Below are 115,343 nucleotides of genomic sequence, written 5' to 3'. Positions count from 1 at the left end.
TTCGTTCGCGGAAAGCGAGTTCAACCGCGCGACCCAGGCCCTGCGCCAGCCCGGCTCCTCGTTCAAGCCGATCGTTTATGCCGCTGCGCTCGATAATGGCTATACGCCCGCATCGGTGGTGCTCGACGCACCGGTAGAAATCCGCAATTCGGATGGCTCGGTTTGGCGGCCGGAAAACTATGCGCAGCAGTTCTATGGCCCGCAAACGCTGCGGCGCGGCATCGAGCGCAGCCGAAACGTGATGACGGTTCGACTGGCCAAGGATCTCGGCATGCCGCTGGTGGCAGAATATGCCCGCCTGTTCGGCGTTTATGACTCCATGCAGCCCGTGCTCGCGATGGCGCTGGGTGCCGGCGAAACCACCGATATGCGGATGACGGCAGCTTACGCCACCATCGCCAATGGCGGCCGCAAGATCGTGCCGACGCTGATCGACCGCATCCAGGACCGTTATGGCATGACGGTTTACCGGCATGACGAGCGGGTATGCGAAGGCTGCAAGGCGCAGGCCTGGCAGGGGCAGGGCGAGCCGATCATTGTGGATAATCGTGAGCAGGTGCTCGATCCGATGACGGCCTATCAGATCACCTCGATGATGGAGGGTGTCGTGCAACGCGGCACCGGAACGGCCGCCAAGGCGCTCAACCGTCCGGTGGCTGGCAAAACCGGCACTACCAATGACTACAAGGACGCATGGTTTGTGGGCTTCACCCCTGAACTGGCGGTCGGGGTTTATGTTGGCTATGACCAGCCGCGTTCCATGGGCTCTTCGGTGACCGGCGGCACGTTCTCGGTCAATATCTTCACCGAGTTCATGCAGAACGCCCTGCGGGGCAAGCCGCCGACGCCATTCAACGTACCCTCCGGCATGGCCACGGCCTGGATCAATCCGAACTCCGGCGTCGAGGCCTATCAGGGTGAATCGGCTATTCTCGAGGCCTTCAAGCCTGGCAGCGGCCCCAATCTGATGACCTCGGTCATCGGCATCGAAAGTGGCGGCTACAACACGGCACAAAGCCAGCAGCCGCAGCCGGGCTATGAGGCTTATCGGCAACCTTATTCAGGTGGCTTCCAGGATTCGCCCGCCCAAGCCATGCCCAGCGGCCGCTTCCAGGAGTATGAGGCCCCGCAATCCCTGTCGGAGTAACGGGGGTGACCGGAATCTTGCCGTTTGTCCGCTTTCCCCATCCGGCGCTTTCGGCGCCCGCAGCAACGCGGCCCCTCGACGCGGCGATGGAACGGGCAGGGGAGCAATTGCTTGCCGCCGCAGAAGCCGCCAAGGCTTACGGCTTGGCCGCGGCCCATATCGGGCTGAACGAGCCCGTCATCGTGGTGAGCATTGCGGCGGACACATCAGGTCGCGATTATCGGGTGATGTTCAATCCCAGCATTGCCGAGTGTAGCGCTGAGGCGGAAGTCGGCAGTGAGGGTTCGGTATCTTTGCCGGGGATCGAGGTGGCGATCAACCGGCCGAATTGGGCCGTGATTGAGTACGACACTGCGGCGGGGGATCGAGTGACGCAGCGCTTCGACGGGTTTGTCGCCCGCTGCTGCCTGCACGAGATCGAGCAGATGCAGGGCGTGTTTTTTCTCAGCCACCTGTCGCGGCTTAAGCGCGAAACAGTGCTGCGCCGGTTCAAAAAGGAACAGCGTGCCGGTTGAAGTCGCCTCGCTGACTACTCCGGCATGCTTGGTGGCGCCATGACGATAAAGGGCGTTGTCGCTGGCGTGCCGGGAGGGGCATAGGCAGGCGCTGGTTCGCCCACCGGACCCAGGGCGACGATATACTGGTAGAGGGAGCGCATTTCCGTTTCGGTGAAATGGCGCAGGTTGAACCAAGGCATGGGCGGCCGAGTCTCGAGTTCAGACAAATACGCCACCCATTCATCTTCGCTATGCTCGGCAGCGGTGAGCCGCAGATTGGCGGCATAGGTGGTGCCCCAGGGCCCTTGGTAGCCAACCGGACTGCCGATCAGCGCGGTGGCGGGATCGAGTTGACCCCCGTTTTCCGCATAGCCGGGGCTATGGCAATCATGGCACCCACCGATTCGGGCGATCCGCTCGCCATGCTCCACCGATGGCTCCGCTTCCGCAGCCAAAGCGGCGTGCGACAGTAATACCGCGGCCAGCAACACTCCCATGCGTAACATGTGCGTTTCCCTTGCGATGTTGAACTTCCCCTGGATCAGCCTTGGCCGGGCGAGGCCGTTTGGCAAGTCCGCTTTGATAGCTCAATGGGTTGATTGGGCGGGGGTGGACGGCTACATGAGGCCCCACACAAAAGGATAGTTCACATGCGTGCGGAAATCGAAAAAGCCGTCGCCGACATCGAGCAGGTTTTGGGCCTGCTGAGGAGGCATCTTTGACTGGGATACGGCACAACTTCGTCTCGACGCGCTAACAGCGCAGACTGAATCACCCGACTTCTGGAACGATCCCGAAAAGGCTCGCGTCACCATGCGTGAGCGCGATGAGCTCGACGTGGCGGTCAAGGCCGTGCACGAGCTGGAAAACGGCGTCCGCGACAACCTCGAATTGATCGAGATGGGCGAAGCCGAAGGCGACGCCGAGATCGTCAAGGAAGCCGAAGAGGCAATCTTCGAGCTGCGCATCAATGCGCGCCGCCGGCAGATCGAGACTCTGCTTTCGGGTGAAGTCGACGCCAACGACTGCTATGTGGAAATCCACTCCGGTGCCGGTGGCACCGAGAGCCAGGATTGGGCCAACATGCTGTTGCGCATGTATACGCGCTGGGCGGAACGGCGGAAGATGAAGGTCGAAACCATCGAAATGCATGATGGTGAAGAGGCCGGCATCAAGTCGGCGACCATACTGGTCAAGGGCCATAATGCCTATGGCTGGCTCAAGACCGAAAGCGGCGTGCACCGGCTGGTCCGGATCAGCCCGTACGACTCGGCGGCTCGGCGGCATACCAGCTTTTCGAGCGTCTGGGTTTATCCCGTGGTGGACGACTCGATTGACATCGAGATCCGTGAAAGCGATCTCAAGATCGATACTTATCGCGCGTCCGGCGCGGGCGGGCAGCACGTCAACACCACCGACTCGGCCATCCGCATCACCCACGTGCCTTCCGGCATCATCGTGGCGTGCCAGGCCGAGCGCAGCCAGCACAAGAACCGCGCGACGGCCATGAACATGCTCAAGGCTCGTCTCTATGAAGCCGAGTTGCAAAAACGCGAGGAAGCGGCCAACGCGCAGGCAGCGAGCAAGACAGAGATCGGCTGGGGTCACCAGATCCGCTCCTACGTGTTACAGCCCTACCAGATGGTCAAGGATCTGCGCACAAGCGTGGAAAGCGGCCAGCCCTCCGTGGTGCTGGATGGCGATCTCGACGAGTTCATGGAAGCGGCTTTGGCGCAGCGCGTTGGCGTTGCGACCGATGTCGTGGCCGAAGGCAAATAGTGGTTAGCCGAGCAGCGCCTGCAGGCGCTTGCCGGCTTCCATGAACTGCTTGGGATCCATGGCGCGGCTGCCTTGTCGCACTTCAAAATGCAAATGCGGGCCGGTTGACCGGCCGGTAGAGCCCACCTTGGCAATAGGGGTGCCGGTGTGCACCTTCTGGCCCTTGCTGGAAAGGAAGCCGGAGAGGTGACCATAGCGGGTCACCAAGCCGCTGGGATGAGTGACCTCCACCACATTACCATAGCCAGAGCGCACGCCGACAAAGGTCACCACGCCCTGGCCCGCGCTCAGTACGGTGGTGCCGGAGCGCGCAGCGAAATCGAGCCCGGAATGAAAGGCGCGCTTGCCGCTGAAGGGATCGCGCCGATTGCCAAAGCCTGAGCTCTGGCGGTAGGTGCCGGCGATGGGCAGGTGAATGGGCGCGGCATCGATTGATTCACGGGCCGCCTTGTAGCGCACCAGCGCTGCCATCACGGCGTTGGCATCCTCGATCATTGGCGCTGCGTCGTCGCCGTCACTCGGCGCGAGCAGGGGGCCGCCAACGCCATCAAGGGCATCGGGCAGGCTGACGCGAATGCCGATCTCGGCCAGCTCGTTGACAATGCTGGTCGTCCGCTCGGTAGCGGTCTGGGCGATGCTGGTCATGGCGTGCTCGGTTTCACCCATCATTTGGGCGAGGGCACGAGCCGTTTCGTCGATGTCGGGATTTCCGCTGGGGTTGGTAGGCGCCGCCATCGCCAGATCACCCGGACTGGACCCGAGGGCGGCAGTTTGAATGCCAAGCTCGCCGGCTTTGTCGACAAGGACCTTAACAAGTTGATGCTGTTCCAACAGCACTTCCTGTTGCTGCGAAAGTTCCTGCAGTTGCAGGTTGATGTCGCCCGCCTGGGCATAGGAGCGGGAATGGAGACGGTCGACTTCAACACGCAGCTGGGCGATCCGATCCTCGTAGGCCTGGATAACCTGTTCGGTTTGGCCGTTGAGGACTTTGGCGATCTCGGGTGAGAACAGCAGGGCAGTGCCGGTCAGGGCATTGCCGGCCAAGAGCAGCGTGAACATGCCGTAGAACCAGAGCGGGCGAATGCCGGCGTGGGGAGCCGTTTTGGGCTTGGCTCGACCCGGCGACGAGAAGCTCGCTCCATTACGCACGCCATACACTCCGCTGATCCATATTTATGGTTAGCGAGTATGATCCTGCATGGTTAAAAAACGGAAAAGCCTCAGCTTTCCGAAGTAATGGGCTGCAAATTTCCGAGAAGGTCGAGAACCTTTCGAGCGTGACCCTTAACGCGCGTGACGCGGAGCACGGCGGCGACCCGGCCATCAGGCGCGACAACGAAAGTGGTGCGTACGAGGCCCATGAATTGGCGGCCATAGAGGCTCTTGAGCTGCCATACCCCAAATGGCTCGATCACGGTCCGCTCGGGGTCGGCGGCCAGTGGCACCGTGAGGCTGAATTTCTCCCGGAACTTGCGATGCGCTTCCACACTATCAGGCGATATGCCGACAAGGACAGCACCGCTTCGGGCGAACTCCGGCTCCAGGTTGGAGAACTCGAGGTTCTCCTTGGTGCAGCCTTGGGTATCGTCCTGCGGATAGAAGAACAGGACCACAAACTTGCCGCCGTGATCGGCAAGGTGGAAGGAGGTGCCGTCGTCGAGCGGCAGGGTAAAGTCGGGAGCGGTATCCCCAGGCGCAAGCATGCCGGTTAAATCCTGTTTTCCCCACGAGATTGTAGCTGCCGGTGCCATATTCCAGCCGGTATCATCGCGCAAGAAGCCGCCACTTGCGGTTGATTCTCAAGAGGCCGGGAGACTTATCGGCCGAGCTTGATCTGGATGTAAGTGAGCGCGTCAACAACCCTCGAAGACACGCCAGGTCCAGCCCCCGCAATGCGGCGTCGGCATCCTATGCGTCTTGCCGCCAAGATGGGCGCCTGGGTGTTGGGCGTGCCAGCCGTCCTGCTGATCGTTCTGTATTTAGTGCTGCTGGTGACCCCGCTGCGACTGCCATTTGGCGGTGAAGCGGCGCGTGCGCTGGCGCAATCCATCATGCCGCCCACCAGCAAGCTCGATCTGGGGGGAATGGCGCTGGCGCTTGAACGTGGCGTTTGGCCGGTGCTGCAGTTCTCGCCCGTGCTGATGACGGATGCCAAGACCGGCGCCAAGGTCAAGATGGATGCGCTTGAGATTGGATTCTCGCCGATCCGCGCGCTGGTTGGGCAGCCTGGGGCCACCATCACCATTGTGCGCCCCCACATCCAGATCGTGCAGGACCTGTTTGGGCCGCGCACCACGAGCTTTGAGCTAGTGGCCGGGGAGCAGGGCGGGACGACTGCAAGGGTGCTGGAGGGGGAGGATGCGTTCCCCAGCGTCAACATTTCCGCCAATGGCGTCGACGTTCAGGGTGGGTCGGTGCCGCTGCAGCTGCGGTCCGACAATGACTGGCTTATCTACAATCTCGAGGCGAGCGAGAAGGGTGTGGCCGACATTGTGGAGCAGGCGCAACAGGGCCGGTTCTCCAAGCTGACGATCAAGGACGGCACCGTCGAGATGATCGATGCGGTTTACGGGCGGATGCGTCAGTTCAACGGCGTGAACCTCGAGATCGGCCCTACGCCCGGCGGCGAGGACACCAGGGGGACATTCTCGGCCGCCCTGGGAGGGCGTACGATGATGGGGAGCCTGTCGCGCACTCTCGACGACAAGGGTGGCTCCCGGCTCGAGGCCGACATTGCCAATATCGATTTTGCGGCCGTGGCCCCCTTTGTCGATAACGCTGAAAGCATTGCGGCCCTGCGGGGCGCGGGTGCGCTATCCATCGATGTGCATTTTGCGCCCGAGACGGGCAAGCTCGTGGACGGCGCGTTCAAGATCGACCTGACGGGCCTCGACATGCGCATCGAGGACGAGTTCTTCCCCGTCGCGAGCTCGATCATGGACGTGACCTGGTCGCCAAAGGACGCCCGGTTCGAGTTGCACGAGGCCGCCTTGCAGATCGGCCAGAGTTCCGCCCGCGTTTCAGGCACGTTTGCGCTCGGCCTGGATGCGGAATTCGGGCCGACGATCGGCATGCTGATCAAGGCACGCGAGGTCCGCGTGCACCCCAACGACATGGCGGCACCGGCGGAGCCATTCGACAGCGTCGAGTTCTCGGGCTGGTCGGCGCCACTTTATGGTGCCACGGGCATCGACCGGCTCGTCGCGAAAAAGGGCGCGGCCATCGTCGAAAGCGCCGGCCGGATCGATATCCTCAAGGCCGGCATGGCTCTCGACATGACCATTGTCGGCCAAGGAGTCAGTGCGGACGACCTGAAACGCCTCTGGCCCTATATGCTGGGCACGGAAAGCCGTGACTGGTTTGTGGCCAATGTTAGCGACGGTATGGTGACGCGCGCGCGGCTGAAGTTCAAATTTCCGGTGGGCAGCCTGGAAGTGGGTGGCGAGGACAAGCCGATATCGCCCGAAGCGATGCAGATCGACATGGTTGGCACCGGCGTCGTGGTCAAGCCAGTGCCGGAGATGGCCGATATCGCCATTGATGGCGAAACGCGATTGCAATTGAGCGGCCCCAACCTGACGGTTTCGGCTGGTGGGGGTGCCATCGCGACCACGGCCGGGCCGATTGCGGTGCGCAACCCGGCCGTGATCATGGACAACTCCAATCCCGCAGAAAGCATTCTCGAGATCTCGGGCGATGTGAGCGCCGGTATTCCCTCCCTGCTTGCCCTGGCCAAGGAACAGCAGCCCGAAATGCTGGCGCAAGCCAGCCTGCCGCTCGATCTTGCCGCGCTATCGGGTCAGATCGATCTGGGGCTTGTGGCAACCATCAAGCTGCCCGATGAAGCAAGCGGCGCGCCGCTGGACCTCGACTATGTGGTCAATGGCAATGTCGCCAATTTCGCCAGCACTCAGGCCATACAGGAGCGCACAATCGGCAACGGGCAGCTGTCCTTCAGCGCGTCGCAGGACGGCTATCAGGTGCAAGGTACCGCTGACATAGACGGTATGGAGGCGCAGCTGGAGATTGCCGGCACGCCGGAAACTCAGCCGGCGTTCCGGCTCGCTTCCACGGTGGAGGTGAAGGACCTGGCCGCCATGGGGTTCGATGCCTCGCCGTTCATGAGCGGGCAGGTTGGCTTTGTGGCGCAGCCGCTGCCGGATGGCTCGCTGCAGATCGCGGTGGACCTCAAGGAGGCAGCGCTCACCATTGGGGATCTGGGGTTGAGCAAGGCTGCCGGCGTCCCTGGCACCTTGCAGACAATCGTCAAGCAAACCGATGGTGTAACCGAGCTATTCGGGATTGATCTGGCTTTTGACACCGTGAAACTCAAGGGTGGCCTCAAGTTCGACGCCGAGGCTGGGCTGCAAAGTGCCGAGTTCATCGATTTCGGCCTCAGCGAGGGGGATGGTGCGCAACTCAAGCTCGCTCCGATCGACGGCGGCTATTCCGTGCAGGTGCGCGGTACCCAATTGGACCTCAAGCCCATGCTGAAGCGCTTCTTCAGCCTAGATGAAGGCACCGGGGGGGTGCAAACCACCGAGTTCGACCAGACGCTGGTGCTCGACGTGGAGCTCGATCGAGCGCTGGGTTATTACGCCACGACCGCCTTCAATCTCGATCTGGACCTGTCCCTGAAGGGCAGCGACATGCGGCGGGCGCGGCTGACGGCGCAGTTTGGTGATGACAACGCCATTTCGGTCACCACCAATCCCGCGCCCAAGGGGCGCACGATGACGGTGGCATTCAGCGATGCCGGAACGATCCTGCGGCTCCTGGGCGTGTATTCACAGCTGGGGGGCGGCGAGGGCAATCTCGTCATGACCACCGACAGCGAAGCAGGCGCCGAGTTCGGCCAGTTGCGCATGCGCGGCTTTTCCATTGTGGACGAGGCCAATGTTGCGCAGGTGCTTGGCAACCACGCGGATTCGCGAGCGGTGATCGCGCGCGGGAACCGGCTGGATTTCGACCGCGGCATGGTCAATTTCGTGCGGCGCTCGGACCGCGTCGAGGTTACCAATGCTGTTTTGACCGGCGACACCGTAGGCGGAACGATGCGCGGCTTCATCTATACCGACCAGCGGCAATACGATCTGGCGGGCACCTATGTGCCGCTATTCGGGCTCAACAGCGCGTTTCAGAAAATCCCGCTGCTCGGGCCGCTCTTGGGCGGACGTGATGGTGAGGGGCTGGTGGGCGTGACCTTTGCAGTCAAGGGACCACTCGCCAAGCCCGATTTCCGCATCAACCCGCTATCGGCGCTGGTGCCCGGAGCCTTCCGCGAATTGTTCGAGTTCCGCTCGCGCGAGCAGCCACGGGTCGACTAGGCCGGGGGCCCGCCTTGCGCTGCCGCAGCGCCAGCCCGAGGCAGAAGGCAGCGTGGAGAGCCGCGGGTGCAAGCAGGGCGAGCGGGCCCAGGCGCTGATAGGATGCCGCGCCCAGGGCGGCACCCAGCAACAGGGAAAGCCAAACCAGGAGGTGTTGCGTCCATCGCCAGCGCGGGGCCAATTTGTGGATGGCCTTGGCCAGGTCCTGGCCGGCAGCGAACAGAGTTCCCGTCACGAAGGTGGCGCCAAGCCGAACGGAGCCGGCAGGGGACAACAAAGCGTTCTGGGCGCCTGCGCCAAACGCCAGGGGTCCCATCGAAAGCGGCGAGTCGGCGCCGGCAAAGTGCAAGGCGATTGCCCCTGTTGTGCTGGAAAACAACAAGGCCGCAACAAGGGCTGGGCCAAAACGCTCGCTTGCCAAAGACAGCAGCGATCCCACCGTGCTGCCAGTGAAAAACAGCAGCAAGAGGCCCAGCGGCAGCAACGCGGCTGCCGAGGGCGTATCGAGCAGGTAATTGCCCAATTGGGTGGTGTTGCCGCTCATGAACGAGGTGTAGTAGCCACCCAGTTCGATAAAGCCGATCGCATCGATGAACCCGGCCAATCCGGTGAGCAAGAGCCCTTGGCCGAGCTTGGGAGCGGGCGTCACCGGCTTAAAGTCGGCTGGCGATTTCTTGCGCCAGCCCGGCCATTTCAGCGGCGTCAGCAGCACCCTTGCCATGATCGCCTAAAGCCTCGCCCTCGTAGACGGGAATGAGGTGGAAATGCAGGTGAAACACGCTTTGTCCAGCTGGGGCTTCATTGAACTGGACGAGGCGAATGCCATCAGCCCCCGTCGCTGCCTTGAGCGCAACAGCCACCCGCTGCACGATCGGCATCACGGCCGAGAGGGTGGCCGGATCCGCGTCGAGCAGGTTGCGCGAGGCAGCCTTGGGCAGAACCAGCGTGTGCCCGCGTGACTGGGGGAACACATCGAGCATCACCAAGGCGGTGTCGTCTTCGTAAACCTTGTGGGCTGGCATTTCGCCCCGGAGAATGCGGCCGAAGATGTTGCTGGGATCGTAGGCAGTGCTCACGGTGTACCTCGCGGGAGTGGATGGCCTTGGCATACTCCCGGCAAGGTGCTCGGCTCAAGAGCCGAGATCAACCGCCTATTCGGCCGGGGCTGCCTGTCCCGAGCGGCGCTGGAAGAAGCGGAAGCGGAAATAGTTCAGAACCGCAAGGCCGGTAAAGGTGACCGGCACATAGGAAAAGCCGCGGCGAATAAAGAACAGCGTGATGTTGACGGCGGTGGCCGCGCTCATTGCCCCCTTGCCCATTGCGGAGGTAAAGCTCGACGGGACGATGTGACGGTAGAAGACAGCGTCGGAGTGGTAATAATCCAGCGCACGGCGCGCAAAGGCGCGCTTGGACGCCGAATAATCCTTGAGCTCTTCCATGCCCATATCGCCGTGAAACTCGACTTCCGAGCCCACCGCCCAGACTTCGGGCGGGGTGAGCCTGTCTTTGCCAAGGGCGGTGAAGAGCTCGACCAGATCGGTAAAGGTGACGAAATTGGCGTTCCAGCAATCCTGCGACTTGGCGCCATGGGCGAGCACCAGCACCTCGGCGCGTTCAAGCTTTTCGCGCATGCGGTCATAGTCGCCGGCTGAAAAATCGGTGCCTGACTTGGCGGTTTCCACAAGACCACCCAGATCGGTCAACTTTGCCACCATCGCCGAGCCATAAGACCCGCTGGCGCCGGTAACGAGAAAGCGGCGACCCTTGATCTGGCAAGTGGTGCCGAACAGCAGGTCGAAGATGTTGGCGAAGGACGAAAAGAAGTTATGCGGGTAGACGTGGTGCATGGCGTGGTAGTTGTTGTCCACCCAGAGCAGACCCTGCTGGGCACCGACGCGATCCATCGCCATGTGGTTGTAGTCGAGCCCTTCCTCGCGGAAGGTCATCACCAGCATGATGGTACGAATGACAGCCACAAGCGCTATGGGCGGCCAAGGGAAAACGAGCAGGAACAGCGCGATCCCCAGCATCGAGGTCGCGTATTCCGGCAGGATGTGAAACCAGATATTGGCCCGGGCATAGGCCGGATTGATCTTCATATCGAGGTCGAGAAACTTGTGATGCACCCAGTGCCAGGACGAGAAGGTGCGCAACAGCTTGAACCGCGAGGTTTCCCAGCGATGCAGCAACCAGTGCAGCGCATCGAAGAGGGCGGTGGAGAACACGAAGGTGACGCCGGCCTGGAGAATAAAGACGAAAGCGTCAGAGATATTCATGCGGATTCCTGCAGGGAGCGTTAACCTACATAGCCTCCGGTGCCGGCTAAGTCCAAGGGGCATCGTGCCGCGCTAGCGGTCGGTGCGCTCGCCCTTGCGGAACGGAGTGTAGGTGTCCAGCGCTTCCTGCTCGCGCGCAACCGAAGCGCGCTCATGCTCAAGGAAGTCGGCAATGGCCCCGCGCAGGCCAGGATGGGCGATATAGTGCACGGAATAAGTGGTGGCGGGAGCATAGCCGCGGGCGAGCTTGTGTTCGCCTTGGGCCCCGGCTTCCACCACAGCCAGCTTGTGCGCGATGGCGTAATCGATCGCCTGGTAGTAGCAGAGCTCGAAGTGGAGAAACGGCACCTCGCGGGTAGCACCCCAGTTGCGCCCGAAGATGCGATCATGGCCAAGGAAGTTGATCGCGCCGGCGATTGGGGTGGGGCCGTCATAGGCCAGCATCAGCACGATCCGGTCGGCAAGGGTTTGACCAAGCAGGGAAAAGAACTTGCGATTGAGGTAGGGCCGGCCCCATTTGCGCGCCCCGGTATCCTCGTAAAAATCGTAAAAGGCGTCCCAGTGATGCTCCTGGAGGTCAGAGCCCGTCAGCCACTTGACCGTAAGGCCATCGACGAGCGCATCGCGGCGCTCCCGCCGGATGGTCTTGCGCTTGCGCGAGGAGAGGGTTTCGAGAAAACCCTCGAAACTGTCGAAGCCCTGGTTGTGCCAGTGGAACTGGGTGTCGAGGCGCTTGAGCCAGCCAGTTGTTTCCACCAGATCGGCCTCGGCTTCGGGCACGAAGGTCATGTGCACCGACGAGGCGTCGCGCTGGCTGGCGAGTTGCTGAGCGGCGGAAAGCAGCGCCGCCTGTTCCTCAAGGCTACCGCTAGGTACCAGGAGCTTGGGCGCGGTGGCCGGGGTAAACGGCACCGAACATTGCAGCTTGGGGTAGTAGTCCCCGCCCGCGCGCTCGAAGGCATTGGCCCAGCCGTGGTCGAAGACATATTCGCCCATGGAGTGGGACTTGAGAAAGAGCGGCATCAGCCCAACGGGCTGGCCCGCGCTGTTGGCCAGCAGGATGTGCTGAGGTTGCCAGCCGGTGCGGGCAGTGGCGCAGCCGGATTGTTCGAGGGCCAGGAAGAAGGCGTGGCTCAGAAACGGGTTATCCGCCACCCCGTTCGTGGACGGCACAAGGCTGTTCCAAACCGCCGCCGAAATGCCGGCGGTGGTTGGATGGATGGTGGCGGTATAGCCGGGATCAGGCAAGGTCCGGGTCGAAGCCTTCAAAGACGATCTGGTCGATATGGGGCCGGGCGGCTTCCCACTCCTGTTTAGACCGGATCGTCCAGCCGGTCACCGGTTTGCCGAGTGCTCGCCAGAACTTGATCGCGGGCAGCTCCAGCGCGTCCTTGGCACAGGAGATGAAATCGAACTGAGTTTCATGCCAGTGCAGCAGATGGCGCAGGGTCCAGCGCTGCTCTGCCGTGTAGTTCTGTTCGGCTTCAGCGCCTTCGTAGTTATAGGTGATGATGCCGCGAGGGCCCGCGAAGCCGAACTGGCGGATCTGGGTGATCAGATTGGGATCGAACGACTCGACCGTCACCGGTCCCGTGTAGGATTTCAGCGCTTCGGCCGCCGCGCGGGCGAGCAACTGAGTGCCGGCGCTGTCGGCCTGATGCTTGAGCTCGATCTGCAGCAGCGCACGGCCATTGATCTGTTCAAGGAACTCGGCAAAGCGCTGGGGCCGATCACCGGCGGCGCTGTCGAGTAAGGGGATCGCGGTGAGTTCGGCAGCAGTGAGCTCACTGACCGCACCGGTGCGTCCGGTGAGGCGCTCAAGCTTGCTGTCATGGAACAGCACCGGCACGCCGTCCGAGGTCAGCTGCAGATCGCACTCGATCGCCCAGTTGCCGGCGATAGCGGCTTCAAAGGCGGAAGCGCTGTTTTCGATGACACCAGCGGCACGATTGTGCAGACCACGATGGGCGACGGGACGCGGGAAAAGGGGCAGGTCGGTCAAGTTTTGGTATCCAGTTGTGCTGGGGATATGGAGGTGGGCGAGAACCGGGTGTGTGGCTAGACTTCCACCACGGCTTCGATTTCCACGGCGGCGCCAAAGGGCAGCGCGGCAACGCCGAAGGCGGCACGGGCATGCTTACCCCGGTCACCCAGCACCCCGACCAGGAGGTTCGAGCACCCGTTGGCAACCAGATGGTGCTCGGTGAAGTCAGGCGTTGAAGCCACAAGAACCGTGATCTTGAGAATGCGCTTGATCTCTTCCAGCGGCACGCCACCCATATGGACGATTTGCGACAACACGTTGAGCGCCGCGAGTTCGGCAGCGTTGCCGCCCTGCACGACATTCATGGTATCGCCCAGGAGGCCGGTGACGACGCCGGTTTCATTGCTGGAGATCTGGCCCGACACGTACAGGATATTGCCGGTGCGGGTCACCGGAACATAGCTGGCGACCGGCGGTTTGGGGGCAGGGAGCTCGTAGCCGTATTCACGCAGTTTTTCAGTGGGACTGGTCATCGCTGTTTGCCTTGGTTGTCGTCATTTTGGTTGGGCCGGCCGTGCATCGGCTTCACTTGCATGGCCGAAGCCCAATGCGCTGAGATGTTCAACTCGACTGCGGGCCTCGGCATTGCCGAACTCCGGCAGATCGCACCGTAGCCTTGGCCTTCCCGAAACCGATACACCGATTCCGAGCGGCCGGCAGCGCACCCCAACACCTGGCCGGTTCAGCAGAGGGCAGCCGACGCCATCGAGCACATCAGCCGTGTCGCCGGATCATCAGGGCTCCGGGGCGGCGGCGCAAGTGAAAACCGGCAGCATGCCCTGAAGGCGTTCGTGCTTAGCCGGCTGGATTGAGCTGGTGCCAGACTCGCATGAAGGTTTCGGGTGCCATGCCGGTATTGGCACAAAGTGACAGGAGCAGCGGCTCGTTGGCCGCAAAATAGTCGATAAGTCCGTGCTGGAAGGCTGGGGAACCGGTGGAGCGCCGAAGCGAGTCGGGATCAAGGCCGGCGACCTGCATGAATGCCAAGAGTTCATCCGGGTTCTCGGCAAGGTAGGAGAGGCAGGCATCGGCGAGCCCGGAGGCATTGGGAAGGGGCGCAGATTCAATACGGGGCACAGCCAGGCTCATTTGGTCTTTTGTAATGAGTTCGATGTTACCTGAATGGCGCGGTAAAACGAAGTGCTGAGGGTACTCGAGCAGCGCAAGCGAGGTTTGATGCCAAAAACAGTGATGATCGTGGAAGACAACGAGCTCAACATGAAGCTCTTCAACGATCTGCTCGAATCGCGCGGTTACGCCGTCATCCAGACCCGCTCCGGCATGGAAGCGCTGGATCTGGCGCGCGCGCACCATCCCGACCTGATCTTGATGGATATCCAGTTGCCTGAAGTGTCGGGCCTGGTGGTGACCAAGTGGCTCAAGGATGATGAAGAGCTTGCCCATATCCCGGTAATCGCGGTGACTGCCTTTGCCATGAAGGGCGACGAAGAGCGGATTTTGCAAGGAGGTTGCGAGGGTTACATCTCCAAGCCCATTTCGGTGCCTCACTTTCTGGAAACTATTGCCCGCTATATTGGCCCGGCTTGAGGGGGCCGTTGCGCTCGGCGCGGCCATGGTGCTGCCCGGTCGTCTATATGCCGGCTGTGGTAGGTGGGGCGAAGAGTGACTGCACGCGTATTGATCGTCGACGACATTCCGACCAATGTACGCCTGCTGGAGGCTCGCTTAGCCGCTGAGTATTACGAGGTCCTGACTGCCAGTTCCGGCCCGCAGGCCATCGAAATCTGCAATCGCAATGATGTGGATATCGTCCTACTCGATGTGATGATGCCCGATATGGATGGCTTTGAAGTGTGCCGCCGCCTCAAGGCGAGCCCGAGAACCAACCACATTCCGGTGCTGATGATTACCGCGCTCGACCAGCCCTCCGACAAGGTGCGGGGGCTGGAAGTGGGCGCCGATGATTTTCTGACCAAGCCAGTCGATGACATGCAACTGATGGCCCGGGTCAAAAGCCTGGTGCGCCTCAAGACGCTGACCGACGAGCTGCGCGCGCGGGCCCTCACGGGCCAGCAGATCGCCATCGAGGATGCGCTGCGTGCGATGGACAATGTCGACACCGGCGGCGGGCATGTGCTGGTGATCGACACCGACGCGCGCCATGCCGAGCGGATCAAGACCTATCTTGTTCCCGAGCATAGCGTTGATGTGCTCGTTCAGCCCGCCGATGCCGTGTTCCAGGTTACCGGGGCGCCCTACGAAGTTGTGCTCGTCGCCATGGCGCTGGAGGATTTCGACCCGCTCCGGGTGTGCTCGCAGATCCGTACGCTCGAACATACGCGCACCTTGCCCATCATTCTGATTGCCGATGAAACCGACCGCCCCAAAGTGGTGCGGGCGCTGGATCTGGGGATAAATGATTTCATTATGCGCCCGGTCGAGCGCAATGAGTTGGCGGCGCGGGTGCGCACGCAGATCCGCCGGCAGCGCTATGCGCTGGAGCTGCGGCAAAGCGTCAACAACACCATGGCCATGGCGGTAACGGACGACCTGACCGGGCTATATAATCGCCGCTATTTCGAGCGGCACCTGCATGTGATGTTGAGCAAGGCGCAGTCGCAAGGTCGGGACATGGCCGTCATGATTCTCGACATCGACCACTTCAAGGCCGTCAACGACACCTATGGGCACCATGTGGGCGACAGCGTGCTCAAGGAGTTCGCGCAGCGGTTGCGGCGCAGCGTCAGAGGCGTCGACCTTGCTTGCCGTTTCGGCGGGGAGGAGTTCGTGGTGCTAATGCCCGATACCGATATGGGGCAGGCGGAAGCCGTCGCCGAGCGGGTGCGCCGAGCCATTGCCGAACAGGGTTTTGATGTCGGCGGCGACCGGCCGATGTGGGTGACGGTTTCGGCTGGCGTGACACTCAACGAGAGCGTCTCGGATACGCCGGCAGTGCTGATGAAGCGAGCCGATGTGGCGCTCTATCGCGCCAAGCGGCAGGGCCGTAACCAAGTTGTCTTTGACGCCGCTTGAGCCTGCCAGCTACGTCGTTAGGGTTATCCATTATACTTAACAGAAGCTTAGCGGCCACAACCTGCTGGATATGCTTGAGTTTCAGCGGGGCAGGCGTAGGGTTTCTTTAACGGCGCTGCCAAGTTCTTGTGGATGGTGCCCAAAGTTCCCTACGGCTCTCTCAGGTCCGCCGCAACTCCTGAGACCGTAGGGCGGCTGGTCCGGACGCGGACAGAGTGGCCTCTTCGACATGCCGCTCCGGACCAGCCACTTTCCTTTCATCATCTGGGTGGCCTGCAGGCCGTGGCCGCTGCTCGCAGCCTCAGAAACAAAAAACCCCGCATCGCTGCGGGGTTTTTTGTTCGGCTAGGAAGAGGATCAATTACTTGATCTTGGCTTCCTTGAATTCAACATGCTTGCGCACAACCGGGTCGTACTTGTTGTACGACAGCTTCTCGGTCTGGGTGCGGGCGTTCTTCTTGGTGACATAGTAGAAGCCAGTATCAGCCGTCGACACGAGCTTGATCTTGACGGAAGCGGCTTTGGCCATTGGAGTGTCCTCGCGTAAACAAAGAGGCGCCGCGAACGCGGCGCCGGAATTTGGGTGCAACCTACGGATTTACCGCCGGATGTCAAGCCTCACGCTTGGCTGGGTCGAAGCCATACATGCGGTTGGCCCATTGCAGCCCCACAACGGCACCCTTGATCGAGGGCAGCATAGCCAGCGGCATGATGATGCCCAAGGGTACCATGGTATAAAGATAGGTCAGCGGATTGACGTGATAGGTCATGTCCATATGCATCATCACGCCAACAAGCAGGTGGCCGACAATGGTGATGGCAATATAGGGCGGCAAGTCATCGGCGCGATGATGGTGAAACTCCTCACCGCAGTTTTCGCAGCGGTCGGCGACTTTTAGATAAGCACGGAACAGCTTGCCCTCGCCGCAATGTGGGCACTTGCACAGCACGCCACGCCACATAGCCTGCATGACGCTGCGTTGATTGGTACTTTTGGCTACGATGCTCATGGCGTCACCTCTTGCGACGGCCTTTGGGGCCGAGTGTCCTAGATGGGCGTTTCGTTGTCCGCCGTGTAGTTGACGGATTGACGCGGCTGCCCTCCGAGAGAAGTTCAAACCGCATTGCCCCTGCCACGGGGGCAACTTCGAGCAGGCGAACGGTCACGCGGTCGCCCAGGGCGAACTTCTCGCCGGTGCGATCGCCGATCATTGCCTGCTGCTCTTGCTCATAACGATAGAAATCGGCTCCCAGGGTGGAGGCGGGAACAAAGCCGTCGGCTCCGGTATCAAGGAGCCGAATGAACAGGCCGGAGCGGGTAACCCCGGAGATCCGGCCCTCGAACCGCGCCCCGATCTGGCCGGCCAGAAATTGCGCCAGCAGGCGGTCGGACGTTTCTCGTTCCGCCGCCATGGCCCGGCGCTCGGTCGCTGAAATGTGCTGGCCGATGCCGGCAAGCTTTTGCATCTCGTTGTCCGAGAGGCCATCATCACCCAAGCCCAGTGCCCGGATCAGGCCGCGGTGGACGATCAGATCCGAGTAGCGGCGAATGGGCGAGGTGAAGTGGGCGTAGTTGTCGAGGTTGAGGCCGAAGTGCCCGTAATTTTCGGGGGCATATTCTGCCTGCGCCTGCGAGCGAAGCACCATTTCCGATACCTGCTCGGCATTGCCCGCCTTGCGGGCCTGGGCCAGGATGCCGTTGAAGTCGCTGGCTCGCACCGCGTCGGATTTCTTGACCGCAATATCGAGCGAACCAAGGAAATCGCGAAGGGCGGCGAGTTTCTCGGTCGAAGGGGTATCGTGGACGCGAAACAGCAGGGGCATATTCTTGGCCTGCAGCGTTTCGGCCGCCGCGACATTGGCCGCGATCATCATTTCTTCGATTAGCCGGTGGGCATCGAGGCGCTCGGGGATCCGGATGTCCTTGACCATGCCTTTCTCGTCCAGAACGATCTTGCGTTCGGGCAGGTCGAGATCGAGCGGCCCACGCTGGTCGCGTGCCTTGGCCATGGTCTCATAGGCGTCCCAGAGCGGGCGCAGTATCGGCTCGAGCAGCGGGCCAGCCTTGTCATCGGGCTGGCCGTCAATGGCTGCTTGTGCCTGCTGATAGGACAGTTTGGCGGCCGAGCGCATCAGCACCCGGTGGAAGCTGTGCGAGCGCTTGCGCCCGTCGGCGCCGATGACCATGCGCACGGCAAGGGCCGCACGCGGTTCCCCTTCCTTGAGCGAGCACAACTCGTTGGAGATGCGCTCGGGCAGCATGGGGACGACGCGGTCAGGAAAGTAAACAGAATTGCCGCGCAGATAGGCCTCGCGGTCGAGCGCTGAGCCGGGACGGACATAGGCCGCCACATCGGCAATGGCCACGGTGACCAGGTGCCCGCCGGCATTGGCGGGATCGGGATCGGACTGGGCATAGACGGCGTCGTCGTGATCCTTGGCGTCGAACGGATCGATGGTGATCAACGGAAGGTCACGCCAATCCTCCCGGCCCTTGAGCGTGGCTTCCTTGGCTTCCTCGGCCTCACGTAGCACCGATGTCGGGAAGCGATAGGGGATCTCGAGGCTGTGGATAGCAATGAGGCTGATGGCGCCTTCGGAAGCCGGGTTGCCGATCACGGCCGTAACGCGCGCACGCGGGATCATCAGGCGGCCTGAAAGCTTGACCTCCACTTCCACCAGATCGCCGTCGCGGGCCTCGCCAAGGTCGCCCATCGGGATGCGCATTTCCTTTTGCTTGCGATCCACGGGAATGAGGCGGGCGCCGTCCTCGTCCATCCGCACAATGCCGATATGGGCGCGGCGCGGCTTGTCGAGGATCTTCATCGGGCGGGCGGTATAGGCCGGGATCTCGCCATCACCGGCGTCAATACGGGCCAGGATGCGGTCGCCTGGAGCGGGTACGACGCGGGCGTCGCGCCCCTGATAAACGAGGACGCGGGGGCGCTCGCCTTCTTCGTCATTCCATTGGGCAGGGAAGGCGTGAAGGTGATCGGGATCGGCATCGGTGGGGATGTCGAGCACGGTTACCGGGGGCAGGGCGGCGGTACGGCGCAGCGCCTTGCGCGTGCGGGTAATAACGCCCTCGCCTTCCAGCTCAGCCAGCATGGCCTTGAATGGTTTGCGCAGATCGCCGCGGATGCCGAACAGCTTGGCCAGATCGCGCTTGCCCTTGAGATCGGGCGTTTCGGCGAGCGCCTGCAGCAATTGCTCGCGTGAAGGTAGTTGCTCGGCAGCACTGAGGCGGGGGCGCTTGGGGCCGGAAGTGTTTTTTGCTCTTGTTTGTAGTTTGGCCATAAGTGTCAGTTCTTTTTATGTTGCAACATAAATAGGGATCGCCCGGGCTTTTGCAAACCGCCGCTCTGCCAAGTCCGCCCGACCTGCCCAATTTCAATGTCTGACGCGGCTGGAATGTTGCGCGACGAGATCGAGGTTATTGCGCTCTGGTGCCGAGTATGGCCGGGATAAGGCCGTTATTGCTCTATCTTCACCGAGGTCGTCCATGCGGAACAAGGCACAGGTTATCGGCTGACCCGTCCCCGTCCAGAGGATGCTAGGGTGCCCAGATTCCACCGATTCTGCTGAGTTCCCATGACCATTCCATTTTTCGACGGCCACAACGACACCTTGCTCAAGCTGCTGGAAGCGGGTGTCGCCGACCCCGAGCGGCTGTTTGTGGAGGGGATGCCTGCGGCCCAGATCGATGGTCCACGTGCCCAAAGGGGCGGTATGGTGGGCGGGTTCTTTGCGATCTTTCCGCCACCGCTTAAGGGCGGCCTTGGATCGGTGGTAGCCAATTCGGCCAATCCAAGCTCCACGCTTCCCCCTGAATTGCCGCTGGCCGATGCGCAATCGGTGACTCTTGCCATGGCCTCGATCCTGCTGCGGCTGGAGCGGGCTGGCGCCTTAAGCCTGTGCCGGAGCGCTGCCGAGATTCGCCAGGCGATCGCGGCCGACAATCTGGCAGCAGTGCTGCATATCGAGGGCGCCGAAGCGATCGACACGGATCTGCGCTCCCTTGATGTGCTTTACGCGGCCGGTTTGCGCTCGATCGGGCTGGTGTGGAGCCGCGCCAATGCCTTTGGCACTGGCGTGCCGTTTCGCTACCCCGCCGATCCAGATATCGGCCCGGGACTTTCGGATGCGGGCAAAGCCTTGGTGCGCGCCTGCGATAGCCTCGGCGTGATGATCGACCTGTCGCATCTTAATGCCGCGGGGTTTCGAGATGTGGCTGCGATCAGCAACAAGCCGCTGGTTGCCACTCATTCCAATGTCCATGCCATCACCGCGCATGCGCGCAACCTCGTCGATTGGCAGCTGGCAGCGATCGCCGAAAGCAAGGGCGTTGTCGGGTTGAACTTTGCCACAGGCTTTCTGCGTCCGGACGGGCAAATGCGCGCCGATACGCCCGTCGAAATGATGGTCCGTCATGTGGACAGTCTGGTGGAAGCGCTGGGCGAAGACGGCGTGGCGCTTGGCTCGGACTTTGACGGCGCCATGATCCCCGCCGAGATCGGCGATGTCACGGGCGTGCAAAAGCTGCTCGCCGCGCTGTTGGACAAGGGCTATGGCGAAACGCTGGTGCGCAAGATCGCCTGCGACAACTGGCTGTCGCTGATCGAACGCACAATCGGCTGAACCGGTGGCCGGCGTCTGGCGGCGCTCCAGCCGACGCGGTGCCGGGTTCGTCCGAGGCCGAAGCCGGCGCCGGTGACCACGCAACCTTGTCCTTGCGGCGCGTAAGCCCCCCCTTGGGGTTGCAGTGCTAAGCTAAAGCAGGGGCCGATCAGTGCCCTTGATCCAGATCATGCTCGCGCGCCCCGACAAACCATGCGTCAGAACGGAACGTCTTCGTCGGCCACGGTCTTGGTGGCGGTCGCCTTCTTGGTCGCAGCTTTCTTGGCCGCTGGCTTTTTAGCGGCAGCAGTCTTGGTAGCGGGTTTCTTAGCAGCTGCCTTCTTGGCCGGTGCCTTCTTGGGCTTGGTGCCGGTGGCTTCGGCGCGCGCGGCGATCCATTCCACCGCCTGGTCCACCGTTACATCCTCGGGTTTGATGTCCTTGGGAATGGTGGCGTTGATCTTGCCCTGGTTGACATAAGGACCATAGCGACCAGCACGCACGGTGATGGGGCCGTTGTCGTGCTCGAATGTCTGGATCGCGGCGACGGCAGCGCCACCGCGCTTGAAACCGCCCGCCGCCTTTTGCGCCAGGAGGTCCACGGCGCGGTTGATGCCGACGGTGAACACTTCCTCCACATCGGGTAGATTGGCGTATTTGCCGTCATGCAGGATGAAGGGGCCGTAGCGCCCGAGCCCTGCCGTGATCGGCGAGCCCGTTTCCGGATGGGTGCCCACTTCCCGTGGCAGTGACAATAACTGCAGGGCCTTGTCGAGCGTCAGGGACGCTGCTTCCCAGCCCTTTGGCAGGGAGGAGCGCTTGGGCTCCTTGCCGTCACCAAGCTGCACATAGGGGCCAAAGCGCCCTGTCTTGAGGTAAACCTCTTCCCCCGTTTCCGGATCGGTGCCCAACACGCCGTCACCTGCCGCCGCTTCCGAGGACTGGCCAGTGGCCGCGTCGGACAGCTGCATGGTGTGCTTGCATTCGGGATAGTTCGAACAGCCGATAAAAGCACCGTATTTCCCAAGCTTGAGCGACAGCTGGCCCGTGCCGCAGGTTGGGCACAGGCGACGATCCGATCCATCAGGCTTGGCCGGGAAGATGTGGTCTTCCAGCAAGTCATTGAGGGCGTCGAGCACCTCGGTGACCCGCAGATCCTTGATCTCGGTGGTCGCAACTGTGAAATCACGCCAGAAATCGCGCAGCACCTGCTTGTAGTCGAGCTCACCGGCGGAAATCAGATCGAGCTGTTCTTCCAGATTGGCAGTGAAGCCATATTCCACATAGCGATTGAAGAAGCTCTCGAGGAAGGCCGTGACGATGCGGCCGCGATCCTCGGGATGCAGCGCCTTACCCTCAAGGCGCACATAGTCGCGATCCTTGAGGGTCGAGAGGGTAGCGGCATAGGTGGAGGGCCGACCGATGCCGAGCTCTTCCATCTTCTTGATCAGACTGGCTTCGGTGTAGCGGGCCGGCGGCTGGGTGAAGTGCTGCTCGATTTCGACGGCCTGCAGGGCAGGCTTGTCGCCAACGGCCAGCGGCGGCAATTCGCGGCTGTCCTCGTCTTCCTCGTCATCGTCGCTCTTGGCTTCAACGCCATACAGCGCCAGGAAGCCGGGAAAGGTAACGACGGAGCCAACAGCACGCAGTTCGACCTGGCGGCCGGGCACATTGACGGCGATGTCAACGGTGGTCCGATCGATCTCGGCCGAGCGCATCTGTGACGCCAGCGTGCGGCGCCAGATCAGGCCATAGAGCTTGAGCTGGTCGGCATCGAGATTGCTCATCGTATCGGGATGCTTGAGCATATCGGTGGGACGGATGGCCTCGTGCGCTTCCTGGGCGTTCTTGGCCTTGGTCTGATAGATGCGTGGCTTTTCCGGCAGGTATTCGGCACCAAAGTTCTTGGTGATGGCAGAGCGCGCCATGGCGATGCCTTCGGGGGCCATCTGCACCGCGTCGGTACGCATATAGGTGATCAACCCGTCCTCGTAGAGGCGCTGGGCGATCTGCATGGTGCGCGACGGCGACAGACCTAGCCGGGACGAGGCATCTTGCTGCAGCGAAGAGGTGGTGAAGGGCGCATAGGGGTTGCGCTTGGTGGGCTTCTTCTCGACGCCCGAAACATTGAACTGCCCCGATTCGATCAGCGCCTTGAGTGCGGCGGCATCCTCGCCGTTCTTTACTGCGAGCTTGTCGGTGCGCTTGCCATCCACCGAATAAAGCCGGGCCACGAAGCTCTTGCCCTTTTGCGCGAGCTTGGCTTCCACCGACCAGTACTCATCGGCTTTGAAGCGCTCGATCTCGGACTCGCGGTCGGACACAAGGCGCAAAGCCACCGATTGCACGCGTCCGGCCGAGCGGGAGCCGGGCAGCTTGCGCCACAGGATCGGCGAAAGGGTGAAGCCCACGAGATAGTCGAGCGCGCGGCGAGCGAGATAGGCATCGACCAGCGGCATGTCGATGTCGCGCGGCTTGGCCATGGCCGCAGTCACGGCATCCTTGGTGATGGCGTTGAACACCACGCGCTGGACCGGGGTGTCTTTCTTGATCGCCTTTTTCTGGCGCAACACGTCGAGCACGTGCCAGGAAATGGCTTCGCCTTCGCGATCAGGGTCGGTCGCAAGGATCAGTTCATCAGCGCCTTTAAGCGCGTTGGCAATGTCGGCAAGGCGCTTCTTGGAGGCGGTATCAACCTCCCAGGACATGGCAAAATCTTCGTCGGGCCGGACTGAACCGTCCTTGGCGGGCAGATCACGGACATGGCCGAAGGAGGCCAGGACTTCATAGTCCTTACCCAGATATTTGTTGATTGTCTTAGCCTTAGCCGGACTCTCAACGACAACGACCTTCATGGAAAACCCGATCCGAAACACTGCAACGCAAGGTGGCGCAACATGGTGAAGCCGAGGGGCAGTGTCAACGGGCGCTGATTTAGTATGATCCCGTGGAGCCGAGTGTCGTCCGGGCCGTTGTGGCGATCAACAGGAGGAAGTTGACAATGGATTTACGCAAACTGGGCAATAGCGGCACCGTGGTTTCGGCACTCTGCCTTGGGACCATGACCTTCGGGTCGGACGCGGACGAGGCCACTTCGTTCGCCTTGATGGATGATTATGTCGAGGCGGGCGGAAATTTCCTCGACACGGCTGACGTCTACACCAATGGCACCTCCGAAGAGATCATTGGTCGCTGGCTCAAGAGCAAGGGCGGGATGGCTGACCGGCTGGTGATTGCCAGCAAGGGCCGCTTTCCGACGCTGGAAGGGTCCAACGGCCTTGGCTTGTCGCGCAAGCATTTGGGGTACGCGCTGGATGCCTCGCTGCGGCGATTGGGCGTCGAGCAGATCGATCTTTACCAGATGCATGCGTGGGACGCGCTGACGCCGATCGAGGAAACCCTGCGCTTCCTTGATGATTCGGTGCGTAACGGCAAAATCGCCTATTACGGCTTTTCCAATTTCCTCGGCTGGCAGCTGACCAAGGCAGTGTGGATTGCCAAGGCGCAGGGCTATACCCCTCCCGTAACCTTGCAGCCGCAATACAATCTACTGGTGCGCGATATCGAGCACGAAATCGTGCCTGCCGTGCTCGATGCCGGCATGGGCCTACTGCCCTGGTCGCCGCTGGCTGGCGGCTGGCTGTCGGGCAAATACAAGCGTGACGAAATGCCAAGCGGGGCAACGCGGCTGGGCGAAAACCCGAAGCGAGGCATGGAGGCGTATGAAAAGCGCAATGCCAACCCACAGACCTGGGCGGTTATCGACGCGGTCATGCAGATCGCCGAGCAGCGTGGCGTCAGTGCAGCGCAGGTGTCGCTGGCCTGGCTGGTGCAAAAACCCGCCGTCACCTCGGTGATCCTGGGCGCCCGCAAGCGCGAACAGCTGGCCGACAACATGGCTGCGGGCGATCTGAGCCTAAGCGCTGAGGAGGTTGCGCGGCTTGACGAGGCGAGCAAGCCGCAGATCGGCGATTACCCCTATGGCGCTGGTGGCATCAACCAGCGCCATCGCAAGCTCGAAGGCGGGCGCTAAAGCGAAGGCGCGGCGGTCAGCGGTAGCGTTTAGCGACCAGCTGACCGCTCGACCACTCGATCTCGCCCGCCAGATCGAGCTCCAGCAACAGCATCTGCATGGCTGCGGCAGACAGTCCGGTTTGCCGCAGCAGTTCATCGACTTCCATCGGAGCGGTGCTCAACAAATCGCGCAAGCGATCCGCGTCACTAGGATCGGGGACGTCTGACCCAGCGCCGACCTCGTCGGGGTCCGGCTCCCATTGTCGATCAAATAGGGCTTGGCGCGACGGATCGGCCGAGCCCAGGCTTTCGATGATGTCCTCGGCATTAGTGATCAGCTTCGCCCCTTGCTGGATCAAGGCATTGCCGCCTTCGGCCCGGGGATCCAGGGGCGAACCCGGCACCGCAAAGACATCCCGGTTCTGCTCCAGCGCAAGGCGCGCCGTGATCAGGGAGCCCGAGCGTTTGGCCGCTTCCACCACGACAATGCCGAGCGACAGCCCTGACACCAGCCGATTGCGGCGCGGGAAATCGCGGGCACGAGGCTCCCAGCCGAGCGGCATCTCGGTGAGCAAGGCGCCGCCGTGGTCGAGAATGTCATGGGCAAGCGGAATGTTCTCATCGGGATAGATCTGGTCAAAGCCGCCCGCCAGGACCGCAACGGTGCCGGTTTGCAGACTTGCCCGGTGGGCCGCTGCATCAATGCCGCGGGCGAGGCCGGAAACGATCGTATAACCGCGGGCACCAAGATCGGTAGCGAGCAGGCGCGTCATCTTCACCCCGGCCGAGGAGGCGTTGCGCGCACCGACCATGCCCACGGTGCGCCGCCAATCCAGATTGGCGCCGCCCGCGAGGGTCAGCACCGGCGGCGCGCCGGCAATGAAGCCGAGATGGGGCGGATAGTCGGGATCGCAGCTGAGCACGAGATGGGCGCCGAAGCGCTGCAGGCCAGCGAGTTCGTCTTCGGCCTGCATACGGGTCGAGATGCGCGGCTGCGTTCCGGCCCGTTTGAGCAAGCCGGGCAGGGCGTCGAGCGCCGCCTCGGCTGAACCGAAGCGGCCGAGCAGTTGGCGAAAAGTGACGGGGCCGACATTGTCAGTGCGAATCAGGCGAAGCCAGGCAAGGCGCTCTTGGTCAGAAACCAGTGCAGCGCCTTTGCCCACGGATCAGGCTTTCTTGGTAGAGCCGATGGTTGGCTCGGTTCCCGCCATCAGACGGGCGATGTTGGTGCGATGCTGGATAAAGAGCAGGATCACCATGACCGCCACTGCTACCGCGAGCCACTCATTGACGACGACATAGGCAAAAATCGGCGCGGTGGCGCCAGCGGTGAGTGAAGCGAGGGAGGAGGTCTTGCGCGTCACCGCGATCAGCAGCCAGACCGCGCAGAAGATCAGCCCCACAGGCCAAGACAACGCCAGGAGGGCACCGATCAGCACGGCGACACCCTTGCCGCCCTTGAAGCCCAGCCACGCCGGAAAGCAGTGCCCGATAAAGGCGCCGATCGCAGCAACCATTGCCGCGTCCTCGCCCCAAAGATAGCGAGCCAGCAAAACCGGCACGGCGCCCTTAGCGGCGTCGAGAACCAGCGTTGCGGCCGCGAGCCAGCGATTGCCAGTACGCAGCACATTGGTGGCACCGATATTGCCCGAGCCAATCGCGCGGATATCGCCAAGCCCGGCCGCGCGAGTCAGCAGTAGGCCGAACGGCACCGAGCCACAGAGATAGCCGAGCACGATGGCGTAGAGCAGGGTAAGCAGATCAGGGGCCATAACAGGTTCCGAGCGAAGGTGAGTATTGGTAGCCCCAGCCTCGCCCGTTCCACAAGGGCTCGCACATGGCTAGAGCGTGTAGGTGTGGAGATAAACCGTTTGTCCACCCACAATGGTGCGCATTACCTTGCCGGCAAGGCGCGCGCCTTCAAAGCTGGTGTTGCGCGAACGCGAGCGTATCGCCGTTTCGCTGACCTGCCAGGGATAATCGGGATCAAACAAGATCAGGTCGGCTGGTGCTCCGCGCGCAATACGCCCGGAAGGCAGGCCCAGGATTTGCGCCGGCCGGATGGTCATCGCCCGCAGCACCGACAGGAGATCCACCTCGCCGGAATGAACCAGCCGCAATGCCGCCGCCAGCAATGTTTCGAGCCCGATCGCGCCATCCGAGGCTTCGGCAAAGGGCTGCCGCTTCACCTCGCTGTCCTGTGGGTCATGATCGGAATGGATGGTGTCGATCGTGCCGTTGCGCAGCGCCTCGATCATGGCCTGGCGATCATCTTCGGAGCGCAGGGGTGTTGCGAGCTTGAAAAAAGTCCGGTAGCGGCCGATGTCGTTTTCATTGAGCGCCAGATTGTTGATCGACACGCCGGCCGTCACATTGGCGTGCCGGGCCTTGGCCGCCCGGACCAGTTCGGCGGAGCTGGCAGTGGAAATCTGTGCCGCGTGGTAGCGCACGCCGGTCAAAGCAGCGAGTTGCAGGTCCCGCGCCAGGGGAATGGTTTCCGCCTCTCGCGGAATGCCCTTGAGGCCCAAAATAGTGGCGAAGAAGCCTTCGTTCATTACGCCATCGCCAACTAGCCCACGGTCCGCGAGGTGATGAACGACCGGCATGTCGTAATTGGCGGCATAGCTCATCGCCGTGCGCAGCAGCGCGCTGGACTGGATGGAGCTGCGCCCGTCGGTCAGGCAAACAGCGCCGGCTTCCTGGAGCAGCCCGAACTCGGTGATCTCCTCGCCACGCAATCCCTTGGTGATCGCGGCGGCGGGCAAGATATTGACCTTGCTCGTGGCTTTGCCCCGGCGCAGCAGGAAATCCACCAGCGCACCATCGTCGACCACCGGGCTGGTGTCCGGCATCATCACAAAGCTCGTCACTCCGCCGACGGCGGCGGCCTCGCCGGCCGACTGGAGCGTTTCACGATATTCCTTGCCGGGCTCGCCGGTGAACACGCGCATATCGATGAGGCCCGGCGCCAGCACGTGGCCCGCAGCATCGATCACCTCGGCTCCGTCAGGGACACCGATGGGCCCCTCAAGCGCGAGATCGGTGATGACGCCATTCTCGACCAGCACAGCTCCGCGGGCATCTGTGCCGGAAGCCGGATCAACGAGGCGGGCGTTCTCAATCAGCAATGGGCGGTTCATCGAACGTCTCCCGCAGGCAGCAAGGCATCGAGCACTGCCATGCGTACGGCCACGCCCATTTCCACCTGGTCGGTAATCACCGAAGCGGGACCGTCGGCAATGGCTGGGTCGATCTCCACGCCCCGGTTCATCGGGCCGGGATGCATCACAATCGCATCCTGCTTGGCATGGCTGAGCTTATCGGCGTCCAACCCGTAGAAGCGGTAGTATTCGCGCACCGAAGGGATCATGCGGCCATTGGCGCGCTCATGCTGCAGGCGCAGCATCATAACCACGTCAGCACCCTCGAGGCCCTTGCGCATATCGGTGAACACTTCGGTTGCGAGTTGCTCTATCCCCGCAGGCAAGAGATTGCGCGGGGCAATCACCCGGGTGCGGACATTAAGCGCGCCGAGCAACAGCAGGTTGGACCGCACCACACGCGAATTGGCGATGTCCCCGCAGATCGCGACTGTCAGCCCATTGATACGGCCCTTATGGCGCCGGATGGTGAGCGCATCGAGCAGCGCCTGGGTGGGGTGTTCGTGGGCGCCGTCACCAGCATTGATAACCGCACAACCCACTTTTTGCGAGAGAAGCTCCACCGCGCCGGCCGCCGAATGGCGCACCACGATCACATCCGGGCGCATGGCGTTGAGCGTTGTCGCGGTATCCACCAGCGTCTCACCCTTGGATACCGAGGAGGACTTTACCGACATGTTCATCACCAGCGCGCCGAGGCGCTTGCCGGCGATCTCGAACGAGCCCTGAGTACGGGTCGAGGGTTCGAAGAACAGGTTGATCTGGGTTTTACCCGACAGGGTAGGATGCGTCTTGCGCTCCTGGCGCGAAACGGGGACCATGCGCTCGGCCCGGTCGAGCAGGTCGATGATCTCGTGCTGCTTTAGATCGGCGATGGAAAGCAGGTGACGCTGGCGAAAGGGGGGGAAGTCGCCAGCGCTGCTGCCAGCTTGCGTGACGTTGCCGCCGGTTGGTTCAGCCATGGCCTCGGATCCCCTGCAATTAGCTGCGGTCTAGCGGAGGGGTGGCGGGTGTTCAACTGTTTGTTGCTTTATCCCCGGCGCAGGCGATCGAGCGCGCCCTGGAGGATGTAGCTGGCCGCGAGTTTGTCGACCAGTTCGGCGCGCCGGTCGCGCCGCAGATCGGCGTCGATCATCATGCGGGTAACGGCGCTGGTGGACAGGCGCTCGTCCCAGAATGCAATGGGAATGCTGATCCGCGCAGCTAGATTGCGGGCGAAGGCCCGCGTCGATTGCACCCGCGGCCCTTCACTGCCATCCATGTTTAGCGGCAGGCCGAGAATGATCGCGACGGCATTATTTTGTGCGATCAACTCGTCGAGTCGCTCGGCATCTTGGGTGAACTTGGTGCGCCGAATGGTTTCGAGCGGCGTCGCCGAATAGCGCATCGCGTCTGAGACGGCCACGCCGATCGTCTTGGTGCCAAGATCAAGACACAGCAGCTTGCCGGTGGGGGGCAGACCAGCGAGGGGATTTTCCGGGAGATCGTCGCTCATGCTGCACCTCGGCTTGCTCAATGGTGCCGCTCCTATAGTTTTCCCCTGACTTTGGCGATTGGACTTTGCAATGAAACTCACCTGGTTTGGCGGTACGACGCTCCGCATTCACATTGGCGGCTTGATCCTGGTTGCGGATGCCGGTGTGGTCCCGGCCGGGATCGACGCGGCTGAGCTGGTGTCGGGGGCGGATCGGGTTTTCGGATTGGCTGCGGCGGAAGATTGCCTGCCTCAGGTTGATCTTGCCCTTTGGAAGCCCCGGCGCATCCGGCCGCTCGACGCTGGTCCCGTCGAGGCAACAATCTTGCGGGCAGGGGCGGGGCTGGTTCTCGTGCATGTGGATGGTGAGCGGCCCTTGCTGCTGGTGGCCGGGGAGTTGTTGCCGTTCGGGCGGTGGCTCGGCGATGCCGTGGTGGTGCTGTTTGGTTCGGCTGGTCAATTGGTGGCCAACGGCAGGAATCTGCTGGAGCGCCAGCCTCCGAGATTGCTTGCGCTGGCGGCTGCTGACGCTGAGCTTGATGAAGCCATTCCCGCTTTGAGAGCCCACCTGGACGACACCGCTCTGGTTGCTCTCGAGTCACGGCTGGGGCTGGAGCTCTAAAGCCGCGGCGCCTCTGCCATTGCAACTTGCCCGCCACCATTGTTAAAAGCGGCACCAGAGCGGCAAGGGCCGCATCTCCCTATTTGGAGGCATGAGCCATGTCGGTAGACGCCGCAACGGTGAAGCGTATCGGGCGCCTCGCGCGTATTCGCATCGAGGACGAGGAAGTCGCTGGCTATCAAAGCGAGCTGAACGCCATTCTCGGTTTCGTGGAACAGCTGGGCGAAGTGGATGTGTCCGGCGTCGAGCCAATGACGTCGGTGACCCCGATGCAGTTGCGCCGGCGCGACGATGCGATCACCGATGGCGGCTATCCTGAGCTGATCGTGGCCAATGCGCCGCTGTCGGAAGACAATTTCTTCATGGTCCCCAAGGTCGTGGAGTAGGCGATGGCCGTCACGATTGGCATTGAAACGCCGTTGCAGGACGATGTGCGCCGCCTCGTGGCCGCGCTCAACGATCACCTGCTGCCGCTTTCGCCAATCGAATTTCAGTTCAAGATGACCGTTGAGCAGATGGCGGGTGACGACACGACGGTTTTCGTGGCGCGCAATGCCGAAGCCGAGGCAGTGGGCTGCGGCGCGCTCAAGGTTCATTCTTCGGATCTGGGCGAGGTCAAGCGCATGTTCACGGACCCGTCCGTTCGTGGCCAGCGGGTTGGCTCGGCGCTGCTTGGCGCCATTGTCGATCTGGCGCGGCAAAAGGGGCTGAGCCAGTTGATGCTGGAAACAGGCACGGGGCCCGGCTTTGCCGAAGCGCAGCGGCTCTACCAGCGCAGCGGCTTCACCCCGCGCGGCCCGTTCCTTGATTATCCCGACAGCGAGTGGTCGGCTTTCTTTGCCATGCCGTTGCGGCAGGGAGCAGAAGCATGAGCATCCGGATCGTCAAAGGCGCCGTATTGTCAAGCGTCGTCATCCTCGCCGCGGGGACTACCCAGGCGCAGGAGATTTCCAGCGTCGACCGCACCAAGGTTTACGTGAGTGATCCCGCGGGCTGCGATGCGCTGGAAAAAGATGGTCTGGACGCCATCTCCACCCTCGGGTTTCAGGTGATGACCTTTGACGATGGCATCCAGACACTTGAGTCCAGCTGCCACTTCTTTGACATCAAAGCCAAGCCGGGCAATGCCCACCTTTTCGTGTCAGCCGTCTGTGAAAACCCGGGTGCCATTTATCCCGACACGTTGGCACTGACACCACTCACATCCGACACCGTGCAGGTGGTGTCTTCCCATGAGGCTGCCATGAGTGCGGCCGCAACCAATGAAACCAGCTCGGAGGGAGCTTCGCCCGGCGCGACGCTTTTCCACCGCTGCGCCAATCTAAGCGAGTTACCGCGTTGACCGACCTGACCAAATTGAGCCTTGCCGAAGCCAGCAAAGGTTTGAAGGCCAAGAGCTTTTCCGCCACCGAGCTGACCGGCGCGTACCTTGGCGCGATCGAGGCGGCCAATGGCGCGCTCAACGCCTATGTTGCCGTGACTGCCGAGCAGGCCACTACCATGGCCAAGGCCAGCGACGAGAAACTTGGTAAGGGCGAGGGCGGCTCCCTCGAAGGCATTCCGCTTGGGGTCAAGGACCTGTTCGCCACCAAGGGCGTCCACACTCAGGCCGCCAGCCATATTCTGGATGGGTTCAAGCCAGGCTATGAGTCGACTGTCACCAGCAATCTCTGGCGCGATGGCGCGGTGATGCTGGGCAAGCTCAACATGGACGAGTTTGCCATGGGCTCGTCCAACGAGACCTCCTTTTACGGCCCTGTTGTCAGCCCGTTCCGCTCTGAAGGCTCCAATGCCCAGCTGGTGCCCGGCGGCTCCTCGGGTGGTTCGGCCGCCGCTGTGGCGGCATGGCTCTGCGCTGGGGCAACTGCCACCGATACCGGCGGCTCGATCCGCCAGCCGGCGGCGTTCACCGGCACAGTGGGCATCAAGCCGACCTATGGCCGTTGCTCGCGTTGGGGCACCGTCGCCTTTGCCTCCTCGCTTGACCAGGCCGGCCCGATCGCCCGCACTGTGGAGGATTCAGCGCTGATGCTGCGCTCCATGGCGGGCTTTGATCCAAAGGATTCCACCAGTGTCGACCTGCCGGTGCCAGACTTCGCCGCGGCGGTTGAGCGTGGCGTAAAGGGCCTTTGCATCGGTGTTCCCAAGGAATACCGCATGGAAGGGATGCCCACCGAGATTGAAAAGCTCTGGGAGCAGGGGCTGGCATGGCTGCGCGCTGAAGGCGCTACGGTCAAGGATATCTCGCTGCCGCATACCAAATATGCGCTGCCCGCCTACTATATCGTGGCTCCGGCCGAAGCCTCCTCCAACCTGGCGCGCTATGATGGCGTCAAATACGGGTTGCGCGTGACGGGCAAGGACATCACCGACATGTATGAGCTGACGCGCGCCGCCGGCTTTGGCCGTGAAGTGAAGCGCCGGATCATGATCGGCACCTATGTGCTGAGCGCCGGCTATTTCGATGCCTATTACGTCAAGGCGCAGAAGGTTCGTACCTTGATCAAGAAGGATTTCGAGGACGCTTTCGCCGCCGGCGTTGACGCCATCCTTACCCCGGCAACGCCGTCGGCGTCCTTCGGCATTGGCGACGAGACCCTCGCCGCCGATCCGGTGAAAATGTACCTCAACGACGTCTTCACGGTGACCGTGAACATGGCGGGCCTGCCGGGCATTGCGGTGCCGGCGGGCAAGGACGGGCAGGGGCTCCCGCTGGGGCTGCAACTGATCGGCAAGCCCTTTGACGAGGAAACCCTCTTTGCAGCCGCTCGGGTGATCGAGCGCAGCGCGGCGACCGATTTCTCACCGAAGCCCTGGTGGTGAGCCAGAGCCGGTCTCTTGAACCGGCTTCGGCAAGGGTCTATTTCAGCCCTTGCGTATTTGGCCGTCCTTCGGGACGGCCCGTTTCTTTTCGGAAAGTCATATGTCCGTGGATATCTTCACCTCGCTCGATTGGTCCGAGCCGCCCAAAGACATGAGCAAGCCGCTGCAAGCGCTGTGGTGGCTCAAGAAGGGTGAGTTCCGTGTCGGCCCCGAGTGGGAGCAGGCCCACACCATCGTTCAGGCCATGGAAGGCGTACAGGCATTTGATTGGGTGCATGCGCTGATGCACTGGATCGAAGCCGATATGGGCAATGCCGACTATTGGTACCGCCGGGCCGGCAAGCGCCGCGCCACCGCCAGCGTCGCGCAGGAATGGGAACATATCGCCGCGGCGCTCAGCGAGGTGACGCGCCACTAGGGGGTCGCGAACGGTTGCCTTTGCCGGCAGGTCGGTGCAAACCAGCACTGAGTTTTGCACCAATGGACCTTTGCCGTGACCACCGCGCCCGCCGACTGCCAGACCAAAGATGATGTCCGTGCCGAAATCGATCGGATCGACCAGGCGCTCCTGCACCTCTTCGCGGAGCGGCATCGCTATGTCACCCGCATGGCCGAGATCAAGACCGACCCGCATGAGGCGCGCGACCCCGTCCGCATCGAGGCAGTGATCGCCAAGGTGCGCGAGCGTAGTTTGGCTCTTGATCTTGACGAGGATCAGGCCGAACTTGTGTGGCGAACCCTGATCGATTGGAACATCAATTACGAGAAGGGCATCATCACGGCGCGGCGGCGCGCCCTTTAGGAGAGTGTGTCATGCGCAGTGTCCTGATCCGCAATGCCGAACCCAGTGACGCACGCATTCTGGCCGACATCGCCTACCGCTCCTGGACAAAGGGCATTTTGCCGCTGCTGACCGAAACACCCGGCATGCGCGACGCCGAGCAACACCGGCTTCGGCGCGCCGTGGCCGAAACGCTCACGCGCATCATTGTGGCCGAACAGGATGGCATGCCTGTCGGCTGGTGTTCGCGCTCCGCCCGGCGCGCTTATATCCCGTTCCTGTTTGTGGCTCCGGAGAGCCAGGGCCAGGGGATCGGCTCCATGCTGCTGCGGCGCATGGAGTCGGTGCTGGAACTGTTCGGCGCCAGCCGGGTGCAGCTCGAAACCCCGGCAGACCATATCCGCGCGGTCCGCTTTTATGAACGGCAGGGCTACCGCATTCTCGCCATGCGTCCCGATGGGCGTGCCCATCATGAGCCGTTCATGAGCGTTCATCTCGAGAAGAAATTACACCCGTTCGCGGGCGATCTCGACGACGAGGACTGAGCTGGGCGGCCCACGGAACTGACCAGATCGGGCAAAGAGGCGTTGCATCGCGCGCCGCTGGTCAGTAAGCACTGGGTCGTGTTCCCGCATGCCGTTCAGAGAGCTCACTTTGACCCTTATCGACACCCGTACGCCCGATCCGAAGCGCTTTATTTCCGGCTCCACTGGAGACTGGGAAGTGATCATCGGCATGGAAGTGCATGCGCAGGTGACCTCCGAAAGCAAGCTGTTTTCCGGCTCCTCGACCGCCTTCGGCAATCCGCCCAACAGCAATGTTTCGTTCGTGGACGCAGCCATGCCCGGCATGCTGCCGACCATCAACGAAGAATGCGTGCGACAGGCTGTGCGGACCGGCCTTGGGCTTAAGGCCGTGATCAACAAGCGCTCCGTTTTTGACCGCAAGAACTATTTCTATCCCGATCTGCCGCAGGGCTATCAGATCAGCCAGTTCAAGGACCCCATTGTCGGCGAGGGCAAGGTACTGCTCGACATGGGCGACGAGACCATCGAGATCGGCATCGAGCGGCTCCACCTGGAGCAGGACGCGGGCAAGTCCATCCATGACCAGCATCCATCCATGAGCTTTGTGGACCTCAACCGCTCCGGCGTGGCGCTGATGGAGATCGTCTCCAAGCCGGACCTGCGCTCGGCTGACGAGGCTAAGGCTTATCTGTCCAAACTCCGCACGATTCTGCGTTATCTCGGCACCTGCGACGGCAATATGGAGCAGGGCTCCATGCGTGCCGACGTCAACGTGTCGGTGCGACGCCCCGGGGGTGAGTTCGGCACGCGCTGCGAAATCAAGAACGTCAACTCCGTGCGCTTTGCCGGTCAGGCGATTGAATATGAGGCCCGCCGACAGATCGATATCCTTGAAGACGGCGGCTCGATCGACCAGGAAACCCGGCTGTTCGATCCTAAGCTCGGCGAAACCCGGTCCATGCGTTCCAAGGAAGAAGCGCATGACTACCGCTACTTCCCCGATCCCGACCTGCTGCCCCTGGAGTTTGACGACGCTTTCGTGGCGGCGCTGGCGGAAAACCTGCCCGAACTGCCGGACGAGAAGAAGGCCCGCTTTTTCCGCGATTATGGCGTGACGCCCTACGACGCCATGGTGTTGACGCTGGATCGCGAGACGGCCGATTACTTCGAGGCCGTTGTGGCCCATGGGGGTAGCAAGCGCGACGGCAAGTCTGTCGCCAATTTGCTCAACGCCGATGTTGCCGCCTATGCCAATAGCCAGGGGCTTGCTGTTTGGGAAACCCATCTGCAGCCAGCTCAGATCGCGGGGATTGTTGACCTCGTGGCCGCCGGCACGATCTCCAGTAAGATCGCCAAGGATTTGCTGCAGATCATCATCGCCGAGGAGCCGGAGGGCGAACCTGCCGAGATCGTCCAGCGGCGCGGCATGAAGCAGGTCACCGACCTCGGCGCCATCGAGAAGGTGGTCGACGAGATCATCGCCGCCAACCCCGATCAGGTCGCCAAGGTTCAGGCCAAGCCCACCATGATTGGCTGGTTCGTTGGCCAGGCGATGAAGGCATCGGGCGGCAAGGCTAACCCGCAGGCGTTGAACGAATTGATGAAGCGCAAGCTCGGCCTCGAAGAGTGAGCGAACCCGCCGAAAACAAGGAAGCCCCAAAGCAGTTGCTGGATCACGGGATGGGGCCGTGGCTGATGCGCGTCATCGGCGCGCTGGTCAGCCGCATCATCATCCTGCCGGTGCTGGCCACAATGGCCGCTTCAATGGCGTTGATGATCTATGGGGTCGCCGAAACCTGGCACTTCATCCGGGAGCTGTTCTTCGCCGACCATCCCGTAAGCAAGGACGAGGCACTGCTGCACGCCATCGAGCTGGTTGATCTTTTCTTGCTCGCGACCGTGGTGCAGGTGGTTTCGCTAGGCCTTTATCAGCTCTACTTCAACCAGGATCTGGCTTTGCCACGTTGGCTCAAGATCAGCAATCTCGATGATCTGAAGTCGAAGCTGGTGGGCGTGGCCATCACCGTGCTGGCGGTTTATTTTCTCGGGCGTGCGGTTACCTGGAGCAGCGGCCCGGACATCGTTTATCTGGGTGCCGCAACAGCGGTCGTGATCGGCGCACTCACCTATTTCCTCAGCAAGATCGACGGCCACGACTAAACGGGGGCCGTCGCTAAGTTACGGATTGATGTCGTGACCTGGCTCGGGGGGAAGTTCCGGCTGGTAGTCTGGCTGCGGATCTTCCACCGGCACGTTGCCCGGAATTTCCGATGGGTCTGGAGTGGGGAAGCTCACCGGCATCGGCGGCGGCGGAACAGGCTGCGGCACGATCTCGGGGGTTGCCGCGGGATCGATCTCTGGATTGGGTGGAATGGGCATGCCTGCCTCCTCGTTGGGACCTATCTCAACGGGGGGATACGACCTCAGTTCCGGAAACTGGCTTGCGCCAGATCTTGAGAATGCGACCGTCGATCAGCAACAAGCCCAGAAACACCACGGCCATGCCCAGCAAGTGAATGGGCAAAATGGATTCTCCCAGCAGCGACACCCCGAGCAAGACCGCCACGACCGGTGTGACAAAGGTGTTGGAGGCGAAGTTGGTGGTGCCAACGCGCGGCAGCAGCCGATACATCAGCTGGAACGCCAAGGCGGTGCAGAAAACGCCGATGGCGATCCAGGCCGCCCAGGTTTCGATCCGCTCGATGTGTGGCACCCCTTCAACCCAAAGCGCAACTGGCACTGAAGTCAACGCCGCGCCAGAGATGGCAATGGTGGCGATGGTCGTGGGCTCGATCGCCTTGAAGCTTCGCGCGACATTGAGCGTGATGGCGTAGAGCATCACGGCGGCAAAGCAGACGGCAATGGCCCAAAGCTCGCCATGCTCATTGCCGGCCGCCAGGGATGGTGAAGCCAGCAATGCCGCACCGGTAAACCCCGCAACCACGCCGGCAGCCTTGTGGCGCTTTATTTTTTCGCCGCCGGGCCAATAATGCGAGACCAGTACGGTAACCACCGGGAGCAGGGCATTGATGATCGCAGCAAGCCCGCTCGGAATGTGGGCCTGGCTGATGGGGAAAAGCGTAAACGGCACCGCATAGCTGAACACGCCGAGGAGGCCGAGCTTGAGATACAGCATCGGATCACGGGGCAGGGGCTTGCGAAGGGCGAAAAACAACAACCAGCTGACCAGCGCGGCGATGGTCACCCGGCCTGCGGCCACGGTGATTGGCCCCAGTTCACGGATCAGCACAGCATTGAACAGGAACGAGGTGCCCCAGATGCTTCCGATAAAAATGATGAGCGCCCAGTAGCGTGCCGACATGTGATTCTTTCCCAGGAAGCGGCGACGCTAGGCCTGTCGCCAGCAAAGGTCGAACCGATTTTGACGATGGCAAGCATCAATGCACGTGATGAGCGGATGGCTCCTATGCGCCATTGCAGTTGCATGCGTTGAGGGGGCTGCTAGCCTTCACCGGTAAACTTCTGAGGGCTCTTATGCACAAACTTGGTCTTGCCGTTTCTGCTCTTCTGCTCGCCACCGCCGCGCCCGCGGTCCTGGCGGCGGAAACTTTGGATACCACGCCGCGCATCGCGGTGATGTCGGCCTTTGGCCCCGAATGGATTGCGCTGCAGGAAGCCCTCAGCGAACGCAAGGATTACACGGTCAATGGCACCACCTTTGCAACCGGGGTGATTGAGGGCAAGCCGGTGGTGCTGTTCTTGACCGGGGTCAGCATGGTCAATGCGGCGATGACCTCGCAGCTGGCGCTGGACCACTTCAACATCGAAAGCATCGTGTTTTCCGGAATAGCGGGTGGCGTTAATCCCGAGCGCCATATCGGGGATGTGATTGTGCCGGCGCAGTGGGGCCAGTATCTCGAGGTCATCATGGCGCGCGAAGTGGATGGGAAATTCACGCCGCCCTCATTCATGGACGCGCCCCATCCCTCCTTCGGCATGATGTTCCCGCAGACCGTGGATATCGCCCGCCAGGGTGGCGAGCCCGAGGAAAAGTTCTGGTTTGCCGCCGATGCGGAGCTGTTGGCGGTCGCCGAGAAGGTTGCAGCTGAGATCAAGCTGGAGGATTGTTCGGCAGAAAACGCCTGCCTCACCACCGCGCCGAGCATTCATGTTGGTGGCAATGGTGTTTCGGGCGCGGCCTTTGTGGACAATGCAGAACTGCGTGAATATGCGTTTGGGACCTTCGAGGCGCAGGTGCTCGACATGGAAAGCGCCGCTGTAGCGCATGTGGCCTATGCCAATGATGTGCCCTTCATTGCGTTCCGCTCGCTGTCAGATCTGGCGGGTGGCGGCGAAGGCGAAAACCAGATGGGCACCTTCATGGGCCTGGCGTCCAACAATTCGGCTGCCGTCGTGACCGCCTTTATTGCAGCACTGCCGGAGTAAGGCTGCCCAAGGATCCGAACTCTCCAGAGGCGAGCTGCCGCACCGCCTCTGGATAAAGCCGGTGCTCTTCGACAAGCACCCGCGCGGCAAGGCTGTCGGGCGTATCGCCCGGCAGAACCGGCACTTCAGCTTGCAGGATAGCGGGCCCTTCGTCCAAGCCCGGGGTGACGAAATGAACGGTGCAGCCATGGCGGGTCGCGCCATCGGCTAGTGCCCGGGCATGCGTGTCCAGCCCCCTGTAGAGCGGCAGCAGGGAAGGATGGATGTTGATCAGGCGCCCCTGCCAGCGATTGACAAAATCTTCGCCCAAAACCCGCATGAAGCCGGCAAGGCAGACCAGCTCGGTGTCCCAGCTTTCAAGGACCTGGGTCAGAACGTCCTCGAACATGTCCCGGCTCGGAAACTTGCTTTGTGCAAGGCTCGCCGTCGCGATCCCTTCAGCCGCAGCAAGGGCCAGTCCTTCAGCAGCGGCCCGATTAGAGACCACGCCCACAATTTCGGCGGGGTAGTCGGGGGCCTTTGCCGCCTCGATCAGCGCCGCCATGTTAGAGCCACGGCCCGAGATCAAAATGGCAGTGCGCGTGCGGCTCACAGCGAGAGCCTGCCCTCGAAGGTCACCGCCTCGCCGGTGCGTTGCACGAGTTCGCCAACGATTGCTGCAGTTTCCCCAGCATCGTTGAGGTGCTGCACCAGGGTGGCGGCCTCGTCTGTGCCAACCGCGATCAGCATGCCAACACCGCAGTTGAAGGTGCGCAGCATTTCGGCTTCAGCGAGACCGCCCGTGTGGGCCAGCCAGCCAAAAACCTTGGGCACGGTAATGGCTCCGAGATTCACATGCGCCGCCAGATGATCGGGCAAGACGCGGGGGATGTTGTCGATAAAGCCGCCGCCGGTGATATGGGCCAGGGCCTTGATGCCGATCCCGGCTTTTAGCGCCGCGAGGATGGGCTTCACATAGATGCGGGTAGGGGTGAGCAGGGCTTCGGCCAGAGACTGGCCGGGCGCAAATGGCGCATCCATGAACCAGTCATTGCCCGAGAGCTCCACGATCTTGCGCACCAGCGAATAACCGTTCGAGTGCACGCCCGAGGAGGCTATCGCAACGAGCGTATCGCCTGGCGCAAGATCGGCTCGCGGCAGCAGGGTCCCGCGTTCGGCAGCGCCCACGGCAAAGCCGGCCAGATCATAGTCCTTGCCGTGGTACATGCCCGGCATTTCCGCGGTTTCCCCGCCGATCAGGGCACAGCCGGCTTGGCGGCAGCCCTCGGCGATGCCCTCAACGATCGCGGTTCCCTGCTCAACATCAAGCGCGCCAGTGGCGAAGTAATCCAGAAAGAACAACGGCTCGGCACCCTGAACGACGATGTCGTTGACGCACATCGCAACAAGATCGATGCCGATGCTGTCGTGCTTGCCAGCTTCAATGGCGATCCGCAGCTTGGTGCCGACGCCATCATTGGCCGCCACCAGGACGGGGTCGGTGAAGCCAGCGGCCTTGAGGTCGAACAGGCCCCCAAACCCACCGATCTCGCCATCGGCGCCCGCCCGCCGCGTGGAGCGTACGGCGGGCTTGATCGCATCGACAAGGGCGTTGCCCGCATCGATGTCGACGCCGGCCTGCTTGTATGAAAGACCGTTTGGTGGCAGGTTTTGGGGGTCGGACATGGGCCTCAGTGCCAATTGGGGAAACCGTGCGCAATGCCGCAGGCTAGAGACCAGGGCAGTTGCCATTTCCGGAGGGGGCCGGTAGAGGGCCTGATAGCTTCTCCACCCAACCGACGCAAGGGCCGGTCCAGTCAATGACACTGCGAAATCAAGTGCTGATCTGGATCGGATCATTCGTCGTGCTGATCCTGTTGCTCTGGTTGTTCCGGGGCATCCTGCTGCCCTTCGTTGTCGGGGCCGCGCTGGCCTATCTGCTCAACCCGATCGTCAACCAACTGCAGAAATGGCACTTCAACCGCGCTTGGGCGACGGCGCTGGTGCTGGCTACAGTCGTGGCCATACTTCTGGGCCTGATATTCATGCTGGTGCCGCTCGTCGCGCAGCAGGTTGGCGGGCTGGTGCAGCGCCTGCCGGGCTATGCGGCCGAGTTGGAAGCATTGGCGCGTAAATGGGCGCCCGAACTCAATGCATGGCTTGGACCTGAGCGCGCGGCGCAGGTGGAAGCCACCATGACGGACCTGATGGGTCGCATGGTGGGCCTTGTGGGTGTCCTCACCGGGGAAGTGCTTTCAAGCGGCGCGACACTGATCAGCGCCGTGGGTATCATCATCTTCACTCCGGTCGTGTGCTTTTATCTGCTGCTCGACTGGGAAGGCATGGTGCGCGGGCTGGAAAGCCTGCTGCCGCGCGACCACAAGGGCGAAATCCAGGGCATCCTGCGCGACATCGACAGCGCCATGGGTGGCGCCATTCGCGGGCAGGGCAGCGTAGTGCTCATCCTGGCCGCCTTTTATGCGACCGCACTCAGCCTTGTGGGGCTGAACTTCGGCCTTGCCATCGGGCTGATCGGTGGCCTGTTCAGCTTCGTTCCGTTTGTGGGCTTCGCCATTGGCTTTGTGCTCTCGATGGGCATCGCCATCGTCCAATTCTGGCCTGACTGGTGGTTCATCGTTATCATCTTCATGATCTACATGGTCGGCCAGTTTGTTGAAGGCAACATTCTCTATCCCAAGCTTGTCGGCTCTACGATCAACATCAACCCGGTCTGGATGATGTTCGCGCTGCTCGCCCTGGGTGCTTTGTTCGGCTTTGTTGGCCTGCTGCTGGCCGTGCCGATGGCCGCGATCGGTAGCGTGCTGGTGCGCTATGGCGTGCGTAAATATCGTGAAAGCGCTCTCTACCAGGGCGAAGCAGGCAGCATCGATGGCGATGCCGATGTTGTCTGAGGACGACGAAATCCCCGATACCGGTGCGCAGCTGACACTGGATCTGGGGCATACGCCATCCCATGGCCTCGAGGACTTCCTGGTGGGGGACGGCAATGAACTGGCGCATGGCCGGATCATGAGCTTTCCCGATTGGGCCGACCCAATGACGCTGCTGGTCGGTCCAGCCAAGTCGGGCAAGTCACACCTGGCGCGCATCTTTGCCGAAAGGAGCGGGGCGGTGTTTGCCGGAGCGGATGAGCTGGCGCGTCTCGCCAGCGATGGCGGCCGGCAGCCAGTGATAGTCGAGGATGTCGACAGCCGGGGCTATCCTGAGGCCGCCTTGTTTCACCTCCTCAACCAGTCCTTACGCGACAGCCGCCCGCTTTTGCTGACGGCACGCGAGGGGGTCGCCCACTGGCCGCTGGCAACCGACGATGTCCGCTCCCGAGCGCGGCGTGCTGCGGCATTTACGCTGGAGTTGACCGATGACATCCAGCTGTCACAGATGTTGGTGAAACTGTTTGGTGACCGACAGATCGTGGTCGAGCCAAAGGTGATTTCCTTTATCGTGGCGCGCATGGAAAGATCGGCTGCCGAGGCCGTTAGTCTAGTGGAGTTGATGGATCGCCTGGCTCTCGCCAAGGGTACAGCCATCACCCGCAGCGTTGCTGCCGAGGCTCTCGATCGCCGGTTGGTGGCACAAGGCGCCGGGAGCGATGAATTGGACTGGGGTGGGCCGGAAGATGAATGAAATCGGTCAGATTGGGGAAGCAGACGCCGCCGTGCCGGAAGCCGAAGCTCTGCGCAAAAGCCCGGCCCGGTTCGTCAACCGCGAAGTCAGCTGGCTCCAGTTCAATATGCGCGTGCTTGAAGAGGCCGCCAACACCGCCCATCCGCTGCTGGAACGGCTGCGCTTCGTCTCCATTTCAGCCAACAACCTCGATGAATTCTTCATGGTCCGCGTTGCAGGTCTCAAGGGCCAGTTGCGGGCTGGCCTCGTCAAACAAAGCGCTGACGGTTTATCGCCGAGCGAACAGCTGGACGAGATTTCCACGCTGGCCCAGCACCTTCAGCTCGAACAGCAGGATCATTGGCAAAGCTTGCGCGAAGAGTTGTTCGAGCAGAACGTGGTAATCCATGAAACCAATGACCTGAGCAGCGAACAGGTCAATTATCTCGCCAAGCTGTTCCGCGAAGAAATCTTCCCGGTTCTGACCCCGATCGCGGTCGATCCGGCCCACCCGTTCCCGTTCATTCCCAATTTGGGGCTCGCGCTCGCCTTTGAGCTGCGGCGGCCCAACAGCGAAGTGCCGCTGACAGCCCTGGTGCGCATCCCCAGCAATCTTGATCGCTTCATCAACCTGCCTACGGGGCTGGTATCGGATGGGCGCAGCGAGGTCGTGACGATCGACACGTTGGTCAAGCTGTTCTTTCACAAGATGTTCCCTGGCCATGAAGTTGTCGGCTCCGGCGCCTTCAGGCTGGTGCGGGACAGTGAGATCGAAATCGACGACGAAGCGGCCGATCTGGTGGTTGAATTCGAGTCGGCGCTACGCCAACGCCGCCGCGGTCTGGTGATCCGGCTGGAAATAGAGCGAACCATGCCCCGCGCGCTCAAGCGCCAGATCAGCGAGCAACTCGGCGTCAAGGACAGCGAAATCTTTGAAGTTCAGGGGTTTCTCGGGCTCGCCGATGCTCGCAAGATTTGTGACATCAACCGCCCCGACCTCAAATTCACCCCTTATCTCGCGCGCTTTCCCGAACGTATCCGCGACTACAACGGCGACAGCTTCGCCGCGATCCGCGCCAAGGACATCTTGGTCCACCACCCATTCGAGAGCTTCGATGTGGTTGCGCAGTTCTTGATGCAGGCGGCGCGAGACCCCGAAGTGGTCGCCATCAAGCAGACTCTTTACCGGACCTCTGCCGATAGTCCGATCATCAAGGCATTGGTGATGGCGGCGGAAGCGGGCAAGTCGGTGACGTGCCTTGTGGAACTGAAGGCACGCTTTGATGAAGAAGCTAATATCCGCTGGGCGCGCGACCTGGAGCGGGCAGGGGCCCAGGTGGTGTTCGGCTTTATCGAGCTCAAGACTCACGCCAAAATGAGCCAAGTGGTGCGCCGTGAAAAGGGTAAGCTCGTCAGCTACTGCCATATCGGCACCGGCAACTACCATCCGATCACCGCCAAGGTTTACACCGACCTCAGCTATTTCACGATCGATCCTGCCGTGACGCGCGACGTGGCCCGGGTGTTCAACTTCATCACCGGTTACGCAAGGCCGACGGAACTGGAAACCATCGCGGTTTCGCCCGTCAATTTGCGGCAAACCTTGCTCGACAACATCAATCGGGAAGTGGAATTCGCGCAGGCGGGGCAGCCCGCGAGCATTCTGCTCAAGATGAACTCGCTGGTGGACCCCGAGATCATCGACGCGCTCTATGACGCAAGCCAGGCCGGGGTGAAGATCGATCTGGTCGTTCGCGGGATTTGTTGCTTACGGCCGGGCATCCCCGGTTTTTCGGAAAATATCCGGGTAAAATCGGTGGTTGGCCGCTTTCTCGAGCACAGCCGCATCTACTGCTTTGGCAATGGTGAAGCGATCCCGTCCTCGCGCGCCAAGGTCTATATTTCTTCGGCGGACCTGATGCAGCGCAACCTCGATGGCCGGGTCGAAGTCATGGTGCCGATCCTCAACCAGACGGTGCATAAGCAGATCGTCGACCGGATCCTCGTTGCCTATATGCGCGACAACCAGCAGAGCTGGGAAGTGCTGCCCGATGGCAGTTCGCACCGCATCCGCCTTGCAGAAGGCGAGGAACCGTTCAACGCGCACGACTATTTCATGACCAATCCATCGTTGTCGGGTCGCGGCACGGCGGGGCGGGAAGATGGCGACGAGGATTTTGATTGAACCAGTTTTGGGGCGTAGATGCCGATCCCACCGCTCAGGGGAGGATCAAGGGCGCTCGGCCAGTAGCAGTGCTCGACATCGGGTCCAACTCCGTACGACTCGTTGTTTATGAACGTCACGCCCGCGCCTTGACGCCGCTCTACAATGAAAAGGCCTCCTGCGCTCTCGGCCGTGGCATTGCCAAGTCGGGGCGCCTGGCTGACGCCAATGTCGCCCAGGCGTTGGAGGCAATCAAACGCTTTGCCCTGGTCACGCGCATGATGCGAGTTGGCAAGGTCTATGTGCTCGCAACATCTGCCGTGCGCGATGCGGCGAACCGGGAGGCATTCGTCACCGCCGTTGAAGCCATCATCGACAGTCCTGTGCAAGTACTGACGGGTGAGCAGGAAGCCCATTTCGCCGGCCTTGGTGTGGTCGCAGGCATTCCAGATTTTGACGGCATTGTAGGCGATCTGGGGGGCGGCAGCCTTGAGCTGTCGCGCATCATCGATGGCTCCGACCGGGAAGGCGAGTCGTTCGAGCTTGGCGTGATCCGCCTGCAAGACGACAGCGACGGCTCGCCCACCAAGGCGGCAGCTCTTGTCCGTGATCGCCTGAAGAAATCCGCGCTTGCCCAGCAGAAGCCCGGCGGGAGCTTTGCTGCCATTGGTGGCACCTGGCGAACGCTGGCCAAGCTGCATCAGGTCCAACGCGACTATCCCCTGCAGATGGTGCAGCACTACAAGGTGCCGGCGGACGACATGATCAAGCTGTGCACCGATATTATCGAGCACGGCTCGCTCAAGCACTATCCAGGTGCCGAGAATGCCAGTTCCTCCCGCCGTGAGCTTGTGCCCTTTGGCGCAGCCGTGATCAGTGAAGTGCTAAAGGCCGGCCAATTTGGCGAGGTGGTGTTTTCGGCGCTGGGTGTCCGCGAGGGCTATCTATTTGGTATGCTCGACAATCGTGAGCGTGCGCTTGATCCGCTGATTCAAGGCGCCGAAGAGCTATCCGTGCTGCGGTCGCGGTCCCCGTCCCATGCCAATGACCTGATCGAGTTCACGGACCAGTTCTTCACGGTAAGCGGCACAGTAGAAACCGAAACTGAAAAGCGATTACGGATCGTCTCGTGCCTTCTTGCCGATATCGGCTGGCGGGCTCATCCGGACTACCGTGGCTCGCAAAGCATAGATGCGGTGGCCTTTGGCGGTCTGACCGGTGTGGACCACCCTGGGCGGGCGTTCCTCGCCACGGTTATCGCGGTTCGATATAACGGGCTCAAGACCAAGGGCATCACGCAGCCACTGCTTGGCTTGGCATCGCCCGAAGGCACCGCCCGGGCACGACTGATCGGAGCCTTGTTCCGGGTGGCTTACCCGATTACTGCCGCCATGCCGGGAATCCTGCAGCGCATTGGCCTGTCTGCCGACGGCAATGAGTTGCAGTTGGTGCTGCCGCGCGACCTGGCGTTTCTGGATGCCGAACACCTGCGCAACCGCTTTGAGCAGTTTGTCGGCCTGACCGAGTTCAAGACCTCACGCGTGCGCGTCCAATAGCTATTCGGCGGCAGCAGCGCGCGGCCGCACCAGGATCTCCCGCACGCCCTTGTTGGTCGCCACGAGGCCGATCCGCCCATGCTTGATGTCGAGCGCCTTTTCACCAAACAGTTTGCGCCGCCAACCCTTGAGGGCCGGCACATCGGCATCGTCGTCCAACACCAGGGCGTCGATCTCGTCTGAGGTGGCGATGATCCGCGCGGCGACGCCGTGCTCGTCGGCCACTGATTTCAGCAGCACCCGGATCAGATCGCCCACAGCGCCTTTAGGAGAGGGGCCCCGGTAGCGTTCGGCCACAGCAGGCAGCTCTGCCTTGGGCAGAGCTTCCACTTCCTTGAGCAACGCCATCAATTCAGCTGCGGTCGCGCTCCGGCCAAACCCGCGTGGGACCGTGCGCAGCTTTTCAAACGCGTCTGGCGTCAGTGGACGCTGCATGGCCAGATCAAACAGCATATCGTCCTTGAGAACACGGCTGCGTGGCTGGTCGCTATCTTGCGCCCGGCGTTCCCGCCACGCCGCCAGGCGCTGCAACGCAGCGAGGTCGCGCGGCCGGTTGATCTTCATCTTGAGCCGTTCCCAGGCCTGCTCAGGCTGAACGACATAGGTGTCGATGCTGCGCAGCACCCCGAGTTCGTCCTCGACCCAGTCCCAGCGGCCAGTGGCATCAACCTGCTTGCGCAACTCGCGATAAACGTCACGCAGATGTGTCACATCGGCGAGCGCGTAAACCTGTTGTTTCTCGCTCAGAGGACGCGCTGCCCAGTCGGTGAAGCGGGAAGACTTGTCCAATTCGATATTGGTGATCGAGCGCACCAGGTTGTCATAGGACACCGAGTCGCCAAAGCCGCAGACGCTGGCCGCAATCTGCGTGTCGAAAATGTTGTTGGGGACCCTGCCGGTCAGCTTGACGAAAATCTCAATGTCTTGCCGGGCAGCATGGAACACCTTGATAACGTCGGGGTTGGCCAACAGCTCGAAAAAAGGAGACAGATCAAGGTCAGGCGCCAGTGGATCGATCAAAACCGCTTCATCGTCCGTAGCGGCCTGAATAAGGCACAGCTTGGGCCAGTAAGTAGTCTCTCGCAGGAACTCGGTGTCAACAGTGACGAAATCGAACTTGGCGGCCCGCTCGCAAAAAGCGGCCAGCACGCCTGTGGAAACTACAAGGTTCATACCGAGGTCCGTCTTGAAATAGTCACGATTGTTTCTAGCAGGTGAGCCTAGCCCACTCCATACCTGAATGCGACCGCAGAGTTCTCCCCGCGAAGCCATCTGCGGAACGGTGGGGGTGCTGCTTGACATCGAACCGCGCCCATGCGCTTTTCCCCCCCAATTTCCGGCCAGTTTTTCAGAGTTTGCTATGACCACACATCGCTATCGTTCGCACAATTGCGGTGCCCTGACTGCGCAACAGGCCGGCGACACGGTGCGCCTGAGCGGGTGGGTGCATCGGGTGCGTGATCACGGCGGCTTGCTGTTTATCGATCTGCGCGACCATTACGGGCTCACCCAATGTGTCATCGATCCTGATTCTCCGGCCTTTGCCGACGCGGAGAAGGTCCGCGCAGAGTGGGTGATCCGCATTGACGGGGAAGTTAAGTTGCGCGACGGCGCAGCCGTGAACCCGAATCTGCCCACGGGCGATATCGAGGTGTTCATTCGCGAGATTGAAGTGCTTTCCGCCGCGCGCGAACTGCCGCTGCCGGTCTTTGGCGAACCCGACTATCCAGAAGATGTTCGGCTGCGCTATCGCTTCATCGATCTGCGCCGCGAAACCTTGCACGCCAATATCGTCAAGCGCACCAAGGTGATCTCCTATATGCGCCGCACCATGGAGGGGATCGGCTTCACCGAGTTCTCGACCCCCATCCTGACAGCCTCCTCGCCCGAGGGCGCGCGCGATTTCCTGGTGCCGAGCCGCATTCACCCCGGCAAGTTCTTCGCCTTGCCCCAGGCGCCCCAGCAGTACAAGCAGCTGCTGATGGTGGCCGGCTTTGATCGCTACTTCCAGATCGCGCCTTGCTTCCGCGACGAGGATCCGCGCGCGGATCGCTTGCCTGGCGAGTTTTATCAGCTCGACCTCGAGATGAGCTTTGTGACCCAGGAAGATGTCTGGGACACGATGGAGCCCGTGCTGCGCGGCATCTTCACCGAGTTTGCTGACGGCAAGCGCGTGACCGAGAAATTCCCCCGCATTCCCTATGACGTAGCGCTCCGGAAATACGGCTCGGACAAGCCCGATCTGCGCAACCCCATCGAGATGCAGTCCGTCACCGAGCACTTCGCCGGATCGGGCTTCAAGGTCTTTGCCGGCCAGATCGAAGCCGATCCCCAGGTTGAGGTCTGGGCAATCCCGGCGCCGACCGGCGGCTCGCGCGCGTTTTGCGATCGCATGAACGCCTGGGCACAGAGCCAGGGTCAGCCCGGTCTAGGCTACATCTTCTTCAAGGACGGTCAGGGCTCGGGCCCGGTCGCCAAGAATATCGGCGAGGAACGCACAGCGGCTCTCCGGACCCAGCTTGGCCTTGCGGATGGCGACGCCGTGTTCTTTGTGCTGGGTCGCCCCGAGAAGATGTATCGCTTTGCTGGCGAAGCGCGCACGCGGGTCGGCACCGAGCTCAACCTCGTTGACACTGAGCAGTTTGCCCTGTGCTGGATTGTGGACTTTCCGTTCTATGAATGGAGCGAGGAAGAAAAGAAGCTCGACTTCGCCCACAACCCCTTCTCCATGCCGCAGGGGGGACTTGAAGGGCTTAACGGGCCCGATCCGCTGTCGCTCAAGGCCTACCAGTATGATGCGGTCTGCAACGGCTACGAAATCGCGTCCGGCTCCATCCGGAACCAGGAACCGGAGACTATGGTCAAGGCCTTCGAGCTGGTGGGACTTTCGCGCCAGGACGTTGAAGATCGCTTTGGCGGGCTGTATCGCGCCTTCCAGTATGGTGCGCCGCCCCACGGTGGCATGGCCGCCGGCGTAGACCGGATCGTGATGCTGATCTGCGGCGCGCAGAACCTGCGCGAGATCACCGCGTTCCCGATGAACCAGCAGGCTGAAGATCTGCTGATGAGCGCGCCAAGCCCCGCTTCGGCCAAGCAGCTGCGCGAGCTCGGCATCCGTCTCAACGTGCAGGAAAAATAAAGACATTCCCCCGGGCAGTCGCAAGACTGCCCGGCTATCGGCGCTGGACTTAAGTAGCCATTAAGCGCGGCTTGATATTCAAGGCTCTCCAGTTTGGGCCGGGCGCGCCTTGAGAACGAAATACCCCCATATACTCATGTTGCTTGGTGCGATGCTGGCCTTTGTGCCCATCGCAGCGGTGGACCATCTGCTGGATGCCTATGTCCGGGTGAAAGAGACCGACATAGCGGGCCGTTCCGTTGCGGCGGTGACCCGCTCCATCGAGACCGGGGTAGCCGACGCACTCGCTAGTCTCGATCGCATTTCTGCGGAAAACCGCTCGACCTGCACCCCGACTTTCCTGGCCAGCATCGAGCGCGCCATTGAAGCAAGCTTCAGCCTTAAGCAGGTGCTGGTCGAGAACAGCGACGCGGTTCAGTACTGCGCGGCCTTCGGTCGAACCGTCCGCTATTCGCCCTTGTCCGCAGCGCTACCGACAGGCGAGGAGGGCGAAGCCATACGCGTGGTGAGCATGGGCGATATTGCCCTGCCAGCCCTCCAGATCAGCCGTTCTTCCGGGCCCGAGCGCATCGTCTCGGTCTTTGTGCCGTTGATCGGAGCCACGACTGAAGGGCTCGAACGGGCCATTCCTGCCGGCGGCATGATCCGGGTCCTGCTGGCTGATGGTAACCCCGTTGCGACCATCGGTGATCCCAAGCCGTTCGAGGGGCGCGCATCCGCTGACCAGTTCATCTTCAGCCAGGGGTTTGCCGGCCAATTGCCGATCAAGGTTGAGTCGGCGGTGCCGTTCGCGACGGTGCGGGCGGGTTATGCCGATCTGGATGTCAGCTTCACCGTCATTGCCTGCCTGATGAGCGCGGCCTTCTTGATCCTCGCCATCCACTCGGTGCGGCATTCGCGCGTATCGGGCTTCGAGCTTGAGCGGGCAATCGCGCGAGGCGAAATGCGGCCATGTTACCAGCCGGTGATCAATTTGCGGACCGGCGAGCTGGTCGGCTGCGAGGTGCTGTGCCGCTGGCAAAAGCGCAGCGGAGAGATCGTTTCCCCTGGCGCCTTCATCGATTATGCCGAATCATCGGGCTTGGCCATTCCCATGACCTTGTCGCTGATGCAGCAGGTCAAATACGACCTCGGGGAGCTTTGCACCCTCATGCCCGAGCTCAAGATCTCCATCAATCTGTTTGAAGGACATTTCCGCGACGGCTCCATCGTTGAAGATGTCCAAGCGATTTTTGGGGGATCAGCCGTCGATTTCCGGCAATTGGTGTTCGAAATCACTGAGCGCAAACCACTGGGCAATTCCCAGCAGGCCCATAGCGTTATTGCCGGGCTGCATGCCCTTGGCGCTCGCCTGGCCATGGACGACGCCGGCACCGGACACTCCAATCTGGCTTATCTGCAGACGCTGGGTGTCGACGTCATCAAGATCGACCGCGTCTTCATCGACATGATCAAACCCGGAACCACCAATGTGCCCGTGCTGGACGGCTTGATCGCCATGGCTCGCGACCTTGAGTGCGAGATTGTGGCCGAGGGCGTCGAGACGGAGGCCCAGGCACTCTACCTTCGTGCCCACGGCGTGCTGCAGGCGCAGGGTTTCATCTTTTCGCCAGCCCTGCGCGCCGAAGCATTCAAGGAACTCGCCCTTGCCCTGCACCAGGCGACCATCTCGCGAAGCCGGACTCCCGGCCTCGTTGCCGACGCCGCATAGGGGGCTTAAGCGCAATCGGGGTCATTCGCCCTTTTCAACTGCGCTGAATGGTGGCACGAACGCGCCAGCCGGCCCCGATGGCCGGGAATCCACCTCGGAGGAGACGGGATTGTCGACGGACATCAACGAGCAGCGTCGCGCTTTGCGCGAAGCGGCACTTCACTTCCACGAATATCCCAAGCCGGGCAAGCTTGAGATTCAGCCCACCAAGCCCCTGGGCAACCAACGCGATCTGGCACTCGCTTATTCTCCTGGCGTTGCGGCGCCTTGCGAGGAAATCGCGCAGAACCCCGACGCGGTCTCGCGCTATACCTCCCGGCAGAACCTCGTGGCGGTGATTTCCAACGGCACAGCAGTGCTGGGCCTGGGCAATATCGGCGCACTCGCTTCCAAGCCGGTGATGGAAGGCAAGGCGGTCCTGTTCAAAAAGTTCGCCGGCATCGACGTCTTCGACCTCGAGATCGACGAGATCAATCCGGGCAAGTTCATCGAGGCCGTGGCGCCGCTGTGGCCGACCTTTGGCGGCATCAACCTCGAAGATATCCGCGCACCCGATTGCTTTGAGATCGAGGAGGCGCTCCGCGAGCGCATGCCGATACCGGTGTTCCACGACGACCAGCACGGCACTGCCATCATTGTGGGTGCTGCGGTGCTCAACGGCCTTGAACTGGCTGGCAAGCGCATCGAGGACGTCAAGATTTGCACGTCGGGGGCAGGGGCCGCGGCCATTGCCTGCCTCAATGTGCTGGTGGCGCTCGGCGCCAAGCACGAGAACATCTGGGTTGCGGACAAGGACGGCCTCGTCACCCACAAGCGCAACGACGTTAACGACAAGTGGCGCGGTCAATTCCGGCGCGTCAGCGACGCCACAAGCCTGGCTGAAGTCATCGACGGCGCCGACGTGTTCCTGGGGCTCTCCGCCGCTGGGGCGCTTCGGCCAGAGATGCTCGAGAAGATGGCGCCCAAGCCCTTGATTCTGGCGCTGGCGAATCCCAATCCCGAGATCATGCCCGAGGTGGCAAAAGCTACGCGTCCCGATGCCATGGTCTGCACCGGCCGGTCGGACTACCCCAACCAAGTCAACAACGTGCTGTGCTTCCCGTTCATCTTCCGCGGCGCGCTGGACGTGGGCGCAACAACCATCAACGAGGAAATGAAGCTTGCGGCGGTGCGTGCCATTGCCAAGCTCGCCCATGAGCCGGGGCTCGAAGTATCGCCTTCGGGTGCGCCGGCCGTGTATGGTCCCGAGCACATCATCCCCAACCCATTCGATCAGCGCCTGATCCTGCGCATTGCCCCGGCTGTCGCGCGCGCCGCAATGGATTCGGGCGTGGCCAAGCGGCCTATCGAAGACTTTGGAGCCTATCGCGACAGCCTAAATCGCTTTGTGTTCCGCTCCGGCCTCGTAATGAAGCCGATCATTGATCGGGCGCAGGGCCAGAACAAACGCATTGCTTTTGCCGACGGCGAGGACGAACGCGTTTTGCGGGCTACCCAGGTGCTGCTGGAAGACCGGATCGCGCGCCCCATCCTGATCGGGCGCCCGGCCGTCATCGAAGCACGCATCGAGCGCTTCGGCCTCAATCTTCGTCCCGGCGACGACTTCGAGGTGATCAACCCCGAAGACGATCCGCGCTATCGCGACTATGTCTCACTCTTCCATTCGCTGGTGGGCCGCGATGGCGTGACGCCGGACACCGCCCGTCAGGTGGTGCGCACCAACACCACGGTGATCGGGGCACTGGCAGTCCAGCGGGGCGAGGCGGACGCACTGATCTGCGGTTTGCAGGGTCGGTTCATCAAGCATGTCCGCGATATCCGTTCGGTAATTGGCCTGCAGGACGGGGTGAGCGATGTTTCGGCTCTCTCCATGCTGATCATGCCACGCGGCGCATTCTTCCTGGCTGACACCTATGTCAACATGGATCCGACACCTGACGAGATCGTGGGGATTGCTCTCCAGGCCCGCAATCACCTCAAGCGCTTCAATATCGAAGCGCGTGTCGCCCTGCTCAGCTATTCCAATTTCGGCTCACGGGACGGCGACAGCGCCTTCAAAATGCGGGCGGCTTACCAGAAGCTCAAGGCGGTCGCGCCTGAGATGATCGTTGAAGGCGAAATGCAGGGCGATCTGGCGCTCAATGAGGAGCTGCGCGAGCGCTATATCCCCGACACGATCCTGCATGGGGAAGCCAACCTCTTGATCTTCCCCAATCTCGACGCCGCCAATCTGTCGATGACGCTGCTCAAGGAAATGAACAACGCGCTTTCCGTTGGACCCATCCTGATGGGGCCCAAGGCACCGGCCCATATTCTGGCGCCTTCGACCACCAGCCGCGGTATCGTGAACATGGCCGCGATCGCGGCCACCGAGGCGATTGGGATGACGGAAACGGATCAGTAGTCCGCCATGAAACAAGTCAGCGGCCGAGATTGTTGGCTGACGCTTAGCGAGGGGGCGAGTGCTCCCTCGCTAACCAATCGCACCTTGGAATTGCACCGGCATCGCAACCTGTCATTAAGCCCTGCTGGCGCATGATCGCGCCGTTCAACAGCAGCTGGCCCTCATGCCGACTCGTCTCAAGCGACCCCCATTCTGGCGCCCACTTGGCCTGACCGCAGCTTTGCTCGCGTTCCAGGGCTATCTGGGCTTTTCTGCCATTGGCGGGCAGTTCGGCATCGAAAGCCGCGCGCAGATCTTGGCCGACATCGACGTCCTGAAGAACACATCCTCCGCTTTGCAGGCTGAAATCGACGCCTATAAGCACCGCGCGACCCTCATGGACACGCGCCGCCTCGACCCAGACCTGGTGACCGAGCGCGCTCGTGCAATGCTGAACATGGCGAACGAAGCGGATATCATCGTGATGGTCGATCCGCGCACAGGTAAACCACTATCTGGTTCATTTGACGAAATAACCGCGGATAGGTTAAACGGAATTTTAAACGCAGAAACAACCCTGTAGTCTGTGCTGAGGGCGACCCGGCGGGCTTGCCGTAGCGTGGCGGCTTGCGTTAACTTGCGGTTCTGTGGCCAACTTGGCCAAGCGTGTTTTTCCCCTCATAGCGGAGCGCTTGATATGGCGCGTAAGGGTGTAGCCGGCATGGCAACGACGCAATCCAATGTTCCCCAGTTCAGCGCAGAACAGGAGCTCGAGGCCTTCCGCGAGATGCTGTTGATCCGGCGTTTCGAGGAAAAGGCCGGCCAGATGTATGGCATGGGCCTGATCGGCGGCTTCTGCCACCTTTATATCGGCCAGGAGGCGGTCGTCACTGGCGTAACCATGGCCAGCGAAAAGGGCAAGGACGCGCAGATCACCGGCTATCGTGATCACGGCCACATGCTGGTCATGGGGCTGGACCCCAAGGGTGTCATGGCCGAGCTCACCGGGCGCCGCGGCGGCTTGTCAAAGGGCAAGGGCGGCTCGATGCACATGTTCTCCAACGAGCACCGCTTTTACGGTGGCAACGGGATCGTGGGCGCCCAGGTGTCGCTGGGGGCTGGCCTGGCATTTGCTGCCAAGTACCGGGGCGATAATTCGGTGAGCCTTGCCTATTTCGGCGACGGCGCCGCCAATCAGGGTCAGGTTTATGAGAGCTTCAATATGGCCAAGCTCTGGAACCTGCCGGTGGTGTTCATCATCGAGAACAACAAATACGCAATGGGCACCTCACTCGAACGGGCTGCCGCCACCACGAACCTTTCCAAGCGCGGCCTGAGCTTCGACATCCCCGGCGAGCAGGTGGATGGCATGGATGTGCGGCTGGTTTACGATGCAGCCAAGCGCGCCATCGAGCATGCCCGCTCGGGGAAGGGGCCCTACATCCTCGAAATGCTGACCTACCGCTATCGCGGCCACTCGATGTCGGATCCCGCGAAGTACCGCAGCAAGGACGAGGTCACCAAGTATCGCCAGGAGCGTGATCCCATCGAGCAGGTCCGTGCTCGCCTGCTGGAAGGCGGCTTGGCAACGGAAGAAACGCTCAAGACACTGGAAAGCGAAATTCGCGCCATCGTCAGCGAGGCCGCCGATTTTGCGACCAATGATCCCGAGCCGGATGCCGCCGAGCTCTGGACCGACGTCACCGTTTCGGCCTGAGGCTCGAATGAGCATCCTTCTGGGCGTTGTTGCCTTGTTTGCGCTGCTGACACTGATCGTTGCAGTGGTGCAGGCAATGGCAATGGTGCGGCTCGCCGCCCAGCCCGGGCTGGCGTCACTGTTCCCCTTCGGATGGTGGAAGTTCAGTGCGCTGGAAGTGCGTGGCGGGGCCCGAGCCCTGCCGCATCTGCGGGTGTATAAGCGTGCCGTGATTGCCTTTTTGGTCTTTGTTGTTCTGGGCTTGATGCTGAGTAGTTGGGCGGCGAACACACGCGCTGTCCCCACCGGAATAGCTGCCCTGTCTTTTTCCCTTGCCAGCCTGCCGGCCATTGGGCCCGCTGCGCTTTCGCTGGAGAGCTAAATGCCTCAAATTCTCATGCCTGCACTTTCTCCGACCATGGAAGAAGGCAAGCTTTCCAAGTGGCTCGTCAAGGTCGGCGACAAAGTCTCGCCCGGCGACGTTCTGGCCGAAATCGAGACCGACAAGGCGACCATGGAAGTGGAAGCTGTTGATAGCGGCACCGTTCAGTCGCTGATGATCGAGGAAGGCACTGAAGGCGTTAAGGTCAACACGCCCATTGCCCTGGTGCTGGGCGAAGACGAAGAACTTGGCGAAGCCAAGGAAAACGCTGCCCAGGCTTCATCGTCCGATCCTCAGGGCCAGTCACCCGTTGCCGAGACCACCTCGGTTCCGGCTGAAGCCAAAGCACCAGGCGCTGCCGAAGCACCCAAGTTTGCCGCTCAGAGCGATCCCGACCTGCCTGAAGGCGTTGAGATGGTTGAGATGACGGTCCGCCAGGCACTCAACGAGGCCATGGCCGAGGAGCTGCGCCGCGACAAGGACGTCTTCATCATTGGCGAGGAAGTCGCCCAGTACCAGGGTGCCTACAAAATCACCCAGAACCTGCTCGAAGAGTTCGGTCCCGAGCGCGTCGTTGACACGCCGATCACCGAGCACGGGTTTGCTGGGCTGGCAGTCGGCGCCGCTTTCGCCGGCCTCAAGCCGATTGTCGAGTTCATGACCTTCAACTTCGCCATGCAGGCGATTGACCAGATCATCAACTCCGCCGCCAAGCAGCTTTATATGTCGGGCGGCCAGGTTAATGCGCCCATGGTGTTCCGCGGCCCCAATGGTCCGGCAGCGCGCGTGGGCGCCCAGCACAGCCAGGACTTTTCGGCATGGTACAGCCATGTTCCGGGCCTGACCGTCGTGGCGCCCTATAGTGCCGCCGATGCCAAAGGTCTGCTCAAGTCCGCGATCCGCTCGCCCAATCCCGTGATCTTCCTCGAGAACGAGATTCTCTACGGCTCGAGCGGCCTTGTGCCTAAGATGGACGATTTCCTGCTGCCCATCGGCAAGGCCCGCATCGCCCGCAAGGGTGCTGATGTGACCATCGTGTCCTTCTCCATGGGCATGCGCTACGCCACGCAGGCAACTGAGAAGCTGGTCGCCGCTGGCGTTGATGTGGAACTGATCGACCTGCGTACGCTGCGCCCGATGGATAGCGATACAGTTATTGAATCGGTCAAGAAGACCGGTCGCCTCGTGACTGTGGAAGAAGGCTGGCCGCAGGGCGGCATTGGTGCCGAGTTGTCGGCGCGGGTGATGGAACAGGCATTCGACTACCTTGATGCGCCGGTGGTGCGCGTGACGGGCAAGGACGTGCCGATGCCTTATGCCGCCAACCTTGAGAAGCTGGCGCTGCCCAATGTCGATGAAGTGATCGCGGCTGTTAATGCCGTGACCTACCGCTCCTAAGGAGAGTTCCGATGCCGATCGATATCACCATGCCGGCGCTCTCTCCCACGATGGAAGAGGGCAAGCTTGCCAAATGGCACGTCAAGGAAGGCGACACCGTTTCCTCCGGTGACGTGATCGCCGAAATCGAGACCGACAAGGCCACCATGGAAGTGGAGGCCGTGGACGAGGGCAAGATCGGCAAGATCCTTGTGGCCGAAGGCACCGACGGCGTGAAGGTCAATGCCGTTATCGCCGTGCTGCTGCAGGAAGGCGAAAGCGCCGATGCTACATCCGCTCCCGCTCCTGCTGCACCGCCGAAAGCGGAAGCACCACCTGCCGCCGAGGGGCCGGCCAAGGGCGATGCCGGCACGCTGATGTATGACAAGGGCACCTCGACGACTTCGACGGCACCGGTGGACGCTCAGCCGCAGGCGCCGGCGCCAGCAACAGCGGCACCCTCGGCCAACAACGGCAATGGTAAGGTGTTCGCGTCGCCGCTTGCCCGGCGCCTGGCGCGTGAAAGCGGCATTGATCTGGCGACCGTTGCGGGCTCCGGCCCCAAGGGCCGCGTGATCAAGGCCGATATCGAAGCGCTTCGCTCCGGCAAAACTCAGCCCAAGACGGCTCCGGCCGCCGCTGCAGCACCGGCATCGACCGCTGGCGCCGCCGCTCCCGCGGGCCTCAGCAAGAGCCAGGTCATGGCCATGTACGAGGAAGGCAGCTACGAGATCGTGCCGAACGACGGCATGCGCAAGGTGGTGGCCCAGCGCCTCACCGAGTCCAAGCAGACCATTCCGCACTTCTACCTGACGCTTGATTGCCGGATCGACGCGCTGATGGAAGCGCGCGAGCAGATCAATGCCGGTGCGCCAAAATCAAAGGACGGCAAGCCCGAGTTCAAGCTTTCTGTCAATGACTTCGTGATGAAGGCTTGGGCCTTGGCCCTGCAGCGCGTGCCAGCGGCAAACGCCACCTGGGCGGGCGACTCCATTCTCTATCACAAGCGCTCCGACGTTGCGGTCGCCGTGGCGGTGCCCGGCGGGCTGTTCACGCCAGTCGTTAAGTCAGCCGACACCAAGTCGCTCCGTCAGATCTCCGAGGAGGTCAAGGATCTCGCGACGCGAGCCCGCAACAAGAAGCTGGCCCCGCATGAGTATCAGGGCGGCGCCACTTCGGTGTCCAATATGGGCATGTACGGCATCAAGCACTTCGCGGCGGTGATCAACCCGCCCCATGGCACGATCCTGGCGGTTGGTGCCGGCGAAGAGCGCGTTTATGCCGAAAAGGGTCAGGTCAAGACCGGCCAGTTCATGACGGTAACGCTCTCCTGCGATCACCGGGCCGTCGACGGTGCCTTGGGCGCAGAACTCCTGGGCGTGTTCAAGGGCCTGATCGAAACTCCCGTGATGATGTTGGCGTGAGCGCGATGAAAACCATCCTGGCTTATGGCGATAGCCTGACCTATGGCGCCAACCCGCTCACGGGCGGCCCGCGCCATGCCTTTGAGCACCGCTGGCCCAGCGTCCTTGAGGCTGGCCTAGGCGGTCAAGTGCGGGTGATCGCCGAAGGCCTCGGTGGTCGCACCACGGCCTTTGACGACTGGACCGCTGACTCCGATCGCAATGGCGCCCGCATCCTGCCGACGCTGCTCGCGAGCCATGCTCCGCTTGATCTCGTGATCATCATGCTTGGCACCAATGATCTGAAGCCGGCAGTGTGCGGCAGCGCGCTGACCGCATCCTTTGGCATGCGTCGCCTGGTGCAGCTCACGCGTGGTCACTTCGCCATGCTCAATGAGCCGGTGCCTCAAATCCTTCTGGTGGCGCCCCCGCTCGCCTGCGCTACCGACAATGCCGACATGATCCGCAGCTTTGGCGGCATCGAGCATGCGGTGCGGGAATCCGGCGAGTTCGCGGCCGATTACCAGCGCCGCGCGCAGGAATTGAGCACTGGCTTTTTCGACGCCAGCACCGTCGCCACGCCTGATCCGCTGGACGGAATTCATTTGGACGCGGCCAATACCCGCGCAATCGGCGAGGGCCTTGTGCCTGTCGTCGCATCCATGCTGGCTCTTTGAGCCGCTTCTATCGACCATTCGGAGGCCAAAATGGCTGACCAATACGACTTACTCGTGATCGGCGCCGGCCCTGGTGGCTATGTGGCCGCCATTCGCGGGGCACAGCTGGGCATGAAAGTTGCCGTTGTAGAGCGCGAGCACATGGCCGGCATCTGTTCCAACTGGGGCTGCATCCCCACCAAGGCTCTGCTGCGTACGGCCGAGGTATACGGCCATATGGAGCATGCCAGCAATTACGGGCTCAAGGCCAATGACTACGGCTTTGACATGGATGCCATCGTCAAGCGTTCGCGCGCCATTGCCGCGCAGATGAACAATGGCGTGCAGTTTCTGATGAAGAAGAACAAGGTCGACATCATCTGGGGCGAAGCCGTCCTCACCAAACCGGGTGAAATCCGGGTTGCGCCGACCAAGAAGGCGATCGTGCAGCCGCAGGGCCCGGTGCCCAAGAATGCGCTGGGCGAGGGGACCTACAAGGCCAAGAACATCATCATCGCTACCGGTGCCCGTCCTCGCGTGCTGCCCGGCATCGAGCCAGATGGGGAACGCATCTGGACCTATTTTGAAGCCATGAAACCGGCGAGCATGCCCAAGTCGCTGGTGGTGATGGGCTCGGGCGCGATTGGCGTCGAGTTCGCATCCTTCTACCGCTCCATGGGGGCGGAAGTGACGATTATCGAGCTGCTGCCGCAGATCTTGCCGGTGGAGGATGCCGAGATATCGGGCCTTGCGCGCAAGCGTCTGGAAAAACGCGGCATCAAGATCCTGACCGAAGCCAAGGTGGCCAAGGTTGACAAGACAGCGGACGGCATTGTTGCTCATGTTGAGCTCAAGGGCGGCGAAAAGCAGGAGATCCGTGGCGAAAAGCTGATCTCGGCCATCGGTGTGCAGTGTAATATCGAGAATATCGGGCTTGAGACCGTTGGTGTGAAAACCGAGCGCGGCGCCATCGTGATCGATGGCTTCGGCAAGACCAATGTGGACGGTATCTGGGCCATTGGCGACGTCGCGGGTCCCCCGATGCTGGCGCACAAGGCCGAGCATGAAGCGGTGATCACGGTCGAAAAAATCGCGGGCATGCACGCCCATCCGCTCGAAAAGCTCAAGGTCCCCGGTTGCACCTATTGCGAGCCGCAGGTGGCAAGTGTCGGGCTCACCGAAGCGAAGGCCAAGGAAAGCGGGCGCGAGATCAAGGTCGGGCGGTTCCCGTTCGTGGGTAATGGCAAGGCCATTGCACTGGGTGAACCGGATGGCCTGGTCAAAACCATCTTCGACGCCAAGACCGGCGAGTTGCTCGGTGCCCACATGATCGGGGCTGAGGTGACCGAATTGATCCAGGGCTTTGTGATCGCCATGAACCTCGAAACTACCGAGGAAGAGCTGATCCACACCATCTTCCCACACCCTACGCTGAGCGAGACGATGAAGGAAAGCGTTCTGGATGCCTATGGGCGGGCGTTGAACGTCTAGGCGCGCCGGCAATGAGCGCACTGCGGACAAACACAGGGAACAAGCCAGATGGTCAAAGCCATTCAGGTCGGCCTCGGGTTCTGGGGCTTCGACTGGACCAAGGAAGTTATTCCCCAGGTCCGCACGGTCGAGATGGTGGCCTATGTAGATGCCAATCCTGAGGCGATTGCGCGCGTCCAGGCTGAACTGGGTGTCCCCCAGAACAAGTGCTTTCTCAGCCTCGAAGAGGCGGCGCGAAGCGTAGAGGCCGATCTGGTGATCGCCACCTTGCGCACCGAAGCGCATTATCCCGTCGTCAAGCAGGCTCTTGAGCTCGATTTCAACGTCATCGTCGAAAAGCCCTTTGCCTCAACTATCGCGCAGGCCAAGGAGTTGGTGGCGCTCGCCAAAGCGCGCAACCGTATCTTGATGGTCAGCCAGAACTACCGCTTCCAGCCAGCTCCGATCGCCGCCGCGGAAATGATCGGCGCGCAAAAGTTCGGGCCGATCAATCTGGTTTCCATTGATTTCCGCCGCCACGCGCCGTCCCAGGGCTACCGCTATTGGGACATGCCCGATCCGCTGCTCGCTGATATGTCGATCCACCATTTTGACCTGATGCGCATGGTGCTCAACGACAATCCCAAGCGCGTGTCCTGCCGCACCTGGAACCCGGCGGGCAGCCCCTTTGGGCATCACCCGACAGGCGTTGCGACAATAGAGTTCGAGAAGGGCGTGATTGTCTCTTATCGGGGCTCCTGGATGAGCAATGGTCCGGCCACGCCCTGGGCCGGGGAATGGACCATCGACTGCTCGGAAGGCGAAATCTGGTGGACCTCGCGGGATCACTTCATGGGCAAGGCGGGTCCGGATCGGCTGCAAACCCGCGAGCGTGATGCTCAGCCCAAGCAGGTTGAACTGGCGCCGGTGGAATACCCCGACCGCAGGGGAACCCTAGCTGCGGTCGCCAAGGTGATCGAGACCGGGTCGGTCCCGGCTCGCTTCAGTTCGGGCGAGGACAACCTTTATTCCCTCGCCCTGGTACAGGCGACGATCCTTTCGGCATTTCGCGATGGCGAGTGGGTCGAGATCGCCGAGGTGATGGATCGGGTTTGAACTTCTCGGTCATGCAACGAGAGGCTGGGTTGAACCGGCCCCGTAAGGGAGCGATATAGCAGGCACATCGTGCCAGTCAGGACCTCATCTTGGTTACGCTCATCGACAATTCGCTGCTTAAGCCCCGCCACCCGGAAAAGGAGCATCGGCCCGACAATGCCGTGCTGCGCAAGCCGGACTGGATTCGTGTGCGCGCGCCGGGCTCGCCGGTCTACAAGGAAACCCAGCAGATCGTGCGCGAGAATAATCTCGTCACGGTGTGCGAGGAAGCGGGCTGCCCCAATATCGGCGAGTGCTGGAGCAAGAAGCACGCGACCATGATGATCATGGGCGAGATCTGCACCCGCGCCTGCGCCTTTTGCAATGTGCGCACGGGCCTGCCGGGGCCGCTTGATCCCAATGAGCCGGAGAATGTCGCCAAGGCCGTGCAGAAGCTCGGGCTCGAACACGTCGTGATCACTTCGGTGGATCGCGATGACCTGGCTGACGGCGGTGCCCGGCACTTCGCCGAAGTTATCCTGGCGATCCGCGCCAGCAACCCAGGCACTACGATCGAGATTTTGACCCCTGATTTCCTGCGCAAGGATGGCGCATTGGAGATCGTCGTTGCGGCCAAACCCGATGTGTTCAACCACAATTTGGAAACGGTGCCGTCCAAATATCTGAAGGTGCGGCCAGGCGCCCGTTACTTCCACTCCATCCGCCTGCTGCAAAAGGTCAAGGAACTCGATCCCACCATGTTCACCAAGTCGGGGATCATGGTTGGGCTGGGCGAAGAGCGCAACGAAGTGCTCCAGCTGATGGACGATCTGCGCTCAGCCGATGTGGATTTCCTCACCATTGGCCAGTATCTGCAGCCCACTAAGAAGCACTATCCGCTGCAGCGGTTCGTGACGCCCGAGGAGTTCAAGTCTTACGCCACCGTGGCGACGGCTAAGGGCTTCTCCCTCGTGTCCTCTAGCCCGCTGACGCGCTCGTCCCACCATGCGGGCGAGGATTTCGCACGCCTTCGCACTGCACGGCTCCAGAAGCTTGGTTATTGATGAAACGTACTTTTGAGCGGCATGTGCCGCATCTGCCCCAACGCATGTTCGAAATCGTCGCCGATCTGGAAGACTATCCGCGTTTCGTGCCCAACTGCCGTAACATGGTGGTGCAGCCCGACCCGGCCGCGCCCGAGAGTACCCGGCTCGCCCGCATGACCCTGTCCTTTGGTCCCATCACGCAGGCCTATACGAGCCGAGTGAAGCTGGATTCTGAAGCACTGGTAATCGATGCCAAGGCGGTGGACGGTCCCTTTAGTTATCTCGACAGTCGCTGGCGCTTCGAGCCGGAAGGGGAGGGGACACGCGTGCGCTTCGAGATCGACTTCAAGATCTCCAATCCCTTCATTGCCGCCGTGGCCGAGCCCGCCTTTGCCGCCAAGCAGGAAGAGATCATGCGCGCCTTTGGCGAGGAAGCGGACCGGCGCTACGGGCTTTGAACATCCCCTAGCACCTGAAGCGCCAAATCGAGCGCTGCATCGACGCTGGCGCGGCGGATACCGTCGCGACCCAAATCGCCGAAGCGGTGCTCGATCACGACGGTCGCGAGTTCTGACGACATCGCTACATAAACCAGGCCCACCGGTTTTTTCTCGCTGCCTCCGTCCGGACCGGCAATACCAGTGACTGACAGGGCGTAGTCAGCCCGCGCCGTGTTGCGCGCGCCGTCCGCCATGGCGCGCGCAACCTGGTTGGACACGGCGCCATAATCCCGGATCAAGCGGGGCTGCACCTGGATCATGCGCGACTTGGCCGCGTTCGCGTAGGTGATATAGCCGCCGTAAAAGGCCGATGATGAGCCGGGAACATCGGTAATGGCCGCCCCGATCATCCCCCCGGTACAGCTTTCGGCGGTGACGATTGTCTTGCCAGCAGCAGCCAACAGCGCGATGACGCGCTCCGCCCGACCAGGCTCTGGTTTGAGGGTCATCAATCGAGCCTCGGCAGTTCAATGCTGGCGCTGGCCATGGCGACCATTCCTTCCTCCCGCCCGATAAAACCGAGCCGCTCGTTCGTCGTCGCCTTGATCGCGATTCTCGTAGTCGCAATTCCAAGCGCCTCGCCGATCACAGCTTGCATGGCGGGCACATGTTCGGCAATCCGCGGCCGCTCGCAAACTATCGTGACGTCGACATTAACGATCCGGCCCCCCGCTTTGTTCACGAGGTCACCGGCGTGCCGCAGGAACACGACGGAACCCACGCCTTTCCATCGGTCGTCGCTGGGCGGAAAATGAATGCCGATATCCCCTTCGCCTATGGCACCCAGCAGAGCGTCGGTGAGGGCATGCAGCGCCACGTCCGCGTCAGAGTGACCCTTGAGCTTGGCGGTGTGTGGAATACGCACGCCGCCCAGCCAGACAGCGTCGCCCGGCTCGAAGGGGTGCACGTCAAAGCCGGTGCCAACACGGGTTTCTGTGATCATCTCAGCTCCTGCCAGCAGGCGCTCGGCTAGCTGGAAATCATTTGGGTGGGTAATCTTGAGATTGCGATGCGTGCCCGGCACCAGCCCTACCCGTAGGCCGGCCCATTCGGCGATCTCGGCATCGTCGGTGAAGGTGCGCCGCACCGTCGAAGCGCGCATATGCGCCGAGAACAACTGGGGAAAGCGGAAACCCTGTGGGGTCTGCGCCGCAAACAAGGTCGAGCGATCCTCGGTCGCCGTGACCAGGGCGCCATCCGGCGAGCGCTTGATGGTGTCGGTTACTCCTACGGCGGGCAGGGCGCCTTCCAGTTCGGCAAGCGCATCGATCACCCCGGCGACCACGTCACCTTCCACCAGCGGGCGAGCAGCGTCCTGGATCAAGACGTAGTCCGGCCGCAGCTTGGCGAGGCTTTTTAGCCCCTCCAGCACCGAAGCCTGCCGGGTAGCGCCGCCAGACACCGGGGGCAATAGATTCTCATGCTGCAATTCTAGAGCCGCAAAGCGATCGGCATGCTCGGCATGGATAACCGGCAGCACATATTGAACTTCGGGCAGCCCCAGAAATGCCTTGAGGGTGCGCGACAGCACCGCCTCGCCCGCTAGCATGCGATACTGTTTGGGCTCGGAAACGCCGCCTGCAGCGGCCCTCTCGCCGCGCCCCGCAGCAACAACGATGACGGCAATGGATCGAGAACGCATAAGCAGGGAACCTGAAACAACAAACCGTCACATCGCGCTGGTCTAACCGCGCTGCAGCCATGCGGCAAGTGCAGGCAGGCCTCTCCCTCAGCGCAGCGTTTGACTGTTGCGTGCTCGGTGGAATTGATTATTGTGCAGGCAAATCCCACGAAGTGAATAAATCCGGGGCAGTTGGTGAGTAAGTTTGCCTGCGCGTTGAGCATCGGAAAGCATCAGCTTCCGAACAATGCCTTGCTGGCCCCAATGGCGGGCATAACCGACCGCCCGTTCCGCTCCCTGGCCGAGCGCTTCGGTGCCGGCATGGTAGTGTCGGAGATGATCGCCAGCGCCGCGCTCACCACCGGACACCAGGACATGGTGCGCAAGCTCGGCAAGCCCGCCGGCTCCCTGCCGCATATGGTACAGTTGGCCGGCTGCGAAGCAGAGTGGATGGCCGCTGGGGCGCGCGCGGCCTATGAGGCTGGCGCTGATATCATCGACATCAATTTCGGCTGTCCCGCCAAGCGGGTGACCAACGGGTATTCCGGTTCAGCCCTGATGCGGGTGCCCGATCAGGCCATTGCCCTGGTGGATGCTGTTGTGACCGCCACTCCGCTTCCTGTCACGGTGAAAATGCGTTTGGGCTGGGACGACGACACGCTCAACGCGCCCGAAATCGCCCGACGGGCGGTCGAGGCGGGAGCGCAGATGATCACGGTGCATGGGCGCACTCGCCAGCAATTCTACAAGGGCCAGGCCCGCTGGGACCGCGTGCGCGCCGTGGTTGAGGCTGTCTCAGTGCCCGTTGTGGTCAATGGCGACATCATCGATCTCGCCACGGCGCGCGAGGCGCTGGCCCTGTCGGGCGCTGCAGCGGTGATGCTGGGCCGGGGGGCCCAAGGCCGCCCCTGGGCGGTGGGTCAAATCGGCGCCGAGCTTGCTGGCGAAGCGCCCGCTCCGGCACCGATCGGCACTGCGCTGGCCGAACTCGTCGCCGAGCATTACGAAGCGATCCTGCTTGAATATGGCACCGCTGTTGGCCTTCGCGCCGCCCGCAAGCACCTCGACTGGTATGCGGAAGCGGCGGATCTTTCCTTCGACAAAGCCACTCGCACCGCGCTGCTTAACTGTGAGTCGCCGCCTGAGGTGCTCAGCATGATCTCTCGCCTTTATGCCGCCGACTGGAGGGTTGCCGCTTGAACGCGACGCTTGATGAGTTCCCGTCCACCGCCGTGCTGCAGGCGTTGCCACAGCCCATCATCGTCTGCGCGGAAGACCGCCAGATCACCTTCGTCAATTACGCCGCCGAGGCGTTTTTCGGCGCTTCGCTCAGCGTTCTCAGCCGCCAAAAGCTTGATGATCTCATTGCCTTCGGCTCGCCCATTATCGGGCTCGTTGATACCGTTGCTACCCGGCGGGCACCGATGACGGAATATCGCGTGCGGGTGGGTTCATCGCGCTTCGGTGACGAGCGCATTGCCGACGTGTTTGCCAGCCCGATTTCCGACACCGATGGCCGCATCGCGATCCTCATCCAGGAGCGCACCATGGCCGACAAGATCGACCGGCAGATGGTTTCGCGCGGTGCCGCCCGTTCGGTCACCGGCCTGGCCTCCATGCTCGCCCATGAGATCAAGAACCCGCTTTCAGGGATCCGAGGTGCCGCGCAGCTTCTGGAACAATCCGTTGCCAGCGAGGAAATTCCGCTCGCCCGACTCATCCGTGAGGAAACCGACCGCATCGTCAACCTGATCGACCGCGTCGAGGTCTTTGGCGACGAGCGGCCGATGGAACGAGACGCTATCAACATTCACGTCATCCTTGATCGGGTGAAGCTGCTCGCGCGCAATGGTGTTGCCCGCGGCATTGCCTTTTCTGAGGAATACGATCCGTCCCTGCCTCCAGTGCTCGGCAATCGCGACCAGCTGATCCAGGTGTTCATCAACCTGGTCAAGAATGCCTCCGAGGCACTGGAGCGCACGCAAAAACCCGAGATAAGGCTCACAACGGCGTTTCGCCCCGGCATTCGCATCAGCGTCACCGGCGTTTCCGAACGTATCTCGCTGCCACTCGAGATCGTGATCGAAGACAATGGCCCGGGAGTCCCTCCCGATATTCTGCCGTTCCTGTTTGATCCATTCGTGACCACCAAGACCAATGGCTCGGGCCTTGGCCTTGCCCTTGTTGCCAAGATCGTCGGTGATCATGGTGGTGTCATCGATTGCGAGAGCCGCCCCGGCCGCACGCGCTTCCGCATTCTCCTTCCGGTCGCCAGTGGCGTTTCTCAAGCGCCATCCGAAGAGGTTTCGGCTCCATGAGTCACGTTGTTCTGCTTGCCGATGATGATGCCGCCATTCGCATGGTGCTCAACCAGGCCTTGACCCGTGCGGGCTACGAGGTTCGTCCCACGGGCAATATATCCACCATGTGGAACTGGGTCAGCCGCGGGGAAGGGGACATCCTCATCACTGATGTGGCCATGCCCGACGGCAATGCCTTTGAGGTCATGCCCAAGATCAAGAAGATCCGGCCGGACCTGCCCATGATCGTGATGTCGGCCCAGAACACCTTCATGACGGCAATTCGCGCCTCCGAGGTTGGTGCCTACGAATACCTACCCAAGCCGTTCGACATCACCGAAGTCCTGTCGGTTGTCGCACGCGGACTGGCCGATGCCAAAAAGCCCACACCCGCCGAACGCAAGGCGGAAGATCCAGGCGAAACCATGCCGCTGGTGGGCCGCTCCACCGCGATGCAGGACATCTATCGCGCTCTTGCCCGGCTGATGCAGACTGACCTTACCGTCATGATCAACGGCGAAAGCGGCACCGGCAAGGAACTGGTGGCGCGCGCGCTCCACGACTTCGGCAAGCGCCGCAATGGCCCGTTTGTAGCCATCAACATGGCCGCCATTCCCCGCGACCTGATTGAGGCCGAATTGTTCGGCCATGAAAAAGGGGCGTTCACCGGTGCCAATGCGCGCTCTTCTGGCCGCTTCGAGCAGGCCGAAGGGGGCACGCTCTTTCTCGATGAAATCGGCGACATGCCGATGGACGCGCAAACCCGGCTTCTGCGCGTGCTGCAGGAGGGAGAGTACACGATGGTCGGTGGTCGCAGCGCCATCAAGACCAATGTGCGCATCGTCGCCGCCACTCACCGCGACCTCAGCCAGATGATCCGGCAAGGACTGTTCCGCGAGGATTTGTTTTATCGCCTCAATGTCGTGCCGCTTCGGCTGCCGCCGCTGCGCGAGCGGGTGGAGGATGTCGGTGACCTCGCAGCCCACTTCCTGCGCTCGGCCCAACGGGAAGGCGAGCCGCCCAAGACCATCACGCCCGAAGCCATTCGGCTCATGCAGAACTATGCCTGGCCCGGCAATGTGCGCGAGCTGGAAAACCTCGTTCGCCGGCTTTCTGCCCTTTATGTCGACGAGAACATTTCCGCCGAGATCGTCCAGAACGAACTGAACATCATTGATCGCTCCCCCTCGTCAGCCCCCAGCGGTCCTGTCGACGTCTCCATGGCGGTGGAAACCCATGTGGGGCAACTGCTGCGCGAGTACGAGCCCAATCTGCCCCCGGCCGGGCTCTATCAGCGGGTGATCGACAAGGTGGAAGCCCCGCTAATCGCCATGGCGCTCAACGCCTGCGGTGGCAATCAGATCAAGGCCGCGGACCTGCTGGGCCTGAACCGCAACACGCTACGCAAGAAGATCCGCACTCACAGCATCGAAATTGTAAAACACAGCCGACGCAACGGCTGATCCGGGTCGATTAGAGACCAAAACCGCTCCACGCAGCGGAAGCACGGCCGCGCCGCGGCCGCGGGTGTCACATTTCGGCAACAATTATCTTGAAGGAAGGAGCGAATTGGGTCAGGCTCCGCCTCCCCACGGCAGCAACGGGCCCGGACCACGATTTGACCGAAGCGACAAGCAGGATCATCCGATACAAGGCGGGGCGGCCAGCGAAGGCTGCAGCAAAGTCGCGCTCGCTGTTTGCCGCCGCTGGCAATGGACCGCTCCGCGTTCTGGGCTTTGTGGTCGTAGTGGCATCGGTGCTGATGTCCTCGCTGTCCTTCCTGATTCTGTCTGGCATCACGCGGATCGAGCCATCCCCGGAGGTGTGGACCGCAATCTGGATCGTCACTGGCATCCTCGTGCTGCTGGTGATCGCGCTGGTGGTGACCGAGGCGACCTTGCTGGTGCAGGCGCGCCTGCGCCGTCAGGCAGGCGCCGGCATGCAGATCCAGATGGTCGGCATGTTCGCCTTTGTGGCGGCGGTTCCCGCAGTGATCGTTGCCGTCGTGGCTTCGCTGGCGCTCAACCAGGGGCTCGACCAGTGGTTCTCCGAGCGAACCCGAGCCATGGTAGAAAGCTCGCGCCTCGTCGCCCGCTCCTACATGCTCGAGCATGCCCAGGTGCTGCGCGACGACATCATCTGGGTGGCGGCTGAACTTGAGCAGGCCCATGGCACCTTCGAGGAGGACGAAGACCGCTTCCGACGCATCCTGACTGCCTTGGCCATTACCCGCTCGCTCCCTTTCACCTCGCTGATCACCGGCGACGGTGAAACGCTGATGCGTGCCCAGATTGCCGTCCAAGGCGCTTATCCCAAGCTACCCGAGGGAATCACCCAAGGCGTGGGGGAGGGGGCTCCGACTTCAATTGCCCCGGGCAAGACCAATCTGGTCGGCTCCATCGTCAAGCTGCGCGGCTATGACGACACTTTCCTGTTCGTCGCCCGGCCGGTTGACGCCGAGGTGCTCGAATATATGCGCCTCACCGACGAGAACATCACCGAGTACCGGGAATACGCCTCCAACCGGCTGGTGCTGCAGATCACCTTTACCATCATGTATATCGGTCTCGCGGTGGTGCTGCTCCTCGCCGCCCTCTGGACCGGCATTGCGCTCGCCAACCGGTTCGTCGACCCAATCCGTAACCTGATGATCGCCTCCTCCCGCGTCAGCCGCGGCGAGTTGGACGTTCAGGTGCCCGTGCAGGAGGGCAGGGGCGATCTGCGTGATCTCTCCACTGGCTTTAACCGCATGACCCAGCAGTTGCGCTCTCAGCGCGAAGCGCTGCTGACGGCCAACGAGATGAACGAGAAGCGTCGGCAGTTCACCGAAGCGGTGGTGGAGGGCGTCTCCGCCGGCATCATTGGCCTCGACTCATTTGGCGCGGTAACTCTCGTGAATGCCCGCGCCTGCGAGATGCTCGACACCGATGAAATCAGCCTGATGGGCAAGCGCATCGAGGATGTGATGAGCCAACTCGCACCCATCCTGGAGCGAGCCCGTTCGGCGCGTCGCGGCCAGGTTCGCGATCAGATCCAGCTCGGCAACGAAACGGACCGGCGCACCTATCAGGTCCAGCTCACCCGCGAAGGCTCCATCGCCGAATCCAAGGGCTATGTTCTGACCTTTGACGATATCACCGATCTCGAATCGGCTCAGCGCACCAGCGCCTGGGCCGACGTGGCGCGACGCGTGGCCCATGAGATCAAGAACCCCCTGACCCCCATCCAGCTTTCCGCCGAGCGCCTGCGCCGTCGCTATGGCGCCAAGCTCGAAGATGATCGCGATGTGTTCGACAAGTGCATCAACACCATCGTGCGGCAGGTTGGCGATATCGGTCGGATGGTCGACGAGTTCTCGGCGTTCGCGCGCATGCCAGAAGCGGCGCCCGAACCGGCCGATCTGTCAGATACCGTGCGCCAAGCCGTGTTCCTGGAAAGCGTCCGCTTGCCGGATCTCAACATCATCACGCATCTGCCCGAAAAGGCCATCATTGCCTTCTTTGACAGCCGCCTGATCTCCCAAACGCTGACCAACCTCATCAAGAACGCGGTGGAAGCTTTCGAGTCGGTGCCGACTGGTCCTGATTGGGAGCCCACCATCACGGTCGCGGCGCAACTTGAAGGCAATTTCGCCCGGGTCACCGTTTCTGACAACGGCAAGGGCTGGCCTAAGGACAACCGGCAGCGGCTGCTCGAGCCTTATATGACAACGCGCGAAAAGGGCACGGGGCTGGGCCTCGCCATCGTCGCCAAGATTGTCGAACAGCATGGCGGTATCGTCGAGCTGGTCGACGCCGAACCAGATCCCAGCGGCCGGGTAGGGGCTTGCGTGACCTTCACGCTGCCCCTCCGCTCGCCCCACAGCTTTTCGGATAACGCCGGTTCCTCGCGGCAGGAACAATGGCCATCCCAACAGGAGGAACCGCTCATGCAAGCGGCTGTTCACACCTAATGGCACTCGACATTCTGATCATCGACGACGAAGACGACATCCGCGAACTCATTGCGGGCATCCTTGAGGACGAAGGCTTTGAAGCTCGCCAGGCTCATGACGCCGATAGCGGTCTCAACGAGATCGCCCGCCGGCGGCCCAGCCTCGTTTTCCTCGACATCTGGATGCAGGGCTCGCGGCTCGACGGCTTGCAATTGCTCGATGTCTTCCAGTCCCAGCACCCCGAAATGCCGGTGGTAATGATTTCGGGCCACGGCAATGTTGAAACCGCCGTTTCCGCCATCCGCCGCGGCGCCTATGACTATATCGAAAAGCCGTTCAAGATTGACCGGCTGCTCCATATCACCCAGCGAGCGATGGAAGCGACGCGCCTGCGCAACGAGGTTGCCGAGCTCAAGGAGCGATCGGCCACCAAGAGCGAAATGGTGGGCAGCTCCCCCGCGCTCCAGCAGGTCCGCGGCCTGATCGAGAAATCCGCGCCCACCAATTCGCGCATCTTCATTTCCGGCCCTTCAGGCGTTGGCAAGGGGCTCGTCGCGCGCCTGCTGCATCAACGCAGCCCTCGCGCCGATTCGCCGTTTGTCGAGATCAACGCCTCCCTCTACGCCCCGGAAGAAGTGCCGGTGGTGCTGTTTGGGCGCGAAACCCGCGACAAGTCCGGCGTGCTCAAGGTTGAAGTCGGAGCGCTGGAAAAAGCTCATGGCGGCACACTTTACCTTTCCGAGGTTACTACGCTGCCGCAAGCCACCCAGGCAGCCTTGCTCCGTACGCTGGTCGAGAACCGCTTTAATCGTGTCGGCGGAACCCAGGCGGTGCCGATCGATGTTCGAATCATCGCCTCGAGTTCGCAGAACGTTGCCGCGCAGATCGAGTCGGGAGAATTCCGCAGCGACCTGTTCCATCGCCTTTCCATCGTGCCCTTGCCGATCACGCCCCTTAAGGAGCGGCGCGAAGACGTGCCGCCGCTGGTCAACGTGTTCATTGAGCAGGTCTGCCGCATGCACAATCTTCAGCGCCTGGCCGTCGGCGACGACGCCATGGCGGTGCTCCAGGCACAGGAATGGCCCGGTAATGCCCGCCAGTTGCGCAACTCGATCGAACGGCTCCTGATTCTGATGAAGGACCAGCAGCCCGAAGACGGCACAATCAGCGCAGCCATGCTGCCGTCTGATATCGGCGAGGTGCTGCCAACCGTAGGGGACACCGACTCGTCGGCCCATCTGATGAGCCTGCCGCTGCGCGACGCGCGCGAAGTGTTCGAGCGGCAGTATCTGCTGGCGCAAATCGAGCGTTTCGGCGGGAACATCTCCAAGACTGCGGAGTTCGTCGGTATGGAGCGCAGTGCTTTGCATCGCAAGATCAAGTCGCTGGGACTCTAAGACCGAGGAAAACGTAGCCGAGCCATGCAGCCGCCGCGGGTAGGCAGCAAAAAGCAGGCGTGCCATAGTGCCGGAACAAACGACGACCCCATAAACCGGAACAACGCGGTGCTTCCGGGGACCATACAGACGCTCAATCAGAGGCGTCGCGCAACAAGACTGCCGCATAAAAGAGGCCTGAATGCCCAGTGAAAAGCAGCAGAATCTGCAAGATTCCTTTCTCAATCACGTGCGCAAGCAGAAGGTACCGGTCACCATATTCCTGGTGAACGGCGTCAAACTCCAGGGAGTAATCACCTGGTTTGACAATTTCTGCCTGCTGCTGCGGCGCGATGCGCAGTCGCAGCTCGTTTACAAGCACGCGATATCGACGATTATGCCCGGAGCCCCAATCCAGCTTTTCGATCCGGAGCAGAACCAAGACAGCGACTAATCCATGACCGATCACGACGAGCTAGACGACGACCTGCCAGGCGGACCCCAAGCTTTTATCGACCGGCGCGAGGTACCCACGCGCGCCGGCCTAATTTGCCCCGATGTGCGCGGCAGTTCCTCCGCCCATACCATCGAATCGCGCAAGTCCGAGTTCGAGGGGCTCGCTGGAGCCATTCGGCTCGACATCGTATTCTCCGAGGTGCTCAAGGTTCGCGAGATCAAGCCGGCCACTTTTCTTGGCGGCGGCCACGTGGAAACCCTGGCGCAGCGCGTCAAGAACGAGGATATCGACTTGTTGCTGGTGGATGCGGCGCTGACGCCGATCCAGCAGCGCAATCTCGAAAAAGAAACCGGCGCTAAGGTGCTCGACCGCACCGCGCTGATCCTGGAGATTTTCGGCGAGCGCGCGGCAACCCGCGAAGGCGTGCTGCAGGTGGAACTGGCCCACCTCAACTACCAGAAGAGCCGTCTGGTGCGCTCCTGGACCCACCTTGAGCGGCAGCGCGGCAGCGGCGGCCTGGGCTTCATGGGCGGCCCGGGCGAAACCCAGATCGAAAGCGATCGGCGGCAGCTGACCGATCGGATTGTGCTGCTCGAGGATAGGCTGGAAAAGGTCAAGAAGACGCGCGCTCAGCAGCGGCGGCAGCGCGACGACACCCCGTTCCCCATTGTGGCGCTGGTGGGTTATACCAATGCCGGTAAGTCGAGCCTGTTCAATGCTCTGACCGGGGCAGGGGTGTTCGCCGAGAATCTCCTCTTTGCTACCCTAGACACCACCGTGCGCAAGCTGCAGCTGCCGCATGGGCGCGAGGTGATGATCAGCGACACTGTGGGCTTCGTTGCCGATCTACCCACCGACCTCGTTGCTGCTTTCCGCGCCACGCTTGAAGAAGTGGTGGATGCAGACGTTATTCTCCACGTCCGCGACATCGCCAATAATGACCATCTGGCGCAGGCGCTCGATGTGCTCAAGGTCCTGGGTGACTTGGGCGTTTCACCGGAAACCACGCCCGTCATCGAAGTGTGGAACAAGATCGATCTGCTGGCACCCGTCGCTGACGGCGATGATCCGCTGCTCGCCTCGGTCAGCCCGGCCGGCAAGGTCGCGGCAGTGGTACAGGTTTCCGCCAAAACCGGGCAGGGACTCGACGAGCTAAAGCTCGCGGTCGAGACCGCGCTCGCCGACAAGAGCCGCACCTATCATGTGCATGTGCCCCACAGCGCCGGCAGCGATATCGGCTGGCTGCATGCCCATTCCGAGATCATCTCGCGCGACGAACCCAATGAGCAGGGCTCGGGCTATGTGGTGCGCGTCGAACCGCGCCAGAAAGCGGCCTTCCTCGAGCGCTTCAATGGCCGGATCGAAAGCGTCGAAGCCTAGGCTTTGTCCGCGGCACGGATCTCGTTCCAATAGCTGTCAAGGCGCTCAAGCCCAGCGTCCTTGACAGCAACGCCGTCCTCGCGGCACCGCGCCTCCACATAGTGAAAGCGCCGGCTAAACTTGCTGTTGGCGTCCCGCAGCGCCGCTTCTGGATCAACGCCGGCTTGACGGGCCAGATTGGCGGCGGCGAACAGCAGGTCGCCGATTTCCTCCTGCACCGCGGCTTGATCCTGCATTTCACGCGCGCTGTCGACTTCAGCCAGCTCTTCCAGCAGCTTCTCCTTGACCGCTGCATAGTGGGGCCAGTCAAAGCCAACCTGAGCCGCACGCTTGGTCAGCTTCTCGGCCCGGGCAAGCGCTGGCAGCGTCGAGGGGACATCATCGAGCACTGAAGGCGTCTGCTCGCCCTTGCGAGCCGCCTTGGCGGCGCGTTCGTCGACCTTGATGGCTTCCCAGCGGCTTTGGGCCGCTTCCGCATCATTGGCATCGAGATCCCCAAACACATGCGGATGCCGGCGGATCAGCTTGCTGGTGATGGCATAGATCACATCGCCAATATCGAAGTGCCCAGCTTCCTTGGCCAGCTGCGCCTGGTAGATCGGCTGCAGCAGCAGATCACCCAGTTCTTCGCGCAGATCAGCGAAGTCCTCGCGCTCAACGGCGTCGGCGACCTCATAGGCTTCCTCGATCGTGTAGTGCCGGATGGTGGCAAAGGTCTGCTCCAGATCCCACGGGCAACCCGTCACCGGATCACGCAGCGCCGCCATGATCTCGATTAGCCGTGAAATTTCGCGCGAGGGTTGCATGGAGGAACCTTGATTGGAATCAGCGCCGACAGCTTAGCAATGCCTAGGGCTTGCCAGTAGCCCAGCACGGCAACAGCCAATTAGAGCGGGTGAGGCGGGTTCGCCAAGCCGTCAGCAGCCACGGTTTTCTGCACATCCGCAGTTCGCATAAGATATATTATGGAACTGCGATGTGTCTGAAGCGCAGCAAGATGCATGCGTTATAGACGGCCAGCAGTGTCGGCTGGCAGACGCCCGTCATCTCGCACTGCCTTCTGGCCCTAAGCCCTGCGCAACGCCTCCATAACAAAGCGCCCACCCAGCCCCAACGTGCCAGCACCTGGCCGGGTCCACTTCCTGGTGCCAGGCCAGGCTTCGTACGAGCTCCACGCCACCGTCCTTGAATGCCTGGACGAGACCGGGGTCTGGCGTGCCGGCCGCGCCTTCCGCGAAGATAAAGCTGACCGGGCTGATAATGCTTGCAGGATGCAACCCGCTTGCCTTTTCGACCCGTAGCGCCACACCTTGAGCAAACCTGGCGCCATTTGGCTTGGCCGGGCTTGCGACCCCGAGCGGGAATACCAGGCGTCCGCCCATCTTGAGGCGGTCGATCCATGGCTCGGCAGGCCGCTCCACCGCGAAGTTGACATAAACGCCTTCAACGTCCTCCCGAGGCCAATCGCCCCCATCACCGGTGATGACCTCGACATTGGGCCGATCAGCGAGGTGGCTGTGCGCTTGCTGGGCGAGGTTGTGATCAAATTCCACGGCAACAACGCGGCCCGTTGCTCCCACCAGTTCAGCAAGGATCGCGCTGTAATAGCCTGTTCCAGCACCGATATGGGCGACGGTGTCGCCAAGCTTGGGAGCCAAGGCGTCGAGCATGCTGGCATGCAAAGACGGGCTACCGTTATTGATGCCTCGCTCTTCGTCGAGGGCAATCAGCACATCCTGATACACATAGACCGGGTCGTTGGCTGGCAGGCGAACAAAGCCCTGAGCCCGTTTGACGATATACCAGGGGTCGCTCCCCAGAAAGCGCTCTCGTGGCACAGCGGCAAAAGCCGCTTCGAGCCTCTCGTTGCGGGCGCCCAGAAGCGCTGTTACTTGCCGGGCGTAGCCACGCCGAACGATCTCCAGGTCAGTGGTGCTCAAAATCAGCCCCGCTCCGTTCCGCCTCCGTCTTTCCGAGACTAGAGCGACCGCGGGCAGATGACCAGAACGTACGCCGCAACATGTCTTATGTTGGCACGCCTTACTCCGCTGGTCGGAGCCCAATCAGGCTTTCCTGACGTGGGCTTGATCGGGCGGTAGCGAGCACCCTGCCCTTATGGCGGCACGCGCCCGGACAGGCAGGTCTGATGGACCTAGTGCCTGCTGCGCAGGTGCGAGGGCGACGGATTCCCCAATCTTGGTCTGGCACCTAATAGTTGAACGAAAATCGTCTGGACAGGCCAACGCCAACAACGAACTGGTTTTCGGTACCCAGTTGCACGACTGGAGAGTCGGCAGCATCGGCCACCAGCCTGCTATATTCGGCACTCGCATTGAAAAAAGTATCCGGGATAAATTCGTACCGCGCGGCCAACTTGACGCCAACCGCCGTTACACCCGCTCCAGGATCATACGCGTCCAAACGCCCGCCACTCGCTATGGCCTCCGGCGCCGTCACGCCAAAATAGGTGTCCACATAGTCCTCGCCCGCCATGCTCGCGTATACGCCGCCCACAACCTCAAGCTGCGGTGTCAGGCGAGCCGTCGCGTCCAGTCCCACTTCCCCGACGAGCCCTTCCGCACCGCCAAAGGCGTAGCGTGCCTGCCCATATAGCTCCGTACTGAGCACGTCGCTGAAAATGAACTCGTAGCCAACTCGGCCGCCGACCTCGTAGGTCGTATCGACGTCGTCCAGTCCCAGGAGCTGCTCGTGGTCTGAACTGATCCGTTCCCCTTGCACCGCAAAGGATGGGCCGAACCGCAAACCGCCGGCGGACTTTTCTCCGCCGATATCGATAAGCCCGGGGATATTGAGACGCTCAACGCGAATGATTGGGTTGACCGTCATGCCGTACTCGGTCGAGCCCGGATAGATTGGGGCAGTGCCGACACCAAGGCCCAACTCGAAGATCAGGTCAGGTTTGCTCGTTTCAATCGCCACGAGCTCGGTTGCGGCCGCACCGAAGGAATCGAAGTCGGCCCCCTGGGCGACTGTTGGCGAAAGAACAAGGGCGCTCAGCAATGCCTTGCGCTTCAAGCGGCTTGTGAAGTCGTGTCGCACTTGTTCCACCTTGTCTAGGATCCTGCCTTCATCGCACCGGCGAATCAATGCCTTGCTTGAAGCTCGAGCACAATACTGCTCCTATCTTGCATCAACCTTTCACAAACGCGGTTTTTACCGACATTGCGCGGCGGCCAGCAGTCCTGCGATGGAGATCGTGGTGCGATCTTCCAAATAAGGCCCGATGATCTGGATGCCGGTGGGCCGGCCGTCGCGCATGCGCCCTATCGGCATCACCGTGGCCGGCAGCGCCGCGCCATTTCCCAAGGCGGTCCAGGCCACGCTGTCGCCCCGCTCCATGGCAACGCCATCCACCAACACGCTCGGTGCCGCGGCTTCCGCTTCCCCCAGCGCCGCCACCGACATGGGCGGGCAGATCAGCGCATCCCAATCGCGAAACACCTCCTGCCAGGCCCAGCGCAGCTTCACCCGCGCTTCATTGGCCTCGATCCATTCGGCATGGCTCGCCACCATGCCGCCGATGCGCCACGCCGCCATACTTCCAGGATCAAGCCCCAGGAGTTCTTCGCGTGCCGCTGCCAGCTGTTCCGCCGTCTGCCCCAGCGCCACCGCGCCCCCAAGCAGCCGCAGATAAATCCGCGTCGCCTCCTCGACATCGGGCATCACGCCCTCGGCGCGCCGCACCTTCGCCCCTGCCCGCCCGAGCAGTTCCGCCGCCAGCGCCACCCCTGCCCGCACTTCGGGATCGGTGGGTACCATCGGATGCTCCTCCAGCACCAGGACCCGCAACTCGCTTAGTTTCTCCACCCTTGGCGGCGGCAGCGTCAGCGTATATCCCACTGCCTCATCGGCATCGGGCCCCGCCATGACCGTGAGCCCCAACTCAAGATCCCGCGCGCTCCGCGCCAGTGGCCCCGGACAGGACAGGTCGAACCGCGCCTTGCGCCCAGCCAGCGCATGCCCGCGCAAGGGGATCAGCCCCATGCTCGCCACATGGCCCCAGATGCCGCAAAACTGCGCCGGCCCGCGGATGGAGCCCCCCAGGTCCGAGCCGATATCAAGCGGCACATAGCCTGCCGCCACCGCCGCGGCCGCCCCCGAAGACGAACCGCCCGGCGACAACCCGGCCCCCACCGGATTGCCCGTCCGGCCATAAACCGGGTTCTCGGCATTCCAGCCATCTAGCCCCTCGGACACATTGGTTTTCCCGAGGATCACCGCGCCGGCGGCGCGCAGCCGGGCCACCGCTACCGCGTCCTCGCGCGCCACCGCGCCGCGAAAAGCCTCCAACCCCCAGCTTGTGGGCAAGCCTTCCACATCAAAGCTTTCCTTGATGGTGATCGGGACGCCCAGCAGCGGCAGTTGCTCCCCCGCCGCCAAGCGCCGGTCCGCCTCGCCGGCCGCCGCGCGGGCCCGCTCGAAATCGCGCACCACCACCGCATTGAGCACGCCATCGCCAGCCTCGATGGCGGCAATGCTCTGCTCCACCAACTCCACCGCCGATATCCGACCTGTGGCCAGCTCCGCGCTCAGCGCCGTGGCATCAGGCGCCATCAGCTAGCCGTCGCGAAAAAGCGCTTGGCGGCCGCCAGGCACGCCTCAAACACGCTGAGATCGCCAAAGGGCAGCACCGTGCCTGCCGGCGGCCGCGCCACCAGCCCGCCGCGCAGATGCATGCCCCCATCCAGCATCAGATTGTCGGACATGGCGTGGTCTTCCACCATTTGCCCGTCCGGCCCTCGCGTCACCCCCTTGGCATCGGGTGCCACCTTGCCGCCGTAAAAATCCTCGGCGGCTCGCTGCCCATAAAACCGGCTGTCATTGGTGTAGCCAAAAGCGGGCTTGCCTTGCGCGCACATGAAGCCGATTTCATAGGCCGTGCCCACATCGGCGCTGATGCCCCGGAACGGGGTCATGTTGGCGATAATGAAGTCGCTGTCGCTCATCACCGCTTCATTGCCCCGGGCGATGAACACCCCAATCTCGAACTTGTCGCTGGGCCAGTCCCGCTCTTCGTTCCAGACCTGGGGCACAAAGCCATAGCTGCGGGTCAGCTCGCGTTTGGCCGCAGTGATTGCTGCCCCGTCCGGAAAAAACACCTCGGGGCCGGCTAGGTAAACCGTTTTCATGTCGCGCCCTCAGGACAACTCGCCCGCCGCAATGGCTGCCATGATGCGGTCGCGATAAGAGGTGTCGCCGGTTTCGATCCGGTTCTCGACGCGCGACGCTTCAGTCATGAAATGCTCGTAGCCGCGGCCCATTTCCCAGCCGCGCTTGGTATGCATGTCGATGGCGAAGTCGGGCACTTTGGGCGCCTTGTTGCGCACAACGTTTTCCAACCGCGCGAAATTGACCATGTCGTCGGTGGTGCGGTCCTTGGGGCTTTCGGCGATCAGCCGGATGGCATGGGCAGCAAACAGAAACCTGTCGCCGATCGGACGCGGATAGCGCTGATGAGTGCGATAAAGCGTATCCACCAGCACCGGCAGGTTCAGATTGCCCGCCCCCACATCCTCCACTGCGATCACGCACAAGCGCGACCACAGCATCTCCTCCATCTCGGGGCTGGTCACATACATCTCATAGGCCAGCAGGAGCGCGGTCTCGGCCATGCCGCGCCGGAGGCATTTCTGCAGGCCCGAGATCACCTCATCGGCAGGGATGCCGTGCTGGGTCTTGACGTTCTGCCAGGGATCAGGAGGCAAGGTGACTTTGGACATCGGCAAACAACCTATTTCAGTTCGATTTCAACAAATTCGACGGGGCTGTCGGAAAGGTTGACCACGTTGTGCTCGGCCCCCAGCACTCGCCCATAGCTTTCCCCCACCTGGTAGGCGACCTCGCGCCGGCTGCCATCGAGTTCAACGATGGTCAGCGTTCCAGCCAGTGTGGGCACAACAACATAGTCATGGCCATGCTTGTGCCAGCCGGTCTCCGATCCCGGCGCAAAGTGGTAGCGGGTGGCCCTGACCCGCTCATTGTCCACCTGCACCGTGGCGATGGCGGGGATGAGATGTTCGAGATCTTCGTTCATTGCGCTCACTTCCATCTGTTGTTGACGCGCCGCTCTGCCCCAAGGGCCGCGGTAAAGCACAGCACCGAAATCACGGTGGCCACGACACTGGTGCCAAAGGCCCGCTCCGTCTGGAAGTCACTGGCCGCCGAGCGGAACAGGTAGCCAAGCCCGCTCGAGCCCATCAGGAATTCGGCCACCATGGCCGACAGCACTGCGGGCGGCGCGGCCAGGCGCAGCGCGATCATCCAGTTGGGCACGGCCGAAGGCAGCACCAGGTGGAAAAACCGCGTCAGACGCGAGGCCCCGAGGACCTTGAACAGATCATCGCTCCCGGGCGGCAGTGCCTTGAGCCCGGCCGAGGTGAACACAAAGGCCGGGAAAAACGAGATGATCACCACAATGGCGAGCACGGTTTTGAGGTCATAGCCGAGGAGGCGCGCCAGCACCGGGATCAGCGCCACTACGGGCACCGAAGAAAAGATCAGCCCCAATGGCACGAGGATCCCGTTCAGCAGCCGCGAGGTCCAGGCCAGCACCGCAACAATCGTGCCCAGGAGCATGCCCAGCACCAGCCCCAGGGCGGCAAGTATCAAGGTTTGCCCGCCATTGGTGATGTACACCATCGGATTGGTGACCAGATCCGTCAGCACATTGATGGGCTGGGGCATGACAATGGCGTTGACGCCCGAGATCGACACCCAGGCCTGCCAAGCCAACAACACCGCCAGGACGCCCCAGTAGCGCGACACGGCAGTACGCAGGGTAGAGCCAAAGCTTCGTTTTGCCGATGTGCTCATGCGTATCGCCCATAAACAAAGCGCTCGAGCAGGCTCATCGCTCCAAAAGCCAGAAGCGAAGCCGCCGAGGCAATAAATACCGCGCTCCACAGCAGCGGGATCTGGAAGTTCTGCATCGCGCTGACCATGAGCAGCCCCAGCCCGCGCGAGGAGCCAAACCATTCGCCGAGGATCGCGCCGATGAAAGCGGCAGGAATGGCAAATTTCAGCCCACTCACCAGAGCCGGCAGTGCGGCCGGCAAATCGAGGCGCAAGAGGCGCGTCAATGGCGACGAGCCCAGCACTTGGAAGAGGTCCCGGTGCGTCACCGTGGAATTGGCCAGTCCCGATGTGGTCGCGACATAAAGCACAAAGAACACATTGAGCGTTGCGATCGCCATCCCGGTCAGTTCCCGGTCGAGCAGCACGATAAACAAGGGCGCCAGCGCAATAGCGGGAATGGCGTGGATCACCCCGGCGAGCCGGTCGAGACCGGGCCGCAACACCGGCACCACATGCACCAGCCCCGCGGTCACAACGCCGATCAGCGTCCCTAGCGCATAGCCCGCCGCCACCATGGAAAAACTCGCCCCCATCGCACGCAAGAACAGCGCCTGACGCGAGGGATCGAACATGAACACCAGTACCGTACTCAGCGGCGGCCAGGTCAACCCAGCCAGCCGGTTGACCCCGATCACCTCCCACAATCCCAAGAACAGCAGGATGCCGATGGCCCCCAACACCCCCGCCTGCGCCTTGTCGCTCGCGATGCGCATCAATGCAGCCCCTCGGGTTCCAGCGCCAACGTCAACTCGTCGGCCATGTGGTGGAACTCGGCCGTGCGCTGCACATCGGGGCTGCGCGGCCGCGCGAATGGCACTTGGATGGATTTGATCACCCGCCCCGGCCGCCCACTCATCACGATCACGCGGTCGGCGAGAAACAGCGCTTCCTCAACCGAATGGGTGACGAGGAGGGTCGTGATCTTGGCTTCGCTCCAGATCCGCTGCAGTTCCACATTCATGTGCCGGCGCGTCACCGCGTCGAGCGCCCCGAATGGCTCGTCAAGCAGCAGCACATCGGGCCTGAGCACCAGCGCCCGGGCAATGGAAACGCGCTGCCGCATGCCGCCGGACAACTGCTTGGGCCGCGCCTTCTCGAACCCCGTCAGCCCCACTAACGCCAGCAGTTCGGCCACGCGCGCCTCATCCACCTGCCGCCCGGCCACTTTGAACGGCAGGGCGATATTGTCGTGAATGGTGAGCCAGGGCAAAAGCGCATGATCCTGGAATGCCACGCCTAAGCGGTGCGCGCGCGACAGCTCCAGCGGATCGCGCCCTTCAACCGTCACCCGCCCATGAGTGGCATTGTCCAGCGCCGCCACCAGCCGCAACACCGTGCTCTTGCCGCAGCCCGAAGGGCCAAGGAGCGCGACGAACTCGCCCTTGCCGATCTTGAGATCGACCTCCTCGATGGCGACCAGTTCCTTGCCGTCGTCGAGCTTGAAACTCTTGCGCACGCGGTCGACATTGATCGACCAGTCCTGTGACACCATTGGGCTGCTCATCACGCCACCAGCCGCTCGAACCGTTCCGAAATCACTGGCAGGCGCTCCTTGAGCTTGGCGCGGATCGCTTCCTGGTCGATCCCCAGCATGGCGCGGTCCTGCATCACCACCTTGCCATCCACAACAACCGTTTCCACGTCCCGGCCGACCAGGATCGAAGCCGCAACAAACAGCGGGTCATAGATCGGCGCATGATCCATATGCGAGGTGTCGCAAAGCAGGAGGTCGGCCTTTTTGCCCACTTCGAGGCTCCCCACCTCATCGAAGATCCCCAGCGCCCGCGCCCCGCCATGCGTCGCGATCCGCAGCAGTTCTTCGGAGGAAATCGGCTCGCGCTGGTGGAACACGGCTGAATTGACCGCCTGCTGACCCACGCGCGCCACATGCGCCACCTGGAACAGATCGAGCGTCCCCGCCGAACCCGGGCCGTCCGTGCCCAGCCCGATGGCGATGCCGCGCTTCCACATTTCGATCAGCCGGGGATGGCCGATGGAATAATTGTTGAAGCCGCAATGACAGGCTGAGAGCTGGTACTTCTCGTAGAGATCCACTTCCTTGGGCGAGAGCAGCACCGAATGGGCGCAATGCAGATTGTGGTCCAGCACCTGCATGGTCTCGAGCCACTCGGTCGGCCGCAGTCCGAACTTTTCGAGCGTATAGTCGATCTCGTAGCTGCCCTCGCACAGATGCGTATGGATCTTCACCGCCAGCTCGCGCGAGGCCTGCGAGATATCGCGGATCAGCTCGGGAGAGCACACGATCACCTGCCGTAGCGAGAGCCACGCCTTGACCCGCTCATTGCTCTGCCAGCGCTCTACCAGCGCCACATTGCGCTCGAGCGCCTGGTCATGCGTCATCAGCATATTGGCTGGCACTTCCGCGCCAATATTCTCGCTCTGATTGACCGTCGACAGCGACACAAACCCCCGGATGCCTACATCCATGGCTGCCCGTCCCATCTCGTCGGGGTGCGGTCCGCCGGCTTCCGCGAAACAGGTCGTGCCGACCTGGATCATGTTGGTGTAGGCGACGAGCCCCGACAAATACACATCCTCGGGCTCGAGGCAGCTCTCGAACGGGATCAGGTAGTTCTTCCACACCGGCAGCTTGAGTGGGCGCTTCCTGGCAATCGCCTGCAGCTTTCCTCGCAGCAATTGCTGTCCGGTATGGAAATGCGCATCGATCAGCCCGGGCATAGCGATCCGCCCCCGTGCATCGATGGTGGTGCGCCCCCGATAGGCTCGCCCCCCTCCCCCTTCACCCAAAAAGACGATCCGCCCCCCATCCACTGCGATCGTGCCATCGCTGATCACCCGATTTTCGGCATCGAGGGTCACGATCTCGGCGCCGGTCACCACCACATCCACCAGCTGCGGCTCGCCCGTGGTGGTAAAGTTGTCTGGGGTCATGGGGTGATCTCCTTGGAATAAACAGGTCAGAGCGAAGCCAGCGCTTCCTGGGCGAGGCTGGTGTCGACGATATCGTCAATGGGGGGGAGTTCGGTGCGCCCGGTTGCGCGTGCCGCGTCATACATCGGGCCCGCCATCTTGGCCTTGTCGAGCCCATAGATGGGGTAGGCCGGATCTCCGCCCGGTCGCATGAAGGGAAGCTGCAGCTCGTTCTGTCGGGTCTGCTGAGCCAATTCGAGCCCGAAATCGGCGCCGTATTTCTGCACCGCCAGCTTGGGCGCCAGCGTCAGATCCGCCTCATTGACCTGGAACGCCTGCATCAATGCAGCGAGATAGGCCACGATCGCCGGCCGGTTGACCTCGAGAAATGCCCGCGACACAAAGCCCAGCCCCGCATAGGAGGGAAAGCCCAGTTGATCAAAGGAGCGGAAAAAGAAGTCCTTTTCTGGCACCATGCCCATGTTTTCGAGCGTAATGGTCTGGTTCACCGCAAAGGCGGTGTAACCCTCGCCATCCCCTGCCACCAGGGGCTCGGGCGAAAACCCGGCCGGCACCATGGTCCAGCTCTCCGGGTCGAGCCCCGCCAAGCCCAGCGTCGCCTGGATGGCGGTTTCTTCCGCGGGGCCCTGCGCCAGGATCCGCGAACCCACAATGTCTTGGGCCGTTAAAATCGGCTTGGCCGCCAGCGAAATGATCCCCAACGGCGAAGTCTGCTGGCGCGCGGTGATCAGCACGAAATCATTGCCGCGCCCAACGGCATCCAGAAATGGCAGCCAGCTGGTGTAACCGATCTCGGCATTGCCCGCCGCAATCAGGGTCAACGGATCGGGGGCATTGGGGCCGCCTGGGCTCACCGACACATCCAGCCCCGCCCCGCTGAACAACCCATTTTCCAGCGCAATCCAGTGGTCGCCATATTCCACATTGGCGATCCAGCCGAGTTGCACGCGCAACGGCGTGCTCGCCTGCGCCATGGCAAAGCGCGGCAACAAGGCCGAGGCCAACAGACCCCCGGCAGCGGATGCAAGCAATTGGCGTCTCAGCATATCGGCACACTCCAAAGGGCTGCGCATGGGCGGGTTGAACCAGCCACCCCGCCACGGCGCGGGATGGAACCACAGGATAGGGAGGCTCTCTAAAACTCAGAGCGTCGCGTGCGCTTCCTCGAGCACGCTTAGGTCCACAAGCTCGGCAAGGGGCGGCACTTTGCGGCCCGCCGCCACTGCTGCATCCGTCATCGCCCCCTCGATCACGGCGGGGTCGAACCAGAACAGCTTGCCCTCGCCTTCCGGCTTGATCAGCGGAATCTGCAGCTCCATCTGGCGCTGCTGCTGGGCGAGGTCGAGCCCCAGATCGGCGCCATATTTGTCCACTACGATCTGTGGCGCATATTGGGGATTGGCAAAGGCATAATCCCAGCCGCGGATCAGCGCCCTGATATAGCCCACCATCGCCGGCCGGTTTTCGGCGAGGAACGATTTCTTGGTCACCATCAGCGCCTGCTTGACCTGGTAGCCAAGGTCATCCATCAGCGTCACGAAAAAGTCGGTGCCCTGCACCAGGCCCAGATTTTCCAGCGTGATCGGCTGATTGGTCGCAAAGGCGAAATACACATCGCCATCGCCCGACAGAAGCGGCTCGGGCGAGAACCCGGTCGGCATGATCTCGTAGTCGAGCGGCAGTCCGGCATTGCCCAGAATGGCGTCGATGATCAGCTTGTCCGTGGGGTTCTGCGCGAGGATCCGCGCCCCCACCAGATCCTTGGCCTCGCGCACGGGCTTGGCTGCCAGCGATATCAGTGCCGCGGGGCTCTTTTGCCACATGGCGCCCAGCACCACGAAGTCATTGCCCTTTTCGATAGCATCGAGCACCGGCAGCCAGTTGGCATTGCTGATCTGGGCGCTGTCAGCTGCGAGCGATACGAGCACATCGGGGGCATTGGGGCCGCCAGCCAGGAAGTCCGCCTCGATCCCTTCCTCGGCGAAATAGCCCTGCTCAAGTGCCGTCCAGAAGCCGGCATATTCCACATTGGAGATCCAGCCGAAGGCTTGGGTGATTGCGGTCTTACCCGCTTCCTGCGCCCAGGCCCCTCGCGGCAGCAGGCTCAATCCCAGACCGGCACTCCCCGCCAGCAACACCTGCCGCCGGCTCGGTTGAAAATAGCGCGAAAACCCCATCGGCACGGCTCCTTGCTGCTGTCCACACATGCGAAGCTTGGCGTTTACGGCCGCAAAAGCGCTGGCTGTAATCCGTTGTTACAGCTACGCTAGCATATGTAATTTTGATTACAATAGCATTCGGAGGCAAAAATTGAACCTGCCTAAAACTTCATCATTTGGCTATTTGCCTGCCGATTCCGAAGTCGCCCAGCGCATCGCCAGGGCTTATCCGGATTTGTCGCCGGCCTTGCGTTCCTTCGCCGATTTCGTGCTCTCCGAGCCGATGCAGGTGGCGCAGATGAGCATCAACGATACCGTCACCGCCTCTGGCGTTTCCGTCGCTACCGCCAATCGCTTTGCCCGTTCCTTGGGCTTTGAAGGCTATGCGCAGTTTCGCGCCGAGGTGGTGCAAGGCTTTGAATCGGTGTTTGCCCCGGTGGAGCGCCTGCGCACCAAGCTCTCGGAAAAGTCGAGTCTGCGCGATGTAATCGCCGCCTCCATCGAGCAGGACATCGACAATCTCACCCAGACAATCCGCAATCTCGATACCGCCAGCGCCGAGCAGGCCGTGGAGATGATCCTGGGAGCCGAGAACATTTTCATCCTCGCCTTCGACAATGCCGCCGCCCTCGGCAATGTCTTTGCCCATCGCCTGGAACTGGCCGACCGGCCGGTGCGCATGATCGATAATGGCGGGGGCACGCTTTCGGCGGCCCGTAATCTTTCACGTTTCACCAAAAAGGACCTCGTGGTCTCGATCGCCTTCCCGCGCTATATGCGCGACACCGTGGAAATCACCCGCACCGTGCAGCGCCGCGGCATCCCCATTCTCGCCATCACCGATCAGCAGACTTCGCCCCTGGCGAGCCTTGGCACGCTGACGCTTTATGTGCGCGCCACCCGCTCCTTCAGCTCCACTTCCGATACGGCGATCCTGGCCCTGCTCGAAGCCTTGGCCGCCGGGGTCGCCTCCCGCTCCCCCGGCGCGACGCAAGCCGCCGAAAAATTCGCCGACTTCGCCTATCCCTGGCTCATCGCCCCCGAACGCAGCCGCTAGGCGCCCGCCACCATCGTTTCCACGAACAGCCCCTCGAAGCGCTCGCTGTCCACCGCCACGGCCACTCCGGCATTGGGCATCGTCGTGCCGGTTCGGCGGCGATCGGGAATAACTTGGCCGCGTGTCAGCTCCCCGACGCATTCCACATCGATCTGCATCGGCTCGATGGTCACCACCGATGGGTCCTGCGCCACCGCCACTGCCAGCGGGTCATGCAGCGCGCAATAAGTTATGTCCGGATACTGCGCCTGATAAGCTGCGAGATAGAACCGAGCTGCCTGCATGGTGATCCCGGCCGCCTTGCCGCCGCGCGCGGCGATTTCGTCCATCATCGGTGCCGTCAGCTTGGTTTTCATGGTCACATCCATGCCCACCAGCGTAATCGGCGCGCCCGATTGCAACACGATCCGCGCTGCTTCCGGATCATTGAAAAAATTGGCGTCGGCCACCGGCGAGGCGATGCCGGGCACGCCCGGATGCCAGATCGTGCCACCCATCAGCACCAGACCTTTGAGCTTTTCGGCAATGTCAGGCGCCTTCATCAAGGCCTGCGCCACATTGGTCATCGGCCCAACCGGCACCAGCGTCAACTCGCCCGGATTGGCCCGCACCAGCTCAATGATCAGGTCTGGCCCCCAGATCGGCCGCGCTTGGCTTGCGGGCAGCGGCAGTTCCACTTCGCCCAACCCATTGGAGCCATGGATGCGGCTGCCGCGCTTGTGAAACGGCCGCGTCAGCGCCCGCGAACACCCCGCCGCGACCGGAATATCCGTCCGTCCCGCCGCTTCCAGCAGCTGCAGCGTGTTGCGCGTGGCGGAAGCCACATCGATATTGCCGTAGGTTGTGGTCAGCGCTTCCAGCTGAATGCCGGGATGATTGAGCGCAAACACCACGGCCATGGCATCGTCGATGCCGGTATCAACGTCGAGGATCATGCGGCAGGTCGAGGTCACTTGCGGGTCCTTGAGGAGGCTGGAGGGAGGCACCAAGCCTAGCGCTGAAAATATTCTTAGCAAGTCCTCTTTGTGCTGAAATTATCCATACACCGCCCCCGCCCTGTTGGATGGCTGTCTCATCGGCTCCGCCCTGCCGCGAGCCTGCTGGGCCCAAGCTTGTTTCCGGCTTCACCAAGCTTCCTGGGTCAGACGGATGGCAAGACAGGACTTTGCGTCGCGTCTTGGGTGCTCTAGAAGCCAAGCTCTTCTGCGAGACTTCAACCGATGCGGCGCACTATTGATCACGCGGCCATGGCCGTGACCGGCTATGTCGAACCCTGGACCGGCGATGCCGCTCGGGAGCGCCTGGTTTCCTGTTCCAGCCGCAGCCCGGTCGAAGCGGTCCGTATCCGTGCTCTTGATCGCGACGATCTGCCGGAGCTGGACTGGCCGGTCAAGCGTCTGCAGGAGGTCAAGCATTGCAGCTTCTCGCAAGGCTCCTGGCTGAGCATCGAGGCGCCGGCCGCAGTCACCGCGCTCTCGTTCGAGCTCCTGCTCACCCGGAATTCCGGTCGGCGCGTGCTGCTCGATACCGGCAGCTTCGCGCTCCTCGTCGAGGACAATGACCGGCTGATCTACCAGGCTGCAGGCGCCGAAACCCTGATCGGCACCCTGCCCACCAACCAATGGCTGAAGGTCGAGCTCGCGGCTGGCACCCTCGCGATCACTGCCCTACATCGCTTCAGCCCTTTCACGCTGTCCTGCGAGCTTGCAGCTCAGACACCTCAAAGGCTGGTCTTCTGCTCGGATGCAGGCGAAGCACTCCCGACCCTCAACTGTCGCCTCGGCAACATCGCCGTCACCACCGAGAGGGGCCGGGCCAACTGGACGTTTCCGACGCTATTCACCACGGAGCCACTTCCCGCGGGCGACCTGCAGTTGACGCTGCATAACAACCCAACCTTTTGCGTCCGCTCCGCCCGTTGGGACGGCTCGAGCCTTGATCCGCGGCTGACACCCAGCCATTACGACGCCATCCATTTTCACGACACGGACATGGCTGGCCTTGAGTGGTCCGCAAACTTCGCCATCGACATTCCCGCCGATGCACGATCGGGCGTCTACGCGGTTGAACTGGTGGCTGCAGGCGGCGAGATCGAGCGGCTGCCGTTCTTTGTTTCTGCTCAACAGGCCCAATCTCGGCTGCTCTTTGTGGCACCCACCGCCGCCTATCTCGCCTATGCCGATGAATTCCTGCCGCCGCATCTCTACGAATGGATCGGCACCGATCGTGGTCATGCGTTCGCCCGCGCCAACAATCTACGTTCACTCTACGACTATCACTCGGACGCGAGTGGTGTTTCCCTTGCATCCACCCGGCGGCCAAAGGCCACCCTGCGCGACGATTACCTTTACCCGCTTTGCGGCGCGCCCCATCTGCTGCCCGTCGATCTGCATTTCCTGCGCTTTGCCGCCCGCAACGGCATCGCCCTCGACCTCACCACCGATCATGATCTGCATCGGGAAGGCGCTGACCTGCTGGCGCGCTACAAGGGCGTTGTCACCGGCAGCCACCCCGAATATCTCTCGGTCGCCATGGAAGAAGCCTACCGCACCTATGTCGCCGGTGGCGGGCGCTTGGCCTATATGGGGGGCAATGGCTTTGCCGCCGCAGTCGCCTTCAAGGACGATTTGATGGAGCTGCGCCGTGGCCCCACCCAGCCGGGCCGCACCTGGGACGGCCCGCTCGCCGAGATGCCGCTCGCCCTCACCAACGAGCCAGGCGGCTATTTGCGCGACCGGGGCCGGGGCGAGTTCAGCCTGACCGGCGTCGGCATTGCCTTGATGGGGTTCAGCAAGGCCCTGCCCTTCACCCGCGCGCCGGCCAGCCATGACGAGGGGTTCGCCTGGCTGTTCGATGGCGTGATCGGAGAGAACTTTGGCGATACCGGCATGGTTCTCGGCGGAGCCGCTGGCTACGAGGTCGACAACACCAACCGGCTCCTCGGCACCCCGGACGGGATCGTGGTTCTCGCCACCGCTTCGGGCTTTCCCGAGAACTATGTCGACGATCCCGGCCGATGGTATGAAGGTGGCTCGCCGGAGCGGGAAGCTCGTCGCCTCGCCGAGATGACCTATCTGCTCCATCCATCAGGCGGGGCCGTCTTTTCCGCTAGTTCCGTATGTTTCCTTGGCGCCCTGCCCGGCCCCGATGATCAAAACGATGTGGGCAGAATCACCACGAACCTGCTCTTGCACTTTGCAAGCTGATCTAATCCGTTCATGTATGCGGCCGATTGCTCACCGGCGTGCCACCAAAGGAAATTGCCCATGAAAATTGCATCGATTGCCTTCGCGAGCCTGGCGCTGACGGCGCTCGCCCTTCCTGCTCATGCTGAGGCCATCAAGATCGGCGTGCAGCCCTGGCTTGGCTATGGCCCGCTCTGGATTGCCGATCAAAAGGGCTTTTTCGAAGAGAACGGCGTCGAAGTTGACCTTATCAACTTCACCTGGGACCAGGACATGGCGGCAGCGCTTGCCAGCGGCAATATCCAGGTCATCTCGGCTGCCACCAACACCGTGATCCTCAACATCAACAACGGCGTGGACCTCAAGGGCTTCATGATCATGGACGGCTCGACGACGGCTGACGCCGTGTTGGCCGGCAACAACATCGCGTCGATCGCCGAGCTCAAGGGCAAGAAGGTCGCCTATGAGATCGGCTCCACCAGCGATCTGCTGATCAACTACGCGCTTAACTCCAACGGCCTTACCATTGCCGATGTGGAAGCTGTCCCGTTGGCGGCCGCTGATGCGGGCCTGGCGCTGATCGCTGGCCGCGTCGACATTGCCGTCACCTATGAGCCCTATATCTCCGCTGCCCTGGCGCAGGGTCCGGACTTCAAGGTGCTCTATACGGCTGGCGAAAAGCCGGGCTTGATCAGTGACGTCCTGGCCGCCGAAGCAAGCTTCATTGCCGAAAACCAGGACGCCCTGGTCGGCATCATCAAGGCCTGGGACCAGGCGGTGACCTTCATGCGCGACAACCCGGAAGAAGGCGGCAAGATCATTGCCGACGCCGTCGGCAGCCCCATCGAGGAATTCAACACCGCCTTTGCCGGCGTGCACCTCTATGACCTCGCTGAAAATGCCGCAGCCCTTGGCGGCGAGTTCCAGGCCACCGTCGAAGAGATCGGCGGTATCATGCAGCAGGCCAATCCGAACGACGTCAAGACCGTGCCGACCGGGGAAGACTTCCTCGACCTTGCGGCGGTCAACGCGGCCGCCAGCCGCTAATCCCTGGCCGGCGCTCCTAGGCGCCGGCTTTCACTCCGGATCACAAGAACCAGCATGCCCAAGAGTTCGAGCATCGCCCAAGCCGCCGCTGCCGGCCGGACCGATCGCCGCAAGAGCCGCAGCCGCGCCGGCCTGTTGCGGCTGCGCCAGTCCATTCCAGACGGCGTTTTCAACGTCGCGGGCTTTGTGGTTCCGGTTGCGCTGGTGTTGGTGTGGTGGGCGGTCACGGCGCTGGGCCTCGTCAAACCCCTCTTTCTTCCCAGCCCCTACGCCATCCTCGAAGAAGCCTGGCGGCAGATCAGCACGGGCATTCTCCTTCAGGATGCCAGTGTCAGCGTCTACCGCATCCTTGCGGGCTGGCTGAGTGCGGCGCTGCTGGCCATTCCGATTGGCATCCTCATGGGCAATTTTCGCCTGTTCGAAGGCGCCCTTGAGCCGCTGATCTCGACCATTCGCTACATGCCCGTCGTGGCGCTGATCCCGCTGACCATCCTGTGGGCCGGCATCGGGGACGAGCAGAAGATCCTGATCCTTTTCCTCGGGACCTTTTTCCAGATGGCCCTGATGGTGATGGACAATGTCAAGACCATCGACATCAACCTCATTCGTGCCGGCCAGACCCTCGGCTTTTCCAATACCGAGATCCTGTGGCGCATCATCCTTCCCGCCGCCCTGCCCGCCATCTGGGACACGTGCCGCATCACCATTGGCTGGACCTGGACCTATCTCGTGGTTGCAGAATTGGTTGCCGCCCAAACCGGCCTTGGCCGCCGCATCATGGACGCCCAGCGCTATCTTGCCACCGACACCATCATCTTCGGCACGCTGTTTATCGGCCTGCTCGGCTTGCTGACGGACTACGCCTTCAAACGCACGGGCCGCTCCCTATTCCGCTGGACGGGTAATCGATGAGCGCCGTATCCACTCCCAAGATCGTCGTTGATGCGGTCGGCAAGATTTTTGGCGAGGGCGATGACGAGTTCCTGGCCATCGACCGCATCGATCTGACCGTCGCGCCCAACGAATTCGTTTCCATCGTCGGCACCTCGGGCTGTGGCAAGTCTACGCTCCTCAACATGGTTGGCGGCCTGACCGAGCCGACCTTTGGCGATGTCCTTATCGATGGCAAATCGGTGACCGGCCCCGGCCGGGACCGTGGCTTCGTGTTCCAGGGCTATAGCCTCTTCGAGTGGATGACCGTTGAGGGCAACATCCTCTTTGCGCTCGAAAAGAGCCGCATGGGCAAGGCCGAAAAAGCTGAACTGGTGCGCCAGTTCATCGCCGAAGTGGGGCTCGCCGGCTTCGAGCAGGCCTATCCGCGCCAGCTCTCGGGCGGCATGCGCCAGCGTGTCGCCATTGCGCGCGCCCTCGTTTACAAGCCGTCCCTGCTGCTGATGGACGAGCCGTTCGGAGCCCTCGATGCCCAGACCCGCGGCATGATGCAGGAGTTGCTGCTCAAGGTATGGGAAGACCACAAGGTCACCGTGCTGTTCGTCACCCATGACGTGGAGGAAGCCATCTTCCTGGCTGACCGGGTGGTTGTTCTGGCGTCGCGGCCCGGCCGGCTCAAGCGGGAACTCAAGGTCGATCTGGAGCGCCCCCGCCGCTACGACATCGTCACCAGCCCCGAATTCTCAGCCCTCAAGCGGGACGTCCTCGCCGACATCCGCGAGGAAACGCTTAAAGTCATGTCCATGGAGCATCGCTAGGCATCCCACAGCAGGCTCACGGCCGACAGCTCGCGCCGCCGACGATTAACCCCCGCGCTGGAACCGCAAGATCAAAATGACCCTTAAACCTCGCTCCGGACTGCTTTTCGACATCGACGGCACCTTGGTTGAAAGCGATCCGCTGCACCTCAAGGCCTTCAACCAGGCCTTTGCTCCTTATGGGCATCAGTTCGATAGAGAGCGTTTCGGGCGTGAATTGCAGGGCATGGCCAACGAAGCCATCGGCGCGCGGTTTTTCCCCGGCGAGACGCCCGCAGTCCAATGGGACATCATGATGCGCAAGGAAGCGCTGTTCCGTGACCTGGCTGCCGCGGGCGTCGAGTCCGTGCACGGCCTGTTTGCCTTGCTCGACTGGGCCGATGCGCAAGGCCTGCCCGCCATCGCGGTGACCAACGCCCCCCGTCCCAACGCCGAATTGCTGCTCGACAGCATCGGGGTGCGCAAGCGCTTCAAGGACGTCGTCATTGGCGATGAACTCGCTCATGGCAAGCCGCACCCCCTGCCCTATCTCGAATGCCTGCGCATCCTTGGCGCCGATCCGGCCAACTGCGTGGCCTTCGAGGATTCGCGCACCGGCATCATGTCGGCCACCGCCGCCGGCATCACCACGATTGGCATTGCCACCGGGCTTGAACCTGAGCAACTCGTTGCCGCGGGAGCGAGTATGGCTGCTAGGGATTTCGCCGACGAGAAGCTGCTCGCCCTGATGGCTGCGAAGGTTCTCTCCGCCTAGTCCCCCGTGAGCATGACCTTGACGCTGCGCGAGCGGTCGGCGGCAAGTTGAAACGCATCATTTGCCGCGGCCAGGGATCGTTCCGCCGTCACCAACTTGAGCACGTCGATCTCCCCGGCGGAAATCAGCTCCACGGCCTGGTTGAACTCGGTGCCGAAGCGGAAAGTGCCCTTGAGGTCGATTTCCTTGCTCATCACCGCATTGGCCGGCACCGGGATCGTGCCGCCCGGCAGATTGCCGATCTGAACCACTGTGCCACCGCGCCGAACACTGGCAATGGCGGCAGCTAGGCCTGCCGCAGTGCCGGAAACCTCAAAGGCAATGTCGAACGGACTTTCGGCCGCCAGCGCGGTCAACTCCGCCTCTCCACGGGACAGGTCGATGGTGCGGTCCGCTCCAAGTCGGTCGGCAAAAGCCAGCGGCGCCTGGGCGATGTCAGCCACCGTCAGCTGGCCGCAGCCCTTGAGGCGCGCCGCGAGCATCACCAGCAGGCCGATAGGGCCGGCGCCGAAGATGATCGCGTTCTTGCCCCCGATTTCCCCGGCTCGCGCCACGGCGTGCAAACTGACTGCGAGCGGCTCGGCCAGTGCTGCTGCCTGGAAGGAAACGTCTCCCCCAACCCGCACGCATTGCGCCGGCATTGCGTCAAAGATGCTGGCAAAGCCGCCCTGCATGTGGGGAGTCTTTGACGCCGAGCCCATGAAGTAGATGTTTTCGCATAGATTGGCCCGCCCCTCCTCGCAGCGGGCGCAATGGCCACACCAGCGGGAAGGATTAACCGCTACGCGGTCGCCGACGCTGAGCCCAGGCGCCGCCCCATTGATCTCGACGACCTCACCCGCCACTTCGTGGCCAAGGATCAGCGGCGCATTGACCACGAAATCGCCAGTGCGCGCGTGGCGGAAATAATGCAGGTCTGAGCCGCAGATCCCGCCGGCACCAAAGCGCACCCGGACCATGCCGGGCGCCAGTGCCCCGAGCGGGTGCTCGATGACGCGAAGATCTTCGGGACCGAACAGTGTCGCCGCAATGGGCTCATTGGTCATCGGATCAGTCCCATTTGCGTCGGCAGCCAAAGGCTGATCGCGGGGATAAAGGTGATCAGGATCAAGGCCACCAAGAGGGGAACCAGCCAGGGCAGGATCGCCATGGTCGTGCGCTCCACCGAAAGTTTGGCGATGCGCGAGAGCACGAATAACACCATGCCGAGCGGCGGATGCAGCAGCCCGATCATCAGGTTCAGCGTCATGATCAGGCCGAAATGCACCGGGTCGATGCCATACAGCAGCGTGATCGGCAGCAGGATTGGCACGAGGATGGTGATCGCCGCGATCGTGTCGAGAAAACACCCGATCACCAGCATCAGGATGTTGACCAGGATCAGGAACACCCATTTGTTGTCGGTCAAAGAGGTGATGAAGCTCGAGAACACCTGTGCTGCCTGGCTGACGGTCAAAAGCCAGGCAAAGATCGACGCTGCCGTTACGATAAACAGCACCGATGCCGTGGTCTCGATGGTGTCAAAGCTCGCCTTGGCCAGGCTTGCCAGCGTCATCGTCCGGTAGCGCACCAGCCCCAAAAACAGCGACCAGACCACCGCCGCCATGGCGGCCTCGGTAGGCGTGAACCAGCCCATGGTCATGCCCCCGATCAGGATAACCGGGGTCATCAGCGCCATCACGGCCGAAAAATCGAAATACCAGTCGCAGACAATGAGGACCAGCAGCGCCAGCCCTACGGCCAGGTTAAGGGATAGCCCCGCCCAGGTCAGCAGGTAAACGAACAAGGGAAAGGCGGCGACCACCAATATTTCGACCGAGGCCGCACCCAGCTTGCGCCACTGGAACGGCGTGTCGGAGCCCCAGCCCCGGCGATACGCAAAGATGGCGACCGTGACCATCATCAGCAGGGTCATGACGACGCCGGGCAGAATACCGGCCATGAACAGCGCCCCGATCGAAACATTGGCCATCATGCCGTAGATCACGAAGGGGAGTGACGGCGGAAAGATCGGGCCCAGCGTCGCCGAGGCCGCAGTCACCCCCACCGCCGCCTCGACCGGATAACCGTGCTCGCGCATGGCCTTGATTTCGATGGTGCCAATGCCCGCCGCGTCAGCGAGGGCCGCTCCAGACATACCTGAGAAGATCACGGAGCCGATGATGTTCACCTGCGCGAGGCCACCCTTCATCCAGCCCACCAGGGCCAGGGCAAAGGTGTAAATGCGCCCGGTGACGCCGGCTATGTTCATGAGATTGCCGGCGAAAATGAAGAACGGGACGGCGAGCAGCGGGAAACTCTCGACGCCCGCAATCATGCGCTGGGCGGCGATGATGTCGGGCGCCACCCCATAAACCAGCAGGTAAAGCAGCGAGGAGCCCGCCATCGATACGGCGACGGGCACGCCAATAAGCATCAGGGCGAGAAAGGCGCCGATCAGGAGCAGCATGGTTTATTCCCCCAGCCCGTCAAAGGCGGTTGGTCGCTCCAGCACTGAATAACCCCGCCGAATATTGCCGACGAACACCTGGACGGCGCGCACCGTCATCAAGGCAAAACCCGCCAGAACGGCGTAGAACACCACATTGCGCGGCAGGTCGATGGTCACCATGCGCTCGTCATGGACGATGCCGACATAGCGCCAGAACAGCCAGGTCATGTAGGCAAAAAAAGCGATGGTGATCAGGTTGACCGCAAGCGCCAGCCAGCGCCCAACCCCCGCAGGCAGATAGTGATAAATCACATCCACATGGATATGCCGGGTCATTCGGGTGCACATCACTGCGCCCAGAAACACCACCACAACCAGGCAGTTGATCGCGATCTCTTCGGTCCAGGCAAAACTGTTGTTCATCACATAGCGGGTGAAGAACTGCAGGAAAACGCAAAGGGACATGCCCCAGAACACGGCGAGGGTGATCCAATCTTCCCAGGCATATTGTTTGAGATCGATCGGCGCAGTGTCTTCCTGGAAAGCGCTGGAGAGTTCTTCGGCGGAAATCTGGGTGTGGGTTTCTTGGCTCATTCGCCGCAGCTCCGAAAGCAAGGGGGCGGAAAAGCAGGCCGCGGTTTGTGCTGCCGGGCCTGCCTTGTTCGCGAACTACTGGATGGCGCGGATCGCCTCCCAATCGGCCTGGCGATAGCCGAACTCCTCGAAAGTCACTTTCTGCATGACATTGGCTTCGAAATCGGCGCGATCCACCTCGGTGACCGTCAGGCCACGCTCGGTAAAGGTTTGCACAAGCTCGGCTTCGCGCTCGACGACGATGTTGGTGGCCCGCTCTGCGGCTTCCTGCATGACCTCGGTGAAGATCGCCTTGTCTTCGTCGGAGAGCTGCGCCCAGCGCGACTGCGACACGATCGTATTGAGATGGTCAACGATGTGCCCGGTCAGGATGATGTGCTTTTGCACTTCGTAGAACTTCTTGGCGTCGATGGTGGTCAGGGGATTTTCCTGCGCTTCCACCGTTCCCTGCTGCAGGGCCAGATAGACTTCGGCAAAGGCAATGGGTGCCGTGTTGGCGCCGCAAGCACGGGGCATGGCCAGATAAGCGGGCACATCGGGAACCCGGATCTTGAGCCCCTGCATGTCCGCGCATTTCTCTATCGGCCGATTGGATGTGGTGTGCCGCGTGCCGTAATAGGTGGTGGCCGCGATGTGGTGACCTGACGCCTCTTCGTAACCGGCCGTCAGTTCCTTGTACTTATCGCTTTGCGTATAGGCGAGCAGATGGTTGGCATCGCGGAAGATGAAGGGGAAGTAGGTCACCCCGATGGGCGAAAACTCCCGGGCGGCAAAGCTCGAGCCGGAAATGATGATATCGACCGTTCCAAGGGTAAGCCCCTGATTGATGTCGGTTTCCTTGCCCAGCTGCGAGGCCGGAAACACATCGATGGTGTAGCGGCCATCGGTGCGTTTCTCGATCTCTTCCGCCGCCCACACCGATTCCGTGTGAAAAGGTTCGGAGGTTTCGTAGACATGGGCCCATTTCAGCGCAGTTTGGGCCGAAGCTGACGCGATTGGCAGCGCGACTGCAGCAATGGTGCCCAGTAGAACGGCGTATTTTTTCAACACAGTGAACCTCCCTTTTGTTTTTGCTCTGACTTCTTGCGCCAAGTCTCCTCCCGGCGCGTGACTAGCCCCTGCCCCTTCGCTGAGGTAATTTCCGCAAAGCTCTCAGAGCATCGGGTTTCCAATAGCAGCGGAGACCTTTGCATCGGTCTTGCGGGTCTGGAATCATGGGCGGGATTGGGTTGCACGAACGCCGCACTTCAGCTTCAGGCGTAAGCAGCGCCCCGCAAACGGTGGCGCGCCACATGTCCAGCCAACCATAGCGATACCGCAACCGGTCGCTCGCCAGGAAGTCCCTGGCGTCTATCCGTCGGCGTGGCTGGTCTGCGATCTGCCGATAAAGCCGGCGTGGTTCGACGGCCTGACTTGGCATCGCCGCTATATCCTCCTCGCCATGACCGCCTGCCTCCCAGGAAGCGGTCTGACCTTTACCGGAAGGCTGTCGCGTTCGCCCTGCAGTGTCAAGGAGGTATTCTGCTGCGGGCAAAAGTTGTGTGTGGACAACACTATAGCAATTTTGGCCGCAGCCGAGATTGCTGAACTTGCTATCTCCTGCCAGCCGAACAATTTCGAGCCGCTTCGAGCGGTTATCGTCTGGTGGGGCTCCCGCTAAGGTCAACGCATCAAGAAACGGGCCGTGCCCACCCGCTCAGAAAGCGGGTGGGCGTGAGTTAAAGCTTACCAGGTTTGCTTGAGGGTCGCGCTGATGGTGCGGCCGGGATTGTAGAAAGTGGCGCCAAAGCCGCCGACATATTTCTGGGCGGCATGCTTTTCATCGAAGATGTTGCTGACATTGAGCTGCAGCGTGGTGTTTTCCTCAATTTCATAGTTCAGGGCAGCATCGAAGATTATGGCCGCATCGGCCTTGGTCGTGTTGGCGTCGTCGATGTAATAGGCTCCGGTATAGCGCGCGCCGGCGCCAAGAGTGATCTCACCCAGGCTGCCGATGCTGGGGATGGTGTAGTCCACCCAAAGCGAAGCGAGGTGGTTGGGCACGCGGGAAAGCTCGTTGCCGGCATTGCCCGTGGCGCCATCCTCCACGATCTCCGACATCATGTAGCTATAGGCGGCGGTGACCGTCAGATTTTCCATCAGCTCGGCCTTGGCTTCAAGGTCGATGCCATTGACGCGCACTTCGCCCAGGGTTTCCTGGGTCGGCGGGGTTCCCGGTATGGTGACGGTGATGTTGTCCTTGGACAGGCTGAAGAGCGAAGCGGTAAACAGCGCCGGATAAGCCTCGGGCTGGTATTTGACGCCCACTTCCCATTGCTGGCCGCGCTCGGGCGCAAGGGTGGTGACGGGCGTGCCATAAGGCGCTGCCGGAACCGCCGACTCGGCATAGCTGACAAAGCCCGACACTTCCGGGGTGAACTTGTAGACCAGGCCGGCGCGCTTGGTGAACTCGCTGAAGTCACCGCCAAAGGTGGTGCCGCTGAGATTGTCGGTTTGCTCCAGATCGAGCCAATCATTGCGGACGCCGACTGTGGCGATCAGGCTATCGGAGAAGGTCAATTCCTGCTGCAGATAGATCGCGTTGCCCTTGGTGTTGTAGGCCGCATCGGCATAGATCGGCAGCACTTTGGGCGCCCCGGTATAAACGGGGTCCGTCCAATCAATGCCGGGAGCAGCGCCGTAAAAGCCCTTGCTCGTGGAGTTATCGTCGTTGTGCTCGACGCCGACCAGTGTGCGGGAATCGACATCGCCGAGGCTAGCCTCGTATTGCAGGCGCCCATCTATGATGAAGTGTTCGCGGCTGCCTTCGCTGGCCACGAAGTCGCGGGCCGCCACGGTGCCGGTGGTTGGGCCCGAGATATAGGCGTAGCCATAGTCACTGGCTGAGTTGGAATAGCGCGCGTTGGAGCTGAAAGTGAGGCCCGACCCGAAATCGTGGTCGAACATCAGGCTCACGGTGTCACGGTCAAGCGTGGCGTAGTTGAAGTCGGGTTCGCCAAAAAACACGTCGCGGTCAAAGTCGGTGCCCACCGGATGGCCGCCGCTATTGGGCGAATTCCGCTTGCGGAGGTGGTCGTAGACAACGGTCAACTTGGTGGCGTCGCTTGGGCGCCAGGTGACGCCGCCCATTGCAAAGGCCTCGTCGTCATTGGAATACTCATATTCGTCCCCGGCCAGGCGCAGCTTGCCGGTGAGACGGTAGGAGAGCGTCTCATCGGGGGTGATATTGTCGCCGAAATCAGCGCCGATCTCGCCCCGGCCGAACGAACCTCCGGTCACAAAGACCTCGCCGAACTTCTCGCTTCTGGGGGTCTTGCTGACATAGTTCACCGAGCCGCCGGGGTCGCCGAGGCCGAATGCGGTGGAGTTGGCGCCCTTGACCACTTCCACCCGCTCAAAGGCATAAGGCTCCTCGCGCACGCCCAGGAACGGCCGGCCGATTCCAAGGCCATCCCGATAGGCATAAGCATCGAGCCCGCGGATCTTGAAGTAATCGAAGCGGCCATCCGAACCATAGAAGTCGGTGACCACGCCGGGTGTATATTGCAGGATCTCTTCGGCCGTTTCGGCGTCGCGGCGCTCGATTTCCTTGGCCGTGATCACCGAAACCGTGGCGGGGGTGTCGAGGATCGGGGTCGCAAGTTTTGAGCCGCTGGTGGTGGTACGCGCAACGATCGAGGCGCGGTCATCGTCGCTATTCTGGGCCTGGCCCTCGATGGTAATGGCAGGCAGGACCAGGGTTGAGCCGGCGCCAGCGGTGTCCTGCGCAAAAACGAGGCTGGGCACCATGCCCGCCAGGGCCGTGCAGCCCAGCAGCATGGGGATCCCCAAATGCCCCCGCTTGCGCTTGCTCGTTTCGCCGTATCCCTCAATGCCCATAGTCGTACCCAATTCAATCCGGATGATACTGGTTCAACAGCGATCCGGCCAGTTTCGGTGGCTCGCTGGTAAGCTGACTGCTATGCTCCGGTTTTAGCAAAGCCGACCAATGCGTGGCAATTCACCGGCAATTTCAAAATCTTGCTGGTGGTGTGATTTCGCCGGTTGACGCCGCACCGTCAAACCTGACATGGACAGTCCGCTTTGTACCTGAAGGACTTTGCCGATGCTGCGGCTGCCTCGTTTTGCTGCGATCCTCATTATGGCGTGGAGCGCTACCGGCGCTGCCGGCGGCGTGATGGCGCAGGAAAGCGCCAGCTTTCCCCTCACCATCGAGCATGCCCTGGGCACCACGGTGATTCCCGCCAAGCCAGTGCGGGTTGCGACGGTCGCTTGGGCCAATCACGAGGTGCCGCTGGCGCTTGGCATTGTGCCCGTGGGCTTTGCCCGTGCCGATTTTGGCGATGACAATGCTGATGGCGTGCTGCCCTGGGTGGCCGACAAGCTCGAGGAACTCGGCGCGCAAACGCCGGTGCTATTCGATGAGGGCGACGGGATCGACTTCGAGGCTGTGGCCGCAACCGATCCCGACGTGATCCTGGCCGCCTATTCCGGGCTCAGCCAGCAGGACTATGACATGCTGAGCCAAATCGCTCCCGTGGTCGCCTATCCCGATGCGCCATGGTCGACCGAGTGGCGCGAGATGATCCGCCTTAACAGCCAGGCGCTCGGCCTGGGCGCCGAAGGCGAAGCGCTGGTCACCGGCATCGAGGCCGAGATCGCCGAGGCAGCCGCCGCTCACCCCGACCTGCGCGGCAAGCGGGCCATGTTCGTGACCCATCTCAATGCCTTTGACCTCAGCACCATCAATTTCTACACGGCCAACGACACGCGGGTGAAATTCTTCGCGGATTTGGGGCTGCAATCCCCCCAAAGCGTCACCAACGCCTCCCTTCCCGGGAAGTACTCGGGCTCGGTGAGTGCTGAGCAGATCGACATGTTCAACGACGTCGATATCCTCGTCACCTATGGCGATCAGCAGCTGGTGGATGCCGTTAAAGCCAATCCCTTGATCTCCAAGATGCCGGCGGCTGCGCGGGGTGCACTCGTGGTGTTGGGCTCCGATCCCACGGGAACCGCGGCCAATCCCACCCCGCTTTCGATCTCCTTTATTCTCGACGACTACCTGGCGCTGCTGTCAGATGCTGCGGAAAAGCTGCAATGACAGTGTCCGGCGCGTCAACGACCGCTCCCCGCAAGCTGTTTGGCCCATCGGGTGGGCAACGCAGCCTGTGGCTGCCCGCCGGTGTTGTACTCGTGGCGCTGCTTTGCGTGCTTTCGATCACCGTGGGCTCGCGCGAGGTTTCCTGGGCGGACATCACTGCAGCCCTGCTCGGGCATGAAGACACGATCGGCCAGGCCTCGGTCACGCTGCGCATCCCCCGAACCGTGCTCGGCTTGCTGAGCGGGGCCGCCCTTGGCCTTGCCGGTACCGTGATGCAGGGCATCACCCGCAATCCCCTGGCCGATCCAGGTATTCTGGGAGTCAATACCGGGGCTGCGCTGGCGGTGGTGCTTGGCATTGCCTGGTTCAACATCAGCTCGACCCAGGCCTTTGTTTGGGCGGCAATCGGCGGCGCGGGTGGCACCGCCCTCTTGGTCTACACCATCGGCTCGCTGGGCCGCGGTGGTGCGACCCCGCTCAAGCTGGTGCTGGCTGGTGCCGCGACCTCGATTGCCTTTTCCTCGCTGGTGACAGCCGTGGTGCTGCCGCGCAACGACATCGCCGGCGGCATCCGCTCCTGGCAGATCGGCGGGGTCGGCGGCGCTGACTTCGAGCGCATCCTCGTTGTGCTCCCCTTCCTCGCTGTCGGGCTCATTGTCAGCCTGCTTTGTGCCAAAAAGCTCAACGCGCTGGCTCTGGGCGATGACCTGGCTGCAGGCCTGGGAGAGCACGTTGCCTTGATCCGGGCGGTGGGGGCGTTCGGGGCCATCCTGCTCTGCGGCGCCACCACGGCGGCGTGCGGTCCGATCGGCTTTGTCGGCCTTGTCGTGCCGCATTTGTGCCGCCTGCTGTTTGGCTCCGATTATCGCTGGCTGCTGCCGCTTTCGGCCATTGGCGGCGCAGGCCTGCTGGTCCTGGCCGATATTGTCGGGCGCATTGTCGCCCGTCCGGCCGAGCTCGATGTCGGCATCATCACGGCCCTGGTCGGCGCACCCTTTTTCATCTGGGTGGTTCGCCGCCAACGTATCCGGGAGCTGTGACCGTGCTCGCCGCCGCTCCGTTCAGCTTCACCGCCAGCCGTCGCAACCGCATGGCCCGCCACGCGACCGTCACGGCCGGGTTGCTTGCGCTCCTCGGGGCTCTTTTCGTGCTGACCCTCACATTGGGCCAATCCTTCACGCCGCCGGCCGATGTGCTGCGCGTGCTGCTCGGCGAGGATGTGGCCGGCGCCAGCTTTGCCGTCGGGCAGTTGCGCCTGCCGCGCGGCGTGCTGGCAATCTTGTCCGGCCTGAGCTTTGGCATGGCGGGCGCGGCCTTTCAGATCATGCTGCGCAATCCCCTGGCCAGCCCCGACATCATCGGCATCAGTTCGGGCGCGAGTGCTGCCGCCGTGTTCGCCATTGTCGTGCTCTCGCTCAAGGGAACCGTCGTATCCCTTTTTGCCGTTGGCGCGGGCCTTTCGGTCGCGCTCCTCGTTTACGGGCTGTCCTTTCGCAACGGGGTCGCGGGCACCCGGCTGATCCTCGTGGGCATCGGCGTTTCCGCCATGCTGGAAAGCATGGTTGCCTATCTCCTCACCCAGGCCCCGGACTGGAATTTGCAGGAGGCCCTGCGTTGGCTGTCCGGCAGCCTCAACGGCGTCCAGCTGGTTCAGGCCGTTCCGGTGCTAGGAGCCCTCGCCTTGTTTGGTGGCGTTCTGCTCCTCCTCACCCGCGAGCTTGATCTACTTCGATTGGGCGACGACACGGCCTCGGCCCTTGGCGTACGCGTTTCGCAAACGCGGGTGTTGGTGATCGTTTCGGCCGTGGGCCTGATCGCGACTGCCACCGCAGTCACCGGCCCAATCGCCTTCGTGGCCTTCCTGTCCGGACCTATTGCGGCCCGGATCGTGGGCCCGCGCCAGTCGCTGCTCGTTCCGGCGGCGCTGGTGGGGGCATTGCTGGTGCTGGGTGCTGATTATGCCGGGCAGTTCCTGCTGCCCGCCCGCTATCCTGTGGGTGTGGTCACCGGCGCGTTGGGCGCGCCTTACCTGATTTACCTCATCGTGCGGACCAACCGCACCGGAGGGTCGTTGTGACGCGCCATTCCCTCACGGTCGACAAGCTTCGCGCTCGCTATGGCGAGACGGAAATCCTCCATGGCCTCGATCTGCAGGTGCCGATGGGGCGGATCACGGTGATCGTGGGCGCCAATGCCTGTGGCAAGTCCACCCTGCTGCGCGCCATGTCGCGCCTCCTCATCCCCTATAGCGGGCAAGTGGTGCTGGACGGCAAGGCGATCCACCAGACCCCACCGCGCCAGCTGGCCCGGACACTGGGCTTGCTGCCGCAGTCGCCCATTGCGCCTGAAGGCATAGCCGTGGCCGATCTGGTGAGCCGCGGTCGGCATCCGCACCAGGGGCTGTTCGCGCGCTGGACCCGGCAGGACGACGAAGCGGTCGAGAACGCCCTCCTTGCCACCCGGACCACTGAATTGGCGGAGCGCCCGATCGAGGAATTGTCGGGCGGACAGCGCCAGCGCGTCTGGATTGCCATGGCGCTGGCGCAGCAAACCGACATTTTGCTGCTCGATGAGCCAACCACCTTTCTCGACATCAGTCACCAGATCGAAGTGCTTGACCTCCTGACCGACCTCAACCGCTCGCGCGGCACCACCATTGTCATGGTGCTGCACGACATCAACCTGGCCGCTCGCTATGCTGACTGCCTTGTGGCGATGGCCGGCGGGCAAGTGCAGGTGATCGGCCATCCCGATCAGGTGGTGACACCAGCCACCATCCAGCAGGTGTTCGGCATCGCGAGCCAGGTCATCACCGACCCAGTTACGGGGCGCCCCATCATGCTGCCCATCGGCCGGCACGGCACGCTCGCTCCCCCAACCCATTCCAACCCCCACCACCGCTTCAAGGAGACCTCCCCATGATCGCTTTGCAGGAATACAAGCTTTCAGGCGTGGCGCTTCCGAGCGATCCGATCTGGATGCTGGAGGAAATCTGCGAGCATTTCGTCGAGCACGCCGAAGTGCAGCGTTTGGATAATTTCGCGCTGTTGCGCAATGAAGCCGGCCTGGCCAGCATCCGGGCCGATGCCGGCAAACTGTTGATCGAGCTGACCGCGCCCACGCCCCTGGCGCTGGAGATGAGCCGCACCGATCTGGCGGAGCACCTGTTCTATTTCGCCGGCAAGGAGCCATTCGCGCTGGAATGGTCCGAGCCAGCCCAGCCCCTGACCCTACCGAACCTGCACCATGTCACGGTGGCGGGCGCCGAGGACATCACCCCCCGCATGCGGCGCGTGAAATTCAGCTGCGCCGATGTTAGCCCATTCGTTGGCGGAGAAATGCATGTGCAACTCCTGGTGCCGCCGCAGAACCGCCCGCCGGTTTGGCCCAGCTATCGCCGCGATGGCCGGGTGAACTGGCCTGAGGGTGATGATGCGCTGCTTGTTCGCGCCTATACGATCAGGGCGGTCGACACCGAGCGCGGCGAACTCTGGATCGATTTCCTGCAGCACCCCGCACCAGGAGTCGAAACGCCGGGCGCGGACTTCGCGCGCGATGCAGTGCCCGGTATGAAAGTGGCTCTCTTGGGCCCATCCAGCGGCAAGCTGCCGGAGGGCGATTCGATCTTCCTTGCCGGGGACGAAGCGGCTTTGCCGGCCATTGCGCGCATCGCGGAGGAAGCGTCGGCGGGGACGCGCCTGCAAGCTTTGATCGAGGTTTGGGACGAGAGCGAAGAGCAAGAACTCCGTTCCGCCGCCGCGCTCGATATCCGCTGGCTGCACCGCAAGACCTATCCCGATGCAAGCCAGGGCACCTTCGCTGGCGAAATCAAGCAAGCCCTCGGCGCGGTTGATAGCCAGACCTATGTGTGGGTGGCCTGCGAGAAGCAGGATGTCCGCGCCGTGCGCTCATTCCTCAAGAGCCGCGGCCATGATCGCAAGGCCATGTATGTCGCGTGGTATTGGGAGCGCGAGGCGCCCGCAGGCTCAGTCAGCGATTGAGCACTTCGCCGCTCAGCATGTCGATCTGCATGCCATCGAAAGCTGGCGTGACATTGTCGGGTGTGCCCGCTTCGGTGGCGCGGTAGTCCAGGTCGATATGCAGATTGGTCAGTACCGCCTGGCTTGGCGCGAAGCGCTCGATCAGTTCGAGCGTTTCGGGCAGGCTCAAATGGCTGGGATGCGGCGCCGGACGCAGCGCGTCGATCACCCAGGACGTCAGCCCTGACACCGCCGCAAAGGACTGGCCTGGAATGCCCGAAAGATCGCAGGAATAAGCGAAGTCAGCGACGCGGAAGCCGAGCGAGCGGATATTGCCGTGGTCCTGCTCGAAGCCGGTAATGTCGATGCTCCCACCCGGACCGTCAATGGTCAGCCCTTCCCCGGGCTCGATCTCATGGGCGTTGAGAATTGGCGGATAATCGCCACCCTTGGGCGTGGCAAAGCAATAGCCGAAGGCCTCGCGCAACCGCTGCCCGCATTCAGGCGTGAAGAACACATCCACCCGGCGGCGGTTCTGCAGCGCCAGCACGCGCAGATCATCGATGCCGTGTGTGTGGTCGGCATGCTCGTGGGTATAGAACACGGCGTCCAGCCGCCCAACTTGCGCATCGAGCAGTTGTTCGCGCAGATCGGCGCCGGTGTCGATGAGAATGCGCGTCGGCTCCGTGCTGCCCTCGCTCCGGCCTTCGATCAGCAGCGAGCAGCGGCGGCGCCGGTTGCGCGGCTCGCTGGGGTCGCAATCGCCCCAATTATTGCCCACGCGCGGCACGCCGCCCGAGGAGCCGCAGCCCAGGATCGTCGCAACGAGCTTGGTCGCGGCTGCCATCGCTCAAACCAGCCCGGTCTTGCTGAACAGCCGCGCAAAATTCGCGGTGGTCTGCGCGCCAAGGGTTTCCAGATCGATGCCGCGCACCTCGGCGAGCTTTTCGGCGGTGTGGCGCACAAAGGCCGGCTCATTGGATTGGCCGCGATGGGGAATGGGCGCGAGATAGGGCGCGTCGGTTTCCACGAGATAACGATCGGCCGGCACAAAGCTCGCGACTTCCCGGATCTCCTCGGCATTCTTGAAGGTGATGATCCCCGAGAACGAGATATAGCCACCCAGCGCCAGGGCCCGTCGCGCCAGCTCCGGTCCCGCCGTGAAGCAGTGCAGAACAAACGGGAAGGCCCCGTGCCCGGCCTCTTCTTCAAGGATGGCAGCCATGTCTTCGTCCGCTTGGCGGCTGTGGATAACCAGTGGAAGACCGGTGATCCGGGCAGCTGCGATGTGGCGGCGCAAACCTGTGGCCTGCGCATCGCGGGGCGCATTGTCGTAGAAGTAATCCAGCCCCGCCTCGCCAATGGCAACGCAGCGCGGATGGGCACTTAGCCGCACGAGTTCATCTGCCGTGATATGCAGTTCCTCATGGGCGTTATGCGGATGGGTGCCGACCGAGCACCAGACGTTCTCGTATCGTTCCGCGAGGTCCGTATAGGTCGAAAAGTTTTCCACACGTGTGGAAATCGTCACCACTCCGGTGACCCCGGCGGCCTTGGCCCGGCTCATCACGCCGTCCAGATCGGCGGACAGCGCCTCGAAATCGAGATGGCAGTGGCTATCGATCAGCATCTTACTCTGCCGGCTTGTCCAGACGCGCCAAAACGCCCTGCGGCACGGGCAGTTCCGTGCCAGGAGCGAGGCGGTCTCGCACCAGCGCCAAGGGCAGCAGCCGGTCGGTTTCGGGCACCGCCAGCTGGTCGAGCAGCTTGGCGGCCGAGCCCGGCACAAAGGCCAGCATCGGGATGGCCAGGCGCCGCACGGTGTCGGCAGTGCGATACAGCACGGTGCCCATGCGCTCGGGATCGGTTTTCTTGAGGGCCCAAGGCTCCTGGGCCGCGAAGTAATTGTTCGCCGAGCTCAGCGCGGCCATGATCGCCCCGGTGGCTTCGTGCACCAACTGCTCGTCCATCGCCTTCTGCGCGGTTTGGATGGCCTCGCCGACTTCGCGCTCCAGCGCCTCGTCGGCCGCCGTAGCGTGGCCAACAGCGGGCACCTTGCCGTCGCAGTTCTTGTTGATCATCGACAGCGAACGCTGCGCCAGATTGCCCAAATTATTCGCCAGGTCGGCATTGACCCGGTTCACCAGCTTTTCATTGCTGTAGTCACCGTCATGGCCAAACGAGACTTCACGCAAAAAGAAATAGCGCAGGGCGTCAGCGCCGAAGGTCTCGACTAGATGGAACGGGTCGATGACATTGCCGAGCGACTTGCTCATCTTCTGCCCGTCGACCGTCAGGAAGCCGTGCGCAAAGACGCGATGCTGCACCGGCAGGCCGGCGCTCATCAGGAAGGCCGGCCAGTACACCGTATGGAAGCGAATGATGTCCTTGCCGATCACATGCAAATCAGCCGGCCAGAATTTCTTGAAGAGCTCATTCTGCTCATCGGGAAAACCGAGGCCCGTGATGTAGTTGGTCAGCGCGTCGACCCAGACATACATTACGTGGCCCGGCGCATCGGGGACCGGAATGCCCCAGTCGAAGGTCGTGCGCGAGATCGACAGATCCTGCAGCCCGCCTTTGACGAACGAGATGATTTCATTGCGTCGCTCCTTGGGCGCGATGAAATCGGGATTGGCCTCGTAGAGGTCGAGAAGTTTTTGCTGATAGGCCGAGAGGCGGAAGAAGTAGGTGGGCTCTTCCACCCAGTTCACCTCGGCGCCCGTGGGCGCAAAGCGCTTGCCGTCCTTTTCGGTGAGTTCGTCCTCATCGAAATAGGCCTCATCGCGCACCGAATACCAGCCCTTATAGGTGGACTGGAAAATGTCGCCATTGCTGCTGTCGGCCATGCGCTTCCAGATGGCCTGGCTCGCTTCATGGTGGCGCGGCTCGGTGGTGCGGATGAAATCGTCGTTGGAAAGCTCGAGCGCTTCGGCCAGGCGCCGGAATTCGCCCGAATTGCGGTCGGCCAACTCGCGCACCGGGATGCCCTGCGCCTGGGCGGTCTGCACCATCTTGATGCCATGCTCGTCGGTGCCGGTGAGGAAATACACCTCGCGCCCTTCGAGGCGCTTCCAGCGGGCGATGGCGTCGGTCGCGATCATCTCATAGGCGTGGCCGATATGGGGCGCGCCGTTGGGATAGGAGATGGCGGTGGTGATGTAAAAGCTGTTGCTCATGAGTACTCGGTCGGGGCGGCAGCGGTCCGGTCGAGGTGCCGCCGAATGGCATCGAAGATAACGACCAGGGTCTGCTTGGTATCCAGATTGATGCTCTCGGCTTCCTCGAGCAATGCGTGCGCCTTGTCCCATAGCTCGTTTGCCGAGGCAAGCCGCAAGCGGTTGGATGGCTCAATCGCCGCCCGCCGCGCTTCGTCGGCCATCCAGTTGTCTAGCATTTCCTTGGCAAAGGACATCTCCGCCCCCTGCGGGTCGGCGCCCAGTGCATCGGCAAGGGTCAGGTGCACGCTGGCGGGCTGGCGCGTTGGCGCCTGCAGCCACGCGCTGAGGGCACCAAGCGCCGAGTCTTCGCCCAGCGCCAGGGTTTCAAAGGCCCGGCGTGGCCGCCCGCCGGCAAGCGCTACGGCGCGTTCCAGCTCGGCGACGGAAAGATCGGGTTTTTCCCCTGCCACCACAGCCCGCAGCTCGGCGTCGACGAGCGGGCGCAGCCCCAGCACATGGCAGCGCGACTTGATGGTGGGCAACAACCGCCCCGGCCGATGCGAGATCAGCAGGAACGTCGTATCTGGTGGTGGCTCTTCGAGGGTCTTGAGCAAGGCATTGGCGGCGGAAGGGTTGGCGTCATCGATCGGGTCGATGATGGCAACCCGATGCCCCGATCGCCCGCGCGTGCGGTGCATGCTGTCGCGCAGGTCACGCACATCTTCGACCCGGATCACGGTGTAAAAGCCCTTGGCGTCCTTGGGACGCCGCCGCAGCACGAAGAGATTGGGATGCGACATGGCCGCAACCTGCTCGGCAACACGATGGGCATCCTCGTCGCCCGTCGCCGCAAGGATGGCACTCGCCAGTTCAAAGGCCAGCGTAGCCTTGCCGATGCCCTGCGGGCCGTGCAGCAGAATGCCACCGGGCAGCCGCCCCGCCGCCAGACGCTCCAAGATGGTGGCGCGGGCATTATCGTGCCCCCGGGCGCGCTGGCGCCGCTCGGGCGCGGGCAGATCGGCAAGCGCGTCAGGATCGCTCACGCCTGGGTGCCTTCGAGCAGTTCGGGAAAGCGCGCCTGCACCGCGTCCCAGATTTCCGCTTCCAGCGCGTCTTCGTCCTGGTCGGCGGACAGCACGACGCAACGGTCGGGATTGGCCGCAGCAATGGCGAGAAATCCCTCGCGCAGCCGCCGGTGCCAGTTGAGCTCTTCCTTTTCGAACCGATCGCCCGTTTGCGCCAGCCCATCCTCGAGGTCGCGTTGCGCAACGCGCCGAAACGCCAGTTCGGGGTCCATGTCGAGCACGATGGTGAGGTCCGGCGTGTGGCCGTCCAGCGCCAGAACTTCGAGCGCCTCGATCAGCTTGTCGTCAACGCCTCCGGTCAGCCCCTGATAAGCGCGAGTGCTGTCATGGAAACGGTCCGAGATCACCCAGGTCCCCTGGCTCAAATTTGGCGCGATCAATTGCGTCACGTGATCGTGGCGGGCCGCCGCAAACAGGATGGCTTCGGCTCCCGGCCCCCAGCTTTCCGAACGTCCCTGCAGGATAAAGGAGCGAATGGCCTCGGCCCGCGGCGTACCACCCGGCTCGCGGGTGCGCACGGCCTGGATCGAGAAATTGTTGAGATTGGCGAGCAGACGCTTGACCTGGGTCGACTTGCCGACCCCCTCGCCCCCTTCGAAGGTCAGGAAGCGGGCGGGGCGAGGAATGGGAGCCTGAAGCATGAGATGGGGCCTATGTTCTGCCTACATCCAGCCCAGGGCAAGCTGCTTCAAAGCATCGGTTGCCTTGCGCACCAAATCGCCTTCTTCCACCGTTTCGGCGGCATAAAGGGGCGCAGCCTGCACCAGCTGGTTGTCACAGAACACGCGCAACTCGGCGATCTGGTCGCCCGCCTGCACCGGCGGCATCAGTGGGCTGGTATAGACAACTTCGCCCTTGAGGCATTTGCGCGAGCCGCGCGGCAGGTAAAGCGACACCTCGCCGTCGCCCACAAGGCCAACGCTGCCGCTGCTGCCGCCATAAACATTGGCATAGGCGACAACCTTGCCCGCGGGATAAGCGGCAATGCGCTCGAACGCCCGCGTGCCCCAGGTGATGAGCTTGCGCCCCTCTTCGGTGCGCTGCGCCATCGAGGTCAATCCATGCACGACCCCGATCAGGCGGCGGCCGCCGTCGTCCGTAGAGATCACCGAGCCATAACCGGACGCTTCCGTGTGGCCCGTCTTGAGGCCGTCCACGCCGATGCCCATTTCCACCAGCGAGTTGCGGTTGGGCTGGCGGATGCCGTTCCACTCCATCTCGGGTTCCGAGAAGTAGTGGTAGTATTCAGGATATTCGCGGATCAAATAGCGGGCCAGGTTCGCGAGATCGCGCGCCGTCACATGCATCTCGGGATCAGGCAGTCCCGTGGAATTGGTGAAGTGCGAACCGCGCAACCCGATATCCTGGGCCAGCTCGTTCATCATCGCGGCAAAGCTGCCTTCCGAACCGGCAATACCCTCGGCCAGCACAATTGCCGCGTCGTTACCCGACTGGATGATCACCGAGCGGACGAGATCCTCGACCTTGATCTTGCTGTTGAGGTCGGCAAACATCGTCGAACCACCCGAGGACGCGCCGCCGGTGCGCCAGGCATGCTCGGATACAAAGAACTCGTCGGTCAGGCTGACCCGCCCGGCACGCACTTCATTGAATACCACGGCCACGGTCATGAGCTTGGCCATGCTGGCCGGCTCCATGGGCACATCGCCATCCTTTTGGAAGATGACGGTTCCCGATTCCTCATCCATCAGGACGGCGAACTTGGCTTTAGTGTCGAAATTGGCTTGCGCAAAGGCAGGAACTGACAGCGCCAGCAGCGCTGCCAGACAGACAAGAAAGCGGTTCACGATCGACAATCCCATGGCTTGAGTCTCCGGAAAGGAGCCGGGCACAAAGTGCCCTTCGCCGATTAATAGAGGACTATGTCGTTGAGGCCAAGTTCTCGCGCAAGTTCGAGTACATCAGTGCGTGATACACCGGGCTTGAGTTTGGTGAGCACCAGCTGGGTTGCCGCGCGGCCATTGACGCTCACCGGCTTCTCGTCCACTGCGCCGAGTACGGCGAAGCGCTGCGCCAGCGCAATGGCGTTATCGCTGTCACTGAATACGCCCAGTGCCAGCTTGATATCTCGGGCGTCGGCATCCACCGCCTCGACCCAGTCCTTGAGCTGGGGCGCGCGGGTTGCCATCGCCGTGGCCGCAGCGTGAGCCGTGTCGATATTGAGGTCCTGCGCTTCGGGCGTAGTGTCGGCATAGGCAAACAGGCCGCCGACCATGTCGAACAGGCTGTTATTGCCACTATCGGCAAAGCGCGTATTGCCGCTGTTGATCGGCGGGCCCGAATAGCTGGCGAGCAGCATGCGGGTATCGTCCCCTTCCAGCGGGGCCGGCGCGACATATTCGACGCTCACCTGCGCATGGCCATTATTCACATAGCCCAGCAGCTCGGCGGCACGATGGGACAGATCCATCACCCGGCCGGGCATATAAGGGCCACGATCATTGACCCGCACCACAACCGAGCGACCATTGGCCTGGTTGGTCACGCGCACATAGGAGGGCAGCGGCAGGGTTGGGTGCGCGCCGGTGATGGCATTGGCTGAAAAGATTTCACCATTGGCGGTGCGGCGGCCGTGGAAGTCAGAACCATACCAGGACGCCTCACCGGCAGCCCGGTAGTTCGGATCGTGCTGGGGTACGTAGACCTTGCCCCGAACCTTATAGGGCTTGCCAAGCTGATACCGCCCGCCACCCTTGGGTGGGTTGGGATGATTGGTGACGCGCGGCGAAGCGCTGACGCCGAATTCTTTGGAGGTAAATGCATCGCGCTTGACGGTGGCGCCTAGCCCGCCACCGCCGCATGCGGCGATCACGGGTGCAATGAGGGCCGCGAGGGCAAGGGCGCGAACGGCGGACTGCCTGGAGGTCTTCACTTTATACAAACTCATGTAACCACGCTGCTGAGCACAGACTGAAGCCCGGTGCTGGCCTGCTTGGCGCCTATGGAACGGGAATCTGGTTGAAGTGAAGTTAAGGCGAACGAAATGTGAGCGACAAAGCTCGCCTTTGTCCGCAATTAGCGGCAATAGGCGCGACGCAGCCCACCCTTGCGGCGCAGGTCATATAAAGATATCTTTATGTCTCGCGCGATCCGACGAACCGAAGTTTAAGATAGGACGGCTATGACTCAGCCCGTTGCCCAGCCAGATCAGCCCGCCCTGCCCGATTGGACCGAGGTTCGCCAGGCCATCACTGCGGCAGCGCGTGAGCGCATCCTGATTCTGGATGGTGCCATGGGCACCATGATCCAGCGGCTCAAGCTGTCCGAAGAGAACTTCCGGGGCGAGCGCTTCCGCGATTGGACCTTGCCGCTCCAGGGCAACAACGACCTGCTGGTGCTGACCGAGCCGCAGCAGATCGAGGATATCCACTACGCCTACTTCATGGCCGGCGCCGACATCGCCGAAACCAACACCTTCTCGGCGACCTCCGTGGCGCAGGCCGATTACGGCACGGAGTCTGCCGTCTACGACATCAACTATCAGGGCGTCGTCGTCGCTCGTCGCGCCGCGCTGCGCGCCGAGGCCGCTGATGGCCGCCGCCGCTTTGTTGCGGGGGCGCTTGGGCCCACCAACAAGACCTCGTCCATGTCCACGGACGTCAACAGCCCCGGTCACCGTGCCATCACCTTTGATGAGCTGGTGGTCGCCTATGGCGAAGCCATTCGCGGGCTCGTGGATGCGGGCGCGGATCTGCTCCTGTTTGAAACCATCACCGATACGCTCAACACCAAGGCCGGCATCTTTGCCGCGCAGCGCTTGTTCGAAGAACGCGGCATCGATGTGCCGGTAATGATTTCAGGCACCATCACCGATCTCAGCGGCCGCACGCTGTCGGGGCAAACGCCTTCGGCGTTCTGGTACTCGGTGCGCCACGCCAATCCCATCACCATCGGGCTCAACTGCGCTCTGGGCGCCAACGCCATGCGCGCCCATCTGGGCGAATTGAGCGATGTCGCCGACACGCTGATCTGCGCTTATCCCAATGCCGGCTTGCCCAATGCCTTCGGGCAATATGACGAGTCGCCCGAATTCATGGCCGAGCAGATCGCCGGTTTCGCCGAGTCCGGTTACCTCAACATCGTGGGCGGCTGCTGTGGCTCGACGCCCGACCATATCCGCGCCATTGCCGATGCTGTGTCCCGCTTTCAGCCCCGGGCAATCCCGACCCAGGAGCCCCTCCTGCGCCTTGCCGGCCTTGAGCCCTTTACGCTGACGGAGGACATTCCCTTCGTCAATGTGGGCGAGCGTACCAATGTCACCGGCTCGGCTCGCTTCCGGAAGCTGATCACCGCCGGCGACTACACGGCCGCTCTGGAAGTGGCACGCGACCAGGTCGCCAATGGCGCCCAGATCATCGACATCAACATGGATGAGGGCCTGATCGACTCCAAGCGGGTGATGATCGAGTTCCTCAACCTGCTCGCCGCCGAGCCCGATATCGCCAAAGTGCCGCTGATGATCGACTCTTCCAAATGGGAAGTGATCGAGGCGGGCCTCAAATGCGTGCAGGGCAAGGCGCTGGTCAATTCCATCTCGATGAAGGAAGGGGTCGAATCCTTCCTGCACCAGGCCCGTCTGGTCCGGGCCTATGGCGCTGCCGTGGTGGTCATGGCCTTTGACGAGCAGGGCCAGGCCGATACGCTGGAGCGCAAGGTCGAAATCTGTACGCGCGCCTACAAGCTCCTCACTGAGGAAGTCGGCTTTCCGCCCGAAGACATCGTCTTTGATCCGAATGTCTTCGCCGTGGCTACCGGCATCGAGGAGCACAATGGCTATGGCGTGGCGTTCCTTGAGGCCACCAAGCAGATCACCGACACCCTGCCCCATGTCCATATCTCGGGCGGCATCTCCAATCTCAGCTTCTCGTTCCGCGGCAATGAACCGGTGCGCGAGGCCATGCATGCGGTGTTCCTCTACTATGCCATCCAGAACGGCATGGACATGGGCATCGTCAATGCCGGCCAGCTCGCCGTTTACGAGTCCATCGACCCCGAGCTGCGCGATGCCTGCGAGGACGTGATTCTCAACCGCCGCCCCGATGCGACCGACCGCCTGCTGTCCCTCGCCGAACGATATCGCGGCACCGCTGGCAAGGAAGCCACGGCCAAGGACTTGAGCTGGCGCGACAAGCCCGTCGAGGAGCGCATCGCCCATGCGCTGGTCAACGGCATCACCGAATATATCGACGCCGATACCGATGAAGCCCGCCGCAATGCGGAACGCCCCCTCCATGTCATCGAAGGCCCGTTGATGGCCGGCATGAGCATTGTTGGCGACCTGTTTGGCTCGGGCAAGATGTTCCTGCCCCAGGTGGTCAAATCCGCCCGGGTGATGAAGCAGGCCGTGGCGCTGCTGCTGCCCTATATGGAGGCCGAAAAGAACGCCGACGGCAACGCCACCGGCCGCAAAAGCGCCGGCAAGGTGTTGATGGCCACCGTCAAGGGCGATGTCCACGATATCGGCAAGAACATCGTCGGGGTCGTGCTCTCCTGCAACAATTACGAGATCATCGATCTGGGCGTTATGG

At 62.2% G+C, this 115,343-nt stretch carries 107 protein-coding genes (2 of these 107 only partly in view); 55 read left to right on the top strand and 52 right to left on the bottom strand.

Annotated features, from left to right (window positions below; genetic code table 11):
- Positions 1–1,147: the end of a penicillin-binding protein 1A gene (locus HRU92_RS06535; protein ID WP_172123419.1), read on the top strand. 1,355 nt of this gene lie to the left of the window's left edge; only the last 1,147 of its 2,502 coding nucleotides appear in the window; its start codon lies beyond the left edge, outside the window; its stop codon occupies positions 1,145–1,147.
- A 5-nt stretch (positions 1,148–1,152) separates the two neighbouring features.
- Positions 1,153–1,662 carry a peptide deformylase gene (locus tag HRU92_RS06530; RefSeq protein WP_172123418.1) on the top strand — a complete coding sequence of 170 codons (510 nt, stop codon included), beginning with the start codon at positions 1,153–1,155 and terminating at the stop codon, positions 1,660–1,662.
- Positions 1,663–1,676: 14 nt separating this feature from the next.
- Here HRU92_RS06530 and HRU92_RS06525 read toward each other — a convergent pair whose 3' ends face one another.
- The gene (locus tag HRU92_RS06525; RefSeq protein WP_127753198.1) at positions 1,677–2,150 is read right to left on the bottom strand and encodes a cytochrome C; all 474 of its coding nucleotides are present in this window, start codon (positions 2,148–2,150) and stop codon (positions 1,677–1,679) included.
- Positions 2,151–2,294: 144 nt separating this feature from the next.
- Here HRU92_RS06525 and prfB point away from each other — a divergent pair.
- A protein-coding gene (gene prfB / locus HRU92_RS06520; RefSeq protein WP_127753197.1) for a peptide chain release factor 2 occupies positions 2,295–3,423 on the top strand; the annotation gives its coding sequence in 2 pieces (ribosomal slippage) (positions 2,295–2,363 and positions 2,365–3,423; 1,128 coding nt in all).
- 3 nt (positions 3,424–3,426) lie between these two features.
- Here the strand turns inward: prfB and HRU92_RS20850 are convergent.
- Positions 3,427–4,581, bottom strand: a complete 1,155-nt coding sequence (locus HRU92_RS20850) for a M23 family metallopeptidase (protein WP_172123417.1) — start codon at positions 4,579–4,581, stop codon at positions 3,427–3,429.
- Positions 4,582–4,643: 62 nt separating this feature from the next.
- Positions 4,644–5,126 carry a peroxiredoxin gene (locus HRU92_RS06510; protein ID WP_172123416.1) on the bottom strand — a complete coding sequence of 161 codons (483 nt, stop codon included), beginning with the start codon at positions 5,124–5,126 and terminating at the stop codon, positions 4,644–4,646.
- Positions 5,127–5,267: 141 nt separating this feature from the next.
- Here HRU92_RS06510 and HRU92_RS20845 point away from each other — a divergent pair, with 141 nt between their 5' ends.
- Positions 5,268–8,750: an AsmA-like C-terminal domain-containing protein gene (locus tag HRU92_RS20845; RefSeq protein ID WP_172123415.1), complete on the top strand. Its 3,483-nt coding sequence runs from the start codon at positions 5,268–5,270 to the stop codon at positions 8,748–8,750.
- Here HRU92_RS20845 and HRU92_RS06500 read toward each other — a convergent pair.
- From HRU92_RS06500 to HRU92_RS06470, 7 genes are all read right to left on the bottom strand, one after another.
- Positions 8,668–9,471 carry a YoaK family protein gene (locus HRU92_RS06500; protein ID WP_172123414.1) on the bottom strand — a complete coding sequence of 268 codons (804 nt, stop codon included), beginning with the start codon at positions 9,469–9,471 and terminating at the stop codon, positions 8,668–8,670. The two genes, HRU92_RS20845 and HRU92_RS06500, sit on opposite strands and share 83 nt — an antisense overlap.
- The gene (locus HRU92_RS06495; protein WP_172123413.1) at positions 9,404–9,859 is read right to left on the bottom strand and encodes an HIT family protein; all 456 of its coding nucleotides are present in this window, start codon (positions 9,857–9,859) and stop codon (positions 9,404–9,406) included. Before HRU92_RS06495 ends, HRU92_RS06500 begins: the two co-directional genes overlap by 68 nt.
- 42 nt (positions 9,860–9,901) lie before the next feature.
- Positions 9,902–11,026 (bottom strand): hypothetical protein, encoded by a 1,125-nt coding sequence (locus HRU92_RS06490; RefSeq protein WP_172123412.1) that lies wholly within the window; start codon positions 11,024–11,026, stop codon positions 9,902–9,904.
- 72 nt (positions 11,027–11,098) lie between these two features.
- The gene (locus HRU92_RS06485) at positions 11,099–12,226 is read right to left on the bottom strand and encodes a GNAT family N-acetyltransferase (RefSeq protein WP_349236738.1); all 1,128 of its coding nucleotides are present in this window, start codon (positions 12,224–12,226) and stop codon (positions 11,099–11,101) included.
- Positions 12,227–12,266: 40 nt separating this feature from the next.
- On the bottom strand, positions 12,267–13,028 hold the full coding sequence (locus HRU92_RS06480) for a glycerophosphodiester phosphodiesterase family protein (RefSeq protein ID WP_172123410.1): 762 nt from the start codon (positions 13,026–13,028) through the stop codon (positions 12,267–12,269).
- A gap of 56 nt (positions 13,029–13,084) precedes the next feature.
- Entirely contained in the window at positions 13,085–13,543 is a 459-nt protein-coding gene (locus HRU92_RS06475) for a RidA family protein (protein WP_127753188.1), read from the bottom strand.
- Positions 13,544–13,865: 322 nt separating this feature from the next.
- Entirely contained in the window at positions 13,866–14,147 is a 282-nt protein-coding gene (locus HRU92_RS06470) for a DUF3572 family protein (RefSeq protein WP_172123409.1), read from the bottom strand.
- 99 nt (positions 14,148–14,246) lie between these two features.
- On the opposite strand from HRU92_RS06470, the gene HRU92_RS06465 reads away from it, so the two are divergent.
- Both HRU92_RS06465 and HRU92_RS06460 read left to right on the top strand, forming a co-directional pair.
- On the top strand, positions 14,247–14,618 hold the full coding sequence (locus HRU92_RS06465) for a response regulator (RefSeq protein ID WP_172123408.1): 372 nt from the start codon (positions 14,247–14,249) through the stop codon (positions 14,616–14,618).
- A 75-nt stretch (positions 14,619–14,693) separates the two neighbouring features.
- Positions 14,694–16,064 (top strand): PleD family two-component system response regulator, encoded by a 1,371-nt coding sequence (locus HRU92_RS06460; protein ID WP_172123407.1) that lies wholly within the window; start codon positions 14,694–14,696, stop codon positions 16,062–16,064.
- Positions 16,065–16,425: 361 nt separating this feature from the next.
- Here HRU92_RS06460 and rpmG read toward each other — a convergent pair whose 3' ends face one another.
- From rpmG to rnr, 3 genes are all read right to left on the bottom strand, one after another.
- Positions 16,426–16,593: a 50S ribosomal protein L33 gene (gene rpmG / locus HRU92_RS06455; RefSeq protein WP_035096841.1), complete on the bottom strand. Its 168-nt coding sequence runs from the start codon at positions 16,591–16,593 to the stop codon at positions 16,426–16,428.
- An 82-nt stretch (positions 16,594–16,675) separates the two neighbouring features.
- Positions 16,676–17,074 (bottom strand): DUF983 domain-containing protein, encoded by a 399-nt coding sequence (locus HRU92_RS06450; RefSeq protein ID WP_127753184.1) that lies wholly within the window; start codon positions 17,072–17,074, stop codon positions 16,676–16,678.
- 4 nt (positions 17,075–17,078) lie between these two features.
- Entirely contained in the window at positions 17,079–19,361 is a 2,283-nt protein-coding gene (rnr, locus tag HRU92_RS06445; RefSeq protein WP_172123406.1) for a ribonuclease R, read from the bottom strand.
- A 294-nt stretch (positions 19,362–19,655) separates the two neighbouring features.
- Here rnr and HRU92_RS06440 point away from each other — a divergent pair, with 294 nt between their 5' ends.
- Positions 19,656–20,702, top strand: a complete 1,047-nt coding sequence (locus HRU92_RS06440) for a dipeptidase (protein WP_172123405.1) — start codon at positions 19,656–19,658, stop codon at positions 20,700–20,702.
- Positions 20,703–20,899: 197 nt separating this feature from the next.
- On the opposite strand, the gene topA is transcribed toward HRU92_RS06440, so the two are convergent.
- Entirely contained in the window at positions 20,900–23,536 is a 2,637-nt protein-coding gene (gene topA, locus HRU92_RS06435) for a type I DNA topoisomerase (protein ID WP_172123404.1), read from the bottom strand.
- A 146-nt stretch (positions 23,537–23,682) separates the two neighbouring features.
- On the opposite strand from topA, the gene HRU92_RS06430 reads away from it, so the two are divergent.
- Complete coding sequence (locus tag HRU92_RS06430; protein ID WP_172123403.1) at positions 23,683–24,714, top strand: aldo/keto reductase; 1,032 nt, start codon at positions 23,683–23,685, stop codon at positions 24,712–24,714.
- A 16-nt stretch (positions 24,715–24,730) separates the two neighbouring features.
- On the opposite strand, the gene dprA is transcribed toward HRU92_RS06430, so the two are convergent.
- From dprA to ruvX, 5 genes are all read right to left on the bottom strand, one after another.
- On the bottom strand, positions 24,731–25,858 hold the full coding sequence (dprA, locus tag HRU92_RS06425; RefSeq protein ID WP_172123402.1) for a DNA-processing protein DprA: 1,128 nt from the start codon (positions 25,856–25,858) through the stop codon (positions 24,731–24,733).
- Positions 25,859–25,861: 3 nt separating this feature from the next.
- Complete coding sequence (plsY, locus tag HRU92_RS06420) at positions 25,862–26,467, bottom strand: glycerol-3-phosphate 1-O-acyltransferase PlsY (protein ID WP_127753178.1); 606 nt, start codon at positions 26,465–26,467, stop codon at positions 25,862–25,864.
- Between the two features lie 69 nt (positions 26,468–26,536).
- A complete protein-coding gene (pyrC, locus tag HRU92_RS06415) occupies positions 26,537–27,835 on the bottom strand; it encodes a dihydroorotase (RefSeq protein ID WP_173087806.1) in 1,299 nt (432 codons plus the stop codon).
- On the bottom strand, positions 27,832–28,818 hold the full coding sequence (locus HRU92_RS06410; RefSeq protein ID WP_172123400.1) for an aspartate carbamoyltransferase catalytic subunit: 987 nt from the start codon (positions 28,816–28,818) through the stop codon (positions 27,832–27,834). The genes pyrC and HRU92_RS06410 overlap by 4 nt, the downstream gene beginning before the upstream one ends.
- 68 nt (positions 28,819–28,886) lie before the next feature.
- Positions 28,887–29,351: a Holliday junction resolvase RuvX gene (gene ruvX, locus HRU92_RS06405; RefSeq protein ID WP_127753175.1), complete on the bottom strand. Its 465-nt coding sequence runs from the start codon at positions 29,349–29,351 to the stop codon at positions 28,887–28,889.
- Positions 29,352–29,421: 70 nt separating this feature from the next.
- Between ruvX and HRU92_RS06400 the strand changes: the two genes are divergently transcribed.
- From HRU92_RS06400 to HRU92_RS06355, 10 genes are all read left to right on the top strand, one after another.
- Positions 29,422–29,952 (top strand): hypothetical protein, encoded by a 531-nt coding sequence (locus tag HRU92_RS06400; protein WP_172123399.1) that lies wholly within the window; start codon positions 29,422–29,424, stop codon positions 29,950–29,952.
- A 98-nt stretch (positions 29,953–30,050) separates the two neighbouring features.
- Positions 30,051–30,338, top strand: a complete 288-nt coding sequence (gene gatC, locus HRU92_RS06395; RefSeq protein WP_127753173.1) for an Asp-tRNA(Asn)/Glu-tRNA(Gln) amidotransferase subunit GatC — start codon at positions 30,051–30,053, stop codon at positions 30,336–30,338.
- Positions 30,339–30,341: 3 nt separating this feature from the next.
- Positions 30,342–30,824 (top strand): GNAT family N-acetyltransferase, encoded by a 483-nt coding sequence (locus HRU92_RS06390; RefSeq protein WP_172123398.1) that lies wholly within the window; start codon positions 30,342–30,344, stop codon positions 30,822–30,824.
- The gene (locus HRU92_RS06385; protein WP_172123397.1) at positions 30,821–31,294 is read left to right on the top strand and encodes a hypothetical protein; all 474 of its coding nucleotides are present in this window, start codon (positions 30,821–30,823) and stop codon (positions 31,292–31,294) included. Before HRU92_RS06390 ends, HRU92_RS06385 begins: the two co-directional genes overlap by 4 nt.
- Complete coding sequence (gene gatA, locus HRU92_RS06380; RefSeq protein ID WP_172123396.1) at positions 31,291–32,775, top strand: Asp-tRNA(Asn)/Glu-tRNA(Gln) amidotransferase subunit GatA; 1,485 nt, start codon at positions 31,291–31,293, stop codon at positions 32,773–32,775. Before HRU92_RS06385 ends, gatA begins: the two co-directional genes overlap by 4 nt.
- Positions 32,776–32,875: 100 nt before the next feature.
- The gene (locus HRU92_RS06375) at positions 32,876–33,193 is read left to right on the top strand and encodes a hypothetical protein (RefSeq protein ID WP_127753169.1); all 318 of its coding nucleotides are present in this window, start codon (positions 32,876–32,878) and stop codon (positions 33,191–33,193) included.
- Positions 33,194–33,268: 75 nt separating this feature from the next.
- A complete protein-coding gene (locus tag HRU92_RS06370; RefSeq protein ID WP_172123395.1) occupies positions 33,269–33,577 on the top strand; it encodes a chorismate mutase in 309 nt (102 codons plus the stop codon).
- 11 nt (positions 33,578–33,588) lie between these two features.
- Positions 33,589–34,101 carry a GNAT family N-acetyltransferase gene (locus HRU92_RS06365; protein ID WP_172123394.1) on the top strand — a complete coding sequence of 171 codons (513 nt, stop codon included), beginning with the start codon at positions 33,589–33,591 and terminating at the stop codon, positions 34,099–34,101.
- 109 nt (positions 34,102–34,210) lie between these two features.
- The gene (gatB, locus tag HRU92_RS06360) at positions 34,211–35,713 is read left to right on the top strand and encodes an Asp-tRNA(Asn)/Glu-tRNA(Gln) amidotransferase subunit GatB (protein ID WP_172123393.1); all 1,503 of its coding nucleotides are present in this window, start codon (positions 34,211–34,213) and stop codon (positions 35,711–35,713) included.
- Positions 35,710–36,243: a YqhA family protein gene (locus tag HRU92_RS06355; protein ID WP_172123392.1), complete on the top strand. Its 534-nt coding sequence runs from the start codon at positions 35,710–35,712 to the stop codon at positions 36,241–36,243. Before gatB ends, HRU92_RS06355 begins: the two co-directional genes overlap by 4 nt.
- Before the next feature lie 18 nt (positions 36,244–36,261).
- Here HRU92_RS06355 and HRU92_RS06350 read toward each other — a convergent pair whose 3' ends face one another.
- A complete protein-coding gene (locus tag HRU92_RS06350) occupies positions 36,262–36,462 on the bottom strand; it encodes a hypothetical protein (RefSeq protein ID WP_172123391.1) in 201 nt (66 codons plus the stop codon).
- Positions 36,463–36,487: 25 nt separating this feature from the next.
- Positions 36,488–37,405, bottom strand: a complete 918-nt coding sequence (locus HRU92_RS06345) for a DMT family transporter (RefSeq protein ID WP_172123390.1) — start codon at positions 37,403–37,405, stop codon at positions 36,488–36,490.
- 173 nt (positions 37,406–37,578) lie between these two features.
- Between HRU92_RS06345 and HRU92_RS06340 the strand changes: the two genes are divergently transcribed.
- Entirely contained in the window at positions 37,579–38,490 is a 912-nt protein-coding gene (locus tag HRU92_RS06340) for a 5'-methylthioadenosine/S-adenosylhomocysteine nucleosidase (protein ID WP_172123389.1), read from the top strand.
- Here the strand turns inward: HRU92_RS06340 and purN are convergent.
- The gene (gene purN, locus HRU92_RS06335) at positions 38,468–39,082 is read right to left on the bottom strand and encodes a phosphoribosylglycinamide formyltransferase (protein WP_172123388.1); all 615 of its coding nucleotides are present in this window, start codon (positions 39,080–39,082) and stop codon (positions 38,468–38,470) included. The genes HRU92_RS06340 and purN overlap by 23 nt on opposite strands.
- Positions 39,079–40,155, bottom strand: a complete 1,077-nt coding sequence (purM, locus tag HRU92_RS06330) for a phosphoribosylformylglycinamidine cyclo-ligase (protein ID WP_172123387.1) — start codon at positions 40,153–40,155, stop codon at positions 39,079–39,081. Before purM ends, purN begins: the two co-directional genes overlap by 4 nt.
- Positions 40,156–40,289: 134 nt before the next feature.
- Between purM and HRU92_RS06325 the strand changes: the two genes are divergently transcribed.
- The 4 genes from HRU92_RS06325 to HRU92_RS06310 are packed head-to-tail and all read left to right on the top strand — an operon-like array spanning position 40,290 to position 45,813.
- Positions 40,290–41,381 carry an AI-2E family transporter gene (locus tag HRU92_RS06325; protein WP_127753159.1) on the top strand — a complete coding sequence of 364 codons (1,092 nt, stop codon included), beginning with the start codon at positions 40,290–40,292 and terminating at the stop codon, positions 41,379–41,381.
- Positions 41,371–42,114, top strand: coding sequence for a hypothetical protein (locus HRU92_RS06320; protein ID WP_172123386.1), 744 nt, complete (start codon positions 41,371–41,373; stop codon positions 42,112–42,114). The genes HRU92_RS06325 and HRU92_RS06320 overlap by 11 nt, the downstream gene beginning before the upstream one ends.
- Positions 42,107–44,278 carry an RNA degradosome polyphosphate kinase gene (locus tag HRU92_RS06315; protein WP_248305291.1) on the top strand — a complete coding sequence of 724 codons (2,172 nt, stop codon included), beginning with the start codon at positions 42,107–42,109 and terminating at the stop codon, positions 44,276–44,278. The genes HRU92_RS06320 and HRU92_RS06315 overlap by 8 nt, the downstream gene beginning before the upstream one ends.
- Entirely contained in the window at positions 44,275–45,813 is a 1,539-nt protein-coding gene (locus HRU92_RS06310) for a Ppx/GppA phosphatase family protein (protein WP_172123385.1), read from the top strand. Before HRU92_RS06315 ends, HRU92_RS06310 begins: the two co-directional genes overlap by 4 nt.
- Here HRU92_RS06310 and rnd read toward each other — a convergent pair whose 3' ends face one another.
- Positions 45,814–46,986, bottom strand: coding sequence for a ribonuclease D (rnd, locus tag HRU92_RS06305; RefSeq protein ID WP_172123384.1), 1,173 nt, complete (start codon positions 46,984–46,986; stop codon positions 45,814–45,816).
- Between the two features lie 187 nt (positions 46,987–47,173).
- Here rnd and aspS point away from each other — a divergent pair, with 187 nt between their 5' ends.
- The 13 genes from aspS (at position 47,174) to HRU92_RS06240 (ending at position 62,629) form a co-directional block, all read left to right on the top strand.
- Positions 47,174–48,952, top strand: a complete 1,779-nt coding sequence (aspS, locus tag HRU92_RS06300; protein WP_173087804.1) for an aspartate--tRNA ligase — start codon at positions 47,174–47,176, stop codon at positions 48,950–48,952.
- A 136-nt stretch (positions 48,953–49,088) separates the two neighbouring features.
- On the top strand, positions 49,089–50,663 hold the full coding sequence (locus tag HRU92_RS06295) for an EAL domain-containing protein (RefSeq protein ID WP_172123382.1): 1,575 nt from the start codon (positions 49,089–49,091) through the stop codon (positions 50,661–50,663).
- A gap of 109 nt (positions 50,664–50,772) precedes the next feature.
- On the top strand, positions 50,773–53,067 hold the full coding sequence (locus HRU92_RS06290; protein WP_210258543.1) for an NADP-dependent malic enzyme: 2,295 nt from the start codon (positions 50,773–50,775) through the stop codon (positions 53,065–53,067).
- A gap of 163 nt (positions 53,068–53,230) precedes the next feature.
- Complete coding sequence (locus HRU92_RS06285; protein WP_172123381.1) at positions 53,231–53,629, top strand: septum formation initiator family protein; 399 nt, start codon at positions 53,231–53,233, stop codon at positions 53,627–53,629.
- A 138-nt stretch (positions 53,630–53,767) separates the two neighbouring features.
- Entirely contained in the window at positions 53,768–54,763 is a 996-nt protein-coding gene (pdhA, locus tag HRU92_RS06280; protein ID WP_248305332.1) for a pyruvate dehydrogenase (acetyl-transferring) E1 component subunit alpha, read from the top strand.
- A 7-nt stretch (positions 54,764–54,770) separates the two neighbouring features.
- Positions 54,771–55,124, top strand: coding sequence for a hypothetical protein (locus HRU92_RS06275; protein ID WP_172123380.1), 354 nt, complete (start codon positions 54,771–54,773; stop codon positions 55,122–55,124).
- On the top strand, positions 55,125–56,522 hold the full coding sequence (locus HRU92_RS06270) for a pyruvate dehydrogenase complex E1 component subunit beta (RefSeq protein ID WP_127753149.1): 1,398 nt from the start codon (positions 55,125–55,127) through the stop codon (positions 56,520–56,522). It abuts the gene before it with no gap.
- An 11-nt stretch (positions 56,523–56,533) separates the two neighbouring features.
- Complete coding sequence (locus HRU92_RS06265) at positions 56,534–57,925, top strand: pyruvate dehydrogenase complex dihydrolipoamide acetyltransferase (protein ID WP_172123379.1); 1,392 nt, start codon at positions 56,534–56,536, stop codon at positions 57,923–57,925.
- A gap of 5 nt (positions 57,926–57,930) precedes the next feature.
- A complete protein-coding gene (locus tag HRU92_RS06260; protein ID WP_172124990.1) occupies positions 57,931–58,581 on the top strand; it encodes an SGNH/GDSL hydrolase family protein in 651 nt (216 codons plus the stop codon).
- A 30-nt stretch (positions 58,582–58,611) separates the two neighbouring features.
- Positions 58,612–60,051: a dihydrolipoyl dehydrogenase gene (gene lpdA, locus HRU92_RS06255; protein ID WP_172123378.1), complete on the top strand. Its 1,440-nt coding sequence runs from the start codon at positions 58,612–58,614 to the stop codon at positions 60,049–60,051.
- A 48-nt stretch (positions 60,052–60,099) separates the two neighbouring features.
- A complete protein-coding gene (locus tag HRU92_RS06250; protein WP_172123377.1) occupies positions 60,100–61,146 on the top strand; it encodes a Gfo/Idh/MocA family oxidoreductase in 1,047 nt (348 codons plus the stop codon).
- An 89-nt stretch (positions 61,147–61,235) separates the two neighbouring features.
- Complete coding sequence (gene lipA, locus HRU92_RS06245; RefSeq protein WP_172123376.1) at positions 61,236–62,189, top strand: lipoyl synthase; 954 nt, start codon at positions 61,236–61,238, stop codon at positions 62,187–62,189.
- Positions 62,189–62,629 (top strand): SRPBCC family protein, encoded by a 441-nt coding sequence (locus tag HRU92_RS06240; protein ID WP_172123375.1) that lies wholly within the window; start codon positions 62,189–62,191, stop codon positions 62,627–62,629. The genes lipA and HRU92_RS06240 overlap by 1 nt, the downstream gene beginning before the upstream one ends.
- On the opposite strand, the gene HRU92_RS06235 is transcribed toward HRU92_RS06240, so the two are convergent.
- Both HRU92_RS06235 and HRU92_RS06230 read right to left on the bottom strand, forming a co-directional pair.
- Positions 62,617–63,120 (bottom strand): CinA family protein, encoded by a 504-nt coding sequence (locus HRU92_RS06235; RefSeq protein ID WP_172123374.1) that lies wholly within the window; start codon positions 63,118–63,120, stop codon positions 62,617–62,619. The two genes, HRU92_RS06240 and HRU92_RS06235, sit on opposite strands and share 13 nt — an antisense overlap.
- Positions 63,120–64,313: a bifunctional 2-C-methyl-D-erythritol 4-phosphate cytidylyltransferase/2-C-methyl-D-erythritol 2,4-cyclodiphosphate synthase gene (locus HRU92_RS06230; protein ID WP_173087802.1), complete on the bottom strand. Its 1,194-nt coding sequence runs from the start codon at positions 64,311–64,313 to the stop codon at positions 63,120–63,122. Before HRU92_RS06230 ends, HRU92_RS06235 begins: the two co-directional genes overlap by 1 nt.
- A 174-nt stretch (positions 64,314–64,487) precedes the next feature.
- Here HRU92_RS06230 and dusB point away from each other — a divergent pair, with 174 nt between their 5' ends.
- From dusB to hflX, 7 genes are all read left to right on the top strand, one after another.
- Entirely contained in the window at positions 64,488–65,492 is a 1,005-nt protein-coding gene (dusB, locus tag HRU92_RS06225; RefSeq protein WP_349236697.1) for a tRNA dihydrouridine synthase DusB, read from the top strand.
- A complete protein-coding gene (locus tag HRU92_RS06220; protein WP_127753140.1) occupies positions 65,489–66,610 on the top strand; it encodes an ATP-binding protein in 1,122 nt (373 codons plus the stop codon). Before dusB ends, HRU92_RS06220 begins: the two co-directional genes overlap by 4 nt.
- Positions 66,607–68,055 carry a nitrogen regulation protein NR(I) gene (gene ntrC, locus HRU92_RS06215; RefSeq protein ID WP_127753139.1) on the top strand — a complete coding sequence of 483 codons (1,449 nt, stop codon included), beginning with the start codon at positions 66,607–66,609 and terminating at the stop codon, positions 68,053–68,055. The genes HRU92_RS06220 and ntrC overlap by 4 nt, the downstream gene beginning before the upstream one ends.
- Before the next feature lie 155 nt (positions 68,056–68,210).
- A complete protein-coding gene (locus HRU92_RS06210) occupies positions 68,211–70,544 on the top strand; it encodes a PAS domain-containing sensor histidine kinase (protein WP_127753138.1) in 2,334 nt (777 codons plus the stop codon).
- Positions 70,544–71,923, top strand: a complete 1,380-nt coding sequence (locus tag HRU92_RS06205) for a sigma-54 dependent transcriptional regulator (protein ID WP_127753137.1) — start codon at positions 70,544–70,546, stop codon at positions 71,921–71,923. The genes HRU92_RS06210 and HRU92_RS06205 overlap by 1 nt, the downstream gene beginning before the upstream one ends.
- A gap of 181 nt (positions 71,924–72,104) precedes the next feature.
- Complete coding sequence (gene hfq / locus HRU92_RS06200; RefSeq protein ID WP_046138466.1) at positions 72,105–72,356, top strand: RNA chaperone Hfq; 252 nt, start codon at positions 72,105–72,107, stop codon at positions 72,354–72,356.
- Between the two features lie 3 nt (positions 72,357–72,359).
- Positions 72,360–73,739: a GTPase HflX gene (gene hflX / locus HRU92_RS06195; RefSeq protein WP_172123371.1), complete on the top strand. Its 1,380-nt coding sequence runs from the start codon at positions 72,360–72,362 to the stop codon at positions 73,737–73,739.
- Here hflX and mazG read toward each other — a convergent pair.
- From mazG to HRU92_RS06130, 13 genes are all read right to left on the bottom strand, one after another.
- On the bottom strand, positions 73,736–74,545 hold the full coding sequence (gene mazG, locus HRU92_RS06190) for a nucleoside triphosphate pyrophosphohydrolase (protein ID WP_172123370.1): 810 nt from the start codon (positions 74,543–74,545) through the stop codon (positions 73,736–73,738). The two genes, hflX and mazG, sit on opposite strands and share 4 nt — an antisense overlap.
- A 237-nt stretch (positions 74,546–74,782) precedes the next feature.
- The gene (locus HRU92_RS06185; RefSeq protein WP_127753134.1) at positions 74,783–75,679 is read right to left on the bottom strand and encodes an rRNA adenine N-6-methyltransferase family protein; all 897 of its coding nucleotides are present in this window, start codon (positions 75,677–75,679) and stop codon (positions 74,783–74,785) included.
- A 268-nt stretch (positions 75,680–75,947) separates the two neighbouring features.
- Complete coding sequence (locus tag HRU92_RS06180; protein ID WP_173087800.1) at positions 75,948–76,799, bottom strand: MipA/OmpV family protein; 852 nt, start codon at positions 76,797–76,799, stop codon at positions 75,948–75,950.
- Between the two features lie 114 nt (positions 76,800–76,913).
- Positions 76,914–78,314 (bottom strand): amidase, encoded by a 1,401-nt coding sequence (locus HRU92_RS06175; RefSeq protein ID WP_172123368.1) that lies wholly within the window; start codon positions 78,312–78,314, stop codon positions 76,914–76,916.
- A complete protein-coding gene (locus HRU92_RS06170; protein ID WP_173087798.1) occupies positions 78,314–78,889 on the bottom strand; it encodes a nucleoside 2-deoxyribosyltransferase in 576 nt (191 codons plus the stop codon). The genes HRU92_RS06175 and HRU92_RS06170 overlap by 1 nt, the downstream gene beginning before the upstream one ends.
- Before the next feature lie 9 nt (positions 78,890–78,898).
- Positions 78,899–79,480 (bottom strand): AAA family ATPase, encoded by a 582-nt coding sequence (locus HRU92_RS06165; protein WP_172123366.1) that lies wholly within the window; start codon positions 79,478–79,480, stop codon positions 78,899–78,901.
- An 11-nt stretch (positions 79,481–79,491) separates the two neighbouring features.
- On the bottom strand, positions 79,492–79,794 hold the full coding sequence (locus HRU92_RS06160; RefSeq protein ID WP_127753129.1) for a cupin domain-containing protein: 303 nt from the start codon (positions 79,792–79,794) through the stop codon (positions 79,492–79,494).
- 5 nt (positions 79,795–79,799) lie between these two features.
- Entirely contained in the window at positions 79,800–80,573 is a 774-nt protein-coding gene (locus HRU92_RS06155) for an ABC transporter permease subunit (RefSeq protein ID WP_172123365.1), read from the bottom strand.
- The gene (locus HRU92_RS06150; RefSeq protein WP_172123364.1) at positions 80,570–81,328 is read right to left on the bottom strand and encodes an ABC transporter permease subunit; all 759 of its coding nucleotides are present in this window, start codon (positions 81,326–81,328) and stop codon (positions 80,570–80,572) included. The genes HRU92_RS06155 and HRU92_RS06150 overlap by 4 nt, the downstream gene beginning before the upstream one ends.
- Positions 81,328–82,119, bottom strand: coding sequence for an ABC transporter ATP-binding protein (locus tag HRU92_RS06145; RefSeq protein WP_172123363.1), 792 nt, complete (start codon positions 82,117–82,119; stop codon positions 81,328–81,330). Before HRU92_RS06145 ends, HRU92_RS06150 begins: the two co-directional genes overlap by 1 nt.
- A complete protein-coding gene (locus HRU92_RS06140) occupies positions 82,119–83,528 on the bottom strand; it encodes an amidohydrolase family protein (protein ID WP_172123362.1) in 1,410 nt (469 codons plus the stop codon). Before HRU92_RS06140 ends, HRU92_RS06145 begins: the two co-directional genes overlap by 1 nt.
- Before the next feature lie 26 nt (positions 83,529–83,554).
- Positions 83,555–84,574, bottom strand: a complete 1,020-nt coding sequence (locus tag HRU92_RS06135) for an ABC transporter substrate-binding protein (protein ID WP_172123361.1) — start codon at positions 84,572–84,574, stop codon at positions 83,555–83,557.
- A gap of 96 nt (positions 84,575–84,670) precedes the next feature.
- Positions 84,671–85,705, bottom strand: coding sequence for an ABC transporter substrate-binding protein (locus HRU92_RS06130; protein ID WP_172123360.1), 1,035 nt, complete (start codon positions 85,703–85,705; stop codon positions 84,671–84,673).
- A 133-nt stretch (positions 85,706–85,838) separates the two neighbouring features.
- Between HRU92_RS06130 and HRU92_RS06125 the strand changes: the two genes are divergently transcribed.
- Entirely contained in the window at positions 85,839–86,744 is a 906-nt protein-coding gene (locus HRU92_RS06125) for a MurR/RpiR family transcriptional regulator (protein ID WP_248306966.1), read from the top strand.
- On the opposite strand, the gene HRU92_RS06120 is transcribed toward HRU92_RS06125, so the two are convergent.
- Entirely contained in the window at positions 86,741–87,697 is a 957-nt protein-coding gene (locus tag HRU92_RS06120; protein ID WP_172123358.1) for a nucleoside hydrolase, read from the bottom strand. The two genes, HRU92_RS06125 and HRU92_RS06120, sit on opposite strands and share 4 nt — an antisense overlap.
- Before the next feature lie 267 nt (positions 87,698–87,964).
- Here HRU92_RS06120 and HRU92_RS06115 point away from each other — a divergent pair, with 267 nt between their 5' ends.
- The 5 genes from HRU92_RS06115 to HRU92_RS06095 all read left to right on the top strand — a co-directional run bounded on the left by HRU92_RS06115 (position 87,965) and on the right by HRU92_RS06095 (position 93,439).
- Positions 87,965–89,950 carry a N,N-dimethylformamidase beta subunit family domain-containing protein gene (locus HRU92_RS06115; RefSeq protein ID WP_172123357.1) on the top strand — a complete coding sequence of 662 codons (1,986 nt, stop codon included), beginning with the start codon at positions 87,965–87,967 and terminating at the stop codon, positions 89,948–89,950.
- A 60-nt stretch (positions 89,951–90,010) separates the two neighbouring features.
- Positions 90,011–90,976 carry an ABC transporter substrate-binding protein gene (locus HRU92_RS06110; RefSeq protein ID WP_172123356.1) on the top strand — a complete coding sequence of 322 codons (966 nt, stop codon included), beginning with the start codon at positions 90,011–90,013 and terminating at the stop codon, positions 90,974–90,976.
- A 54-nt stretch (positions 90,977–91,030) separates the two neighbouring features.
- Entirely contained in the window at positions 91,031–91,888 is an 858-nt protein-coding gene (locus tag HRU92_RS06105; RefSeq protein WP_173087796.1) for an ABC transporter permease, read from the top strand.
- Positions 91,885–92,685 carry an ABC transporter ATP-binding protein gene (locus HRU92_RS06100; RefSeq protein WP_173087794.1) on the top strand — a complete coding sequence of 267 codons (801 nt, stop codon included), beginning with the start codon at positions 91,885–91,887 and terminating at the stop codon, positions 92,683–92,685. The genes HRU92_RS06105 and HRU92_RS06100 overlap by 4 nt, the downstream gene beginning before the upstream one ends.
- 76 nt (positions 92,686–92,761) lie before the next feature.
- Positions 92,762–93,439, top strand: a complete 678-nt coding sequence (locus HRU92_RS06095) for an HAD-IA family hydrolase (RefSeq protein ID WP_172123353.1) — start codon at positions 92,762–92,764, stop codon at positions 93,437–93,439.
- Here the strand turns inward: HRU92_RS06095 and HRU92_RS06090 are convergent.
- The 5 genes from HRU92_RS06090 to HRU92_RS06070 form a co-directional block, all read right to left on the bottom strand.
- Positions 93,436–94,485, bottom strand: coding sequence for an L-idonate 5-dehydrogenase (locus tag HRU92_RS06090; RefSeq protein ID WP_172123352.1), 1,050 nt, complete (start codon positions 94,483–94,485; stop codon positions 93,436–93,438). The two genes, HRU92_RS06095 and HRU92_RS06090, sit on opposite strands and share 4 nt — an antisense overlap.
- Positions 94,482–95,888 carry a TRAP transporter large permease gene (locus HRU92_RS06085; RefSeq protein ID WP_127753114.1) on the bottom strand — a complete coding sequence of 469 codons (1,407 nt, stop codon included), beginning with the start codon at positions 95,886–95,888 and terminating at the stop codon, positions 94,482–94,484. The genes HRU92_RS06090 and HRU92_RS06085 overlap by 4 nt, the downstream gene beginning before the upstream one ends.
- Before the next feature lie 3 nt (positions 95,889–95,891).
- The gene (locus HRU92_RS06080) at positions 95,892–96,464 is read right to left on the bottom strand and encodes a TRAP transporter small permease (RefSeq protein WP_127753113.1); all 573 of its coding nucleotides are present in this window, start codon (positions 96,462–96,464) and stop codon (positions 95,892–95,894) included.
- 75 nt (positions 96,465–96,539) lie between these two features.
- On the bottom strand, positions 96,540–97,514 hold the full coding sequence (locus HRU92_RS06075) for a sialic acid TRAP transporter substrate-binding protein SiaP (protein WP_127753112.1): 975 nt from the start codon (positions 97,512–97,514) through the stop codon (positions 96,540–96,542).
- A gap of 675 nt (positions 97,515–98,189) precedes the next feature.
- Positions 98,190–100,283, bottom strand: a complete 2,094-nt coding sequence (locus HRU92_RS06070; RefSeq protein WP_248307036.1) for a TonB-dependent siderophore receptor — start codon at positions 100,281–100,283, stop codon at positions 98,190–98,192.
- 289 nt (positions 100,284–100,572) lie between these two features.
- Between HRU92_RS06070 and HRU92_RS06065 the strand changes: the two genes are divergently transcribed.
- From HRU92_RS06065 to HRU92_RS06045, 5 genes are read left to right on the top strand one after another with little or no spacing between them, the layout of a single operon-like run.
- Positions 100,573–101,568: an iron-siderophore ABC transporter substrate-binding protein gene (locus tag HRU92_RS06065; protein ID WP_172124988.1), complete on the top strand. Its 996-nt coding sequence runs from the start codon at positions 100,573–100,575 to the stop codon at positions 101,566–101,568.
- On the top strand, positions 101,565–102,608 hold the full coding sequence (locus HRU92_RS06060) for an iron ABC transporter permease (protein WP_172123350.1): 1,044 nt from the start codon (positions 101,565–101,567) through the stop codon (positions 102,606–102,608). Before HRU92_RS06065 ends, HRU92_RS06060 begins: the two co-directional genes overlap by 4 nt.
- 50 nt (positions 102,609–102,658) lie before the next feature.
- Complete coding sequence (locus tag HRU92_RS06055) at positions 102,659–103,645, top strand: iron ABC transporter permease (RefSeq protein WP_172124986.1); 987 nt, start codon at positions 102,659–102,661, stop codon at positions 103,643–103,645.
- Positions 103,642–104,490, top strand: coding sequence for an ABC transporter ATP-binding protein (locus tag HRU92_RS06050; RefSeq protein ID WP_172123349.1), 849 nt, complete (start codon positions 103,642–103,644; stop codon positions 104,488–104,490). The genes HRU92_RS06055 and HRU92_RS06050 overlap by 4 nt, the downstream gene beginning before the upstream one ends.
- Positions 104,487–105,569 (top strand): siderophore-interacting protein, encoded by a 1,083-nt coding sequence (locus HRU92_RS06045; RefSeq protein ID WP_172123348.1) that lies wholly within the window; start codon positions 104,487–104,489, stop codon positions 105,567–105,569. The genes HRU92_RS06050 and HRU92_RS06045 overlap by 4 nt, the downstream gene beginning before the upstream one ends.
- On the opposite strand, the gene HRU92_RS06040 is transcribed toward HRU92_RS06045, so the two are convergent.
- Genes HRU92_RS06040 through HRU92_RS06010 form a run of 7 tightly spaced genes read right to left on the bottom strand, consistent with a single transcriptional unit; the run spans position 105,559 to position 112,702 of the window.
- Entirely contained in the window at positions 105,559–106,395 is an 837-nt protein-coding gene (locus HRU92_RS06040) for an MBL fold metallo-hydrolase (protein ID WP_172123347.1), read from the bottom strand. The two genes, HRU92_RS06045 and HRU92_RS06040, sit on opposite strands and share 11 nt — an antisense overlap.
- Before the next feature lie 3 nt (positions 106,396–106,398).
- Positions 106,399–107,178 (bottom strand): TatD family hydrolase, encoded by a 780-nt coding sequence (locus HRU92_RS06035; RefSeq protein WP_172123346.1) that lies wholly within the window; start codon positions 107,176–107,178, stop codon positions 106,399–106,401.
- A gap of 1 nt (position 107,179) precedes the next feature.
- The gene (metG, locus tag HRU92_RS06030; RefSeq protein WP_173087792.1) at positions 107,180–108,727 is read right to left on the bottom strand and encodes a methionine--tRNA ligase; all 1,548 of its coding nucleotides are present in this window, start codon (positions 108,725–108,727) and stop codon (positions 107,180–107,182) included.
- Complete coding sequence (locus HRU92_RS06025) at positions 108,724–109,752, bottom strand: AAA family ATPase (RefSeq protein ID WP_172123344.1); 1,029 nt, start codon at positions 109,750–109,752, stop codon at positions 108,724–108,726. Before HRU92_RS06025 ends, metG begins: the two co-directional genes overlap by 4 nt.
- Positions 109,749–110,435: a dTMP kinase gene (tmk, locus tag HRU92_RS06020; protein ID WP_172123343.1), complete on the bottom strand. Its 687-nt coding sequence runs from the start codon at positions 110,433–110,435 to the stop codon at positions 109,749–109,751. Before tmk ends, HRU92_RS06025 begins: the two co-directional genes overlap by 4 nt.
- A gap of 21 nt (positions 110,436–110,456) precedes the next feature.
- The gene (locus tag HRU92_RS06015; protein ID WP_172123342.1) at positions 110,457–111,617 is read right to left on the bottom strand and encodes a D-alanyl-D-alanine carboxypeptidase family protein; all 1,161 of its coding nucleotides are present in this window, start codon (positions 111,615–111,617) and stop codon (positions 110,457–110,459) included.
- A gap of 47 nt (positions 111,618–111,664) precedes the next feature.
- Positions 111,665–112,702, bottom strand: coding sequence for a septal ring lytic transglycosylase RlpA family protein (locus tag HRU92_RS06010; RefSeq protein WP_172123341.1), 1,038 nt, complete (start codon positions 112,700–112,702; stop codon positions 111,665–111,667).
- Between the two features lie 234 nt (positions 112,703–112,936).
- Here HRU92_RS06010 and metH point away from each other — a divergent pair, with 234 nt between their 5' ends.
- Positions 112,937–115,343 carry the 5' portion of a methionine synthase gene (gene metH, locus HRU92_RS06005; protein WP_172123340.1) on the top strand. 1,364 nt of this gene lie beyond the right edge of the window, so 2,407 of the gene's 3,771 nt are visible here — the first part of the coding sequence; the start codon lies at positions 112,937–112,939; its stop codon lies off the right edge, out of view.

The organism is Devosia sp. 1635, from assembly GCF_013185955.1.
Classification (GTDB): Bacteria; Pseudomonadota; Alphaproteobacteria; order Rhizobiales; family Devosiaceae; genus Devosia.
This window is presented reverse-complemented; position numbering and strand designations above follow the sequence as displayed.

Coding starts and splice junctions, on each gene's coding strand:
- HRU92_RS06265 (WP_172123379.1), top strand. CDS start 56,534: ATGCCGATCGATATCACCATGCCGGCGCTCTCTCCCACGATGGAAGAG.
- hflX (WP_172123371.1), top strand. CDS start 72,360: ATGACCGATCACGACGAGCTAGACGACGACCTGCCAGGCGGACCCCAA.
- HRU92_RS06450 (WP_127753184.1), bottom strand. CDS start 17,074: ATGAGCATCGTAGCCAAAAGTACCAATCAACGCAGCGTCATGCAGGCT.
- HRU92_RS06160 (WP_127753129.1), bottom strand. CDS start 79,794: ATGAACGAAGATCTCGAACATCTCATCCCCGCCATCGCCACGGTGCAG.
- pyrC (WP_173087806.1), bottom strand. CDS start 27,835: ATGAACCGCCCATTGCTGATTGAGAACGCCCGCCTCGTTGATCCGGCT.
- HRU92_RS06090 (WP_172123352.1), bottom strand. CDS start 94,485: ATGACCAATGAGCCCATTGCGGCGACACTGTTCGGTCCCGAAGATCTT.
- HRU92_RS06105 (WP_173087796.1), top strand. CDS start 91,031: ATGCCCAAGAGTTCGAGCATCGCCCAAGCCGCCGCTGCCGGCCGGACC.
- HRU92_RS06235 (WP_172123374.1), bottom strand. CDS start 63,120: ATGACCCTCAAACCAGAGCCTGGTCGGGCGGAGCGCGTCATCGCGCTG.
- HRU92_RS06285 (WP_172123381.1), top strand. CDS start 53,231: ATGCCGACTCGTCTCAAGCGACCCCCATTCTGGCGCCCACTTGGCCTG.
- HRU92_RS06345 (WP_172123390.1), bottom strand. CDS start 37,405: ATGTCGGCACGCTACTGGGCGCTCATCATTTTTATCGGAAGCATCTGG.
- HRU92_RS06015 (WP_172123342.1), bottom strand. CDS start 111,617: ATGGGATTGTCGATCGTGAACCGCTTTCTTGTCTGTCTGGCAGCGCTG.
- HRU92_RS06465 (WP_172123408.1), top strand. CDS start 14,247: ATGCCAAAAACAGTGATGATCGTGGAAGACAACGAGCTCAACATGAAG.
- HRU92_RS06135 (WP_172123361.1), bottom strand. CDS start 84,574: ATGCTGAGACGCCAATTGCTTGCATCCGCTGCCGGGGGTCTGTTGGCC.
- topA (WP_172123404.1), bottom strand. CDS start 23,536: ATGAAGGTCGTTGTCGTTGAGAGTCCGGCTAAGGCTAAGACAATCAAC.
- HRU92_RS06040 (WP_172123347.1), bottom strand. CDS start 106,395: ATGGCAGCCGCGACCAAGCTCGTTGCGACGATCCTGGGCTGCGGCTCC.
- purM (WP_172123387.1), bottom strand. CDS start 40,155: ATGTCCGACCCCCAAAACCTGCCACCAAACGGTCTTTCATACAAGCAG.
- mazG (WP_172123370.1), bottom strand. CDS start 74,545: ATGCAACCCTCGCGCGAAATTTCACGGCTAATCGAGATCATGGCGGCG.
- HRU92_RS06325 (WP_127753159.1), top strand. CDS start 40,290: ATGACACTGCGAAATCAAGTGCTGATCTGGATCGGATCATTCGTCGTG.
- rnr (WP_172123406.1), bottom strand. CDS start 19,361: ATGGCCAAACTACAAACAAGAGCAAAAAACACTTCCGGCCCCAAGCGC.
- plsY (WP_127753178.1), bottom strand. CDS start 26,467: ATGGCCCCTGATCTGCTTACCCTGCTCTACGCCATCGTGCTCGGCTAT.
- ruvX (WP_127753175.1), bottom strand. CDS start 29,351: ATGAGCGACGATCTCCCGGAAAATCCCCTCGCTGGTCTGCCCCCCACC.
- HRU92_RS06110 (WP_172123356.1), top strand. CDS start 90,011: ATGAAAATTGCATCGATTGCCTTCGCGAGCCTGGCGCTGACGGCGCTC.
- HRU92_RS06095 (WP_172123353.1), top strand. CDS start 92,762: ATGACCCTTAAACCTCGCTCCGGACTGCTTTTCGACATCGACGGCACC.
- HRU92_RS06390 (WP_172123398.1), top strand. CDS start 30,342: ATGGCCGTCACGATTGGCATTGAAACGCCGTTGCAGGACGATGTGCGC.
- HRU92_RS06525 (WP_127753198.1), bottom strand. CDS start 2,150: ATGTTACGCATGGGAGTGTTGCTGGCCGCGGTATTACTGTCGCACGCC.
- HRU92_RS06070 (WP_248307036.1), bottom strand. CDS start 100,283: ATGCTGCTGGGCTGCACGGCCCTGGCGGGCATGGTGCCCAGCCTCGTT.
- gatC (WP_127753173.1), top strand. CDS start 30,051: ATGTCGGTAGACGCCGCAACGGTGAAGCGTATCGGGCGCCTCGCGCGT.
- HRU92_RS06430 (WP_172123403.1), top strand. CDS start 23,683: ATGGATTTACGCAAACTGGGCAATAGCGGCACCGTGGTTTCGGCACTC.
- HRU92_RS06035 (WP_172123346.1), bottom strand. CDS start 107,178: ATGCTGATCGATAGCCACTGCCATCTCGATTTCGAGGCGCTGTCCGCC.
- HRU92_RS06115 (WP_172123357.1), top strand. CDS start 87,965: ATGCGGCGCACTATTGATCACGCGGCCATGGCCGTGACCGGCTATGTC.
- HRU92_RS06365 (WP_172123394.1), top strand. CDS start 33,589: ATGCGCAGTGTCCTGATCCGCAATGCCGAACCCAGTGACGCACGCATT.
- HRU92_RS06175 (WP_172123368.1), bottom strand. CDS start 78,314: ATGGCGCCTGATGCCACGGCGCTGAGCGCGGAGCTGGCCACAGGTCGG.
- HRU92_RS06320 (WP_172123386.1), top strand. CDS start 41,371: ATGTTGTCTGAGGACGACGAAATCCCCGATACCGGTGCGCAGCTGACA.
- HRU92_RS06500 (WP_172123414.1), bottom strand. CDS start 9,471: ATGGCAAGGGTGCTGCTGACGCCGCTGAAATGGCCGGGCTGGCGCAAG.
- pdhA (WP_248305332.1), top strand. CDS start 53,768: ATGGCAACGACGCAATCCAATGTTCCCCAGTTCAGCGCAGAACAGGAG.
- HRU92_RS06315 (WP_248305291.1), top strand. CDS start 42,107: ATGAATGAAATCGGTCAGATTGGGGAAGCAGACGCCGCCGTGCCGGAA.
- HRU92_RS06385 (WP_172123397.1), top strand. CDS start 30,821: ATGAGCATCCGGATCGTCAAAGGCGCCGTATTGTCAAGCGTCGTCATC.
- HRU92_RS06400 (WP_172123399.1), top strand. CDS start 29,422: ATGAAACTCACCTGGTTTGGCGGTACGACGCTCCGCATTCACATTGGC.
- HRU92_RS06440 (WP_172123405.1), top strand. CDS start 19,656: ATGACCATTCCATTTTTCGACGGCCACAACGACACCTTGCTCAAGCTG.
- HRU92_RS06275 (WP_172123380.1), top strand. CDS start 54,771: ATGAGCATCCTTCTGGGCGTTGTTGCCTTGTTTGCGCTGCTGACACTG.
- HRU92_RS06270 (WP_127753149.1), top strand. CDS start 55,125: ATGCCTCAAATTCTCATGCCTGCACTTTCTCCGACCATGGAAGAAGGC.
- HRU92_RS06060 (WP_172123350.1), top strand. CDS start 101,565: ATGACAGTGTCCGGCGCGTCAACGACCGCTCCCCGCAAGCTGTTTGGC.
- HRU92_RS06155 (WP_172123365.1), bottom strand. CDS start 80,573: ATGAGCACATCGGCAAAACGAAGCTTTGGCTCTACCCTGCGTACTGCC.
- HRU92_RS06510 (WP_172123416.1), bottom strand. CDS start 5,126: ATGCTTGCGCCTGGGGATACCGCTCCCGACTTTACCCTGCCGCTCGAC.
- HRU92_RS06205 (WP_127753137.1), top strand. CDS start 70,544: ATGGCACTCGACATTCTGATCATCGACGACGAAGACGACATCCGCGAA.
- HRU92_RS06055 (WP_172124986.1), top strand. CDS start 102,659: ATGGCCCGCCACGCGACCGTCACGGCCGGGTTGCTTGCGCTCCTCGGG.
- HRU92_RS06410 (WP_172123400.1), bottom strand. CDS start 28,818: ATGGCTGAACCAACCGGCGGCAACGTCACGCAAGCTGGCAGCAGCGCT.
- HRU92_RS06170 (WP_173087798.1), bottom strand. CDS start 78,889: ATGAAAACGGTTTACCTAGCCGGCCCCGAGGTGTTTTTTCCGGACGGG.
- HRU92_RS06145 (WP_172123363.1), bottom strand. CDS start 82,119: ATGAGCAGCCCAATGGTGTCACAGGACTGGTCGATCAATGTCGACCGC.
- HRU92_RS06250 (WP_172123377.1), top strand. CDS start 60,100: ATGGTCAAAGCCATTCAGGTCGGCCTCGGGTTCTGGGGCTTCGACTGG.
- HRU92_RS06140 (WP_172123362.1), bottom strand. CDS start 83,528: ATGACCCCAGACAACTTTACCACCACGGGCGAGCCGCAGCTGGTGGAT.
- HRU92_RS06350 (WP_172123391.1), bottom strand. CDS start 36,462: ATGCCCATTCCACCCAATCCAGAGATCGATCCCGCGGCAACCCCCGAG.
- aspS (WP_173087804.1), top strand. CDS start 47,174: ATGACCACACATCGCTATCGTTCGCACAATTGCGGTGCCCTGACTGCG.
- metG (WP_173087792.1), bottom strand. CDS start 108,727: ATGAGCAACAGCTTTTACATCACCACCGCCATCTCCTATCCCAACGGC.
- HRU92_RS06490 (WP_172123412.1), bottom strand. CDS start 11,026: ATGAATATCTCTGACGCTTTCGTCTTTATTCTCCAGGCCGGCGTCACC.
- tmk (WP_172123343.1), bottom strand. CDS start 110,435: ATGCTTCAGGCTCCCATTCCTCGCCCCGCCCGCTTCCTGACCTTCGAA.
- HRU92_RS06010 (WP_172123341.1), bottom strand. CDS start 112,702: ATGAGTTTGTATAAAGTGAAGACCTCCAGGCAGTCCGCCGTTCGCGCC.
- HRU92_RS06085 (WP_127753114.1), bottom strand. CDS start 95,888: ATGCTGCTCCTGATCGGCGCCTTTCTCGCCCTGATGCTTATTGGCGTG.
- ntrC (WP_127753139.1), top strand. CDS start 66,607: ATGAGTCACGTTGTTCTGCTTGCCGATGATGATGCCGCCATTCGCATG.
- HRU92_RS06045 (WP_172123348.1), top strand. CDS start 104,487: ATGATCGCTTTGCAGGAATACAAGCTTTCAGGCGTGGCGCTTCCGAGC.
- rpmG (WP_035096841.1), bottom strand. CDS start 16,593: ATGGCCAAAGCCGCTTCCGTCAAGATCAAGCTCGTGTCGACGGCTGAT.
- HRU92_RS06130 (WP_172123360.1), bottom strand. CDS start 85,705: ATGGGGTTTTCGCGCTATTTTCAACCGAGCCGGCGGCAGGTGTTGCTG.
- lpdA (WP_172123378.1), top strand. CDS start 58,612: ATGGCTGACCAATACGACTTACTCGTGATCGGCGCCGGCCCTGGTGGC.
- HRU92_RS06340 (WP_172123389.1), top strand. CDS start 37,579: ATGCACAAACTTGGTCTTGCCGTTTCTGCTCTTCTGCTCGCCACCGCC.
- HRU92_RS06230 (WP_173087802.1), bottom strand. CDS start 64,313: ATGCGTTCTCGATCCATTGCCGTCATCGTTGTTGCTGCGGGGCGCGGC.
- HRU92_RS06295 (WP_172123382.1), top strand. CDS start 49,089: ATGTTGCTTGGTGCGATGCTGGCCTTTGTGCCCATCGCAGCGGTGGAC.
- HRU92_RS06495 (WP_172123413.1), bottom strand. CDS start 9,859: ATGCCAAGGCCATCCACTCCCGCGAGGTACACCGTGAGCACTGCCTAC.
- HRU92_RS06375 (WP_127753169.1), top strand. CDS start 32,876: ATGTCCGTGGATATCTTCACCTCGCTCGATTGGTCCGAGCCGCCCAAA.
- hfq (WP_046138466.1), top strand. CDS start 72,105: ATGCCCAGTGAAAAGCAGCAGAATCTGCAAGATTCCTTTCTCAATCAC.
- HRU92_RS06165 (WP_172123366.1), bottom strand. CDS start 79,480: ATGTCCAAAGTCACCTTGCCTCCTGATCCCTGGCAGAACGTCAAGACC.
- HRU92_RS06475 (WP_127753188.1), bottom strand. CDS start 13,543: ATGACCAGTCCCACTGAAAAACTGCGTGAATACGGCTACGAGCTCCCT.
- HRU92_RS06240 (WP_172123375.1), top strand. CDS start 62,189: ATGAAACGTACTTTTGAGCGGCATGTGCCGCATCTGCCCCAACGCATG.
- HRU92_RS06080 (WP_127753113.1), bottom strand. CDS start 96,464: ATGAGCCAAGAAACCCACACCCAGATTTCCGCCGAAGAACTCTCCAGC.
- rnd (WP_172123384.1), bottom strand. CDS start 46,986: ATGAACCTTGTAGTTTCCACAGGCGTGCTGGCCGCTTTTTGCGAGCGG.
- HRU92_RS06260 (WP_172124990.1), top strand. CDS start 57,931: ATGAAAACCATCCTGGCTTATGGCGATAGCCTGACCTATGGCGCCAAC.
- HRU92_RS06150 (WP_172123364.1), bottom strand. CDS start 81,328: ATGCGCATCGCGAGCGACAAGGCGCAGGCGGGGGTGTTGGGGGCCATC.
- HRU92_RS06100 (WP_173087794.1), top strand. CDS start 91,885: ATGAGCGCCGTATCCACTCCCAAGATCGTCGTTGATGCGGTCGGCAAG.